At 68.4% G+C, this 113,619-nt stretch carries 117 protein-coding genes (2 of these 117 only partly in view); 53 read left to right on the top strand and 64 right to left on the bottom strand.

All coding sequences use genetic code 11. The annotated features are described in order from the left end of the window. The 11 genes from R2910_04840 to R2910_04790 form a co-directional block, all read left to right on the top strand. Positions 1-267, top strand: the end of a protein-coding gene (locus R2910_04840; GenBank protein ID MEZ4412297.1) for an ATP-binding cassette domain-containing protein. 504 nt of this gene lie to the left of the window's left edge; the window shows 267 of its 771 coding nt (coding positions 505-771); the start codon falls outside the window, past its left edge; the stop codon is at positions 265-267. Further along, positions 264-1,271, top strand: a complete 1,008-nt coding sequence (locus R2910_04835; protein ID MEZ4412296.1) for an MlaD family protein — start codon at positions 264-266, stop codon at positions 1,269-1,271. The genes R2910_04840 and R2910_04835 overlap by 4 nt, the downstream gene beginning before the upstream one ends. Before the next feature lie 4 nt (positions 1,272-1,275). Further along, positions 1,276-1,767: an NUDIX domain-containing protein gene (locus tag R2910_04830; GenBank protein ID MEZ4412295.1), complete on the top strand. Its 492-nt coding sequence runs from the start codon at positions 1,276-1,278 to the stop codon at positions 1,765-1,767. A gap of 2 nt (positions 1,768-1,769) precedes the next feature. Then, positions 1,770-2,540: an AraC family transcriptional regulator gene (locus R2910_04825; protein MEZ4412294.1), complete on the top strand. Its 771-nt coding sequence runs from the start codon at positions 1,770-1,772 to the stop codon at positions 2,538-2,540. A gap of 149 nt (positions 2,541-2,689) precedes the next feature. After that, positions 2,690-4,267 (top strand): F0F1 ATP synthase subunit alpha, encoded by a 1,578-nt coding sequence (gene atpA, locus R2910_04820; protein ID MEZ4412293.1) that lies wholly within the window; start codon positions 2,690-2,692, stop codon positions 4,265-4,267. Then, a complete protein-coding gene (atpG, locus tag R2910_04815) occupies positions 4,267-5,151 on the top strand; it encodes an ATP synthase F1 subunit gamma (GenBank protein MEZ4412292.1) in 885 nt (294 codons plus the stop codon). The genes atpA and atpG overlap by 1 nt, the downstream gene beginning before the upstream one ends. A 33-nt stretch (positions 5,152-5,184) precedes the next feature. Continuing rightward, entirely contained in the window at positions 5,185-6,609 is a 1,425-nt protein-coding gene (gene atpD, locus R2910_04810) for a F0F1 ATP synthase subunit beta (GenBank protein ID MEZ4412291.1), read from the top strand. Further along, positions 6,609-6,869 (top strand): ATP synthase F1 subunit epsilon, encoded by a 261-nt coding sequence (gene atpC, locus R2910_04805; protein MEZ4412290.1) that lies wholly within the window; start codon positions 6,609-6,611, stop codon positions 6,867-6,869. The genes atpD and atpC overlap by 1 nt, the downstream gene beginning before the upstream one ends. Further along, on the top strand, positions 6,859-7,461 hold the full coding sequence (locus R2910_04800; protein ID MEZ4412289.1) for a hypothetical protein: 603 nt from the start codon (positions 6,859-6,861) through the stop codon (positions 7,459-7,461). The genes atpC and R2910_04800 overlap by 11 nt, the downstream gene beginning before the upstream one ends. A gap of 31 nt (positions 7,462-7,492) precedes the next feature. Further along, positions 7,493-8,128: a hypothetical protein gene (locus R2910_04795; protein ID MEZ4412288.1), complete on the top strand. Its 636-nt coding sequence runs from the start codon at positions 7,493-7,495 to the stop codon at positions 8,126-8,128. A 26-nt stretch (positions 8,129-8,154) separates the two neighbouring features. Continuing rightward, complete coding sequence (locus R2910_04790) at positions 8,155-8,487, top strand: hypothetical protein (GenBank protein ID MEZ4412287.1); 333 nt, start codon at positions 8,155-8,157, stop codon at positions 8,485-8,487. Here the strand turns inward: R2910_04790 and R2910_04785 are convergent. Then, positions 8,480-9,787: a glycosyltransferase N-terminal domain-containing protein gene (locus R2910_04785; GenBank protein ID MEZ4412286.1), complete on the bottom strand. Its 1,308-nt coding sequence runs from the start codon at positions 9,785-9,787 to the stop codon at positions 8,480-8,482. The genes R2910_04790 and R2910_04785 overlap by 8 nt on opposite strands. Before the next feature lie 116 nt (positions 9,788-9,903). Here R2910_04785 and R2910_04780 point away from each other — a divergent pair, with 116 nt between their 5' ends. Further along, positions 9,904-10,644, top strand: coding sequence for a CPBP family intramembrane glutamic endopeptidase (locus R2910_04780; GenBank protein ID MEZ4412285.1), 741 nt, complete (start codon positions 9,904-9,906; stop codon positions 10,642-10,644). Between the two features lie 139 nt (positions 10,645-10,783). Here the strand turns inward: R2910_04780 and R2910_04775 are convergent, their stop codons facing one another. Both R2910_04775 and R2910_04770 read right to left on the bottom strand, forming a co-directional pair. Then, positions 10,784-11,389 carry a thioredoxin domain-containing protein gene (locus R2910_04775; GenBank protein ID MEZ4412284.1) on the bottom strand — a complete coding sequence of 202 codons (606 nt, stop codon included), beginning with the start codon at positions 11,387-11,389 and terminating at the stop codon, positions 10,784-10,786. Positions 11,390-11,403: 14 nt separating this feature from the next. Further along, entirely contained in the window at positions 11,404-12,147 is a 744-nt protein-coding gene (locus R2910_04770) for a hypothetical protein (GenBank protein ID MEZ4412283.1), read from the bottom strand. Positions 12,148-12,174: 27 nt separating this feature from the next. Here R2910_04770 and R2910_04765 point away from each other — a divergent pair, with 27 nt between their 5' ends. Genes R2910_04765 through R2910_04755 form a run of 3 tightly spaced genes read left to right on the top strand, consistent with a single transcriptional unit; the run spans position 12,175 to position 14,309 of the window. Next, positions 12,175-13,020 carry a TPM domain-containing protein gene (locus tag R2910_04765; GenBank protein MEZ4412282.1) on the top strand — a complete coding sequence of 282 codons (846 nt, stop codon included), beginning with the start codon at positions 12,175-12,177 and terminating at the stop codon, positions 13,018-13,020. Beyond that, on the top strand, positions 13,021-13,743 hold the full coding sequence (locus R2910_04760; protein ID MEZ4412281.1) for a nucleotidyltransferase domain-containing protein: 723 nt from the start codon (positions 13,021-13,023) through the stop codon (positions 13,741-13,743). Further along, positions 13,740-14,309: a LemA family protein gene (locus R2910_04755; GenBank protein ID MEZ4412280.1), complete on the top strand. Its 570-nt coding sequence runs from the start codon at positions 13,740-13,742 to the stop codon at positions 14,307-14,309. The genes R2910_04760 and R2910_04755 overlap by 4 nt, the downstream gene beginning before the upstream one ends. A 199-nt stretch (positions 14,310-14,508) precedes the next feature. On the opposite strand, the gene R2910_04750 is transcribed toward R2910_04755, so the two are convergent. From R2910_04750 to dnaE, 5 genes are all read right to left on the bottom strand, one after another. Next, positions 14,509-15,435, bottom strand: coding sequence for a M23 family metallopeptidase (locus R2910_04750; protein MEZ4412279.1), 927 nt, complete (start codon positions 15,433-15,435; stop codon positions 14,509-14,511). A 177-nt stretch (positions 15,436-15,612) separates the two neighbouring features. After that, positions 15,613-17,139, bottom strand: coding sequence for a methionine--tRNA ligase (locus R2910_04745; GenBank protein ID MEZ4412278.1), 1,527 nt, complete (start codon positions 17,137-17,139; stop codon positions 15,613-15,615). Continuing rightward, the gene (ricT, locus tag R2910_04740) at positions 17,140-18,240 is read right to left on the bottom strand and encodes a regulatory iron-sulfur-containing complex subunit RicT (GenBank protein ID MEZ4412277.1); all 1,101 of its coding nucleotides are present in this window, start codon (positions 18,238-18,240) and stop codon (positions 17,140-17,142) included. Then, positions 18,240-19,202, bottom strand: a complete 963-nt coding sequence (locus tag R2910_04735; protein MEZ4412276.1) for an acetyl-CoA carboxylase carboxyltransferase subunit alpha — start codon at positions 19,200-19,202, stop codon at positions 18,240-18,242. Before R2910_04735 ends, ricT begins: the two co-directional genes overlap by 1 nt. A 2-nt stretch (positions 19,203-19,204) precedes the next feature. Beyond that, a complete protein-coding gene (gene dnaE / locus R2910_04730; GenBank protein MEZ4412275.1) occupies positions 19,205-22,738 on the bottom strand; it encodes a DNA polymerase III subunit alpha in 3,534 nt (1,177 codons plus the stop codon). A gap of 181 nt (positions 22,739-22,919) precedes the next feature. On the opposite strand from dnaE, the gene R2910_04725 reads away from it, so the two are divergent. Genes R2910_04725 through R2910_04715 form a run of 3 tightly spaced genes read left to right on the top strand, consistent with a single transcriptional unit; the run spans position 22,920 to position 26,639 of the window. Continuing rightward, positions 22,920-24,644: a hypothetical protein gene (locus R2910_04725; protein MEZ4412274.1), complete on the top strand. Its 1,725-nt coding sequence runs from the start codon at positions 22,920-22,922 to the stop codon at positions 24,642-24,644. 11 nt (positions 24,645-24,655) lie between these two features. Then, positions 24,656-25,525: a hypothetical protein gene (locus R2910_04720; protein MEZ4412273.1), complete on the top strand. Its 870-nt coding sequence runs from the start codon at positions 24,656-24,658 to the stop codon at positions 25,523-25,525. A gap of 28 nt (positions 25,526-25,553) precedes the next feature. Then, the gene (locus R2910_04715; GenBank protein MEZ4412272.1) at positions 25,554-26,639 is read left to right on the top strand and encodes an aminopeptidase; all 1,086 of its coding nucleotides are present in this window, start codon (positions 25,554-25,556) and stop codon (positions 26,637-26,639) included. Here R2910_04715 and R2910_04710 read toward each other — a convergent pair. After that, a complete protein-coding gene (locus tag R2910_04710) occupies positions 26,619-27,731 on the bottom strand; it encodes a hypothetical protein (protein ID MEZ4412271.1) in 1,113 nt (370 codons plus the stop codon). The genes R2910_04715 and R2910_04710 overlap by 21 nt on opposite strands. A 146-nt stretch (positions 27,732-27,877) precedes the next feature. Between R2910_04710 and R2910_04705 the strand changes: the two genes are divergently transcribed. Further along, the gene (locus tag R2910_04705) at positions 27,878-29,254 is read left to right on the top strand and encodes a dipeptidase (GenBank protein MEZ4412270.1); all 1,377 of its coding nucleotides are present in this window, start codon (positions 27,878-27,880) and stop codon (positions 29,252-29,254) included. A gap of 71 nt (positions 29,255-29,325) precedes the next feature. On the opposite strand, the gene R2910_04700 is transcribed toward R2910_04705, so the two are convergent. The 16 genes from R2910_04700 to thiO form a co-directional block, all read right to left on the bottom strand. Next, complete coding sequence (locus R2910_04700) at positions 29,326-29,835, bottom strand: hypothetical protein (GenBank protein ID MEZ4412269.1); 510 nt, start codon at positions 29,833-29,835, stop codon at positions 29,326-29,328. 11 nt (positions 29,836-29,846) lie between these two features. Further along, entirely contained in the window at positions 29,847-30,563 is a 717-nt protein-coding gene (lipB, locus tag R2910_04695) for a lipoyl(octanoyl) transferase LipB (protein MEZ4412268.1), read from the bottom strand. A 527-nt stretch (positions 30,564-31,090) separates the two neighbouring features. Further along, the gene (gene lpdA / locus R2910_04690) at positions 31,091-32,485 is read right to left on the bottom strand and encodes a dihydrolipoyl dehydrogenase (protein MEZ4412267.1); all 1,395 of its coding nucleotides are present in this window, start codon (positions 32,483-32,485) and stop codon (positions 31,091-31,093) included. A 39-nt stretch (positions 32,486-32,524) separates the two neighbouring features. Next, positions 32,525-33,754, bottom strand: coding sequence for a dihydrolipoamide acetyltransferase family protein (locus R2910_04685; protein ID MEZ4412266.1), 1,230 nt, complete (start codon positions 33,752-33,754; stop codon positions 32,525-32,527). A gap of 41 nt (positions 33,755-33,795) precedes the next feature. Beyond that, positions 33,796-34,776 carry a pyruvate dehydrogenase complex E1 component subunit beta gene (locus tag R2910_04680; GenBank protein ID MEZ4412265.1) on the bottom strand — a complete coding sequence of 327 codons (981 nt, stop codon included), beginning with the start codon at positions 34,774-34,776 and terminating at the stop codon, positions 33,796-33,798. Between the two features lies 1 nt (position 34,777). Continuing rightward, on the bottom strand, positions 34,778-35,806 hold the full coding sequence (gene pdhA / locus R2910_04675) for a pyruvate dehydrogenase (acetyl-transferring) E1 component subunit alpha (protein MEZ4412264.1): 1,029 nt from the start codon (positions 35,804-35,806) through the stop codon (positions 34,778-34,780). After that, on the bottom strand, positions 35,806-36,690 hold the full coding sequence (gene lipA / locus R2910_04670) for a lipoyl synthase (GenBank protein MEZ4412263.1): 885 nt from the start codon (positions 36,688-36,690) through the stop codon (positions 35,806-35,808). Before lipA ends, pdhA begins: the two co-directional genes overlap by 1 nt. Positions 36,691-36,927: 237 nt before the next feature. Beyond that, the gene (locus R2910_04665) at positions 36,928-37,524 is read right to left on the bottom strand and encodes a porin family protein (GenBank protein ID MEZ4412262.1); all 597 of its coding nucleotides are present in this window, start codon (positions 37,522-37,524) and stop codon (positions 36,928-36,930) included. 146 nt (positions 37,525-37,670) lie between these two features. After that, a complete protein-coding gene (locus tag R2910_04660; protein ID MEZ4412261.1) occupies positions 37,671-38,243 on the bottom strand; it encodes a hypothetical protein in 573 nt (190 codons plus the stop codon). A 30-nt stretch (positions 38,244-38,273) separates the two neighbouring features. Continuing rightward, positions 38,274-38,972, bottom strand: coding sequence for a porin family protein (locus R2910_04655; protein MEZ4412260.1), 699 nt, complete (start codon positions 38,970-38,972; stop codon positions 38,274-38,276). A 138-nt stretch (positions 38,973-39,110) separates the two neighbouring features. Further along, positions 39,111-39,707, bottom strand: coding sequence for a porin family protein (locus R2910_04650; protein ID MEZ4412259.1), 597 nt, complete (start codon positions 39,705-39,707; stop codon positions 39,111-39,113). Between the two features lie 157 nt (positions 39,708-39,864). Then, a complete protein-coding gene (locus tag R2910_04645; protein MEZ4412258.1) occupies positions 39,865-40,506 on the bottom strand; it encodes a porin family protein in 642 nt (213 codons plus the stop codon). 129 nt (positions 40,507-40,635) lie between these two features. Then, positions 40,636-41,220 (bottom strand): porin family protein, encoded by a 585-nt coding sequence (locus tag R2910_04640; protein ID MEZ4412257.1) that lies wholly within the window; start codon positions 41,218-41,220, stop codon positions 40,636-40,638. Between the two features lie 188 nt (positions 41,221-41,408). Beyond that, positions 41,409-42,407, bottom strand: a complete 999-nt coding sequence (locus R2910_04635; GenBank protein ID MEZ4412256.1) for a TlpA disulfide reductase family protein — start codon at positions 42,405-42,407, stop codon at positions 41,409-41,411. 184 nt (positions 42,408-42,591) lie between these two features. After that, on the bottom strand, positions 42,592-43,416 hold the full coding sequence (locus R2910_04630) for a DUF1684 domain-containing protein (GenBank protein ID MEZ4412255.1): 825 nt from the start codon (positions 43,414-43,416) through the stop codon (positions 42,592-42,594). Continuing rightward, positions 43,413-44,522 (bottom strand): glycine oxidase ThiO, encoded by a 1,110-nt coding sequence (gene thiO / locus R2910_04625; protein ID MEZ4412254.1) that lies wholly within the window; start codon positions 44,520-44,522, stop codon positions 43,413-43,415. The genes R2910_04630 and thiO overlap by 4 nt, the downstream gene beginning before the upstream one ends. A gap of 73 nt (positions 44,523-44,595) precedes the next feature. Between thiO and R2910_04620 the strand changes: the two genes are divergently transcribed. Continuing rightward, positions 44,596-44,811: a hypothetical protein gene (locus R2910_04620; protein MEZ4412253.1), complete on the top strand. Its 216-nt coding sequence runs from the start codon at positions 44,596-44,598 to the stop codon at positions 44,809-44,811. A gap of 76 nt (positions 44,812-44,887) precedes the next feature. Here R2910_04620 and R2910_04615 read toward each other — a convergent pair whose 3' ends face one another. Genes R2910_04615 through R2910_04595 form a run of 5 tightly spaced genes read right to left on the bottom strand, consistent with a single transcriptional unit; the run spans position 44,888 to position 50,290 of the window. Further along, positions 44,888-45,841: a hypothetical protein gene (locus R2910_04615; protein MEZ4412252.1), complete on the bottom strand. Its 954-nt coding sequence runs from the start codon at positions 45,839-45,841 to the stop codon at positions 44,888-44,890. Beyond that, positions 45,838-46,608, bottom strand: a complete 771-nt coding sequence (locus tag R2910_04610; protein ID MEZ4412251.1) for a DUF3108 domain-containing protein — start codon at positions 46,606-46,608, stop codon at positions 45,838-45,840. Before R2910_04610 ends, R2910_04615 begins: the two co-directional genes overlap by 4 nt. Continuing rightward, positions 46,605-47,345 carry a glycosyltransferase family 2 protein gene (locus R2910_04605; GenBank protein ID MEZ4412250.1) on the bottom strand — a complete coding sequence of 247 codons (741 nt, stop codon included), beginning with the start codon at positions 47,343-47,345 and terminating at the stop codon, positions 46,605-46,607. Before R2910_04605 ends, R2910_04610 begins: the two co-directional genes overlap by 4 nt. A gap of 6 nt (positions 47,346-47,351) precedes the next feature. Beyond that, positions 47,352-48,422: a glycosyltransferase gene (locus R2910_04600; GenBank protein MEZ4412249.1), complete on the bottom strand. Its 1,071-nt coding sequence runs from the start codon at positions 48,420-48,422 to the stop codon at positions 47,352-47,354. After that, on the bottom strand, positions 48,419-50,290 hold the full coding sequence (locus R2910_04595) for an ATP-binding protein (GenBank protein ID MEZ4412248.1): 1,872 nt from the start codon (positions 50,288-50,290) through the stop codon (positions 48,419-48,421). The genes R2910_04600 and R2910_04595 overlap by 4 nt, the downstream gene beginning before the upstream one ends. Positions 50,291-50,303: 13 nt before the next feature. Between R2910_04595 and R2910_04590 the strand changes: the two genes are divergently transcribed. After that, complete coding sequence (locus R2910_04590; GenBank protein ID MEZ4412247.1) at positions 50,304-51,026, top strand: hypothetical protein; 723 nt, start codon at positions 50,304-50,306, stop codon at positions 51,024-51,026. Positions 51,027-51,030: 4 nt separating this feature from the next. Here R2910_04590 and R2910_04585 read toward each other — a convergent pair whose 3' ends face one another. Continuing rightward, on the bottom strand, positions 51,031-51,516 hold the full coding sequence (locus R2910_04585) for a hypothetical protein (GenBank protein ID MEZ4412246.1): 486 nt from the start codon (positions 51,514-51,516) through the stop codon (positions 51,031-51,033). A 139-nt stretch (positions 51,517-51,655) separates the two neighbouring features. Between R2910_04585 and R2910_04580 the strand changes: the two genes are divergently transcribed. Genes R2910_04580 through R2910_04570 form a run of 3 tightly spaced genes read left to right on the top strand, consistent with a single transcriptional unit; the run spans position 51,656 to position 53,894 of the window. Further along, a complete protein-coding gene (locus R2910_04580; protein ID MEZ4412245.1) occupies positions 51,656-51,820 on the top strand; it encodes a zinc ribbon domain-containing protein in 165 nt (54 codons plus the stop codon). A gap of 2 nt (positions 51,821-51,822) precedes the next feature. Further along, a complete protein-coding gene (locus R2910_04575) occupies positions 51,823-52,341 on the top strand; it encodes a hypothetical protein (protein MEZ4412244.1) in 519 nt (172 codons plus the stop codon). Between the two features lie 26 nt (positions 52,342-52,367). After that, positions 52,368-53,894 carry a peptide MFS transporter gene (locus tag R2910_04570; GenBank protein MEZ4412243.1) on the top strand — a complete coding sequence of 509 codons (1,527 nt, stop codon included), beginning with the start codon at positions 52,368-52,370 and terminating at the stop codon, positions 53,892-53,894. Between the two features lie 42 nt (positions 53,895-53,936). Here the strand turns inward: R2910_04570 and R2910_04565 are convergent, their stop codons facing one another. Then, entirely contained in the window at positions 53,937-54,302 is a 366-nt protein-coding gene (locus tag R2910_04565) for a sulfite exporter TauE/SafE family protein (protein ID MEZ4412242.1), read from the bottom strand. A gap of 72 nt (positions 54,303-54,374) precedes the next feature. On the opposite strand from R2910_04565, the gene R2910_04560 reads away from it, so the two are divergent. From R2910_04560 to R2910_04545, 4 genes are read left to right on the top strand one after another with little or no spacing between them, the layout of a single operon-like run. Continuing rightward, entirely contained in the window at positions 54,375-55,247 is an 873-nt protein-coding gene (locus R2910_04560; protein MEZ4412241.1) for a PHB depolymerase family esterase, read from the top strand. A gap of 36 nt (positions 55,248-55,283) precedes the next feature. Further along, positions 55,284-55,925 carry an SCO family protein gene (locus R2910_04555; protein MEZ4412240.1) on the top strand — a complete coding sequence of 214 codons (642 nt, stop codon included), beginning with the start codon at positions 55,284-55,286 and terminating at the stop codon, positions 55,923-55,925. Next, on the top strand, positions 55,922-56,347 hold the full coding sequence (locus R2910_04550; protein MEZ4412239.1) for a copper chaperone PCu(A)C: 426 nt from the start codon (positions 55,922-55,924) through the stop codon (positions 56,345-56,347). The genes R2910_04555 and R2910_04550 overlap by 4 nt, the downstream gene beginning before the upstream one ends. Before the next feature lie 10 nt (positions 56,348-56,357). Continuing rightward, positions 56,358-57,221, top strand: a complete 864-nt coding sequence (locus R2910_04545; GenBank protein MEZ4412238.1) for a cytochrome c oxidase assembly protein — start codon at positions 56,358-56,360, stop codon at positions 57,219-57,221. 125 nt (positions 57,222-57,346) lie between these two features. Here the strand turns inward: R2910_04545 and R2910_04540 are convergent, their stop codons facing one another. Together R2910_04540 and R2910_04535 are read right to left on the bottom strand one after the other, a co-directional pair. Next, entirely contained in the window at positions 57,347-60,124 is a 2,778-nt protein-coding gene (locus tag R2910_04540; GenBank protein MEZ4412237.1) for a TonB-dependent receptor, read from the bottom strand. Continuing rightward, positions 60,121-61,218, bottom strand: coding sequence for a hypothetical protein (locus R2910_04535; GenBank protein ID MEZ4412236.1), 1,098 nt, complete (start codon positions 61,216-61,218; stop codon positions 60,121-60,123). Before R2910_04535 ends, R2910_04540 begins: the two co-directional genes overlap by 4 nt. Before the next feature lie 190 nt (positions 61,219-61,408). Between R2910_04535 and R2910_04530 the strand changes: the two genes are divergently transcribed. From R2910_04530 to R2910_04510, 5 genes are read left to right on the top strand one after another with little or no spacing between them, the layout of a single operon-like run. Further along, positions 61,409-62,011 (top strand): hypothetical protein, encoded by a 603-nt coding sequence (locus R2910_04530; GenBank protein MEZ4412235.1) that lies wholly within the window; start codon positions 61,409-61,411, stop codon positions 62,009-62,011. Next, positions 62,004-62,384 (top strand): transcriptional regulator, encoded by a 381-nt coding sequence (locus R2910_04525; protein MEZ4412234.1) that lies wholly within the window; start codon positions 62,004-62,006, stop codon positions 62,382-62,384. The genes R2910_04530 and R2910_04525 overlap by 8 nt, the downstream gene beginning before the upstream one ends. After that, the gene (locus R2910_04520) at positions 62,377-63,105 is read left to right on the top strand and encodes a di-trans,poly-cis-decaprenylcistransferase (GenBank protein MEZ4412233.1); all 729 of its coding nucleotides are present in this window, start codon (positions 62,377-62,379) and stop codon (positions 63,103-63,105) included. The genes R2910_04525 and R2910_04520 overlap by 8 nt, the downstream gene beginning before the upstream one ends. Positions 63,106-63,128: 23 nt before the next feature. Continuing rightward, entirely contained in the window at positions 63,129-63,713 is a 585-nt protein-coding gene (locus R2910_04515) for a hypothetical protein (GenBank protein MEZ4412232.1), read from the top strand. A gap of 5 nt (positions 63,714-63,718) precedes the next feature. Further along, complete coding sequence (locus tag R2910_04510; GenBank protein MEZ4412231.1) at positions 63,719-65,200, top strand: DUF4173 domain-containing protein; 1,482 nt, start codon at positions 63,719-63,721, stop codon at positions 65,198-65,200. Here the strand turns inward: R2910_04510 and R2910_04505 are convergent. The 14 genes from R2910_04505 to R2910_04440 all read right to left on the bottom strand — a co-directional run bounded on the left by R2910_04505 (position 65,157) and on the right by R2910_04440 (position 78,628). Next, positions 65,157-65,981 carry a M55 family metallopeptidase gene (locus tag R2910_04505; GenBank protein MEZ4412230.1) on the bottom strand — a complete coding sequence of 275 codons (825 nt, stop codon included), beginning with the start codon at positions 65,979-65,981 and terminating at the stop codon, positions 65,157-65,159. The two genes, R2910_04510 and R2910_04505, sit on opposite strands and share 44 nt — an antisense overlap. Before the next feature lie 10 nt (positions 65,982-65,991). Beyond that, positions 65,992-66,327, bottom strand: coding sequence for a tRNA-binding protein (locus R2910_04500; GenBank protein MEZ4412229.1), 336 nt, complete (start codon positions 66,325-66,327; stop codon positions 65,992-65,994). Continuing rightward, positions 66,324-67,112: a PhzF family phenazine biosynthesis protein gene (locus R2910_04495; protein ID MEZ4412228.1), complete on the bottom strand. Its 789-nt coding sequence runs from the start codon at positions 67,110-67,112 to the stop codon at positions 66,324-66,326. Before R2910_04495 ends, R2910_04500 begins: the two co-directional genes overlap by 4 nt. A 28-nt stretch (positions 67,113-67,140) precedes the next feature. Next, a complete protein-coding gene (locus R2910_04490; GenBank protein ID MEZ4412227.1) occupies positions 67,141-67,542 on the bottom strand; it encodes a RidA family protein in 402 nt (133 codons plus the stop codon). After that, positions 67,542-68,519, bottom strand: coding sequence for an ATP-binding cassette domain-containing protein (locus R2910_04485; GenBank protein ID MEZ4412226.1), 978 nt, complete (start codon positions 68,517-68,519; stop codon positions 67,542-67,544). The genes R2910_04490 and R2910_04485 overlap by 1 nt, the downstream gene beginning before the upstream one ends. Further along, positions 68,516-69,493: an ABC transporter ATP-binding protein gene (locus R2910_04480; GenBank protein ID MEZ4412225.1), complete on the bottom strand. Its 978-nt coding sequence runs from the start codon at positions 69,491-69,493 to the stop codon at positions 68,516-68,518. The genes R2910_04485 and R2910_04480 overlap by 4 nt, the downstream gene beginning before the upstream one ends. After that, positions 69,490-70,332 carry an ABC transporter permease gene (locus R2910_04475; protein ID MEZ4412224.1) on the bottom strand — a complete coding sequence of 281 codons (843 nt, stop codon included), beginning with the start codon at positions 70,330-70,332 and terminating at the stop codon, positions 69,490-69,492. Before R2910_04475 ends, R2910_04480 begins: the two co-directional genes overlap by 4 nt. Further along, positions 70,329-71,303, bottom strand: a complete 975-nt coding sequence (locus tag R2910_04470) for an ABC transporter permease (protein ID MEZ4412223.1) — start codon at positions 71,301-71,303, stop codon at positions 70,329-70,331. The genes R2910_04475 and R2910_04470 overlap by 4 nt, the downstream gene beginning before the upstream one ends. 1 nt (position 71,304) lies before the next feature. Beyond that, the gene (locus tag R2910_04465) at positions 71,305-72,927 is read right to left on the bottom strand and encodes an ABC transporter substrate-binding protein (GenBank protein ID MEZ4412222.1); all 1,623 of its coding nucleotides are present in this window, start codon (positions 72,925-72,927) and stop codon (positions 71,305-71,307) included. Positions 72,928-73,207: 280 nt separating this feature from the next. Continuing rightward, a complete protein-coding gene (locus R2910_04460) occupies positions 73,208-73,978 on the bottom strand; it encodes a hypothetical protein (GenBank protein MEZ4412221.1) in 771 nt (256 codons plus the stop codon). 5 nt (positions 73,979-73,983) lie between these two features. Beyond that, positions 73,984-76,884, bottom strand: coding sequence for an aminomethyl-transferring glycine dehydrogenase (gene gcvP / locus R2910_04455; protein MEZ4412220.1), 2,901 nt, complete (start codon positions 76,882-76,884; stop codon positions 73,984-73,986). Between the two features lie 91 nt (positions 76,885-76,975). Continuing rightward, on the bottom strand, positions 76,976-77,365 hold the full coding sequence (gene gcvH / locus R2910_04450) for a glycine cleavage system protein GcvH (protein MEZ4412219.1): 390 nt from the start codon (positions 77,363-77,365) through the stop codon (positions 76,976-76,978). A gap of 55 nt (positions 77,366-77,420) precedes the next feature. Continuing rightward, positions 77,421-78,026, bottom strand: a complete 606-nt coding sequence (gene coaE / locus R2910_04445; protein MEZ4412218.1) for a dephospho-CoA kinase — start codon at positions 78,024-78,026, stop codon at positions 77,421-77,423. After that, on the bottom strand, positions 78,023-78,628 hold the full coding sequence (locus R2910_04440; GenBank protein MEZ4412217.1) for a thymidine kinase: 606 nt from the start codon (positions 78,626-78,628) through the stop codon (positions 78,023-78,025). Before R2910_04440 ends, coaE begins: the two co-directional genes overlap by 4 nt. A gap of 168 nt (positions 78,629-78,796) precedes the next feature. On the opposite strand from R2910_04440, the gene R2910_04435 reads away from it, so the two are divergent. After that, positions 78,797-79,072: an HU family DNA-binding protein gene (locus R2910_04435; GenBank protein ID MEZ4412216.1), complete on the top strand. Its 276-nt coding sequence runs from the start codon at positions 78,797-78,799 to the stop codon at positions 79,070-79,072. Here R2910_04435 and R2910_04430 read toward each other — a convergent pair. Further along, a complete protein-coding gene (locus R2910_04430; protein MEZ4412215.1) occupies positions 78,964-80,490 on the bottom strand; it encodes a DbpA RNA binding domain-containing protein in 1,527 nt (508 codons plus the stop codon). The genes R2910_04435 and R2910_04430 overlap by 109 nt on opposite strands. A 164-nt stretch (positions 80,491-80,654) precedes the next feature. Here R2910_04430 and R2910_04425 point away from each other — a divergent pair, with 164 nt between their 5' ends. The 6 genes from R2910_04425 to R2910_04400 all read left to right on the top strand — a co-directional run bounded on the left by R2910_04425 (position 80,655) and on the right by R2910_04400 (position 88,999). After that, a complete protein-coding gene (locus R2910_04425; GenBank protein MEZ4412214.1) occupies positions 80,655-81,863 on the top strand; it encodes a pyridoxal phosphate-dependent aminotransferase in 1,209 nt (402 codons plus the stop codon). Positions 81,864-81,872: 9 nt separating this feature from the next. Beyond that, the gene (locus tag R2910_04420) at positions 81,873-82,373 is read left to right on the top strand and encodes a hypothetical protein (protein ID MEZ4412213.1); all 501 of its coding nucleotides are present in this window, start codon (positions 81,873-81,875) and stop codon (positions 82,371-82,373) included. Positions 82,374-82,468: 95 nt separating this feature from the next. Beyond that, on the top strand, positions 82,469-84,289 hold the full coding sequence (locus R2910_04415) for a hypothetical protein (GenBank protein MEZ4412212.1): 1,821 nt from the start codon (positions 82,469-82,471) through the stop codon (positions 84,287-84,289). A 168-nt stretch (positions 84,290-84,457) separates the two neighbouring features. Then, positions 84,458-85,636 carry an exonuclease SbcCD subunit D gene (locus R2910_04410; protein ID MEZ4412211.1) on the top strand — a complete coding sequence of 393 codons (1,179 nt, stop codon included), beginning with the start codon at positions 84,458-84,460 and terminating at the stop codon, positions 85,634-85,636. Beyond that, complete coding sequence (locus R2910_04405; GenBank protein MEZ4412210.1) at positions 85,636-88,062, top strand: SMC family ATPase; 2,427 nt, start codon at positions 85,636-85,638, stop codon at positions 88,060-88,062. The genes R2910_04410 and R2910_04405 overlap by 1 nt, the downstream gene beginning before the upstream one ends. Continuing rightward, entirely contained in the window at positions 88,049-88,999 is a 951-nt protein-coding gene (locus R2910_04400) for a GNAT family N-acetyltransferase (protein ID MEZ4412209.1), read from the top strand. The genes R2910_04405 and R2910_04400 overlap by 14 nt, the downstream gene beginning before the upstream one ends. Before the next feature lie 101 nt (positions 89,000-89,100). On the opposite strand, the gene R2910_04395 is transcribed toward R2910_04400, so the two are convergent. After that, positions 89,101-89,271 (bottom strand): hypothetical protein, encoded by a 171-nt coding sequence (locus R2910_04395; GenBank protein MEZ4412208.1) that lies wholly within the window; start codon positions 89,269-89,271, stop codon positions 89,101-89,103. 324 nt (positions 89,272-89,595) lie between these two features. Between R2910_04395 and R2910_04390 the strand changes: the two genes are divergently transcribed. The 5 genes from R2910_04390 to R2910_04370 are packed head-to-tail and all read left to right on the top strand — an operon-like array spanning position 89,596 to position 93,461. Further along, the gene (locus R2910_04390) at positions 89,596-90,009 is read left to right on the top strand and encodes a 6-carboxytetrahydropterin synthase (GenBank protein ID MEZ4412207.1); all 414 of its coding nucleotides are present in this window, start codon (positions 89,596-89,598) and stop codon (positions 90,007-90,009) included. After that, positions 90,002-90,577 carry a GTP cyclohydrolase I FolE gene (gene folE / locus R2910_04385; protein MEZ4412206.1) on the top strand — a complete coding sequence of 192 codons (576 nt, stop codon included), beginning with the start codon at positions 90,002-90,004 and terminating at the stop codon, positions 90,575-90,577. Before R2910_04390 ends, folE begins: the two co-directional genes overlap by 8 nt. Next, a complete protein-coding gene (locus R2910_04380; GenBank protein ID MEZ4412205.1) occupies positions 90,574-91,269 on the top strand; it encodes an SDR family oxidoreductase in 696 nt (231 codons plus the stop codon). The genes folE and R2910_04380 overlap by 4 nt, the downstream gene beginning before the upstream one ends. Next, positions 91,266-92,867: a peptidoglycan DD-metalloendopeptidase family protein gene (locus R2910_04375; GenBank protein ID MEZ4412204.1), complete on the top strand. Its 1,602-nt coding sequence runs from the start codon at positions 91,266-91,268 to the stop codon at positions 92,865-92,867. The genes R2910_04380 and R2910_04375 overlap by 4 nt, the downstream gene beginning before the upstream one ends. Before the next feature lie 3 nt (positions 92,868-92,870). After that, positions 92,871-93,461, top strand: coding sequence for a Trm112 family protein (locus R2910_04370; protein ID MEZ4412203.1), 591 nt, complete (start codon positions 92,871-92,873; stop codon positions 93,459-93,461). Here the strand turns inward: R2910_04370 and R2910_04365 are convergent. From R2910_04365 to R2910_04355, 3 genes are read right to left on the bottom strand one after another with little or no spacing between them, the layout of a single operon-like run. After that, complete coding sequence (locus tag R2910_04365) at positions 93,458-95,275, bottom strand: long-chain fatty acid--CoA ligase (GenBank protein MEZ4412202.1); 1,818 nt, start codon at positions 95,273-95,275, stop codon at positions 93,458-93,460. The genes R2910_04370 and R2910_04365 overlap by 4 nt on opposite strands. Positions 95,276-95,296: 21 nt before the next feature. Beyond that, positions 95,297-96,007: a hypothetical protein gene (locus tag R2910_04360; GenBank protein ID MEZ4412201.1), complete on the bottom strand. Its 711-nt coding sequence runs from the start codon at positions 96,005-96,007 to the stop codon at positions 95,297-95,299. After that, positions 96,004-96,447, bottom strand: coding sequence for a tetratricopeptide repeat protein (locus R2910_04355; GenBank protein MEZ4412200.1), 444 nt, complete (start codon positions 96,445-96,447; stop codon positions 96,004-96,006). The genes R2910_04360 and R2910_04355 overlap by 4 nt, the downstream gene beginning before the upstream one ends. Before the next feature lie 125 nt (positions 96,448-96,572). On the opposite strand from R2910_04355, the gene R2910_04350 reads away from it, so the two are divergent. From R2910_04350 to R2910_04335, 4 genes are all read left to right on the top strand, one after another. Next, entirely contained in the window at positions 96,573-97,079 is a 507-nt protein-coding gene (locus R2910_04350; protein MEZ4412199.1) for a phosphoribosyltransferase family protein, read from the top strand. After that, positions 97,076-98,452 carry a TldD/PmbA family protein gene (locus R2910_04345; protein MEZ4412198.1) on the top strand — a complete coding sequence of 459 codons (1,377 nt, stop codon included), beginning with the start codon at positions 97,076-97,078 and terminating at the stop codon, positions 98,450-98,452. The genes R2910_04350 and R2910_04345 overlap by 4 nt, the downstream gene beginning before the upstream one ends. Further along, the gene (locus R2910_04340) at positions 98,449-99,744 is read left to right on the top strand and encodes a TldD/PmbA family protein (protein MEZ4412197.1); all 1,296 of its coding nucleotides are present in this window, start codon (positions 98,449-98,451) and stop codon (positions 99,742-99,744) included. The genes R2910_04345 and R2910_04340 overlap by 4 nt, the downstream gene beginning before the upstream one ends. 68 nt (positions 99,745-99,812) lie before the next feature. After that, positions 99,813-100,865 (top strand): DUF4097 family beta strand repeat-containing protein, encoded by a 1,053-nt coding sequence (locus R2910_04335; GenBank protein MEZ4412196.1) that lies wholly within the window; start codon positions 99,813-99,815, stop codon positions 100,863-100,865. Positions 100,866-100,872: 7 nt separating this feature from the next. Here R2910_04335 and R2910_04330 read toward each other — a convergent pair whose 3' ends face one another. Genes R2910_04330 through R2910_04315 form a run of 4 tightly spaced genes read right to left on the bottom strand, consistent with a single transcriptional unit; the run spans position 100,873 to position 105,046 of the window. Continuing rightward, entirely contained in the window at positions 100,873-101,445 is a 573-nt protein-coding gene (locus tag R2910_04330) for a 4-vinyl reductase (protein ID MEZ4412195.1), read from the bottom strand. Between the two features lie 21 nt (positions 101,446-101,466). Further along, positions 101,467-103,476 carry an NAD-dependent DNA ligase LigA gene (gene ligA / locus R2910_04325; protein ID MEZ4412194.1) on the bottom strand — a complete coding sequence of 670 codons (2,010 nt, stop codon included), beginning with the start codon at positions 103,474-103,476 and terminating at the stop codon, positions 101,467-101,469. Next, positions 103,473-104,255 carry a GAF domain-containing protein gene (locus R2910_04320; protein ID MEZ4412193.1) on the bottom strand — a complete coding sequence of 261 codons (783 nt, stop codon included), beginning with the start codon at positions 104,253-104,255 and terminating at the stop codon, positions 103,473-103,475. The genes ligA and R2910_04320 overlap by 4 nt, the downstream gene beginning before the upstream one ends. Before the next feature lie 14 nt (positions 104,256-104,269). Beyond that, positions 104,270-105,046, bottom strand: coding sequence for a hypothetical protein (locus tag R2910_04315; GenBank protein ID MEZ4412192.1), 777 nt, complete (start codon positions 105,044-105,046; stop codon positions 104,270-104,272). Between the two features lie 46 nt (positions 105,047-105,092). Here R2910_04315 and R2910_04310 point away from each other — a divergent pair, with 46 nt between their 5' ends. Further along, positions 105,093-106,418, top strand: a complete 1,326-nt coding sequence (locus R2910_04310; GenBank protein MEZ4412191.1) for a thymidine phosphorylase — start codon at positions 105,093-105,095, stop codon at positions 106,416-106,418. 41 nt (positions 106,419-106,459) lie between these two features. After that, positions 106,460-106,897, top strand: a complete 438-nt coding sequence (locus R2910_04305; protein MEZ4412190.1) for a DUF6526 family protein — start codon at positions 106,460-106,462, stop codon at positions 106,895-106,897. An 18-nt stretch (positions 106,898-106,915) separates the two neighbouring features. Here R2910_04305 and R2910_04300 read toward each other — a convergent pair whose 3' ends face one another. Both R2910_04300 and R2910_04295 read right to left on the bottom strand, forming a co-directional pair. Then, complete coding sequence (locus R2910_04300; GenBank protein MEZ4412189.1) at positions 106,916-107,434, bottom strand: phosphatase PAP2 family protein; 519 nt, start codon at positions 107,432-107,434, stop codon at positions 106,916-106,918. Next, positions 107,431-108,306 (bottom strand): alkaline phosphatase family protein, encoded by an 876-nt coding sequence (locus tag R2910_04295; protein MEZ4412188.1) that lies wholly within the window; start codon positions 108,304-108,306, stop codon positions 107,431-107,433. Before R2910_04295 ends, R2910_04300 begins: the two co-directional genes overlap by 4 nt. A gap of 177 nt (positions 108,307-108,483) precedes the next feature. Here R2910_04295 and R2910_04290 point away from each other — a divergent pair, with 177 nt between their 5' ends. Both R2910_04290 and R2910_04285 read left to right on the top strand, forming a co-directional pair. Next, a complete protein-coding gene (locus tag R2910_04290; GenBank protein MEZ4412187.1) occupies positions 108,484-109,161 on the top strand; it encodes a glycosyltransferase in 678 nt (225 codons plus the stop codon). Continuing rightward, the gene (locus R2910_04285; GenBank protein MEZ4412186.1) at positions 109,094-109,708 is read left to right on the top strand and encodes a glycosyltransferase; all 615 of its coding nucleotides are present in this window, start codon (positions 109,094-109,096) and stop codon (positions 109,706-109,708) included. The genes R2910_04290 and R2910_04285 overlap by 68 nt, the downstream gene beginning before the upstream one ends. Positions 109,709-109,714: 6 nt before the next feature. Here the strand turns inward: R2910_04285 and gyrB are convergent, their stop codons facing one another. The 5 genes from gyrB to recF all read right to left on the bottom strand — a co-directional run. Then, entirely contained in the window at positions 109,715-111,655 is a 1,941-nt protein-coding gene (gene gyrB / locus R2910_04280; GenBank protein ID MEZ4412185.1) for a DNA topoisomerase (ATP-hydrolyzing) subunit B, read from the bottom strand. An 86-nt stretch (positions 111,656-111,741) separates the two neighbouring features. Continuing rightward, positions 111,742-111,963 carry a zf-HC2 domain-containing protein gene (locus R2910_04275; protein ID MEZ4412184.1) on the bottom strand — a complete coding sequence of 74 codons (222 nt, stop codon included), beginning with the start codon at positions 111,961-111,963 and terminating at the stop codon, positions 111,742-111,744. 38 nt (positions 111,964-112,001) lie between these two features. Further along, positions 112,002-112,382, bottom strand: coding sequence for a bacillithiol system redox-active protein YtxJ (gene ytxJ / locus R2910_04270; protein MEZ4412183.1), 381 nt, complete (start codon positions 112,380-112,382; stop codon positions 112,002-112,004). A gap of 130 nt (positions 112,383-112,512) precedes the next feature. After that, positions 112,513-112,851 carry a DUF721 domain-containing protein gene (locus R2910_04265; protein MEZ4412182.1) on the bottom strand — a complete coding sequence of 113 codons (339 nt, stop codon included), beginning with the start codon at positions 112,849-112,851 and terminating at the stop codon, positions 112,513-112,515. Beyond that, positions 112,848-113,619, bottom strand: the 3' portion of a protein-coding gene (gene recF / locus R2910_04260; protein MEZ4412181.1) for a DNA replication and repair protein RecF. The gene runs 311 nt beyond the window's last position; the window shows 772 of its 1,083 coding nt (coding positions 312-1,083); its start codon lies off the right edge, out of view; its stop codon occupies positions 112,848-112,850. The genes R2910_04265 and recF overlap by 4 nt, the downstream gene beginning before the upstream one ends.

The following is a 113,619-nucleotide window of genomic DNA, read 5'->3' as shown; positions in this document are numbered from 1 at the left end:
CCCGTCACCTCGGCGGTCATCGACCAGCTGATGGTCCGGGTCCGGGAGGAGTACGGCACCACCGCCATCGTGGTGACCCACGACATGCGGAGCGCCTACACTGTGGGCGACCGGATCGCCATGCTCTACGAGGGACGCATTCGCCAGGTGGGGACGGTCCAGGAGATTCAGCAGACGGAGGATCCCGTGGTGCGACAGTTCATCGAGGGGCGGCCCAACCTCCTGGGCGCCCCCGACGCCACCCCCCTGTCCGCGGGGGGCGTGTGAAGCAGCGAAACGCATTCGCCGTGGGGGGCACCGTGCTGGCCGCCCTCCTGATCGTCGTCGTCGGCGCCATCTGGCTCGGGCACATTCAGATCGGCAGCCGGCCCGAAAAGGTCACGGTGCGGTTCCGCACGGTGGGCGGCATGGGCGTCGGCGCGCCGGTGACCCTGCGCGGCGTCAAGATCGGCCAGGTCTTCTCGGTCCAGCTTGCCGACGGCGACTGGGTCGTGGCCACGCTCAAGCTGGAGGAGCGCTCGGAAATTCCCGCCAGCCCCGCCGTCATCGCCTCGACCGCGAGCCTCTTCGGCGAGTGGGAGGCGCAGATCATTTCCCTCGACGATCCCGTCGACCAGCCCGCCGTGCTGGCCGATCTGATGGCGGCGAAGAAGGCGGGGCCGGACGACTGGCCCGGCGCCACCCTGCCCGACATCGGCCAGCTGACGGCGCAGGCTGGCCGCATTGCCGGTGACATTGCCCTCCTGACCGACCGGGTTGGCGCCGTCTTCGACTCGACCACCGCCGCCAAGGTCCGGAACAGCCTGGACGAATTCCTGACCATGGTAAATACGCTGACCGCGTTTACCAACAAGCAGACGGAAAAGGTCGACCGGATTTCGACCAACGCCGTCGCCGGATCGCGCGACTTTGCCGGTGCGGCCAAGGACCTGAGCGCCACGCTCTCACGTCTCGACTCGGCCACCAGCGAGGGACAGCTCCAGAACATCGTCAATTCGGCGCAGGGTTCGTCGGCCGATCTCCGGGTGGCCACCGCCGACCTGCGCGTGCTCATGGCCGCCGCGCGGGAACACGAGGTCAGCCTGGTGCGGATTCTCGTGGCGGCCGATTCCGTCATGGGCCGCCTCCAGGCGGGGCAGGGCACCCTGGGCATGCTGACCAAGGACTCGACGCTGTACAACGAGACGACCGCCACCATGATCGAACTGCGGAAGCTGATCGCCGATATCCAGGTGAACCCCCGCAAGTACTTCAAGTTCTCGGTCTTTTAGCCTGATGCCCAAGCGGAAACCGGAGCGCGAAGTCAGTGCCGGCGGAATCGTCTTTCGACGGTTCGGCACGGAGGCGCATTTCCTCCTGATCAAGGACTCCTACCGCCACTGGGGGTTTCCGAAGGGTCACCTGGAGGAGGAAGAGACGCCCGCCGAGGCGGCGCTGCGCGAGACCGGCGAGGAGACCGGGCTCGAGTCGCTGGTACTGCACGGTCCCATCCGGATCATCGACTGGCATTTCCGCTTCCGCGGCCGCGCCATCCACAAGTTCTGCCACTTCTTCCTCTTCGAGAGCCCGGAGGGAGAGGTCATTCCGCAGGAAGACGAGGGGATCACCGATCACCGCTGGCTGCCACTCGACAAGGCGCTCGAGCAGCTGAGCTACGACAACGCGCGCGGCGTCCTCCGCCGCGGCGGCGAGATGGCCCGTACCCTGGTGGCGGTCGGGGCGGGGCGGCCGAAGAAGCAGCCGGACCCCGTCGCCGCCGAAGGCTGACGATGGCGGCCATCGCCGCCATGCTCGACGGGCGGGGCGCCGTGACGGCGCTCCGGCGCTCCCTCCCTCGTGGTGGCCCCGGCGTCGTCACCTGCCGCACCCCGGCGCATCTCAGGCAGTTGCTCGATCGCCGGATCGTCGAGGCGGTCGTCTTTGCGCCGCACCCCGGCCTCCTCGACGAGTGGGCTGCCCTCCGCGCCGACTTCCCCGACATCCCCATCGTGGTCTACGCCCCCATCCGTCCCGACGACGGCGCCCTGCTGGCCGAGTGCCGCAGGCAAAAGGTGGCGGCGGTGCTGGTGGAGGGAGTGGATGACGCGGTGGTGGGCGAGTTGGTTCGGCGGGTATCGCTGGTCGCCACCCGGCGCCGCGCCCTGGCCGACGCCCCCCGGCTCCTCCGGCTTGCCGATCCGTTGCAGCGCCAGCTCTGGGACCTCCTTATTGATCGGGTGGACCAGCCGGTCACGACAGCCGCCCTGGCCGCACGCCTGGGGGTCTCCCGGGAACACCTCTCCCGCCAGTTCGGCGCCGGTGGGGCTCCTAACCTCAAGCGGGTCATCGACTTCCTGCGGGTCGTAGCGGCGGCCCAGCTGCTCCACAACCCCGGCTACACCGTGGCCCAGGTGGCCGCGCTTCTCTCCTTCTCCTCTTCCAGTCACCTTGGGTCGACGGCCCGCCGGATCGCGGGAATCGGTGTGCAGGAGCTCGCGCAAACCACGCCCCGGGAACTCCTCGGCCGCTTCGCACGGGGGCACACCAGGAGCCGCTTGTAGAGATCCACCTCCCCCGCTCCCTGAGGGAGTGGGGGCTGGGGGATGAGGGGGCTCTCCGGTTGCTTCCTACCCTCTTATGTGATTATTTTCACAAGCTGTAGACGAACCAAATCTTCTCACCCCTTTTGGTGAAACAGGCGACCACACACATGGCCACCGAATCCGTGCTGCGCCCCGGCGAACTCAAGGATGCTCTCCTCAAGGAGATCGCCGCCGCCAACCTCGCGACCATCGATACCGCCGACGTCGGCACCGTCCTCGAAGTGAAGGACGGCGTCGCCCGGGTGTACGGGCTGTCCAAGGCGATGGCTGGTGAAATGATCGAGTTCACCGCCCAGGAAACCGGTGAGACGGTGACCGGGCTGGTGCTGAACCTCGACGCCGACAGCGTCGGCGCCGCGATCCTCGGCAACTACCTGGTGCTGAAGGAGGGCGACGAGGTCCGCTGCACCGGCCGCGTGCTCGAGGTGCCGGCCGGGCCGGCTCTGCTCGGGCGCGTCGTGGACGCCCTCGGCCGCCCGGTGGACGGGCTCGGCCCGATCAAGACCGACACCTCGCGGCTGGTGGAAATGGTCGCCCCCGGCATCATCGTGCGGCAGCCGGTCAAGGAGCCGCTCCAGACCGGCATCAAGGCCATCGACGCGATGATCCCGATCGGCCGCGGCCAGCGCGAGCTCATCATCGGCGACCGCGGCACCGGCAAGACGGCCATCGCCATCGACACCATCATCAACCAGAAGGGCACCGGCGTCGTCTGCGTGTACGTCGCCATCGGGCAGAAGCGCTCGACGGTGGCCTCGGTGGTCGAGCGGCTCCGCGAGGCCGGCGCGATGGACTACACCATCGTCGTCGTGGCCTCGGCGTCCGAGCCGGCGCCGCTGCAGTACATCGCGCCCTACACCGGCGCCGCCATGGCCGAGTACTTCATGTACGAGGAGGGGAAGGCCACCCTCTGCGTGTACGACGACCTCTCCAAGCAGGCCGCCGCGTACCGCCAGCTCTCCCTGGTGCTCCGCCGTCCCCCGGGCCGCGAGGCGTACCCCGGCGACGTCTTCTACCTCCACAGCCGTCTCCTCGAGCGCGCCGCCAAGATCTCGGAAGAGGCCGACGTGGTGAAGCTCGATCCGCGCATCAAGAAGCCGGGCGGCTCGCTCACGGCGCTGCCGATCATCGAGACCCAGGCCGGTGACGTGTCGGCGTACATCCCGACCAACGTCATCTCGATCACCGACGGCCAGATCTTCCTGACCACCGACCTCTTCTACTCGAACATCCGCCCCGCGGTGGACGCCGGCATCAGCGTCAGCCGCGTTGGCGGCAACGCGCAGATCAAGGCGATGAAGCAGGTGGCCGGTCCGCTCCGCCTCTCGCTGGCGCAGTTCCGCGAGCTCGAGGCCTTCTCCCAGTTCGGTTCCGACCTCGACGCGGCCACGCAGAAGCAGCTGGCCCGCGGCGCCCGCCTGGTTGAAGTGCTGAAGCAGCCGCAGTACGCGCCGATGCCGGTCGAGCGCCAGGTGGCCATCATCTACGTGGTGACCAACGGGCATCTCGACGACGTCGAGGTCGGCCACATCCGGCAGTGGGAGGCGGACTTCCTCGAGTACCTTGCGTCGGCGCATTCCGCGGTGCTCGATGGGATCCGGACCAAGAAGGCGTTTGACAAGGAGCTCACCGCCGCGCTCGAGGCGGCCATCGCGTCCTTCAAGCCGTTGTTCCACGTCGCGTAATGGCCAAGTCGAAGGCCCTCAAGGGCCGGATTCGCTCGGTCACCAACACCCGCAAGATCACGCGGACGATGGAGCTGGTGGCCACGTCCAAGCTGAAGCGGGCGCAGGACCGCGTCGTCGCCACCCGGCCGTACGCCGAGGCACTGCGCGGCGTCATTGCCGACCTGGTCACCCCCGAGCTGGCCGAGGGCTTTCCCCTCCTCCGGCAGCCGGCGCCGCCGGCGAAGGGCGGTCCGACCCGCGCGGCGGTCATTCTGCTGACCTCCAATCGCGGGCTGGCGGGTGGCTTCAACGCCAACCTGATCAAGGAAGGCCGCCGCCGGATGGAAGCGCTGGAGAAGGCCGGCTACACGGTCGATCTCTACGCCATCGGCAAGAAGGGCATTGGCTTCTTCAGGTATCTCGGCCGGTCCATGGCGTTGCAGCGGGCGGACGTGACCGACAACCCGACGCCGGATCACGCCATTGAAATCATGGCGCCGCTGATCGCCGCCTACTCGCAGGGCGAGCTGGCGAGCGTGGACCTGGTCTACGCGGCGTTCATCAGCCCGCTGACCACGCCTCCCACGACGCTCCGGATTCTCCCGGTTGAGCCGCCGGCGGCCAAGGCGGGCGCCGCGCGGGCCGACTACATCCTGCGGCCCGACGCCGCGCAGATCCTCGACCGGCTGCTCCCGCTCTATGTGCGGAACACGATGTACCGCGGGCTGGTCGAGACCAGCGCCGCCGAGCACGGGGCCCGGCGCACCGCGATGAAGAGCGCCACCGACAACGCGGGCGAGATTCTCGACCTGCTCAAGCGGACCTACAACCGTCAGCGCCAGGCGGCGATCACGCAGGAAATCGCCGAGATCGTCGGCGGCGCCGCGGCGTTGCAGGGCTAACTCGATCACTCTGACTACACGGGATACCAACGCATGACCACCGCCACACTGAATATCGGCACCGTCGTCCAGGTGATCGGCCCCGTCCTCGACGTGGAATTCGAGCCCGGCAAGCTGCCCGAGATCTACAACGCCCTCCTGCTGGAGGATTCCAGCGGCGACCAGCCGATCAAGCTGGTGGCCGAGGTGCAGCAGCACATCGGGCAGAACCAGGTGCGCGCGGTGGCCATGAGCACCACCGACGGCGTCGTTCGCGGCATGCAGATCACCGACACCGGCTCCGCCATCACGGTCCCCGTCGGCGACGTGCCGCTCGGCCGGATCCTGAACGTGCTCGGCGAGCCGGTGGACGGCGGCGCCCCGATCCCCGCCGGGGTGGAGCGCTGGCCCATTCACCGCGAGACCCCGAAGTTCGTCGATCTCGAGCCGAAGACCACCGTCTTCGAGACCGGCATCAAGGTCATCGACCTGATCGCCCCGTTCGTGAAGGGCGGCAAGATCGGCCTCTTCGGCGGCGCCGGCGTCGGCAAGACCGTCGTCATCATGGAGCTGATCAACAACGTGCAGAAGGGCCACGGCGGCAAGTCGGTCTTCTGCGGCGTGGGCGAGCGGACCCGTGAGGGGAACGACCTCTACCTCGAAATGTCCGAGAGCGGCGTGCTCAAGTCGACCGCCCTCATCTACGGCCAGATGAACGAGCCGCCGGGCGCCCGTCTCCGCGTCGGGCTGACCGGCCTGACCGTGGCGGAGTACTTCCGCGACGTCGAGAACCAGGACGTGCTCCTCTTCATCGACAACATCTTCCGCTTCACCCAGGCCGGCTCCGAAGTCTCGGCGCTCCTCGGCCGCATGCCGAGCGCGGTCGGGTACCAGCCGACGCTGGCCACCGAAATGGGCGACCTGCAGGAGCGGATCACCTCGACCACCAAGGGCTCCATCACCTCGGTGCAGGCCATCTACGTGCCCGCCGACGACCTGACCGACCCCGCGCCGGCCACCGCCTTTGCCCACCTCGACGCGCAGGTCGTGCTCTCCCGCGCCATCTCGGAACTGGGCATCTACCCCGCCGTGGACCCGCTCGACAGCTCGAGCCGGATCCTCTCGCCGCAGTATGTCGGCGAGCGGCACTACAAGGTCGCCATCGGCGTCCAGCTCACCCTGCAGCGCTACAAGGCGCTCCAGGACATCATCGCGATCCTCGGCATGGACGAGCTCTCCGAAGAGGACAAGCTGGTCGTGTCGCGGGCCCGCCGCATCCAGCGCTTCCTGTCGCAGCCCTTCTTCGTGGCCGAGCAGTTCACCGGCTTCCCCGGCAAGTACGTCAAGCTCGAGGAGACCATCGAGAGCTTCGAGCGGGTGCTCTCCGGTGAGTTCGACCACCTGCCCGAGCAGGCCTTCTACATGGTCGGCGGCATCGACGAAGCGGTGGAGAAGGCCAAGAAGATGGCGGCGGCGTGATGCGAGTCACGGTGATTTCCCCTGAGGGATCCATCTTTGACGGCGAGGCGGAGAGCCTGCAGGCCCCCGCCTACGACGGGCAGGTGGGGATCTTGCCGCACCACGCCCCATTCATGACGCTGCTCGGCGAGGGTACCTTGCTGGTGCGCGTCGCCGGTGGTGAGCAGTCCTTTGCGGTGCGCGGCGGGTTCCTGCAGGTGGTGGGAAACGTCGTCCGTGTCGTCGCCGAACATGCCAAGGAGGTTGTCCATGCGTCGTAGCCTGATCGCTGCCGTGTCGCTGTTCGTCCTGTCGACGCCGGCGCTCGCTCAGGAAACCGGCACGCCGGTGTTCCTGTCGTCCCAGCGCCTCTTCGACCAGACGGAGTTCGGTGTCTCCGTTTCCGACCCCAACAGCAACGGCCTGGCGCTCGAGGGCTACTATCGCATGGCGAGCGGACCGATGGCCGACTTCGGCGTCCGGATCGGCTTCCGGAACCCCGACAACACCGGGGCCACGGCGTTCCTCATCGGCGGCGACTACCGGGCCCGGCTGCTGCACCACTCCGAAAACTTCCCGCTCGACGGCGCGCTGACCGTCGGCGTCGGCGCCTCGCTCCTGGACAACGCCAACCAGCTCTTCGTCCCGATCGGGTTTGCGCTCGGGCGGCAGATCCTGCTGGAGAACTCCACCACCAGCTTCGTCCCCTACATCACCCCGACCTTTATTCCTGTCTTTGCCGACAACAGCGACCTCAATTTCGCGGTCGGCATCGGCGTGGACATCAAGTTCGGCACCAGCTTCAGCATGAACGTGGGCGGATCCTTCGGCGATCTGGACGGCCTCTCCGCCAGCTTCTCCTGGCTGCACTAGCCGCCACCGCCCCGTCACCGGAGTTCAGTAGATGATCCGACGGATTCTGACCATCGCGACCGCGGCGGGCCTGGCAGCGTTGCTGCTGCCCGCCGCCCCGCTCGCCGCGCAAGTGCCGGGACTCCCTGTCTTCAACAGCGGCGTGCCGCGCGGCATTTACGTGGCGGGCGACGTCGGATTCCCCGAGGGCGGCGGGAACACCCTCGCGGCGACCGGCGCCATCGGTCTCGGCATGCTCGGGTTTACCGGGACGGTCGGCGCCTTTTCCGCGGACGGGTCCAGCACGAGTGACGCAGTCTATGGCGGAACCGCCAACCTCCGCCTGATCGGCGGGCCGCTGATCCCCTTCTTCGTCAACCTGCAGGCGGGCGTCGGATATGGCGACCTCGCCGGGTATAAGACGACGCACATCCCGGTCGGCGTCGGCCTCGGGCTCACCATCCCGCTCCCGATCTTCGGCCTGAAGCCCTGGTTCGCGCCCCGCTGGGACTACACCTCGGTCTCCGGCCTGGGGAGCACCGACAACTCCCGCTTCGGGTACAGCGCCGGCCTCGATATTTCGTTCATCTTCGGGCTCGGCCTCCGCACCGCCTATGACTGGATCGACACCGGCACCGGTGCCGCGACGACCTGGTCGATCGGCGCCAAGTGGGCGCTCGGCCTGTGAGGCGCGCCGCCCGGTTGTTGCCCATCGTGGCTGTCCTTCTTGCCGGCTGCGTCCAGAACATCGATGCGACCCACATCGGCGTGCCGGTCACCCTCGCCTCCGCCGCCGGGGCGCCGATGCCTCCGGGTGGAGAACGGTTCACGGTCACCGGCAAGGCGGTCTACGCGTTGTGGGGGATCACGCAGGTGAGCAGTCCCGACCTGCACCACACGCTGGCCGGTCAGTTGGTTGGGGGGAAGGCCCTGGTCGACGTGAAGATCAAGGTGCGGAGCCGCTGGTCGGATGTCCTGATCACGGTCCTGAGCGCGGGCATCATCGTGCCGCGCACCGTCACGGCGGAAGGGATCGTCGTCAAGTAGGGCGGGCCACCGCCTCCTCGATCAGCGCGGCTGACGCCTCCGCGGCGCCTCGACCCGCTTCCACGACCGCACGCGCCTTCTGTCCCTGCGACAGTCGGCGCGTTTCGTTTTCCATCCACCCGTGCCAGAGGCCATGCAGCGCCTCCCCCGCCTCTTCGGTGCCGAACGCCGACAGCGCCTCGGCGCCGCCCGCCGAGAGCAGCAATCCCGCATCCCGGCTGTTCGACCAGTTGGGGCCGAACACCACCGGAATGCCGCAAGCCGCCGGCTCCAGTACCGAGTGCAGTCCGGCCCGCCCGAATCCTCCTCCCACGAAGGCCATGCTCGCCCCGGTGTAGAGCGCCGCGAGCACTCCCACTCGATCCACGAGGAGGAAGGGGAGTGGCGTGTCGGCCGCCCGGCTGAGCCGAACCGGCGTCGGAAGCCCCAGCCGCGCCGCAGCCTGCTCGACCGGAGCGAGGTGCTGTTCGGTCGGTTCGTGGGGCACCAGGATGAGGCGCGCATCTGGCCGATGGACGTGGAGCCGCGCGAAGGCGTCCAGCACCACCCGCTCGTCGGCGGGCCAGGTGGAGCCGGCCACCATGGTCGGTGCGCCCTTCCCGAACTGAAGCAGGGGGTCGTCCAGTCGGATGCGGTCACCTTCTCCACCACGCTGTCCGAATCGGGGGTCGCCGGTGACCCGGATGCGGGACGGGTCGGCGCCGAGGCGTTCGAGCCGCGAGGCGTCGTCGGTGGAAATGGCGCCCGCCAGCGAGAGGCTGGCATATCCTGGCCGGAGCGCCTGGCGCACCGGCCAGCGCAGGCGCCCGCTTCCCGGCGACACCGTCGCGGCCACCATGACCACCCGCGTCCCGGCGGATGCCGCCCGGGTGGCGAGCTCCGGCCAGAGATCGAGTTTCGAAAAGGCGAGCACGTCCGGACGGAGGGCGGCGAGCAGGGCGTTGACGTTGCCGGCCAGGTCGTAGGGCAGGTAGTCGGCAATGTCGACTGGCAGGCGCCGGCCCAGCGGTTCGGCGGAGGGACTGAACCAGGTGTAGACGTACTGCCACTCGGGATGGCGTCGGCGGAGGACGTGCAGGACGCTTTCCGCCTGCAGCCCCTCCCCCACGGAGGGGGCGTGCAGCCAGACCAGCGGGCGTGCAGGGTCGCGGGAACGCTTGCCCCACGCCACCAGCCGCCCGACAGCGCCGCGGCGGCCCTGGTGGCTGCGGGCCACCTTTTCGCTGCCGAGCCCGGCCAGCGGCACCAGCGCCGACGCCGAGCGGGCCGCGATCCGGTAGAGGAGGGACGTGTGAGGCATGGCCGGAATGTCCCGGCGTCGGAGGCGTTCGGCAAGGGCCCGCGGAGGGGCGGGGAGTCAGGGGGGCAGGGGGGCAGTGGGTGAGGTGAAGACTCGTCGGGTGCTAGATTTCCAGCATGCCCCCGACCAAGCCCTCCTACTGGCGCGACACCCGCGCGCCCCGGTACTCGCTCCTCTACGCGCTACCCCTGCTCCTGGGGTACGAGGGGCTGGCCTTCCTGCTGTCGGGCGACGCGATCAGTGGCGTGCGGAACGGCGCCGATGTCCTGCTGAAGAGCGCCTTCCTCTGGCTGGGCGGCCGCGACGGGCTCCTGGTGTTCGGGCTGGCACTGGTGGGCGTGTCGGCGGTGCTGGTCTGGCGGGACGTGCGGCGCGGGGGGACCATCACCGGACGCTACTTCCTGGGGATGATGGCGGAGTCGGTGGTGTATGCCCTGGTCTTCGGCGTGGTGACCGGCACCCTGACCGGCCTCATCCTCCACGGTGCGTCGATGCTGAGCGCCGGCCCGATGGCGGGACTCGACCTGCCGACGCAGTTGATGATTTCGCTGGGAGCGGGGCTGTACGAGGAGCTGCTCTTCCGGGTCCTGCTGGTGGGGCTGCTGGCGCGCCTGGCGCGGGTGGGCTTCGGATGGCTGCCGGGCGCCTCAGGCATCTTTGCGGTGCTGGTCGGGGCGCTGATCTTCTCGGCGTTCCACTACGTCGGCCCCTACGGCGACGAGCTGCAGCTGGCCTCGTTCACCTTCCGGGCGGTGGCCGGCGTGCTCTTCAGCGCCCTCTACCTGCTGCGCGGGTTCGGCATCACCGCCTGGACGCACGCGCTGTACGATGTGTTCCTGTCGCTGACGCTGGCGTAGGACGGCGGGGCAGGGGGGCAGCGGGGCAGGGAGGCCGTTCAGCGAATTGCAATCTCGCCGGGCGTCCCCCCTCTCCGTATCACGGAGAGGGGGACAGGGGGTGAGGTGAAGGCTGCGGGGCTGCGGGGCCGCTGCCCCGCTACTTCGCTGGCGCCGTCTTCACCGCGTAGATCGAGTCCAGGATCGGCCGGAAGACCGTGACCGGCTGGGCCCCCGCCATGATGCCCCCCTCGATATAGAAGCTCGGCGTGCTCTTGGCGCCGGAGTTGACCGCCGCCTTCGCGTCGCTCTCGATGGTGGCGCGCGTGGCGCCGGTGGTCAGGCATTCCTTGAACGCCGCGCTATCGAGCGAGGCGGAGTCGGCAAAGGTCAGCAGGTATTCACCCGGTGCCTCGAGGGGCGCCCAGACCTTCTGGTTGCGGAAGAGCAGGTCGTGCACCGGCCAGAACTTGTCCTGCTTCGCCGCGCACATCGCCACCTGGGCCGCCGAGACGGCGTTGGGGTGCATGGGCAGCGGGAAGTTCACGAAGATCCAGCGCACCTTGCCCGTCTCCACGTATTCCGCTTCCAGCGTCGGGAAGATGGTGAGCGCAAACTGGGCGCAGTAGGGACACTGGAAGTCCGACATTTCGTAGACGGTGACGGGCGCGGTCGGGCTTCCCTTGGTCCGCGCCGCCATCGATTCCTGGGCGCTGAGTGGGGCGGCGAGGGCCGCGACGACGAGCAGCGTCGGCAAGAGGCGCATGGTCGGTTCCGGGGTCAGTAGCGGGGACGGTTGACGCCGCTGGCGGCGTTCAGGCGGACGGTGTCGGAGGAGACGGGGACGTTCCAGTACCACTCGGCGTTCGGATCGGCGGGATCCCACGAGCGGGAATAGACCCACCAGGGGCCGCCGCGGAGGGTGACGTGCGCGACGCCCGAGGCGTCGGTGGTGTCGGCCACCGGGGGCCGGCCGGTCGCGCGCACGATCGAATCCACCGCCCGGTCGTAGTCGCGATAGGTGCTATCTTGCCATTCGCGCACGGCCGCGCGAAGCGATTCGCTCTGGGCGAGGAACTTGGGCCGCGCGGCGTTGAGATCGGCGCGTGCACGGGCCGCTTCCTTGTCGAGCGAACGGACCGAGTCGCGCAGGGCGACCCACGTCGCGTACGATGCGTAGTACTCTTCGCTTGTGCGGGAGATCTGGTCGAGGTGTGCCTTCAGCGCGGCCAGGGTGTCGTTGAGCTGGCCGACCTCGGCGATCAGGCCGGTGTAGGCCGCAAAGGGCTCCCGGAACGTGGCGAAGAGGGAGTCGAGCTGGTCGGTGGCGGGCCGCGGCGTCGTGGCCCGCGCTTCGAAGGCGGCGACCAGGCTGTCCCGGTTGTACGGCAGGACGACGAACGAGAATCCGGGCGTCGCCGTCCCGTTGGAATCGAGGCCCGGAATCGAGGCCACGACGGTCACGGTCTGCTGGCGATCGCACGATGCGGTCAGGAGGAGGAGGAGGATGCACCAGCGGGACACAGGCAGCTCACGGACGGGAGAAATCAGGTGACAGGTTGGGTGAAAGCTACCGGGCTGGGACTCGCGCTTCAACTCGCGGTCTTCGCGGGTGCCCTCGCCGCCCAGTCACCTGTCGACTCACTCTTCCCGGCCAGGCCGACCGGCTACCTGACGGACGTCGCGGGGGTGGTGGACGCGGCCTCGGCCGCCACCATCGATTCGATCGCGTCGCGGCTGCGTTCGGTGACCGGGGCGGAGTTCGCGGTCGTCACCCTCCCCACCATCGGCGACTATGCCGCCTCCGATGTGGCCCTGGCCATCGGCCGCGCCTGGGGGGTCGGGCGGGCGGCGCAGATCGGCGATGCCACCCGAAACGCGGGGCTGGTCATCCTGGTGGTGCCTCGGCGCGAGGGCGACCCGAACTCCGGGCATATCTTCATCAGCACGGGGCAGGGGCTCGAGGGGATCGTGACCGACGCCGCCGCCGGCCGCGTGCGGGACGCCATGGTGCCTGAGCTGCGCGCCGGGCAGTATGGGCCCGGGCTGGTCACCGGCACACGCCTCCTCGCGGCGCGCGTGGCGCGTGGGCTCGGCGCGACTGACAGCACCCTCACGACTCCGGGAGGCCGGCCAGACGTCTCCTGGGGGCTGCTGCTCTTCCTGTTCATCGTGGCCGTCGTGGTGGTGGTGACGATGATCCGTGCCTCGCGGGGGGGCGGCCCGCCGTCCGGGGGGAGCTCAGGGGGGCGTCGCACCGGCGTACCGCCCATATTTTGGGGAGGTGGAGGAGGGCGATGGGGTGGTGGTGGCGGCTTCGGGGGCGGAGGAGGTGGCTTCGGAGGGTTCGGCGGCGGTGGCGGCTTCAGCGGCGGTGGCGCCGGCGGGAGGTTCTAGATGGCGGACATGACAGCGACGCTGGTCGAGCCCTTCCTTCGCGAGTGCGATCGCCTCCTGGGCCGCGGATACAGCGCGGTGCTCCACGGCTCGGTGGTGCGGGGCGAGTACGTCGAGGGCTGGTCGGACGTGAACCTGCTCCTCGTGCTCGAGTCGGCCACACCGGACGTGCTGGGTGCGCTGACGACCCCGTTCGCGTTCTGGGCGAAGGCCGACCAGCCGCCCCCGCTCCTTCTCTCGCGCCCCGAATGGCGCCGTGCCGCCGATGTCTTCCCGGTGGAAATCACCGATATCCGGAGCGCCTACACGGTGCTCCGGGGCGACGATCCCCTCGCCGACGTGACCGTGCGCCCGGCGGACCTGCGCGGCGCCCTCGAGCGCGATCTGCGCGGTCGCCTCTTGCGGCTGCGGCAGGGGTTTGTGGCACTGGCCGCCGACCCCGGCGCGCTCGCCGGACTCGCCCGGAGCACGGCGCCGTCCTTCGTGGTGCTGCTGCGTGGCGTGCTGGTGCTCGCAGGGGCGCAGGTCCCGCCGACTCGCCCCGATGTGGCCACCACCGCCGGCCTCGTGGCCGGATTTCAGGCGACGCGGGTGGTCGAGATCCTGACGCATCTCGGCGACGGCGAGTGGACCTGCACCCCCGATTGCTTTGCCGGATATATCGCGGCCGTGGAGTCCACGGTGCGCTACGTTGATAACCTGACCATTGGAGACCGTCCATGAATCGTCGTGTCATGCGCCTCGCGCCCGCTCTCGCGCTGCTGCCCCTCCTGGCTGGTTGCGGCTACAACCGCATCCAGGCGCTCGACGAGCAGGTGAATTCGGCGGAGAGCCAGATCAAGGTCCAGCTGCAGCGCCGGGCCGACCTCATCCCGAACCTGGTGGAGACGGTCAAGGGCTTTGCCAAGCAGGAGACCACCATCTTCACGGAGGTGGCGGACGCGCGCTCGCGGCTCGCGGGCGCCGTGCAGGGCGGCAACCTGCAGGAAATGGCCGATGCCAACCAGGCGATGAACGCCCCGCTCGGGCGGCTCCTGGCCATCGTGGAGAATTATCCTGACTTGAAGTCGAACGAGAATTTCCGGCAGCTGCAGGACCAGCTCGAAGGCACCGAGAACAGGATCTCCGTTGCGCGGCAGGACTACAACCAGGCGGCCCGGCAGTACAACACCTACGTCCGGACCTTCCCGTACAACCTGACCGCCAAGATGTTCGGCGCGTCGACGCCGAAGGAGTATTTCGAGCTGACCAACGCGGCGGCGGCGGATGCACCGAAAGTCCAGTTCTGACGAACTGGAGGCGGGGCAGGGGGGCAGCGGGGCGGGGTCATGGCCCCCGGCTTTCGCAGGGGTGACAGAGGAAACAGAAAACGGTGGGTTCCCCATGGGAATCCACCGTTGTTACCTTCGGCCCCGCTGCCCCGCTGCCCCGCTGCCCCGCTGCCCCGCTGCCCCGCTGCCCCGCTGCCCCGCTGCCCCGCTGCCCCGCCTAGTCCGTTACCACTCCCGCCGGCAAGACATAGTTCAGCGGATTCACGGCGCGGCCGCGGACATGCACTTCGTAGTGGAGGTGCGGCCCGGTCGCCAGGCCGGTGTTGCCGACCAGGGCGATGCGCTGTCCGCGCTCGACCTTGTCGCCGCGGCGGACCAGCAGCTTGGAGGCGTGGGCAAAGCGCGTCGTGATGCCGTAGCCGTGATCGATGGAGACGGAGTAGCCGTAGCCGGTTTCCCACCCCGCGCTGATGACCTTGCCGGCTGCCGGGGCCTCGATCGGGGCGCCCATCGGCGCCACCACGTCGATGCCCTCGTGCGGCCGGGCCACGTGGAGGATCGGGTGTTCGCGCATGGAGCTGAAGGCGCTCGCCAGCCAGCCCTGCGTCGGAAGGATGGAGGGCAGGGCGGCCAGGCGGTCCCGGTGGGAGGCAAGGCTGTCCGCGGCTTCATCGAAGGAGTGGGCCAGCAGGTTGGCGCGCCGGATCATGGCGTCCAGGTCGACGGAGACCTCCGTCGCCTGGCGCACGAGCTCGCTCTTTGAGGCGCCGTTCACCGCGCCCTCGGGAGCCGGTCCGCCAATGCCCGCCTGCAGCACCTGCGGGTCGGTCGGCTCGAGGTTGGCCAGGAGCCGGATGCGGGCGTCGTTCCGGGTGATCTGGCCCAGGGTGTCGGAGAGGGTGGAGATCCGTGCGTTCAGCTGGCCCAGGGTGGCGGCCAGCTGCTGGTTTTCGCGCTCAAGGCGGGCAGCACGGGAGAGGTCGACGCTGCGGCTCACGGTTGCGTAGCCAAGGACCAGGGCAAGCAGGACAAACAGGCCCAGCCCAATCGCCCCCACCTTCAGGACCGACTGCGAGACCTGGATGGCCCGGGATGCACCGGTGCCTTCGGGTACGACCATGAACGTCCAGCGGCGATCAGCCATTCCACCAACCTTTGCACTGATGATCTGGGGGCAACCCTTAAAGCAATCCGTGGGCCGCTCCGCCCGGTGAGGGGCCCCCAGGCATGCCAAGGGGCCCCTTCATATCACAAGCACCAAAAATGGCCCCCGGTACAGGGGAAGTCAAGGTGTGGATTGGATGTCGTAAGTTATTGTGAATCAGGCACTTGGGCTTGGTTCCGGGCGGGGGAAGAGCCCGTCCGGCTTGCGGGTGGCCGCCCCGGCCACCGGCGGAGAGTCGAGCGACTCCCACCGGGCCGCCGCCGCTCTGCCATCCTGCCCCAGTACCGCCCAGAGTTCTTCCGCCTTCCCGGGCATCAGTGGGCTCACCAGCACGGCCAGCCGGTAAAGGCAGCGAGCCAGTGACGCCAGGGCGGCGTCGAGCTCCTCATCTTTCCCACCCTTGGCCAGCACCCACGGGGCAGTCTGCACGATATACTGGTTTGCTGCCGTAACGATCCGCCACGCCGATTCCGCCGCACCGCGCAAATCGTTGCAGTCCATCGCCTGTGCATACGCCTGGATCGCCTCTGCGCCGGCCTGATCGAGCGAGGTTTCCCCGGCGCTCGGCACCTTCCCTTCGCGATACTTCGCCAGCATCGCCAGGGAGCGGCTCGCGAGGTTGCCGAGGCCGTCGGCCAGGTCGGAGGTGTACAGGTCGACGAACCGCTCCCAGGTGAAGTTGCCGTCGCTGTCCCAGGGGATCTCGCGCAGGAGGAAGTAGCGGAAGGCGTCGGGTCCGAAGCGGTCGATCGCCTCGCCGAGGTCGAGCTTGGTGCCCGCGCTCTTGCTGAACCGCTCGCCGCGGAAATACACGAAGCCGTGCGCCCAGACCTGCTCCGGGAGGGGCAGGCCAGCGGCGCGCAACATGGCAGGCCAGATGACGCAGTGGAATCGGGTGATGTCCTTCCCGATCACATGCAGTTGCGCCGGCCATTCGGCGCGGGACGCCGGATCGCGGGTGGCGGTCCAGTAGTTGGGCAGGGCATCGAACCAGACGTAGGTGGTCTGTTGCTCTCCCTGGCTGGTCAGCCGTGGGAACGGCACACCCCAGGTGAAGCGCGAGCGGCTCGCCGAGATGTCGTCGAGTCCCTGACGGAGGAGCGCGAGGATCTCGTTGCGGCGGCTCTCGGGCTGCACGAACTCGCGGTTCCCCTCGATCAGTTCCAGCAGGAAGTCCCGGTATCGGGAGAGCCGGAAGAACCAGTTGCGCTCCTCGACCCATTCGAGCGTCCGCGTGGGGTGCAGCGCGCAGCGGTCGTCGGTGATTTCGTTGTCCTGCTTGAAGGCCTCGCAGCCCACGCAGTAGCGGCCCCGGTACGACTGCTCGTAGAAGTCGTCAGGATTGCGCTCGAAGATCCGCTCGATCAATGCCACCACGCCCGCCTTGTGCGCCTCGGCGGTGGTGCGGATGAACTGGTCGTGCGAGAGGCCCAGCCGCTGCCACATCGCCTCGAAGCGCAGCGCGACCCGGTCGACGAGTTCCTGCGGCGTCACGTTATCCGCGGCCGCCGCCTGCGCCACCTTCTGGCCATGCTCGTCCATCCCGATCAGGAACCAGACGTCGTCGCCGCGGAGCCGGTGATAGCGCGCAATCGCATCCGCGCCGACCTTCTCGTACGCGTGCCCGAGATGGGGGTCGCCGTTGGCGTAGTCGATGGCGGTGGTGATGTAGAAGGGTGCCACTCAGCCCCCGCCGCCCGGTGGGCTGCCGGATCCCCCGCCGCCCCCGCCGCCCCCGCCGCCCCGGCGCCGCCGGCCCCGCCGCCGCCGTTTCGAACGGGGTGTGGCTGGCGTCGCGGGTGGGGCGTCGGCAGGCGGAGCGGCTGCTTCGGGCTTCGGGGGAGGGGGCGGTGCGGCCTCGCGGCGAGGGGAGCGCGGGGTGGCCGGCCGGTCCGGCGCCGCCGCCGGGGCGGAGCGGGCAGGGGGTGCCGCCGACCCGGCCGCCGCCTCGACCTCTTCCTTGAGCTGCAGGAGCGGCACCACCCGCGGACCTTCCTCGTTGCGCAGGAACACCCGTTCCCGGAAGAGATCGACCGCCACCACCTTTTCCTGCCCGCGCGCGGTGACGACCATCCGACCTTCCTTGGGGAACCGCTTCCGCGTCGTCACGTAGAACTCATGCTCGTACTTCAGGCAGCAGAGCAGGCGCCCGCACCCGCCGGAAATCTGGGAGGGATTCAGGGAGAGGCGCTGGTCCTTTGCGAGGCCGAGGTTGACGGGAGAGAGTTCGGTCAGCCAGGTCGAGCAGCAATACTCGCGGCCGCAGCGCCCGACGCCGGAGAGCCGGGCGGCTTCGTCGCGGACCCCGATCTGCCGCAGCTCGATGCGTGTCTTGAACAGGCCGGCGAGTTCCCGCACGAGATTCCGGAAGTCCACCCGCTTGTCCGAGGTGAAGTAGACCGTGAGCTTCTTCCGGTCCCACTGCCATTCGGTGTCACTGATTTTCATGGGGAGGTTGTGGGAGCGCACGCGCCCGATGATCTGGCGGCGGATGTCCTCCTCGGAGCGGCGGAGCTCTTCGTGGGTGGACACATCCTCACTGGTGGCAATGCGCAATACCGGGGCGCGGTCGCCGGGGGGCGCCTCGCCAACGGCGCAGCCGCCGCAACTCGACCCGCACTTCTTCAGGGCGGTCTCCCCGACGGCGCTGACACGGCCCAGGTCCTGACCGCGGTCGGCGTCGACGATGACCGCGTCGCGCATCCGCAGTTCCTGGTCCTCGCCCGCCCAGTCAAAGAGCCCCTTCCGGTTCCCCTTGAACCGGACTTCCACGGTCTGCGGCATCAGGCCTCGGTGTAGGCGCCCATCGCGCCGTACTTCTCGGCACGGCGGCGGACCAGTTTGTCGGGCTTGACCTTCCGCAGCTCGTTCACGTGCCGCAGCAGCGCTTCCCGAACCGCCTCGCCGGTGGCGTCGTGGTCCGTGTGCGCGCCGCCGGCGGGTTCCGGGATGATCTCGTCGATGACCTTGAGTCGGAGGAGGTCGGCCGCCGTGAGCTTCAGCGCCTCAGCGGCGCGCTCGCGCTGCGAGGCGTCCTTCCAGAGGATGGCGGCGCACCCCTCAGGCGAAATGACCGAGTAGATCGAGTTCTCCAGCATGAGGACCCGGTCGGCCACGCCGAGCGCCAGGGCGCCGCCCGAGCCGCCGACGCCGATCACGATCGCCACGATCGGCGTCGGCAGGACCGACATCTCCAGGATGTTCCGGGCCAGCGCCTCCGACTGCCCGCGCTCTTCCGCGCCCAGCCCCGGATACGCGCCGTCGGTGTCGATCAGGGTGATGACGGGCGCGCCGAACCGCGCGGCGAGCTTCATCAGGCGGAGCGCCTTGCGGTACCCCTCCGGATGCGGCATGCCGAAGTTGCGGCGCAGGTTGTCTTTCGTGTCGCGCCCCTTCTGGTGCCCGATGACCATGACGCTCTGCCCGCCGAGCCGCGCCCAGCCGCCGACGATGGCCGGGTCGTCGCGGAAGAGGCGGTCGCCGTGCAGTTCGATGAAGTCGGTGAAGATCGTGCTGAGGTAGTCCAGGGTGTAGGGCCGGCGCGAGTGCCGCGCCACCATGACACGCTGGATCGGCGTCAGGTTGCGGTAGATCTCGTCGCGTTGCTCGGCGAGCTTCGCTTCCAGCGCCGTGATCTCATTGCTCAGGTCGGTGCCGCGCTCTGTGCTCGAGCGGCGCAGTTCCTCGATCTGGCGGTTGAGTTCCTGGAGCGGTTTCTCGAATTCGAGTGTGTAGGCCGTTGCCATCGTTAGCCCGCCTTCACGTAGTGGACAGCGCCGGCACCCAGCAAGTCGCGGAGGGCCCGGAGGAGGTCTTCGTCGGGGGCAATGCGAAGACGGCGCGCGCGAAGCCGGAGGGCCTCGCCGTTGCCGTCGCTCCATTCAATATAGACCGGCGCCGGCCCCGGATGCGATGCGCACAGCGCGGCCGCGGCCTTGACCGCCTCCGGCGGCGGGGCCTCGGGGGCGCGCCACCGCAGGCTGATCCCGAGGGCGCCGCTTTCCCGCAGTTCGCCGAGGGGGCGGGCCGACTCGACCACGAAGGGGGCCCGATCCTCGCCCCGGTCCCGCGTGCTGTAGCCGCCGCCGAGCAGGATGGCCGCGTCCGCCGTGATGGTCTGATTCAACTTGGCCCAGGCCTCGGGGAAGACGATCGCCTCGGAGGTGCCGTGGAAGTCCTCGAGGGTGAGGCGCGCGTACTCCTTGCCGGTCTTCTTGGAAATTTGCCGCTTCAGCCCCGTCACCACCGCCGCGACGCTGACCTCGTGCTCGCTCCACTCGTGGAGCGTGGCCGTGGTGCGGCTGCCGAAGAGCTCGACCTCGGCCCGGAAGCGCTCCAGCGGGTGGCCGGAGATGAAGAAGCCGATCACTTCCTTCTCGCGGGTCAGCCGTTCCGCTTCCGGAAGCGGGGGGACGTCGGGGAGATTGTGCCCGGCCGGCTTCGCCGTCGCGGGGATCTCGCCGAACAGGGAGGACTGCCCCGCCTCGCGTTCCTGCTGTCGAAGCTGCGCCTCGCCCAGCGCCGTGTCCAGCGCCTCGAGGTACTGGCGACGATGGCCGCCGAGGCCGTCGCAGGCGCCGGCCACGATGAGCGACTCGATCACGCGACGGTTGCCCAGCCGCAGGTCGATCCGGTTGACGAAGTCCCAGAGGTCGTGGAATGGCCCGTCCTGCCGCGCGGTGATCATCGACTCGATGACCCCCGCGCCGACGTTGCGCACCGCGCCCAGTCCGAACCGGAGCCGGTTCGCGCCGACCACCGTGAACTTGAACCCCGACTCGTTGACATCCGGCGGCAGGACCTCGAGTCCCAGCTCGCGGGCTTCGTTGATGTACTGCACCACCTTGTCGGTGTTGCCGATTTCCGAGCTGAGCAGCGCGGCCATGAACTCGGCGGGGTAGTGCGCCTTGAGCCACGCCGTCTGGTACGAGAGCACCGAGTACGCCACCGAGTGCGACTTGTTGAAGCCGTAGCGCCCGAAGGTCTCGATCTGCGCGCCGAGTTCCTCCGCCAGGCGGCGGGGATGCCCCTGGGCCATCGCGCGGTCCACGAACCGCCCGACTTCCTTCTTGATGAGCGCCTCGTCCTTCTTGCCGACCGCCTTCCGCAGCACGTCCGCTTCGGCCAGGCTGAACCCGGCCAGCACGTTGGCGATGCGCATCACCTGTTCCTGATAGGTGATGACGCCGTACGTCGGCTCCAGGATGCCCTTCAGCGAGGGATGGGGATAGGTGACGGGCTCCTGGCCGAGCTTCCGCTTGATGAACACCGTGTGCATCCCGGCGTCGAGCGGTCCCGGGCGGAGGAGGGCGTTGGTGGCCACGAGGTCGTCGAACCGGTCGCACCGCATGGCCCGCAGCGTCTCCGTGGCCAGCGCCGACTCGAACTGGAACACGCCCGCCGTGCGGCCCTCCCGGAGGAGCTCGTACACCTTCGGGTCGTCGAAGGTGGTGGCGGAGAGATCGGGGGTGGTGCCGTGCCGGGCGGTGATCATCTGCAGCGCGTCGTGAATCACCGTCAGCGTCTTGAGGCCGAGGATGTCCATCTTGAGCATCCCGACCTTTTCCAGCGCGCCCATTTCATACTGCGTGATCATGACGTCTTCACCGCCCGCCGACTGGCCCGCGCCCTTGGTCGGCGTGGTGCAGACCGGGACGTAGTCGGGCAGGGGGCCCGGAGCGATCACGACGCCCGCGGCGTGCACCGACAGGTGTCGTGAGACCCCCTCGATCCGCGAGCTGAGGTCCATCAGTCGCTCGTAGACCGGGTTGCCCTTGATGAGGTCGCGGAGCTCGCTGACCTTCCGGACCGCCTCGGGGATGGTGACGTTGAACCCCGGACCGGACGGGATCAGCTTGGTGATCTTGTCGGCCTCGCCTGGCGGGATCTTGAGGACCCGGGCGACGTCCTTGACCGCCGCCCGCGCCTTCATCGTCCCGAAGGTGACGATCTGTCCGACGCTCTCCCGTCCGTAGCGCTGCCGCACGTACTCGATGACCTCGCCCCGCCGCTCGAAGCAGAAGTCCACGTCGATGTCCGGCATCGACACGCGTTCCGGATTCAGGAAGCGCTCGAAGAGGAGGTCAAACCGCAGCGGGTCGACGTCGGTGATGCGGAGCGCATACGCCACCAGCGAGCCGGCGGCGGAACCGCGGCCCGGCCCGACCGGGATGCCCCGTTCGCGTGCCGCGGCAATGAAGTCCTGCACGATCAGGAAGTACCCGGCGTACCCGGCGGTGTTGATGACGCCGAGCTCGTACTCGAGCCGCTCCACCACGGCGTCGGGAAGCGGCGAGCCGTAGCGCTCCGCGGCGCCTTCCCGCGCAAGGTGGTCAAGCAGGCTCTCGTCGGTCTTGTAGCCCTCCGGCCGGGGGAAGCTCGGCAGGAAGTACCGCTTCTCGAAGTCGAGTTCGCAGAGGTCCGCCACCCGCTGGGTATTGTCGATCGTCTCCGGATGGTCGGGAAAGAGCGCCCGCATCTCCTTCTCGGACTTCACATACGATTCCTGCCCGGTGAAGCGGAACCGTTTCGGGTCGTCGAGGTCGGCCCCGGTCCCGATGGCGAGGAGGACGTCGTGCGCCTCGGCGTCTTCCCGGCGGAGATAGTGCGCGTCGTTGGTGGCGACCACCCCGAGCCCCATGTCCTGGCCGAGCTTGAGCATCCCCTCGGTAACCAGGTCTTCCTCGGGGATGCCGTGCTTCTGGATCTCGAGCCAGAACCGGTCGGGCCCGAAGGTCTTGGCAAACCAGGCGGCGCTCCGCCGGGCTTCCTCGTAGTTGCCCTGGCGCAGATAGAGCGCCACCTCGCCCGACAGGCAGGCTGCCAGGCAGACGATCCCTTCCGAGTGCGCCTCGAGGACTTCCTTGTCGATCCGGGGACGCCGGTAGAACCCCTCGGTGTAGCCGATGGAACTCAGCTTGATGAGGTTCTTGTACCCGGTCCGGTTCTGGGCGAGGAGGACCAGATGGCTGTAGAAGGCGGGGGCGCCGGAGGGCTTTTCGCGCTGGCGCCGGGAGCCGAAGGCGAGGTACGCCTCGAACCCGAGGATCGGGCGGATCTTGGCGGCCTTGGCCGCCTCGTAGAAAGACCAGGCCGCGTGGAGGTTGCCGTGGTCGGTGACGGCCAGGCTGTCCATCCCCATGCCGCGGACATGGTCAACCAGCGCATCGAGGCGGTTGGCGCCGTCGAGGAGCGAATATTCGCTGTGGGTATGAAGGTGGGCGAATGCCATGACCTGCCGGGCGTGCCGCCTGCCGGGGGCCGTCGGCGTCCGGCGGGACACCTGCGGGTCGGGGCGGCGACGCGTTGAAAGAGGGTCCGGCCCCTCGCCCCGGACGCGGGACGCGGTCGGAACCCGTCGCAGGAGGGAAGCTATCGGTCGATCGTGTGATTGTCAAAAGCCGTTGTGCCGCCTTATTTTGCACCCTATCCCCTCCCCCAGACAGCGCCCTGGAGCCACACCCGTGACGCCTTTGCACCCCCGGTATTTCCTCCCGCTGCTCCTCACCGCGGCAGCGGCCTGCTCGAGCGGGGACGGCGGCACCGGCCCGACCACGCCTACCCTCAGCTGCAGCCCGGGCCCGGCACCGACGGTCATCAACGCCGGCGAATACCGGATCATCAATCCGGCCGGCTCGGAAGGGTGTATCCGGTTTCCTGAGGCGGGCGCGGGGGGCGCCGAGTACCTCGTCGCCGCCCTGTCGGCGGCGGGTCAGGTGAGCTCCGCCGGCATCACGGTTGACTACGCACTGCAGGGTGGCCTGAGCGGGACTCTCAACGCGCCTGCGGCCGGGTCCGGGATCTCCTCCCCGCTCCTGGAGGCGTGGCGCCAGCCATCCACCGCCGAGGAGTTCCACGCGATGCTCCGGCAGCGGGAGCGGGCGCTTGCCGCGGAGCCGGGGGCGCGATTCGGCGCCGGCGCCCCCCGCTTGGCCTCACCCCCGCCGGTGGTCGGCGTCAAGGACACCTTCAAGGTGTGCGGGAACACCTCCTGCACCTCCTTCAAGACGGTGATCGCGACCGCCAAGTACGTCGGTCCCAAGGGCGCCATCTTCCTCGACGACGTTGTCCCCCCGAACGGGTTCACCCAGGCGGACATCGACACCCTCGGTCTGCTCTTTGACGGCGGCGTGGCCGGGACAGCGCCGAACATGTACGAGATCGACACCACCGCGTTTGGCCGGGAGTCGGACATCGACGGGAACGGCAAGGTCATCTTCTTGCTGACCGATGCCGTCAACGACCTCAGCGGGACCTGCAGCAGTGGCGGCATCATCCTCGGCTTCTTTTACGGCGGCGACCTCCTCCCGCTCAGCGTGAGCAATCCCGGTTCGAACGAGGCGGAAATCTTCTACGGCCTGGTGCCCAACAGCACCGGCAGCTGCGCGGTGTCCGCGACGTACGTGAAGCAGCAGATCGCCCCGGTGTTCATTCACGAATTCCAGCACATGATCTCGTACAACCAGCATGTCCTGGCCCGGCCGGGGGTGAACGGGGAGGAAGTCTGGCTGAACGAGGGGCTGTCGCACTTTGCCGAAGAACTTGGCGGGCGCCTCCTCGGCAACGGGCCCGGGCAGGGGCTCGCCTCGACGCGCCTGGTCCAGTTCACGATTCCCGACCTGCTCAACGCCAACGACTACCTGCTCGATCCTGAGGCGCACTTCCTCATTACGCCGAGCAGTTCGACCGGCACGCTCGAGGAACGCGGCGCCAACTGGCTGTTCGTTCGCTGGCTCGCGGATCACTACGCGACCGACTCGCTGGGGACGAGCCTCACCCGGAAGCTCGTCGGGACGACGCTGCTCGGCAGCGCCAACGTGCAGGCGGCGACCGGCGCCGCGATGAGTGAGCTGGTCCCGCTCTGGCAGCTGAGCAACTACCTCGACAATCTCCCGGGGTTCACGCCGGCAGATCCGCGTCTGCAGTATTCCAGCTGGGATTTCCGGTACGTCTATGACACCCTGAACGCCCAGCGCCCCGACCTGATCCCGAGGGAATATCCGCTTCGCCCCGACAGCACGACTGGTGCCTACAATCGGACCGGGACGCTCCGCGGCGGATCGGGCCGGCACCTCCGTGTCCTTCAGGCCGCCAACGCCGGCGCCGTCGACGTCGTGCTGGCGCGGAAGAGCGGCGACGCCTTCCCCGACGACCGTGGCGTGCGCTTCGGCGTGGTGCGGATTCGCTGACGGCGCTCCCGGTGCGGCACCTCGTCCTGGCCGCCCTCGCCGCGGCCCTCGCGGCACCTGTCAATGCGCAGGCGCCGGCGTCGGTCGTCAACGTGCTCCCGCCGTCCACGCGTTCGGCGGCAATGGCCGGGGTCGGCGTGGCCCTCGTCGGGGATGCCGGCAGCGTCTTCATCAATCCGTCCGGGCTGGCCACCATCAAGGTGCTCAGCCTCGAGGGCGCCTTCAGCCCGATGCCGGCCGGCGCGAATCTCTGGCAGGGGGCGGGGGCGTTTCGTGTCGGGCAGTTCAATTTCGGGGCCGGCGCCGCCTACCTGCTGCTGCCCGACACCTCCGCCTATGCCGACAACGTGACCTGGGTCGGGTCCGCCGATTACCGCTACGGCCTCCTCGCGCTTGGGCTCTCGGGGCGGTACGTCTCCGTGACCGACACCAGCGGCCAGGTCAACCGGGCCTTCACCACGGATGCCGGGTTCACCATCGCGGTGTTCGACATCATGGCGCTGGCCGTCTCGGTCCAGAGCGTCGGCAACAAGAACATTTCCGGGCTCGGCGTCGAGCTGCCGACCGCCACCCATTTCGGTTACCTGCTGAACTTCGTCGACCCGCAGGGGACCGGCCGGCTCCTGGGTACCATCGAGTGGGTCTGGACCGAGGGGCAATCGACCCGGTTTCTGGTGGGCGTGGAGGGCGGCGCGGTGCTGAATGGCGTGGGGGTGGTGCTCCGCACCGGGTACGGACCTCCCCCCCTCGGGTCGGGGGGTGGCCGCTGGACCGTTGGCGGCGGCGTCGTGCTCGGTCGGCTCGGTCTCGACTACTCCTACCAGGCCAAGAACCTCTTCGGCGACGCCGTCCATTCGTTCGGCTTGCGCCTGACACCGTGAGGACACGATGCGCTGGAGCCCTGCTCGCGTGATCGTCGCGATCGTGGCCGCCCTGATGGTCGGCTTCAGCACGGCGTACGTGGCCAGCAGCGAAGTGCGCTACCTGACCAGGGCCGGGCTCGAGGAAACCCAGATTCTCACCGACCGGAAGCCGATCGAGAAGGTGCTCCGGAATCCCGATCTCGACCCCGTCGTCCGCGGCCAGCTCGAGCTGGTGCTCGAGGCACGGGACGCGGCCGCCGGTTTCGGACTCGAAGCCGACAAGACCTTTACCCAGTACACCGACGTCGGGCGTGACACCCTGCTGCTCGTGCTGTCCGCCTCGCCTCCCGATTGCCTCTGCCCCGTGACGTGGAAGTATCCGATCGTGGGTCGCGTGCCCTACAAGGGGTTCTTCGATCCGAAGATGGCCGCCAAGGAGGTGGCGAAACTCGATGCCCGCGGGCTCGACACCTACCTCCGGCCCTCCGGTGCCTTCTCGACCCTGGGCTGGTTCAACGACCCCCTGCTGTCCACCGCGCTGGGGGGCGACTCGGTGGAGATCGCCGCGCTCGTCTTTCACGAGGTGGCGCACAACACCCTCTATGTGAAGAGCGCGACGCCGTTCAACGAGACCTTCGCCCAGCTGGTCGGCTACCGGACCGCACAGGCGTTCTTCCTCGAACGGGCGGACAGCACGCACGCGCGGCGCGCGGCAGACCGCTGGCACGATGAGCTGGTGCTCGGCTCCTTCTACGACGCGCTCGCGGCGCGGCTCGACACCTTGTACAACTCGCACCCCGATTCCGCGGCGCTGGCCGACGGAAGGTCGGAGGCGGGGCGCTGGGCGCGCGAACAGCTCGAGGGGCCTGTGGGTGGGGAATTGCGGACCATCCGGGTGGGGCGCATGGCCGAGCGGCCGGTCAACAACGCGCGGTTGATCGCCGCCCGCATCTACCGGACGCGCTCGGCGCTCTTTGAGGAGTGGTACCAGCAGAACGGGGGGGACATTCGGTTGGCCGTGGAGCGGCTCAAGGTGGTGGTGGCGGGAGTGGAGGGGGACAGCGCCTGGAGCCGGCTGGAAGCCGCACTGCGGCCCAGTACGGCCACCGACTCAGGCGCTGTGAGCCCGTAGGCGGCGGCCGCGGAGCCTGCTCTGCGGATGCCGAATCGCCTCCTCGGCGACACCCAGATCGACCCGCACCCGGCCAGACCCTTCCAGGATGCCTGCGACGTCGGCCACCGGCCCCGAGAGCGGCTGGAAGACGCTGAACGTCAGGCCTTCCTCGCTCCGCAGGACCTGCCGGTTGGCGAGCGCCCAGCTCGAGCCCACACCGCCCGGCCGCAGGCCCACCACCAGCGGGATCGCGTCGGGTGGAAGCGACTTCCCGTCGTGTCCAGGCAACTCCAGCGCCGCCGCCAGGGCCACCCAGCCGTCCCATTCATCGGTCGTGATCAGGTGCGTGAAGCGCCACTCTTCTTCCCGTACGACGGTGATGAATTCCTGGACCAGCCGCTCCGGGGAGGGATGATGCTCGCCGTTCGCGCGCGTAAGGAGCGAGGCGCCGTGGTCGCCGAACCAGCGCTGCGTGGAGGTGAGCTCCGCGGGCCGGCGCCCGGCAAACGCCGCATACCGGCGGGTGATGGCCACCTGCCGTTCGGCTTCTGCCCGCTGCTCGGGATACTCGGCCGACTCGACGGCCCCGCTGAACGCCACCTCCGCGGCCAGGTATCGGCCCGCGCCCCGGAGGATCTTTCCGCGAAGGTGCAGGGTGCCGCTGTGCGGTTCGAGGGCAAAGGCGCGGTCGAGGGCCAGCAGCGCACGGTCGTGCTCGCCGAGGCGGTAGGCGGCGTAGCCGGCCTCGTGCCAGACCATCGCAAAGTCGGGATTCCGGGCCGCGGCCTGTTCGAGCGCCACGAGCCCCTCGCGGTAGCGGCCGAGTTCCACCATGGCCGCGCCCTTGAGGGCCAGCGGGAGGGCGGATTCACCGAACTGGTCGGCGGCCTGGGCCGAGAGGGCCAGGGCCTCCTCGAAACGCCGCTGCCCGCGGAGCATTTCGAAGTACTCACACCACGCCAGTTTGAGGTCGGGCTGCCGGTCGATGAGTTCGAGGTACGCCTCCTCCGCCTCATCGAGGGAGGCGTCGCGGAGGAGGTGCCGCGCCCGGGCCAGGGCACGCTCACTGGGCTCGGTGGCAAACACGCGGAACTGTGACGTCGTGAACATCTGGCGAATGTATCGGCAAGATCGAATCGCGCCAGAGGGGGAATTTGCCGGCTCCAGGGCGGGCCCTCGCGCACCGTCCTGTTCGGTGTACCTTTCGTCAGTTACGCCCGCTCGCAACCGTCAGCTTTTCCGAGGACGTTTCCCCTATGGATACCGGATTCGTGGCCCGCGAAGAGAAGCGCCTCCTCGGCGAACTCTTCTCCTTCCTGCGCATTCCCAGTGTGAGCACCCTCCCCGCGAACGCCGCCGACTGCCGCAAGGCCGCCGACTGGCTGATGGAGGAGTTCAAGCGGCTGAAGTGCGCCAAGGTGACCCTGCTGGAAGGGAAGGGGCATCCGATCGTCTGGGCGGAGAGTCCCCGTGTTCCCGGCAAGCCGACGGTGCTGGTGTACGGTCACTACGACGTGCAGCCGCCCGATCCGCTCGACGAATGGATTTCGCCCGCGTTCGAGCCGACCATTCGGGACGGCAACCTCTACGCCCGCGGTGCGGTGGACGACAAGGGGCAGGTCTTCACCCTCCTCAAGGCCTATGAGTCGGTGCTCGACGCCGACGGGCGCCCGCCGCTGAACGTCAACTTCATCATCGAGGGCGAGGAGGAGTGCGGGGGCGACGTGATCGTCGACCGGCTCAACCTCGAGCCGGAGCGCACCAACGCCGATGCGGTCCTCGTGGCGGACATGGGGTACTATGCCCCCGGCATCCCGGCCGTCTATACCGCGCTGCGCGGGATGTGCTACGCCGAGATCCATCTCCGGACGCTGGAGCGCGACCTGCACTCCGGCACCTACGGCGGCGTCGCCCCCAACGCGCTCGAGGCGCTCTGCCGGCTGCTGATGGACCTCAAGGGCGTCGACGGGCGGATTCATATCCGCGGGCTCTACGACCAGGTCGTCCCACCGACGGATGCGGAACTCGTGGCGTGGAAGGGGCTCCCCTTCAACGTCCAGGAATACCTGAAGGAGGAGATCACCGGCACCGCCCTCACCGGGTTGAAGGAGTATTCGATCCTGGAGCGGACCTGGGCGCTGCCGACCTTCGAGATCCACGGAATCATGGGCGGGTTCACCGGCGACGGCGCCAAGACGGTCATTCCCGCCAAGGCCGCCGCCAAGGTGAGCCTGCGGCTGGTTCCGGGCCTGACCCGCGACGGCGTGCAGGAGGCACTCGAAAAGACGGTCAAGGCGCTGGCACCGACCTGGGCCCAGGTCGAGGTCCGGGCGCTGCACGGGGCCGACCCGGTGGAGGTGGACGTGACCGCCCCCGCGTTCCAGGTGCTCGATCGCGCGTTCGAGGAGGTCGTGGGGCGGAAGACCGTTCCCGTGCGGGCGGGTGGCTCCATTCCAATCGTCCCGAAGCTCGGCATGACCGGGGCGCCGGTGCTCCTGACCGGCGTCGGACTCCCCGACGACGGCCTCCACTCACCGAACGAGAAGATCGCCGTCCAACAGATCTGGGACGGCATCAAGGTGTTCGGTCGGTTCTTCGAGATGATGGCGGAGGAAACACCCAACAAGCGGTGAGGATGGCCCAGGTCCAGCCGCAAAGAAGCCCCCCGGCCTCAGGCCGGGGGGCTTCTGCGTTCAGGGGCCCGTCAGCCTGCGACGAGCGCCCGGATGGAGGCGATGACCCCCGCCACGAGATCGTCGGCCCAGTAGTCCCCAGGGCGGTCTGCGGGGGGGAGGGATGCGGCGCGCTGCTCGAGGTAGGTGATGGCGGTGGCGGTCCATTCCAGCTGGGCCGAGGGGACGACGGCCCACGACCCCGTGGCCCGCAGCTCAAGCGCCGACAGCGCTTCGAGTTCCGCCTCGAGCCCGCCAATGGCCGCCGGCGAGCGGAGCCGCTTGGCGATCAGGTCGAGGGCCTTCCCGGCATCCGGATCGAGCGGCTCGGGATTGTTCAGGTGCTCGTGGCGGGCGTCGGCGATCATCTCGGCCAGCCGGAGGAAGACCGCCCGGACCGAGGGGGTGAGCGCCGGCGGCACGTCGGACGCCCAGCTGTCGGCTGCCCGGAGCAACTGCGTCACGCGCTCGTCCGCGATGGTCTGCGGCGTGCGTTTGGGTGGAATGTCCGCCATGGCTTGGAGATTGGTGGAGCACCGCACGAAAGGCAACTCTACCGGTTCGAATCGACGACCGGCGCGGGCAGATCCCATTCATGCGGCGAGGCAGCGCGCGGCGTGCGGTCGAAGACCCGTCCGAACGCCGCCGTGACCGTGTCGCGCGTCACGGCCATCAGGTCGGGCGGTGCGGCGGCTCCCAGCTCCCGCGCGACACTCGTCATCGTGACCCCCTGGATGCCGCAGGGCACGATCAGGTCGAAGTAGTCGAGGTCGGTGGACACGTTCAGCGCGAATCCGTGGAACGTCACCCACTGTTTCACATGGATCCCGATGCTCGCGATCTTCCGTCCACCTGTCCAGACGCCGGTCAGCCCCGGATTCCGCTCCGCCGCAATGCCGAGAGCGCCGAGCGCCTCGATGAGCGCCTCCTCGACGGCGCGCAGGTACCAGTGCAGGTCCTGTTTGTGATGCGTGAGATCGAGGATCGGGTACCCCACCAGCTGGCCGGGTCCGTGGAAGGTCACGTCCCCGCCGCGTTCGACCTCGAACACCGCGACGCCACGTTCGCGGATCGCGTCGGGCGACAGGGGAAGGCTCGACTCCTTGGTCCCTCTCCCCAGCGTCACCACTGGTTCGTGCTCGACGAGGAGCAGCAGGTCCTCGGTGATTGCTCCCGTCTGCCGGGCCCGGCACAGGCGGCGCTGGAGCTCGAGGGTGTCGCCGTAGGGGCGGCGTCCGAGATCGGCGACGAGCAGGGGCCGCTGCGTCACCGCTCCGTCCGGAGTGCCTGGATCCGCTTCCCCAGGCGCCAGGCCAGCGCGCCACAGACGAGCGCCACTCCCCCGAGCCCGACGGGGCCCGCGAGTTCGTTGACGGGGCGAGCAAGAGCGCCATCACGATGGTGGCGAACGCGGCGACCATGCTGAGGCCGCCACGCCGGTAGGTCGGCACCGGCGCCATGGCGGTCCAGCAGGAGATGCCCGCCAGCGCGCAGGCGCCGAGCGTCCCGAAGATCAGGAGGACGGCGGCGGGCTGGCCAGGATCCGGTGTGTCGGTGGGGGGGCCTTGCGCGACGAGGGCGCGGACGCCGAGGAGCACCACCGCGACGAGGGCGGTGCCGAGGAGGATGCCGAACCCGATCGAGGTCCAGGCGAGCGGGACGAAGTCCTCGGTGGGCGCGAGGGGATTCCAGTGTTCCGGGCGGTCGGACATGAGGCACAGGCGGGGCGGCGGGGCGGCGGGGCAGTCGATGCCGGGGCTTGTGCCGCCCCGCAACCCCGCCGCCTCCCGGCCCGGCCTACGTGTGAATCACCCTCCCCATCGAATCGAGTGCCGCTTCGGCAATCGCCTCCGACAGGGTGGGATGGGCGTGGATGGCCAGATCGACTTCCTCGACCGTGTACTCGTTTTCCCGGGCCACCGCGAGCTCGTGGATGATCTCGGAGGCGTGCCCGCCGACGATGTGCGCGCCGAGGATTTCGCCGTACTTCTTCTCGCGGATGATCTTGACGAATCCTTCGGTCTCGTTGGTCGCGCGGGCCCGGCCGTTGGCGCTGAAGGGGAAGCGTCCGACCTGGTAGTCGAGCTTTTTCTCCTTGCACTGCTCCTCGGTGAGGCCGATGCTGGCGACTTCGGGGTGGCAGTAGGTCACGCTCGGAATGTTGTCGTAGCGAATCGGGTGCGGCTTGTGACCCGCAATCAACTCCGCCAGGACCATCCCCTCCCGGCTCCCCTTGTGGGCCAGCATCGGGGGTCCGGCCACGTCGCCGATGCAGTACACACCGGGGGCGGTCGTCTCGAGCGTGGCGAGGTTCACCTTCACGAAGCCGCGGTCGGTCAACTGCACGCCGGCTTCCTTGAAGCCCATGTTCTCGGTGTTCACGGCACGGCCGGCCGCCATCAGCACCTTGTCGGCGGTGACCGACTTCTTTTCCCCGCCTGACTCGATCTCCAGCGTAACCGAATCCTTCCCGACGGTCGCTTTCAGCACCTTGGCGCCGGCCATGACGTCGATCCCCCGCTTCCGGAACGACTTGGCCAGGGCGTCGGAGCACTCGGCGTCTTCGATCGGGAGGATGCGCGGGAGCGCCTCCACGAGCGTGATCTTGGTGCCGAAGGCGTTGAAGATGTCCGCGAACTCCGAGCCGACCGCGCCCGCACCCACGACGATCATCGACTTGGGCGCCGACTCCAGGAAGAGCGCCTCGTCGGAGCTGATGACGGTGGTCTTGTTGATGTCGAGCCCGATCTGCGGAATGCCCTTGACCCGCGAGCCGGTGGCGATGACGACGGCCTTCTTCGCCTCGTAGACGTCGGCGCCGACCTTGATCTTCTTGCCGGGGAGCAGCGTGCCGGTGCCCTTGATCACGGTCACCTTGTTCTTCTTCATCAGGAACTCCACGCCCTTGGAGTTCTGTTCCGACACCTTGCGGCTCCGCTTCATGGCGACGCCGTAGTCGGTCTTGACGCCGCCGACTTCGATGCCGAGATCCTTGGCCTGGTGCTGGATGAGCTGGATCGACGACGCGCTGTGCAGCAGCGCCTTGGTGGGGATGCAGCCGATATTGACGCAGACGCCGCCGAGCTTGTCCTTCTCGACCACGGCGGTGCTCAGGCCGAGCTGGGCGGCGCGGATGGCGCAGACATATCCGGCGGGGCCGCCGCCCAGGATGATGATGTCGAATGAAGCCACGATGTGAGTCCTCGGTGTCAGGTCGGGCGGCGGGGGCCGCTAGTAGACGATGGCCAGCGGGTTCTCGAGCATGCCCTTCAAGGTGCGCAGGAACGCAGCCCCGGTGGCGCCGTCGATGACCCGGTGGTCGCACGACATGGTGAGCCGGAGCCGTCGGCCGGGCACCACAGCACCCTGCTTGACCACGGCCTGCTCCACGATGCTGCCCACGGCCAGGATGCCGGCCTCGGGCGGATTGATGATGGCGGTGAACTGGTCGATGTCGAACATGCCGAGGTTGGACACGCTGAAGGTGCCGCCGGTGTACTCCTCGGGCTTCAGCTTGCGCTCCCGCGCGCGGCCCGCCATCTCCTTCACCTCGGCGGAAATCTCGCGCAGCGACTTCCGGTCGGCGTGACGCACCACCGGCGTGATCAACCCGTCCTCCACCGCGACGGCGACGCTCAGGTGCACCTCGTTCCAGTACCGGATGCGGTCGTCCTGCCACCAGGCGTTGCAGGCCGGGTGCGCCTTCAGCGCGGCGGCCGTGGCTTTCATCACGATGTCGTTGAACGAAATCTTGACGGCCTCCCCGCTTCCCCGCTTCCCCGCCTCATTCAGCGCCTCCCGCGCCTCCCACGCCCGATCCATGTCTACCTCCGTCGTGAGATAGAACGTCGGGACCGGGCCGATGGACTGGGCGAGCCGCTTGGCGATCGTCTTCCGGATCTGGGTGAGCGGGACGTCGTGGAAGGCCCCGGCGGAGGGCGGCGCAAACGCGGCGCCAGCGGCCGGCGGGGCCTGCTCCAGGTCGCGCAGGATGATCCGGCCCTCCGGACCCGAACCGGCAATCGCGCCGAGGTCGAGCCCCCGCTCGCGGGCGACCTTGCGGGCGAGGGGCGAGGCCTTGGTTCGGCCGCTGGTGGCGGTCGGAGGCGGGGCCGCGGGGCTCGACGGCGGGGCCGCGGGGCTGCGGGGCTGCGGGGCTGGCGTTGGGCTGGCCGCCTTCGGTGCCGGGGAGTCTCCACCCAGCAGGTTGCTGATGTCCTCGTCCGCCTGGCCGATGATGCCGACCAGCGAGGCGACCGCCGCGGTGGTCCCGGCCGGCACCAGCTGCTTCAGGAGAATGCCTTCGCCCCGGGCGACCAGTTCCATGACCGCCTTGTCCGTCTCCACTTCGGCGATGACGTCGCCGACGCGGACGGCGTCGCCCTCGTTCTTCTTCCACTCGACGAGGCGGCCCTCTTCCATCGTCGGTGAGAGCGCTTCCATCAGGACTTTTGAAGCCATGCGTCAGTTCCCGGATCGGTGCAATGAAGTGGCGACAGCCGTCAGGCCAGGTAGAGCACCTTCTTGACGGCGGCGATCACCTTGGCCGGATCGGCCTTGGCCGCCCGCTCGAGTTGCTTGTTGTATGGCATCGGCACGTCGGCACCCGTGACCCGGAGCACCGGCGCGTCGAGTTCATCGAAGATGTGCCGCTGAATCTCGTCCACCACTTGCGCGCCAACGCCCGCGAAGGACCAGCCTTCCTCCACCACGACACACCGATGGGTCCGGCCCACGGAATTGAGCACCGTCTCGGTATCCATCGGACGGATCGTCCGGAGATCCACGACCTCGGCGTTGATCCCCTCCGCGGCCAGCTGGTCCGCCGCCTTCAGCGCCACTGTGACGGTCTTGGAGTAGCACACCAGCGTCACGTCGGAGCCGGCGCGCTTGATGTCCGCCTTGCCGATCGGCACCAGGTGCTCGCCTTCCGGCACCTCGCCCTTCACGTTGTAGAGCATCTCCCCTTCGATGAACACCACCGGGTCGTCGTCCCGGATGGCGCTCTTCAGGAGCCCCTTCGCGTCGGCCGGCGTTCCCGGTGTCAGCACCTTGAGGCCGGGGATGTGCGCGTACCAGGACTCGAACGACTGCGAGTGCTGCGCCGCGAGCTGGAGCGCCGCCCCGCCCGGTCCGCGAAAGACGATCGGGCACCCGACCTGCCCGCCCGACATGTAGCGCATCTTCGCCGCGGAGTTGACGATCTGGTCGATGGCCAGCAGGGCGAAGTTCCAGGTCATGAATTCGATGATCGGACGAAGGCCGACCATCGCTGCCCCGACGCCGATGCCGGCAAAGCCGAGCTCCGCAATGGGCGTATCCACCACCCGCAGCGGGCCAAACTCCTTGAGCAGCCCACGGCTCACCTTGTAGGCGCCGTCGTACTCGGCCACTTCCTCCCCCATCAGGAACACGCGGTCGTCGAGGGCCATCTCCTCGCGGAGCGCCTCGTTCAGGGCGTCACGGTAGGTCAGGAGCGCCATCTCACTGCCCTCCCGCGAGCACGTCGGTCCACAGTGCGTCCGGCGCCGGGTCGGGAGACTCTTCCGCGAAGGTCACCGCGTCATCGACCTCGGCCACGATCTCTTCGTCGAGCGCCTTGAGTCCCGCCTCGTCGATCATCTTGGCGGCCACCATGTGCGCCTCGAGCAGCTTGATCGGATCCCGCTGCCTGAACTCCTCCACCTCTTCCTTGCTGCGGTAGGTGCCGTGCGCCGCGTCGGACATCGAATGACCGACGTAGCGGTAGGTCCGCATTTCGAGGAGGGTCGGGAGCGACTCGGTCCGCGCCCGGTTGACGGCGCGATCCATCGCGCCCCGGACGGCGAAGACATCCTGGCCATCCACAACTTCCTCGGTCCTTTCATTGGAATAGGCGCGGTGGGCCAGGTCGAGGAGGGAGCTGGCCCGCGCGAGCGCCGTGCCCATCCCGTACCCGTTGTTCTCGACGATGAAGATGGCCGGCAGCTTCCAGAGCGCGGCCATGTTCAGCGTCTCGTGGAACGACCCGATGTTGACCGCCGCCTCCCCGAAGAAGCAGACCGCCACCTGGTCGGTCTTCCGATACTTGGCCGCGAACGCCATCCCCGCCGCAAGCGGAATATGCCCGCCGACGATGCCATGCCCGCCGAGGAACCCGAGGGAGGCGTCGAAGAGATGCATCGAGCCGCCCTTGCCGTGGGAGCACCCTGTCGCCTTGCCGAAGAGCTCGGCCATGACCGACCGTGCAGTGAGTCCCCTGGCCAGCGCATGCCCGTGATCGCGGTACGACGTGGTGATGTAGTCGTCGGCGCGCAGTGCCGCCATGCAGCCGACCGCCACCGCCTCCTGCCCGATGTACAGGTGGCAGAATCCGCCGACCTTGCCGAGGCTGTACGCCTCGCCGGCCTTGTCCTCGAAGTGGCGGATCAGGCGCATCTGCCGGAGGTAAGTCCGGCACTGCTCCGGGCTGGCGCCCGGATCGGCGCTGCGAGCCGCTCCCTTGCCTCGGGAGGAGGCACGAGTCCCTGCCATCAGGCGTTCCTCTGTTCTTTGGCCTTGTCGACCTGTTCCCAGGCGTGGTACGAGGAGCGGGTCAGCGGGCTCGATTCGACATGCGAGAAGCCGAGGCGGAGGCCGATGTCACGCAGCTCGGCGAACTCCTCGGGGGTGTAGTAGCGGGCAATCGGCAGATGGCCGCCGGAGGGGCGGAGGTACTGGCCGAGGGTCAGAATGTTGACGTCACTCTTCCGCAGATCCCGCATGCACACCAGGACCTCGTCCCACTCCTCGCCCATCCCGAGGATGATCCCCGACTTGGTCAGGGCGTCGGGTCCCCCCATCCGGCGCGCATTGGCCAGCAGGCGCAGGGCGCGATCATAGCGGCCCCCTGGCCGGGCAAGGCGGTAGAGGCGTTCCGGGGTCTCGAGGTTGTGGTTCAGGATGTCGGGGCGGGCATCCATGACCAGCTGGAGCGCCTGCTCGGAGCCCTTGAAGTCGGGGATCAGGACCTCGACCGAGGTCTCGGGCATCCGGGCGCGGATTTCGGTGATGCATCCGGCGAATGCCTCGGCGCCGCCATTCGGCAGGTCGTCCCGGTCGACGGAGGTGATCACGACGTGCTGCAGCCCCATCCGGGTGACCGCCTCGGCGAGCCGGACCGGTTCCACCGGATCGAACGGCTTCGGGGTGCCGTGGGCCACCGCGCAGTAGGTGCAGTTCCGGGTGCAGACGTCGCCGAGGATCATGAAGGTGGCGGCCTTGTGCTCCCAGCACTCCCCGATGTTCGGGCAGCGGGCTTCCTCGCAGACGGTGTGGAGCCCCAGCTCCCGCATCATCCCGCGGATTTCGACGTAGTTCTGGCCGCCCGGAGTCCGGACCTTCAGCCAGGAGGGCTTCCGGACCGGGGTCGCGGGCACGGCCGACTGGCCCGAGGGCGGGGCGGAAGATGTACGACTCAATTGCACGAGCGGAACGGCCACCGGCGGCTCCTTGAGGCGGCGAAGGCCGGGAAAGCCCGGCCAAGTCAGGGTAGGAAACTAGTCGCCCGGAGGGGGCACCGGAAGATGTTCCACTGCTTTGGGATAGGCGGTGCGGGGGACAAAGCGAGCGGCCCCCCGGATCCGTCCGGGGGGCCGCTGGCGGTGCCGCGGGAGCTAGTTGATCCCGACGCGGAGCAGGACCATCAGGGCCGAGTTCTTCCCCTTCTCATCCTTGATGGCATCGGTGAAGCCGTAGTCATAGCGGATGTCGAAGCCCCAGGCCTCCTTGCGGAAGCCGACGCCGATGGTGCCACCGAAATCGGTGCTCGCGTCGACACCCTGGTCCGAGCACGGCACCGCGAGGGTGTCGACCACCGTGTTGCACTTCACGTTCAGCCCGATGTACGGGCCGACGTAGGCAAACGGGCCGCCACCCTCCGTGAATTCGTAGCGGAGGAGGACCGGAATCTCAACGTAGTTCAGGTTGAGCGTGACCTCGGTGTCCTCGATACCCGCACCCTTGTTGATATACAGGATTTCGGGCTCGACCATCACCGATTTGGCGACCGGAACGGAGACGAAGAATCCGCCCGCGAAGCCGGTGGATGACCGGACGGAGACCGAATCCACGCTCATCAGCGTGGTAAAGGCGGCGCCGCCGAGGAACCCCGCCTTGGTCTGCTGCTGGGCTGACGCCGACGTGACGGTGAGTGCGGTGGCAGCCAGGGCCAGACCGGCGAGTGTGGAACACCGACGAAACCAAGTACGCATGAGGGCCTCAAGGTAGAGGAATTGCCGCCGAATCCGTTCGTTGTCCAGCCGGAACGGATGGATAGTACGGCGGGACTCGGCGATGGGGAAGGGGGGGGATTCTCGACCCCTGATCTCGGGATTTGGGACCGCCGGCCGTCGGTGCGCTACTTGAGGAACACCGAAAGTCCGAAGAAGGCGCCAAACGATGTCGTCGCGCTGAAATCACCCTCAAAGCCGTAGTCAAAACTTGCCTGGAGCCGCAGGGCTGCGGCGTCGTTGAGGGCCAGTTTCGTCCCCACCCCGACGCCGATGGCGAACTGGTCCGAGGACTGCCCCCCGCCACTCGCGTGGTTCACCGTCACTTTGGGCGCGAAGTACCCTCCCTTGCGTCCCCACCCCTTGTCGAAGTAGTACGGCACCGCCACTCCGAGGCTGAGTATCGTTGCCGTTTCGCCGCCGCTGCTCAGGACGCTGGCGGCGATGGTCGGCTCGATGGCCACCTCGGGTGACAGGTAAACCCCGAGTGCCACGGAGCCGCCGCCGAATCCGGTGAAGATGCCATCGTTCGCGCCCCCCGTGGCCAGTTCGAAGACGCCATTACAGCCGTTACAGGTGGTATACCCGAGTCCGAGGATCCCGGCGGTCAGTTCGATGGCCTTTTCCTGCGCGGTGAGGGGCGAGGCCCCGCCGAGCGGTCCCAGAATGCCGAGTGCAACGACGAGAGCCCTGCAGTTCATGTCAGTCTCCTGAGTAGGGACGACCGGAGCCTAGGTGCCGATCCGAACGAGTGCTGCCAGGACGCGATTCTTGGCGTTCACGTCAGCGCCATCCGCCGTGCCCACAGCATTGCTGAAGTCGAGTTCAAATCGTGCCTCGAATCCGACGACCCCGCGCTTGAACCCGGCGCCGACGACTCCCCCGATGGTGTTCTTCGGGCGAAACGCGCCGTCACTGCAGGCCTGAGAAACGTCGTAGCCCGAGACAGCTGCCTTGGTCGACGTGGCGCCCGGAAGCGGGGGAGCGTTGTAGGTATCGTACGACTCCTGGCAGGCGACGTTGAACCCGAGCGTCGGTCCGGCCAGGAAGTAGATACCGCTACCGGCGTTGAGCCTGTACCGGGCGACGACGGGGATCTCGAGGTAGTCGAGGGCCAGCATGCCGTGGAGTGGACCGTTCTCCCAACCAGCGCCCTTCATGGCGTACAGGGCTTCTGGCTCAAGGATCCACGACTCTGAAACCTGGATGCCGAGAAAGATGCCGCCCATGAAGCCCGTGCGATTTGTGGACCCGTATGTGCCGCCGCCGCTGAGGCTAGAGTTGTCCACGCCCGCCAGGACGCCGATCATCTTCGGCTCCTGGGCAGAGGCAGTTCCGTTCAGCGAGAACAAAAGGGTGGAGACGATCCAGAGGAAGGATGCAGGTATACGCAAAGGAGCCTCCGGGCGGTAGTGAGCCAGAGCGGGCACTGCATTCTCTACGGCTAGACGCTAGTACGCCAGCTGCCGGTTCGCCAGGAAGTGCTCCGGTCACGCAGGTGCAAGGAAGACAAAACAGCCCCCCGGCAATCGCCGGGAGGCTGTCTCGTTTCCAATGGTCGGATCGTGTTACTTGATCATGATCCGGGCGAGGATTTCCCACACGGCGTTCTTCCCGTTCGAATCCTTGAACGCGCTGCCGAAGTCGAAGTCATAGCGCCCTTCGAGGCCGAAGCGGTTCTTCTGGAAGCCGAGGCCCACGACGCCACCGAAGGTGGTGTTGGTCTGGAGGCCGAGGCCGTTCGTGTCCGAGCAGTCAACGTCGGTGGAGCCATCCGTGATCTTGCACGAGATGCTGAAACCGACCGCGGGGCCGGCGAGCAGGTACGGACCACCGTTGTTGTTGAAGCTGTAACGAACCAGCACGGGGATTTCGATGTAGTTGTTGTTCAACTTGAAGTTGGAATTTTCGCTGTCCTGGGCGCCCTTGCTGGCGTACAGCACTTCGGGCTCGATGGCCACGCGGTCACCCATGGGGATGGCCACGTACAGGCCACCGACGAAACCAGTCTTCGAGCTCGTGCCATCGAAGTCGGTGCCCGTGATATCGGCGAAATCCACACCAGCGACGATGCCGAACTGCTTGGCCTGCTGGGCCTGGGCGGTCATGGCAGTCGCCGCGAGGGCGACGGCGGTCACGGCAAAAATCCGGAACGACTTGCGCATTGCGATCTCCAAAACGAGTTGTGAAACGGAACTGCAGGAAAAACGACCTTTGGTGCTCACTACTGGAACAACCACTCTTGGACAGCAAGGCCCGCGCCACCGCCGATGGAACGACCCCCGGGACGGTCCGGGGCCGTCGAACTAATGCTGCGGGCAACTATTTCGTCACGCGCAACAAGATGGCCCACACCTGGTTCTTGCCGCAGATGTTCCCGCCACTCGAGGTACCGAGGTCGACACAGATGGCGTCACTCAGGTCGAAGTCGTACCGCCCCTCGATGCCGAATCGTCCATTGCTGAAGCCGAGGCCGACGACGCCGCTGATGGGCGACTTGACCGACACCTCGGGGTAGTCGCTGCACTTGTCGGTGTAGTCGGTGCCCGACTCCTTGTCGGTGCCGGAATCCTCACAGGCCACGCTGAAGTTGATGGCCGGACCAGCCATCAGGTAGACGCCCTGACCACTCGGCTTCGCGGACCACTTGAAGAGGACAGGGATCTCGATGTAGTCGTGCTTCTCAGTTCCTGAATAGTCCGTATTGTCGTACTTCTCGCCCTTCATGGAGTAGAGGACTTCCGGCTCGATCGCGATGTTGCCGCCGCCGACCGGGATGGTGTAGAACAAGCCGCCCATGAACCCGGTTCTGGACGAGTTCCCGTCGGACGCCCAATCTCCAGTCATGGTGGAGAAGTCCACACCAGCCACAATTCCCATGGTCTTTTCCTGGGCCTGGGCAGTCATGGCGAAGGCGCTGAGCGCCAGGGCCGCGAGGGCTGAAATCCGGATCAACTTGCGCATTGCTCGCTCCTTTGCTGATGGGGTACAGTCCAACGGCTGCCGTGCACTACATCCAGCCACGTAGTATCGGGTATGTCGTATGAACCTCCCATGAAGGAGGAATGAACGGCCCTCTGGCCCGACGGGCGGTTACCGGCTCCCAAGGATGGCGAACCGGCCCATCAGCGACCAGACGCCATATGACGCGTTGACCCCGTCGAAAGTGTCGCTGAATCCGGACTGATAGTGCGCCTCAACCCCCAACCGCCCGAACTGGATACCCAACCCGGCGATACCGCTCCAGAGGCTCGAATTTGAGGCGTCGCATTCGCCGGAGGTGCCCGATGAGTTGGCGGTGCAGCTGACCTCCCAGCTGATGGCCGGCCCGGCAAAGATGTTCAGGTGGCCGAAGTAGACCTTGAGCAGCATGGGAACCATGATGTAGCCCTGGGCCACATCGATGTCCCCCGTGGTCGAGTCAGTCCCCGTAAATCCCTGGCCCTGGAAAAGGAGCTGCCCCTCGGCGGAGAAGCGGTGCCCCAGGTAAATGTTGGCGTACGCGCCACCGGCGCCGCCAGTCTTCGCGCTGACGTTGATCTGGTCTGCGTCGCTTCCCGTCAAGGTGGCGGAGTTGACGCCGCCAGTGATTCCGATGGCCAGCTGGGCCGAGGCCGGGCGGGCCAGAATGAGCGCGAGGCCGAGCACAAGAACGATCCTGCCGAGACTACGGGTCATGCGAACGACCTCCCCCTGAATGTGCGTTTTGGGCGGACGACCGCCCCGCCGGCCCGGGGCCAGACGCCACCACGATGGGCAATTCCCTCTAAAAGCGCAAGGGTCTGCATGCCGATAACCTGTAATGATGGTAGTGATTTAGACACCCGGACCTCAAGTAGGATATCGGGTCCAGATGCCGTCCGAACCTACTCCGCGGCCAGAAGCTCCTCGACATACGAGTGCAGGTCGGCCTTGAGTTTCGTGTGCTGGGCACCGGTCGCCGGGCCATAGAAGCCGGCGTGGATCTTCCGGATCCGGCCGGTCCGGTCCAGGAAAAGCAGGGTGGGATAGGCGGTGAAGCCGTCCAGCTGCGGGAGGGTGGCGGCGGTCAGTTCGGTGTCATTGAGCCCGGCCAGCAGGATCGGCCAGGGAATCCCGAACTTGTCCCGGAACCGCCGGACCAGCTCCCCGTCGACCTCTGGGTCTCCCGTGACCTCGTAGGCCAGGCTGACCACCTCGAAGCCCCGGGCATGGTAGTCCCGGTAGAGCTCCAGGAGCGTCGGCGCGGCATCCTGGCAATTGGGGCACCAGGTCCCGAAGATGTCCACCATCACGATCTTCCCCTGGAAGCGGGGATCCTCGTTCGTCACGACCTGCCCCTGGAGATCGGGGAAGGCGAACTGGAATGGCGCGGTCGTATCGGCGGTGGTGACTTCGGTGGGAGGCTTGAGGTGCGGGCTCCCGGTGGGCCGCGCGGCCGAGAATGGAGTCTGGCTCCGGAGCCCGGCGTGGAACGTCCCGACGAGGCTGTCTCCGACCAGCTCCCCTGTGATCATGTAGACGAATGAGCCATCGAAGTGGCCGACCGAGAACTCCCTCCCCGAGGCCCCGCCCCAGAAAGCGCCGTAGTCCCCCGAGTTGGAGAGGACGGTGGCCCCAAGCCCGAGCGGTCCGTTGGCGAACTCCAGGATGCGCGGCGTTTGCCGGCCCTCCGACCCGAACCAGGCGTCCCACCTGCCCAGCAGTTCCGGTGGCGCCTCTTCCACCGGCCAGCGGCCCCTGGCCGCCCGAAAGGGGATGGTCCGCGGACCGCGATTGCCGACGTTGGAGTAGGCGCCGACGAGCGAGTCGCCCCGTTGCACCGCGCGAATGGAGGCCGCATAGTCGCCGATCTCAAAGAGCACCGTGTCGCCAGTTACCCGCACCGCCGAGAAGGGCTCGCAGAAAGTCCCGTTGCAGAGCTGGGCGGAAGGGAGGGTGCCGTCGTCGACCTGGATCGAAAACCTGAGCGTCCCGCCGGCGAGATCGAGCGCAGCCCGCCACGGCCCGGCGAGCGGGGCGGTGGCAGGCAGCAGGGCGGCGAGCAGGAGGAGAGTCAGGGAAGTCAGGCTAGCTCCCAGGCTTGGAGGGCAGGTACTTCTCGCCTGCCTCGATTGATGCGGGAATGGTGTTGCCGGACCAGGGTACTGGGCAGGGGTACACCGAGCTGTAGGCGCAGAAGGGGTTGCGGGCGCGGTTGAAGTCGATGCGGTAGGCGCCGGTGGAGGTCGGCGTGAGTTCCACGAACCGACCAGCAGGGTAGGTGCCGTGGTCGTTGGATTGGTCCCGGAAATAGACCTGCAGTTCGGTCTCTTCGGTCCCAGGGATCGGCAACCGCATGACCAGCAGCCGGGTGGTGGCGCCTCCGATGGTCACCGAGACGTAGCCGACCGTCTCTCCTTCGACATCGATGCCGTCGAGCGTCAGCACCCGCCGACGCGAGGGCGGCGTGGCGGCCTCCAGCGGCACGGTGAATGTGAGCTGCGGGTTGACCGCATACCATCCTGGGACCGTGCCCCCCGGCTTGCCGTACACCAGGAGCACCGGGCTGCGCCCACCCCCGATGACCTGCAGTGTCCATGGGGGCATGGCGATGGGTCGTCCCTTCGGGAGCAGGCGGCTCTTCCCGTCAGGGCCCTGGTAGGTGACCGCTCCCTTTCGCTCCGTCACTGACGCCGGCCCGAAGCCTGGAAGCGGGATATCTGCGGTGTCCGGCCCGAGGGTGACCATGCCGCTGAGGCGCTGCATCGCGACGGCTGCCAGTGGGGAAGTCGCGGCCGTGGTCAGCCAATCGGCGTACGCCTTGCGCTCCGCCCCGAGCGAGGAAGATCCCTGGGCCTCGACGCTGCCCGACGCGAGGGTCAGGAGCAGCAGCGCGGCGGCGGCTGGCCTCACCACTTCCAGAACCGGCCGGGGTCGAAAGCGTGCAGGTCCTCGATGACCGTCGGTTCCCCGACGATCAGCTGCCGGATGAGGACGCCGGTGATGCCGGAGAGGAGAATGCCGTTCCGGCCGTGCCCGGTCGCGTACCAGAGCCCGTTCAGCGACGGATCCCGGCCGAGCAGTGGGAGGCCGTCGGCGGACACCGGGCGGAGGCCCGACCAGGTGCGGGTCACCGGCGACTTGGCGAGGGCAGGACAGAGCTGGCTCGCCCCGGCGAAGATCCGCGCGAGCCCGGCGGCGGTGACCTCGTTATTGAAGCCGGCGTATTCCATGGTCGAGCCGACCGTCACCTCATCGCCGCGGCCCATCAGGTAGGCCCCCTTGCCGTAGACGATGGCACGTCCCATCCCCTCGGGTGCCGGGAGCGCCGCCATCTCGCCCCGCACCGGCGCGACGGCCAGCGGGCGGGGCAGCCCCTCGATCATGCCCGACCACGCGCCGGCCGCGATGACGACGTCCAGCGCAGCGTACCGTTCGGCCCCACGCACCGCGGCGACCTTGTCGCCGTGCCGCTCGATGGCCACCACGCGGTCCTTGATGAGCTTGGCGCCCAGCCGCACCGCGTCGGTGCGGAGCGCCTCGACCAGTCGCTGCGGATCGACGCCCCCGCCGGCAGGCGCCCACAGCGCACCGCGGGCCGGTCCCAGCCAGGGCCAACGGGTGCGAGCCTCCTCGGCATCGAGCCAGTCGACGTGCAGCGATTGCTGGCGCTGGTGCGCCACCCGGGCCCGCAACAGGGTCTCGTCGGCCTCGTCGAACGCCGCGTGGGCTATCCCATCCTGGCAAAGCCCGATATCTGCGCCGATCGACTCCTTCAACCGCTCCGCCAGGACGACGAGACGATCCCGCCCGGCCACCCCGAGCGCGACGGTCGGATCGTCGCTGTCCCGGGTTTCGACCTCGGGTGCCAACATGCCGGCCGCGGCGCGCCACGCCTGGCCCTCGTCGCCATCGGGGTCCATGAAGGCCACAGAACGACCGGCCCGTGCCAGTTCCCGGGCACAGGCGGCGCCGATTGCGCCTCCACCGACAACGATAACATCAAATACAGTAGTCACTTACAGCTCCACGAAACTTTTTGAAACATCCGGGCGTATAGGTGCCACGACCGTCAACCTGAAGGGGTGCACCATGATCCGCTCAATTACAGGCTTCGCAGCGTTTGCAGTGATTGCCATGATCGTCTTGAAGCTGCTCGGCTCCGTGTTCGGCATCTTCCTGAGCCTCGTCGGTACGATCATCTACTTCGCCTTCTGGGGCTTCATCATCTACCTCGTCCTGCGTGTGTTCAGCCCCAGCACGGCGGACAAGGTGAAAGAGACGATTTCAGGCAAACCAGCCGCCTGATTCGCAACGGAACTCCTTCAGGTCCTGACGCGCCCGGTGCTCCCGGGCGCGTCTTGCGTTCCGGGGACCCGCGGACCTACGCCGGCAACTGCTCGAGTACCGCCCAATAGAGCATAGGGAACATCAACTCGTGGTGGCCGGTGAGTTGGATTCCCGTCCCCCCGGCGAGCGTGGGGCGCTGCACCACGTTCATCCGCGGCCGATAGTGCCGTTGCATGTCGAAGTCGGCGGCCAGGAAGTGCGTCGGCTTGCCCCCGCCAAGATTCCGCGCCACGGTCAGCGCCTTGAGGAAGACCTCGGGCATGATCACGGCGCTCCCCCAATTCATGACGACGCCTCCGTCGTCAATGTCGGGAAGCGACCCGGCCAGCCGCAGGAAGTCACGATGGCTGGTGGCACCCATGGCGGCGCCATCGGCCGTCGGGTGCTGGTGGATGATCTCGGCGCCGACGGCGGTGTGCACGGTCACCGGGATGTGGTGCCGGAGGCACGCCAGCAGGACCGAAACGTCGTTGCCGGGGCGCTCCTTGAGTGCCGCCAGGTGCGCGGCGAGCCCCTCTCCCATCCCCATGTCGGCCTTGGCAGCGGCGCCGATGGCCGCGTTCATTTCCCGTCCCGTCTCCTCGGCCATGCCGAAGGTGCCGTCGGCAAGTCCGGCCGCCACGTCCTCGCTCGTTCCGCCAAAGGCGGCCAGCTCGAAATCGTGGATGGCCGCCGCGCCGTTCATCGCCACGTGGGTGACGATGCCGCGCCGGATCCAGTCGGCCACGAGCGGGCCCAGGCCGACCTTGATCACGTGGCCGCCGAGCAGGAGGACCACCCCGCGCCCGTTGCGTGCCGCGCCCGCCACGGCGTCGGCCGTCGTGCGGAGGTCGCGGGCGGCGAGAACATCCGGCAGGCTGTTGAGGAAGGCGCCGAAGGAGCGGTCGCCCTTTGGTGGATGGGCAAGCAGTCCCGGTTCGACCTTGTTGGCCCGGTTCGCGACCGGGACGGTCCGAATCTTCGTCAGGTCCGGTTCGCGGTAGGTCATGTCGGGGAGCCGTCGCCCGCCGCCGGGAGCGGTGGCAACTGCATCTCCTTCAGGCGCATCGTGATGGTGCCGAAGGGGAAGCGAATCCGGATCTGGACCGGGATGCGGCGTTCGTCGTCCGTCAGCCAGACCCTGGTGTCGGACTGCCGTCCGAAGAGGCTGCCCTTTTCCCCCACGATCGGCTGTACCACGAGGCACTGGACCTTCGATCCGTCGGGGAGTTCCATCTCCTCCCGCTTGTGCACCTTCAGCACGACGGGATTCAGCTCCTTCCGAAAATACCTGTCGAACTCGTACGTCTTCCCGACCTCGAGCGGCGTCACCCGGACGAAGTAGAGGAATGCGGCATCGTCGATGGGGAACTGCGACGAGAGCCCGGTCTTGTTCCGGGAGAGTTCGTGGTAGAGGCCGGAGTCCGGGAAGATTTCATAGTGCCGGAAGCGGGTCTTGCCCCCTTCGAACTGGCGTTGCACAAACCGCCGGGACAGCAGGTCGTCGACGCCGGTCCACGACTCCAGCGTGTCATCGAGGCTGTAGATGGGGACGCCGCCTGCCAGCGTGAACTGGAACACGAAGGCCTCGACGCCCCGCACCGTATCCCGGCGGGCCACCTCGACATGGCCCTCGCCGAGGGTCAGGATGCCGAGCTTTGCGGAATACGTCAGCCGCTCGCCGACGGCAAAGGGGTAGGCAGGCGTGGTGGCTTGCGGCGCCGGGGGCGCCGCGAGCGGCGCCTGCAGAGCGAGGAGAAGCGCGACGCCGATCATCGACCCGCCGCGGTGGCAGGGAGCCGTAGCCGGCCGGCAGTGCGCCACAGCGCCTTGGCCGCGGCCCACGGGTCACCCTCGATGGGCCGCTGCAGGAGGTCGTAGCGTTCCCGTGTCGGCACGCCCTCGACTCGGCGGGACACCGCGGCTGCCCGTGCGATCAGCTCGGCATTCGCCGCCCATCCGTCGGCGGTGAGGACGGCGCCGTCGCCCGGAAGGGCGTCTTTGGCCACGCTGAGCCGCATGGCCAGGAAGCCGGAGGCGGTGTCGCGGACACCGGGAACACGCACCCGACGGCGCAGCAACAGCGGCGCATAGCGACGGAGCCAGCGGTGCCCACGGGTCGGGGCCCCGTCGCCCTGGCTCTCGGCCACGATCAGGTCCGCGCCGCTGTCAAACTTCTTCAGCAGTTCGGGAATCGTGGCCGGATCGTGCAGGAAGTCGGCTCGCAGCACGACCGCCGAGTCCCGCCGGGGGCGGTCGCTGAGGGCGACAGCATGCCTGAGGAGGCGCTCGAGAGTGCGCGCATACCCCTGGTGCTTCTCCGTCCGGAGGATGGTCAGCGGCAGAACCTTCGCGTAGGGCGCCAGGACCTCCCGGGTGGCATCGGTGGACGCGTCGTCCCCCACGAGCAACTGGTACTCGCGGGGAGTGGACGCGAACACCTGCCGGATCTTCCAGAGGAGGAGGCCGACAGTGGGCGCTTCATTGCGGCTCGGTATGCAGATATAAAGCATTGCTCATCATCGGTCTGAAGTGAGGGAACGATATACCCGTAAGACGCCCTCGGCCATCCTTTCGTCGCCGTACTGGCGGACCGTCTCGCGTCCCCGTGCCGCCAGAGCGGCCCGTGCCGTGGGGTCGTCCAGCAACTCCAGGACAGCTGTGGCCAGTGCCGCGGGCTCCCTGGGCGGCACCAGCCGACCCGCGCCGCCCTCCAGCAACCCGGCGATTCCCCCCGCCCGGGTCCCGACGATCGGGGTTCCCAGGGCCATCGCCTCGAGCACGGATGTGCCGAGTCCTTCGCGAATCGAGGACATCACGAACAGGTCGGCGAGGGCCACGAACCGTGCCGCGTCGGGCACGTCCCCCAGGAGGTGCACGCGGCCGCCGAGCCCAAGCTCTGCAATCAGCCCCTCGAGGGAGGCGCGGAGGTGTCCCTCGCCGGCGATGGCCCAGTGCAGGTCTGGGCGGCGCCCAGCCGCGATGCTCGCGGCCCGGATCAGCGTCGCGTGGTCCTTCACCCCAACCAGCGCCCCGGTGGTGATTACTAGCGGCGTGCCCGGGGCGAGTCCAAGTCTGGGGCGGAGGTCTTCCGGGGGAATGGCGGCGACTTCCGCGACCGGAATGCCGTCGTGGACGACGGCGATTTTCGATGCGGGCACGCCCCGCGCGGTCAGCGCCGCCTCCACCGCCCCGGACACGGCGATGATCCGGTCGGCGCGATGCCAGAATCCGGTGCGGCGCAGGGGTACGTCCACCCGTCGGGTGGCGACTAGGGCGTGGCTGGTGACGAACGACGCGAGCCCGGCGAGGGTGAGGGCGTGGCTGTCGTGGGCGTGCAGAATGCTGCGCCGGTCGGCGGCGCGCAGGGTGGCGAACAGCGCGCGCGCGTCCAGCGCCCCGCTCCAGGTGGGCGCCACCGTGGGCACCCCGGCCGCCTCGAGCCGCCGCGCCAGCTCACTTCCACGGCCGGTGACGACGACCTGGGCGACATCGGATTGCCGCGCCAGTGCGCGCGCGAGCAGCCAGACCTGCCGCTGCCCCCCTCGCCACTCGCGTCCTGAGGCGACATGGACGACGCGCATGCTCATGCCGGCGGCGTCGGCACCGCGCGGGCGAGGAGCGCCCGCAGCTCGGCGAGGCTGAACGGCTTGTTCAGGAACGGGTGTGCCTGCGATTCGAGAAACGCGGTGGTGTCGCCGTGCACGGTGTCGCCGGTGCTGAACACCACGCGGCTGGCCGCCTCGGGATTGCGTCGGTTGAGCGCCTCGAAGAACTCGCGCCCGGTGAGCCGCGGCATCCGCAGGTCGGAGATGATCAGGTCGAAGTCGCCGTCGGCCGCCAGCACGAGCCCTTCCTCGCCGTCGCCCGCCACTTCCACGCCGTGCCCCCACGCCTCGAGCGTGGCGCGCATATAGTGCAGGATGTGCGGTTCGTCGTCGATGACCAGGATCCGCAGCGGTGGGGTGCTGGTCTCCGCCGGTGGTGGGATCGGGTCCACGGCGCTTCGGTTGCTCCGCGGCAGTTCGACGGTAAAGCGCGCGCCCTGGCCCGGCGCGGTCGAGAGCACGATCCGTCCGCCGTGCTCCTTGACGATGCCCTGGCAGATGGAGAGCCCGAGCCCGGTGCCCTGGCCCTCGGGCTTGGTGGTGAAGAACGGCTCGAAGACCTGGGCCGCCACCGCGGCCGTCATGCCCGGGCCGTCGTCGCTGACTTCCACGGCCACGCCGTCCCGCCAGGGACGGGCGCGCACGACGACCCGCCCGGCGCGGCCGGCGGATTCAATCGCGTGCGCCGCGTTGTTGATGAGGTTGACGAAGACCTGCTGCACCTGGCCCACGTCGGCGTCGATGGCGGGGAGGCCTTCCTCGACGTCGAGGAGCACCTCGACACGACGGGAGACCATCTGGGTGCGGAGCAGGGTGATCGTGGCGTTGAGCAGCGGCTCCAACCCGATGGCACGGCGGGCGTGGTCCTGCTTCCGTGCGAAGTTCAGCAGGTTCCGCACGATATTGGCGGCGCGCTCGGCCTCCTGCTGGATGACGCGGACCGGCTCGACCAGGGGCGGGGGAACGTCGCGGCCCTCCAGCAGGAAGTCCGCGAACCCGATGACCGAGGCGAGGGGGTTGTTCAGGTCGTGGGCGATACCGGCGATCAGTTGTCCAATCGCCGACATCTTCTCAGATTGAATCAGTTGATCCTGCAGGCGGCGGCGATCGGTCTGGTCTTCGAAGACGAGGACCGCATCGCCCGGCAGATGCCCGATGAGGTAGGCGCTGACGGCGAAGGTGCGCACGCCGGCGCGCAATTGCACTTCGCCAGCGGTGCCGGGGGTCGCGAGGGCGGCGGCAACTCCCTCGCCCCACGCCGGCGGTACCAGGGCCAGCCAGGGCCGGCCTGCGATGGCCGTGGTCGGGGCATGCACCAAGTCGGCAAACGCACGGTTGGCCCGGCGTGCCCGGCCCTGCCCATCGACCAGGCAGAGGGCATACGGCACGGCATCGACCAGTCGTTCCCAGGAGCGGCGCGCCTCCTCGTGCGAAGCTTCGCGACGCAGTGTCTCCACCGCGAGGGAGGCCGTTTCGAGGTAGGACGCCAGCACCACCCGGTCGGCCGGCGCGACCGTGCGGCCGCGGATCAACAGCGCGGCGGCGCCGACCGCGTTTCCATCCACGACGATGGGCGCCGCCACCCAAGTCCCCTCGGCGCTGCCACTCTCGATCGGGCCGGCCAACGCCGCCTCGAGGGGAGGCTGCGAAGTGGTGCGATCTTCCGTTGGCACGGGGATGGGCACGAGGATTGCGCGGTGCCTGTCGTACATGGCGGTCGCCACCACGGCGTCCGGCAGGAGGGCCCGGAGGGCCTCCCCCAACCGGACGACCACCTGCGGTTCCTCGCGGGCGGTGAGCAGGGAGCGCGAAAACTCCGTCAGTCGACGGAGCGTGACAGAATCAATCACGGGGGACCACCTGATGATTGTCGCGGACACCCGAGGACACCTCGAGCCATCCGACCTGCAACTCGTCCTCCTGCTGCTGGCGGGAGGCTCGGCCGTGGCGCGCAGTCGCTGGGAGCGCCGCCTGGCCCAGGAAGGACCCGGTCCGTTGCTCGACGCGCCGGAACTGGCGGAGCGCCTCCTCGCGGTGCGGACGCTGCTGGCCCCCTCGGAAGCACTCTTCCTCTACGTGATGGTCCGGCACGCGCTCCGCGCCGAGGGTGTGGACGATGCCGACCTGGCCGACTACCTCGCGGCGCTGCTGCTCGCCTTCGGTCAGCGAGATCGGGCCTGGCGCGTGGATTGGAACGACGACCAGCGGCATCGGTACCTCGTGGACATCGTGGCCGACCTTGATCAGACGGAAGGTGACCGGCGGTTCAAGGTCATGGCGCACCTGGGGAACTACGCGCTCTGGCTGGCCGGGATCTTCCCCGACTACATCGCGGCTCGGCGCGTCCGCCGGGGCGGCCCCGGCCTGGGCTACTACGATTCGCTCGGGCGGCGCGGGTACGCGCTGGCCGCCGATCATGCCCTGGCGGACCGCATGGGGCTCGAGACGGTGTTCCGGACCGCGGCCGAGCGATATCCGGTCGTGCGTGGCGCCCTCACCGCGCTCAGCGACCGTGTCTTCTTCCCAAACATCGTGACCGACGACCGCATCGCGCGGGCCCGCCACCGTGGGGAATGGCTGCTCTAGTCCCCTATCGCAACACCGAATCGGGGAAGACGGGGCACTTCGGGTCTTCGTACTTGCCCGGGTTCAACTGAATGCCCAGGAGTGGTACGGTGGCGGACTCGATCGTCACCGATCCGAGCACCGGCGCCTGCGCGATGGGGGCGCCTTCGAATAGCATGACACCGCGCGCCGACCCGTCCGTGTTCAGGACCACCACGCCAAACCCCGGCGTGACGTTGGCCGGGAGCGATCCCTCGACGCCGATGACCCACCCGGAGTCGGTCCGCCCCACGATTGCCGGCATCGCCGCTCCCACCGCCATTCTGGCCACCAGCTTCGGCGGCAGCGACTCCGGAGGCAGGCCCAGGGTCTGGCCCGGAACGGCAAACTCCGCGAGCAGCAACGATGGGCCGGCGAGCGAGGCGACGCCGCAGGAGGAACGCGGGGTCCCGTCGCCGCAGGCGGAGAGCAGCAGGAGGGGAAGGAGCGCAAGGCCGGGGTGGCGGATCATGGGGTCTCTCCGGGTCGGTGTCGCCGGGGGCACGAACGTCGCCGAAAGTTACACCGGGAGGGCAGGGCTGGGGACGCCTCGCTTGACGCCCCTCGGGCCGATCCGTAACATTCCCCATCCTGCCAGAAAGGCTCGACCAGTGGCATCATACGATTATCGTTGCACCTCCTGTGACCACGCCTTCACGCGGCACCTGCCGATGCGGGATCTCGGCCGGGTGAAGGTGACCTGCCCGGCCTGCGGATCCGCCAAGGTCGAGCGGGTCTTTACCCCGTTCTACGCCAAGACGATTCGGAAGTCCTGAGGGTGTTCGAGAACCTGCGCGACCGCCTCGATCGGTTTCTCGCTGAGCGGACGCCGCCGGCCGATGCCCGGGAGCAACAGCAGGCGCTGCACGCGGCGCTCGTGGACGCCAAGGTCGGACTCGCGACGATGCGCGACGCCCTGGCCGCGGCCGAACGTGCGCTGGCGCAGGAGCGGCAGCAGTTGTCCGACGCGGCGCGGCGCGGGGGGATGGCCGCGGAGATCGGTGACCAGGAGACGGCAGAGGTGGCCGACCGCTTCACCGCGCGGCACCGCGAGCGGGTCCAGTTGCTGGGGCGGAAGGTGGAGGTGCAGCGCGATGAACTGGCGCTCGCCGAGCGGGAATACGAGTCGATGCGATTGGAGTTCCAGCAGCGCCGGGGCGCCGCGCCGCCGGTGCCCGGGGTCGGCCCCGAGGTCGACGATTCGGGATTACAGCACCAGTTGGACCGGGCCGCGATGGAATCGGCCGCGGAGGCGCAACTCGCCCACCTGAAGCGGAAGGTGCGGGGCGAGGGTTAGTCCTACTTCAACCAGGAGTCAGCTTCGTGGCCACTGCAACATCGCCGGCGAACGATACCGCTTTCTTCGGGCACCCCCGGGGGCTGTCCACACTCTTCTTCACGGAGATGTGGGAGCGCTTCGCCTACTACGGCATGCGCGCCATCCTCGTCCTGTTCATGACGGCCACGGTCGCCACGGGTGGGCTCGGGATGGACGTGGGTCGGGCGGGCGCGATCTACGGGACCTACGTGGCGCTCGTGTATATGCTCGGGCTGCCCGGCGGGTGGGTGGCCGACCGGATCCTCGGCCTCCGGCGCTCGGTGTTCTACGGCGGCATCCTGATCATGCTCGGGCAGCTCAGCCTGGCAGTGCCCGGGGCGAAGCTCTTCTACCTCGGCCTGGTGCTCATCATCCTCGGTACCGGCCTGCTGAAGCCGAACGTGAGCGCCATCGTCGGTGAACTCTACGGCAAGGATGACCAGCGCCGCGACGCCGGCTTCTCGATCTTCTACATGGGCATCAATCTCGGCGCCTTCATCTCGCCGTTGATCGTCGGCGGGCTCGCCCAAGCCCCCGGGTTCAAGGAGTTCCTCGCGGGAATGGGGTTCAACCCGGCGACCTCCTGGAACTGGGGCTTCGGCGTTGGCGCCGTGGGAATGCTCTTTGGCGTGATTCAGTATCGGCTCGGGTGGAAACACTTCGGTGACGCCGGCATTCACCCGAGCGTGCCGCCGGAGTCCGAAGAGGGGCGGTCGGCGCGGCGTCAGCTGGTCAACGGGATCGTCGGTTTCCTCGTGCTGATGGCGGCGATGGCCGTCATGGTTCGACAGGGGATCGTGAGCGTCGAAGCCATCACAGACGGATTCAAGTGGGTCTACCTGGCGCTGGTCGTCGCGTTCTTCATCTGGCTCTTCGCCGGCAACAGCTGGACGAAGGAGGAGCGGAAGCGGTTGATCGTCATCGTGGTGCTCTTTGTCGGTGCCGCCATCTTCTGGTCGGCGTTCGAGCAGGCGGCCACGAGCCTCAACCTCTTTGCGCTGAACAACACCCGGAACAGCGTCTTCGGATTCACCTTCCCCAGCAGCTGGTTCCAGTCGGTCAACGCGCTCCTGATCATCATCTTTGCGCCGATCTTTGCCTGGATCTGGCTGGCGCTGGGCAAGCACGATCCCTCGAGCCCGGCGAAGTTCGCATTCGGCCTCGTGTCGGTCGGTATGGGGTTCGTCGTGATGGTGGCGGCGGCAAAGGCGTCGGCAAACGGCGTCCTCGTGAGCCCCTGGTGGCTGGTGGCCACCTACCTGCTGCACACCATCGGTGAACTGAGCCTGAGCCCGGTGGGCCTGAGTTCCATGACCCGGCTCGCACCGGATCGGGTCAAGGGAATGATGATGGGGGTCTGGTTCCTCGCGGCGTCGATCGGCAACCTGATCGCGGGCGGTGTCCTCGGCTTCTACGCCAAGTTCACCCTGCCGCAGGTGTTCGGCGCCGTGGCCGGCTTCGCGATCGTCTCGGGCCTGGTGATGTTTGCGCTGGTGCTGCCGATCAAGCGGATGATGGCCCGGGCCGACTGAGTCGAGGCGGTTCGGCCGGGTACCGCGATCGGCGCGGGGCGCTCAGCGTCCCGCGCCGATCCACATCCGGACCGCGAGGACGATCAGGAAGACGGCGAAGAGTCGCTGCAGCGTGGCGGGCGGCGTACCGATGGCGAGCTTCGCGCCGAACCAGACGCCGAGAAAAAGACCGAGCGCAATGAGCGCGGAGGCCTTGACGTCGAGCAGGCCTTGTCGGTGGTACTCCAAGGCGCCGAGAAGCCCGACAGGGAGAAGCAGCGCCCCGAGTGAGGTGCCGGTGGCGGTGAGAATGGGCATCCGGAAGCCAAGCACCAGCGTGGCGACAATGACCACACCGCCGCCGATGCCGAAGAGGCCAGAGAGGACACCGGCGGCGAGGCCAAGCCCGAGGAGGAGCATGAGCGACATGACGTGGGGCTCCCAGTGGAGGAATGCCCACAAGTATGACGGGACCGGGAGACGCGCGCTACCGGGGTGCCGGTGAGCGCCGCCCGGGAGGTCGTCGTGGCGCGGCCCGAGGGGATACGGCGCGCTCTGCTCCGCGAGCCGCCGGGGCCGGACACGGGCCGGCGGCGTCCGGCGGTGATGCTCCTGCACGGCGCCGGCGGCACCGCCAAGCTTGCGCTGGAAAACACCGGATGGACCAGGATCGCCGATCGGGAGGGACTGCTGCTGGTGTATCCGGAGGGCACCCGCCGCGATCCCGCAGCGCCGCCGAAGTTTCTGCAGAATCCGCAGGCCTGGAACGACGGCTCGGGCCGGGGGCACACCGCGCGCACGGGCGTGGACGATGTGGGGTTCCTCGCCGCCTTGATTGATCAACTGGTCGCGACGCACCACGTCGATCCTGCCCGCCTCTACATGGCGGGCTTCTCCAACGGCGCCGCGATGACTTTTCGCGCAGGGGCGGAGCTGGCCGGCCGGGTGGCAGCGATCGGGCCGGTCTCGGGTCACTGCTGGGTGTCGCCCCAGGCCACGGACACGCCGGTGCCGGCGCTGATGATTTTCGGTGGGGTGGATCCGCTGAACCCTGTGGATGGCGGCGAGGTGAAGACGCCCTGGGGGACGGTCGAGTACCACCCGCCGATCCTCGAGTCCTTCGATCGGTGGCGCGCGTTCTGTGGGTGTGCTGGGAGCCCGACGCGCAGCGAGGCCATCCCAGGGGTGCGATCGTTCCAGGCCGCCGAATGCCCCGGCGGAGGCGCGGTCGGGTGCATGATCGTCGAAGACTTGGGTCATCACTGGCCGGGGGGCCCGCGCCTGCTGCCGCCGTGGGTGGCCGGCCCGGCGAGCACGAGGCTCGATGGCGCTTCCGCACTCTGGGAGTTCTTCCAGTCTCACGCGCGGCGGTGACTTCGTTTCCCACGTGGTCGTGATAGATTTCCCCGCATGTCACTCCGACGCATCTCCCTCGCCGGTGTCACCTCCCTCGTGCTTCTCTCCGCTGCCTGCGAGGGGCGTCGCGCCCCGTCTGTCGGCACGCCGGAGGCGGGAGGAGAGTCGGTCGCGCGCGAGTACCCCAACCCCCGTCCCAAGCCCGACTTCACGCTGACGGACACCGAGGGCCAGCCGTTCGCGTTCCGCGAGGCGACCGAGGGGCAGATGACGCTCCTCTTCTTTGGGTATACCAGCTGTCCCGACGTCTGCCCGCTTCACATGGCCAACATCGCCGCGGCGCTGAACAAGATTCCCGACGCGGTGGCGCGACAGGTCACGGTGGTGTTCGTAACCACCGACCCGGACCGCGACACGCCGGCGGTGATTCGCGCCTGGCTCGATCACTTCGACAGGCGGTTCATCGGGCTCACCGGCACGCAGGCCCAGGTGGACTCAGCCCAGATCGCCATGCGCATTCCGCCGGCCTACAAGGAAGAGCCGGTTGATGGCCGGCCCTACACGGTCGGGCACGCCGCGCAGGTGATCGCGTTTACCCGGGATGGGATGGCGCGCTTTGCCTTCCCGTATGGCACGAGGCAGTCGGAGTGGGCCCAGGAGATTCCCCGGCTCGTGGCATGGCCGGACACGCCATGACTGCCCGAGTCCTGCTGCTCCTCGTGCTGACAGCCTGTGCTGCAGAGGGGCCGCCCATCGAGGTGCGGGACGCCTACAGCTATGAGTCGGTGCTCGGCAACGTCGGGGTCGTGTATTTCACGATCGAGAACCGCGGCGCCCAGCCCGATACGCTCGTCGACGTGGAAGTCTCAGGGGCCCTGGTTGCCATGGTGCATGAACAGGTGGCCCAGGGCGCCATGGTGGAAATGCGGCACGTCGGTCCACTCCCCATTCCCCCGGACAGCACCGTGGTCCTCAGGCCGGGCGGCCTGCACGTGATGATGGAGGGCCTTGATCAGGCCCCGGTGGCCGGGGACACGCTGACGGTCACGGTGCGTTTTGCCCGCGGACAGGAAGTCGTCGTCCTGGCTCCGGTCATTCCCTACGGGGCCGAGCCGTGAGGCGCCGCACATGACCTGGTGGTGCTCCGCCCGTGACGTGGCCTGGAGTTGGACTTGGCAGGCGTATCCGGGGGTCTGGCTCTTCATCGTGGGAATCGGGCTCGGGTTTGCGCTGCTGGTCCGGCGGCTCGCTCCGCAGCATGCACCCCCGGGGCACCGGCCGATCTCACGGGGACAGACCGCATCGTTTGCGGCAGGGCTGCTCCTGCTCTGGGCGTCGACCGACTGGCCGATCGGTGCGCTCGGTGCGGGGTACCTCCTCACGGTCCACACTGCGCAGTGGATTCTCTACACCCTCGTCGTGCCGCCCTTCCTGCTGCTCGGTGTGCCGGAGTGGCTGTCCCTCGCTGCGGGCACCGCGTCACGCGCTGGACGGGCGCTGCGCCTGCTGGCACGCCCGGTCGTGGCGCTGCTCATCACGGACGCGATCCTCCTCGGGTCGCACCTGCCGCCAGTGGTAGACGGCTTTCGGCGTACTCAGTGGGGATCGTTTACAGTCGACCTGGCCTGGCTCATCGGCGGCCTGGTCATGTGGTGGCCCGTGCTTGCGCCAAATCCCTCGATCAGTCGCGTCTCCTACCCATGGAAGATCGGGTACCTCTTCCTCTGCACCCTGGTCCCGATCGTTCCCGCGGCCTTCCTGACCTACGCCGACTATCCGCTCTACGCGCTGTACGAACTGGCGCCTCGCGTCAACAACATTTCCGCCATCGCCGATCAGCAGGCCGCGGGCCTGATCATGAAGGCGGTGGCCGACCCGATCATCTGGCTGGCGATGGCGATCGTGTTCTTCCGGTGGCAGCGGGTGGAGGAGGCGGCAGATAAGGCGGAGCGAGAGGCGCGGAGGGTGGCTGTCGGAGCTGCGGGGCGGTGAGGAGGCAGAGAGCGCTCAGCCGCGTCGCCCCGGCGGATGCGAAGCTGTCATTGGCAATCGCATGCGTGGGCGGATCCACTTGTGCCGGATGAGCGCGTCATCTCCCCGCTTCCCCGCTTCCCCGCCTAAAACGAGACCTCGAGCCCCAGCCGCCAGAGCCGCGGATTCCCGTACTGGAAGACGGGCATGTTGTAGTCCCGCGCCGCACGGACATAGAGCGGCAACAACTCCGCCTGACCCTCGAGGATGCCGTTCGCGTTGAGGTCGGCGTAGGCCCGGTAGCGCGGGGATTCGTACGGGATCGGCTCGGGGTGCGCATTGTAGGCCGCTTCGGCCTGCGCCTGGATGGAGCCCTCGTCCAGGTATGGGGTGCCGGTGTCCTGCCGCACGTACTGGATCGTGCTGGTGTTGAAGACGTTGCGGATATCGAGGTAGATGCTCGCGAAATTGCTGCCGAAGGGGATCGGCTTGCGAATCAGGAGGTCGAGCGTGGTGTACGACGGGAGCCGCATTCCGTTGATGTCGCTGACCAGCGAGTCGCCAGCGGCGTTGGTCAGGGTGAAGGGGAGCCCCGAGGCGAACCGTACGACGAAGGCGGTCTCGAGGGCGCCGAACGGATGGCCGCCGAGCACCGTCGGACCGGCCTGCTGGTTGAGGACCGACTGGAAGACGGCCGTGAGGGCGTGGCGCTGGTCATAGTCCAGCGGATATTCGACCCGCCCGGGGTACACCGTGTCGCCGGTGGCCGGATCGATGCTGGGGAGCTGCTCACGCACGAAGGCGTTCGTCGACGTGGCGTTCGCGCTCTGCAGGACGTATGAGACCTGGAGGCCCCACCCATTGACGATCGGGCGGGTGATGAGGACCTCGAATCCCTTGACGGTGCCGTAGTCGGAGTTCGCAAAGATAGAACTGTCGGGATTGACGCCGAGCGGGACGGAGGAGACCAGCCCGTCGAGCCGCTTGTAGTAGGCACCGAGCCGCAGGGCCAGGTTCGGCTTGGGGAGGAGACGCAGGCTGAATTCGTATTGCGTGGAACTCTCGAACCCCAGGCTGGGATTGCCGCGGCGGTAGCGTCCGGTACGGGTCGAATCGTCGAAGGTGGCGTCGACCAGGAACTGGAGGTCCGGCGGCATGCTGAACTTCCCGTAGCTCGCCACCAGCGTCGCCCCGCTCAGGACGGTCGAGACCGCGAACCGGGGGTTCAGGGAGCTCTGCGAGCCGAGCTGGTCGTTGTTCAGGTCGGCGCCGGGATTGAAGAACTCGTACCGGAGCCCGCCGGTGAAGGCGAGGTCGACGAGCCGGGCCTGCGCCTCGGCATAGACTGAACCGGCGCGCGGGCTGAAGTCCGAGGCGGTGGCGGGAGGGACGCTGTCCCCCACCGGCGCCCACGCGTTGATTCGCTGGAAGGTCTGCACTTGCTGGCTGAGGTACTGCCCGCCCACGAAGAGATCGGAGCTGTGTCCCAGGCCGATGGTGGCGTCGATCTGGGTGCGGAGCTCCTCGAAGTTATTGAAGGCAATCTCGCCCCGTGAGCCGCCCGTCATGAAGAACCCCGGCACGCCCCACGGCGTGTCTGTGCTGTAGCTGGGGTAGGTGAAGCCGGGAACCGCCGCGCGCGCGGCGGCGGTGTCGAGCCGCTCCGCGATGTCCTCACCACGGAAATGAAAGGTCTGCCCGGTAAAGGCGCCGAACTTATAGTCTGGCTGCTCGGTCAGGTCGCCGCGGTGAAAGTTCTTGCCGTACCAGCCTGCGCGCACGTCGAGGATGAGGGGTGTGCCCGCGTCGGGAGATGAGGCGTACTGGTAGTCGGCCGTGAAGAGGCCGCCGGTAATCCGCTGGGCCGGCGCGAACCCGAGATTGTACTTGTAGAGCTGGTCGTACAGCAGCCCCTGCTGGGCGCCATACAGCCCGAACAGGCGAAGGGTCTGCTTCTGGCCGATCGGGATGGCCAGCTTGCCGGCGATGTCGAGCTGCTCCCCGCTGTTGTGCGGGAGCATGGCGACGGCGCTGGAGCGCGGATCGAGGGGGTCGGTCGGGGCGGGGGCGCTGACCGGGTCGTTGTCCAGCCGTCCGGTCGCGTCGACGACGCCGATGAAGGTGATCCCCGCGAAGAGCGGCCCATCGGCCTGGAGGAGAAGGCGGTCGAGGCCGAAGTCGGCGTTCCCGGTGAGGAGGCGGTCCGACTCGTACATGGCGAGGCCACGCCACGTGTCGCCGCCGTCCCTGGTGACGACGTTGACCACCCCTGAAAGTGCCTGCCCATACCTGGCCGAGAAGGCGTTGGTGGTCAGCGAGGCTTCGGTGACCATCGACGTCGGCACCCTGATCCCGAGTGAATTGCTGGAGGCGTCGAGCTGGTTCTTGACTCCCATGCCGTCGAGGACGAAGGACTCCTGGCCGAGGCGGCCGCCGCGGTAACTCTGCCCGACGGCACCGGCGGAGAGGGAGATGGCCTCGGTGACCGAGCTGACCGGAAGGCGGCGCATCTCTTCGCCGGTCGTCTTTTGCTCGGTGGCGGTCGCGAGCGGGTCGAGCACAGGCTCGGATGCCGCCTGGACGTTGATCGTCTCGACGGGAACCGCCGCCGGTTGCATCGTCAGGTTGACGATGGTGGTGCCCCCTCCGCGCACCAGGACACTATCCTTGGCCGCGGGGCTGTAGCCAATGAGCACCGCTTGGATCGTAGAGGTGGCGCTGCGGACCTCGCGGATGCGGTAGCGTCCGGCTGAATCGGTCACATTGCCCCGGCGGCCCCCCTCGATGCTGACGGTCACGTTCGCGAGCGGGGCGCCCGTCTGGCCGTCGCGCACCACGCCGGCGATGGCGCCGTTGGCTTGCGCGGCGAGGGCTGAGGCCGTCATCGTGAGCAGGCTCACGCCCACCAGCAGTGGGCGGGTCATGGCGCTGAGAACAGGTAAAGGTCCGGGTGCACGCTGACCGTGGTGTCGCTGTAGGCGGGGGTGCTGTCAGTCCCTGGAATGTTGGTGATGAGGAGGTCGTACCCTTCGACCACGAGCCGTGATGACCCGGGAGCGGGAGCAAAGGCGGGTCGCCGATACCACATCGGTCGGCTGGAGGTGACAGGGGTCTCGCCTCCGGTGGCGAGGTCGACGGACACCAGGGGGCCAGCGATATCCCGCCCTCCGACGACCGCCGCGAGTTGCCCGCCGCGCACGGTGATGTCACGCGGTACCCCGAGCGCGCCGAAGTCGTGGACCACACTGGGCTGCGGATTCTGGAGCGCCATGCGAAGCACCCTGGTATCGCCGGCCAGCGTGAAGTAGACAGTGTCGCGCGTGGGGGCGAGGTCGAGGGAGGTGGCACCAGACGTGCCCAGGACGGTCTGAAAGCTGGCCTGGTTCTGGCCGACGAGGTCCATCTTCACGATGGCGAGTCCGGTCACCACGGTATCGGGCTTGCAACTGGCGCAGGCGCGTGGATAGTCGACTGACTCAGCGAGCAAGAGCAGGCTGTTGGTGCCCAGCCACCGAACATCGGCGACGCTGGCGACCGTGGCCAGCCCCGGGATGGCGAACGGCAGGGACTGAACCTGGCTGCCCGAGAGGGGATCGGTGGTCGGGCCGATGTAGATGCCCGATTGGTCCGGGGCCACGGAGCCGGGTCGGGACGAGCCGCGGATGTAGAGCATCCGGCCCTCGACGGACGGGGACGGGACGTCGAAGAGGTCGGTCGAATCGATCGCCGCGGGATTGGGGTTGCAGATATTCCGGAGGTTCCGGCCGCCAGTCCCTGGCATCTCGGCGATGCAGCGGTCGAGATCGGGATCTCCGAAGCGTTCCCAGGCGTAGAAGAAGGAACCGCCGTCCGGCGCCCAGTACGGGCGCAGGTCCCGGCCGACATTGTAGGTGAGCTGGACCGGCGAGCCCGGGAGGAACGGGGTGTCGCTCCCGGTGTCAGGTGTCTCGAATGGCTGCTCATGGCTGCACGCGGTCGTGGCCAGTGCTGCGCAAAGCAGAATGCGCCGGATTCGCATCGACACCTGGGGCTGCTGGGTGAAGGGGGGTGGAAAGTTGTCCCGCGGATCCCGGGGCCGCTAGTCTGGCGCCGAGAGCCGTCCGGACAACGGCGGGGGACGACTGGGGAGCTGGAGGATGCACAGTGGGTGTAGCTTTGTAATACAAAGTACTTGACGACATGATGACTCTGTGCTAGACTGTCCCACCATGCCTGATCAACCTGCCGCGCCCCGCGCCGGCACGGACCTCGGTGACCGAGCCCGCGAGAACCTCTCCTTCATCCGAAACACGATGGAGCGCGCCACCGCGTTCACCGGCGTACCGGGGTGGGGCGGGGTCTGGATGGGGGCCACCGCGCTCGTCGCGGCTGGCATCGCGGGCGAGGCCTCGTCCGCACGGGCCTGGCTTGGCGTCTGGCTTGGGGAGGGGGTGCTCGCCTTCCTCATCGGCGCCTGGTCCCTTGGCAGGAAGTCGCGCCGGCTGCAGGGGTCGGTGCTGGCCCGACCTGCGCGGCAGTTCCTCCTGAGCTTTGCGCCGCCGGTGGTGGTGGGCGCCCTTCTGACCGCCGCCCTCCTGGGCGCGGGCAAACCCGAACTCCTGCCCGGCGTCTGGCTCCTCCTCTACGGTGCCGGTGTCGTAACGGGTGGAGCCTTCTCGGTGCGTGCCGTCCCGCTCATGGGTCTGGTGCTCATGGGCGTCGGCGCCGTGGCCCTCTTCTGGCCGGCGTGGGGCGACGTCGGCATGGCGGCCGGATTCGGCGTCGTCCAGATCGGATTCGGTTGGTACATCGCCAGGCGGCACGGTGGCTAAGTCCTCCTCGGCACGCAAGGCCCACTCAGCGGCCGATGCCTCGGGCCGCCTGAACGCGGTCGACGGCCACGGGAACGCCGCGACGGATCTCGACCACCTGATTCACGAGCGGAAGCGACTGGCCATCGTCAGCGCGCTTGCCGGACATGAGTGGCTCTCGTTCACCGAACTCAAGGCGCTCATCGACACCTCCGACGGCAACCTCAGCGTCCATGCGCGAAAACTGGAGGATGCAGGATACCTCGAGTGCCGGAAGGGCTTCGCCGGGCGGGTGCCCCGGACGGACTTTCGGCTGACCCCTCGTGGCCGCCGGGCGCTGACCACCTACCTCGATCACATGGAAGCTCTCATCCAGCGGACGCGCGATGCCTGACTCAGTCCCTGCTGCTCCACCCGGGCTCCACCTCGCCGTCATTCTCGACGGAAACGGTCGCTGGGCCACGCAGCGGGGGCTTCCCCGTGCAGCGGGCCACCAGGCGGGAGCGGGGGCGGTCCGCCGCCTCGTGGAGGCGGCCCCCGCCGCGGGCGTCGGCACCCTGACGCTCTACGCCTTCTCGTCCGACAATTGGACCCGTCCCGAGCGCGAAGTGCGCTGGCTGCTCCGGCTCTTCCGTGAACACCTGCGGCGGGAAACGGCGCGTTGCGTTGCGGAGGGCATCCGACTGTCGGTCATCGGCCGGCGCGACCGTCTGCCGCTGCCGCTCCTCACTGCCATCGACGCGGCAGAGGAGGCCACCCGGCGCGGCTGCCGTCTCCACCTGCGCGTCGCCGTGGATTACTCAGGGCGTGATGCCATCGTGGCCGCCGCCGTCGCCCTGGCGGACCAGGTACTGCCGAGCCGGGAGGCGTTCGACCGTGCGGTCACGGATGCGGGCCGGGGAGGCCCGGAGGTACCCCCTGTCGATCTCCTGATCCGGACCGGCGGTGAACAGCGGCTGAGCGACTTCCTCCTCTGGGAATCGGCCTATGCCGAGCTGTACTTCAGCGACACCATGTGGCCGGACTTCGGCGAGCATGACCTGCACCTGGCCCTGATCGAGTTTCGCGCACGCAGTCGACGCTTTGGCGGCCTGCCGCTCAGCGCCGCCATCTGACCATTCCCCCGGAGGTTGCACCGATGCTCGCCCATTTTCTCGGAGTCCTGGCCCTCATTGGCTCCGCGCTGCTGCTGGTCTTCGGCCTGGGGGTCACCGCCTTTGGGCTGGCCCGGGGCGATCGCCGGCTCGCACGCCGCGCCGCGCTGGGTACCGGCGGGCTGGTGGTCGTCTACCTCCTCGGCGTCGTACTCTCGGGCGCCCTGGCGCCGCGGCGGGTCCTCCCGATCGGCGAGGAACTCTCCTTCTGCGGGTTCGATTGCCACCTCCACATCTCGGTCACGCAGGTGGACATGGAGGAGGACCGGATTGGGTTGGTCGTGCAGGCGCGAAGTGACGCGAAGGCGGAGCCGGAGTACCCCAAATCCCTCCAGTTCCGGCTCGTTGGGCGGACCGGTATTGCGCTGGCACCCTATCAGGAGGGGAAGACCTTCCTCGAGCCGATTGCCGCGGGCCAATCAACTGTGGATACCGTGACCTTCACGGCCCCTCCAGAGGATTCTCCCTACACGCTGCGGGTCATCTACCCGGACCTGCCTGAGGCGCTCCTCCTCGGGCCGGCGAACAGTAGGGCGGTCGGGAAGACCACCCTCGGACTCGGCGAGTGACAACCATGCACGGACGCACGCAGCGGGCGCTGGCCCTTCTCCTCGTCGGTCTAGTGCTTGGCGTGGCGGGAGAGGTACTGCAGCGTTGGGTGCCGGACCGGCTGAACCTCGTCCTCTGGTTCACTGCCACATTGCTCGGTGCCACCGCGCTGATTCGCACCGGCGCCCTCACGGCGCTGCCTCCGGCGCGCTGGCTCGCCGTCGCCGCGTGGGTGACGATCCCATGCTTGATCTGGCGTGACTCGCCCGCGCTCTTCGGGCTCAACCTGCTCTGGCTCGGTGTCTTGTTCGTGGTCGTCGTGGCGACCAGCCAACTGCGCGCCCTGAACCGCATTCCGGTCTCCGCGCTGCTACGCAGCGCATTCTGGGCCGTCGGCGGCGTGATCGTCGGTCCGCTGCCTGCGCTCGTCCACGACATCAGCTGGAACGAACTGCCGGTGGCCGGCAAGACGCGGCGCCTCGCCTCGGTCGGGGTCGGATTCGTCGCCGCTGTCCCGGTCCTGGTCGTCTTTGGGGGGCTCCTTGGCTCCGCCGATCCGCTCTTCGCCAAGACGGTGTCGCAGGCGCTGTCGATCGATCTCTGGCCCGAGGTGCAACAATTCGTGCGGATCGGGGTCATTGCCTGGATCGGTACCGGTATCCTGCGGACGGGCTTCTGGCTGGAGGGGCGCCGTCCCGAACGGGCGATGGCTCGTCCCGAGCTCCCGCCGACCATCCTGTACACCTTCGTCGCCGCGATCGGCGGGCTGCTGGCCGTCTTCGTCGGTTTTCAGGCGGGGGAGTTCTTCCTGTCGGCGCAGGCCTTTCAGGCAACCATGGGAATGACGGTCTCGGAGTACGCGCGCAAGGGCTTCTTCGAGCTCGTCTGGGTGGCGGCGCTCTCGCTTCCGCTGTTGCACTTCGCCGACTGGTGTGTCAGCCGGCGGGAACCGGCGGCGGTGACCCGCTTCCATCGGCTGACGCTGGCCGTGATCGTTCTGCTGGCGCTCATCCTGGCCAGCGCTTTCTATCGCATGGTGCTGTACGGCTCGCTGTACGGTCTGACCGAACTGCGGTTCTACACGATCGCCTTCATGCTCTGGCTTGCGGGAGTGTTCGGGTGGTTCGGGATGACGGTGCTCCGTGGCCGCCGGTCGCGGTTCGTCCCCGGGACGCTGGCCGGAGCCTTCGCGGTGCTGCTGACGCTGAACGTCATCAATCCCGATGCCCTGATCGCGACGGTGAACCTGGATCGTGCGCACGCCGGCGCGGCGCTTGACCGGACGTACCTGGTGCAACTGAGTGCGGATGCGGTGCCGACCATGCTCAGGGCGGTCCCTGGCATGTCGGCGGAAGATCGCTGCCTCGTGATGCAGGGCTTGCAGCGCCGGTGGGGGCAGGACTCGAAGGCGGGCAGGGAATGGAACCTCTCTCGGCGTTCGGCCGCGCGCGAGCTGACTGGGGTCAGGGCACCGATGCCAGGTTGTAGAGCGCACGAAACGCGCTGAACGCCTCGGCGTAGTCGTCGTGCGTCACGCGCAGCGTCCTGGCACCGAGCCGCTCGCTCCCGGGGACCAGTTCGGCCATATCGGCGTGATGACTTGAGCAGAATTCCACCTCAATCGTGGCCGGCGACGAAACCGTCCACGGCGTCGGCGGCGCGCTGACCGCCGCCGTCACCCCGTCGCGAATGCGCCGTCGTGCTTCCTCGGGGGCCAGCGACCGGGCGCCGTGCCGGGCCACGGCGTGCTTCACCACCACCGCCCGCGTGCCCTCTCCAAGAAGCGCCGTGCACTCGGCAGCGAGCGCCTGATCGCCCGACACGAGCGCCACTGGCACACCGAATCTCCCCGCCAGCGCCGCGTTCAATCCGAGTTCACCGACTTCCTGTCCATTGATCGTCACCCGGAAAATCTTGTCGGTATAGGTGTGATCGAGGATCGCCCGCGCCGTTCCGGCCCGGGCGTGATAGCCAATGAAGCAGGCGGCGTCGAACCCCTCCTCGATGCCTTCGAGCATCGAGCGGGGCTTGGTCGACCCGCTCACCAGTTCAGCCGCCGGATGCAACTCCTCGGCGAGCAGGTTCCGCATCAGCCAGTGGCTGTCGTTGACCACGACCCGCGTGGCGCCTGCCGCCAGCGCCCCCTCGATGGCGGCGTTCGCCTCCCCGGTCATGATCCGGCGAAAGCGGCCATACTCGCCGGCGCAATTCGGGTCGATCGGGTTGGTCTGATCCTCGTGTACCACCCCCGCCACCCCTTCCATGTCCACCGACAGGTAAATCCGCATCGTTACTCCCTCAGTAGACCCGGCCGCCGAGCGGCACGGTCCGTTCCGGCTGCAGCAACACCACCTGGCCCTCCTCGTTGGGCAGGCCAAGCACCAGGACCTCGGAGACGAACCCGGCGATGCGCCGGGATCCGAGGTTCACCGCGGCGACCACCTGCCGCCCGACAAGTTCCTCGGCCGTGTAGACCTCGGTGAGCTGGGCACTCGAGGTGCGTTGGCCTAGGTCGCCAAAGTCGATCCAGAGGCGGTAGGACGGTTTGCGCGCGCCGGTATTGGGTTCCGCCCGGGTGATTCGTCCCACTCGAAGGTCGAGGATGCCGAAGGCGTCGACCGCTGCCTCGCTCACAGCAGCTCTCCGCGCGACACCGTGACGGCCTTGCCCCCGAGCTGCACCCGGCTTCCCCGGACCTCCACCCGCACCTCTCCGCCGCGAGGCGAGGCCTGGTAGGCAAGGAAGGATGACCGTTCCAGCCGCTCCTGCCAGTACGGGCCCATGACGCAGTGTGCCGAGCCGGTCACCGGATCCTCGTTGATACCGACGGCAGGGCCGAAGAAGCGGGAAACAAAATCGTACTTCCCGTTGTCGCCGACGGCGGTCACGATCACGCCGCGGGCGTTCACCACGCGCAGCGCGCGAAAGTCCGGCTCGAGCGCGCGCACCTCGGCCTCCGTGGCCACTTCGATCAGGTAGTCGTACGCCGACTTGGTCACGGCCACCGGGGTGCAGCCGAGGGCGGCAGCCATGCCGGCCGGCGCGGGGGCGGGGACCGCGGGTGTTGCCGGGAAATCGAGCTCGATCCAGCCGTCGCGCTGGGTGGCGGTCAGGAGACCGCTCTGGGTGTGAAAACGGGCGACCGCGTCTGGCTTGAGGTGGCGTTCCGACCAGAGAAAGTGTGCGCTCGCCAGGGTGGCGTGTCCGCAGAGCTCCACCTCCACCTCGGGGGTGAACCAGCGGAGGCTGAACCCGTCGTCGCGGGGGAGAAGGAAGGCGGTCTCGGAGAGGTTCATCTCCTGCGCCACCGACTGCATCCAGGCGTCATCCATTTCCTGTTCGAGCAGGCAGACGGCCGCCGGGTTGCCGGCAAAGGGGCGGTCGGTGAAGGCGTCGATATGATGGAGCGCGAGGGGCATGGTCGGGTATCCAGGAGGGAGGGCGGGGTCAGTCGTCGGCGGCGGACCCATCGAGGCAGGCGTCGGCCTCGATCTCGACGAGCATGCGGGGGTCGATGAGTCGGCTCACCTCCACCATGCTGGTGGCGGGCCGGATGTCACCGAAGCGCTCGCCATGCGCCCGGCCGACGGCCTCCCACTGGTCAATGTCGGTGACGTACATCCGGGTGCGGACCACATCTGCCATCGTGGCGCCGGCCTGCCGCAGCGCGCGCTCGATGTTGTCGAGGGTCTGGATTGCCTGTGCGTAGGCGTCGCCCTCGCCGACGATGCCGCCCTGGCCGTCCGTGGCGGTGGTTCCCGACACATGCACCCAGCGTCCGATGCGGACCGCACGGGAATAGCCGACAATCGGTTCCCACTGGGTGCCACTCGAGACCCGGCTCCGCATCAGCGGCGCTCCTCTGCGTGGTGGCAGGCGACCTCGATTCCACCGAGCTGGTGCAGCAGCGGCCGCTCGGTGGTGCACCGCGCATCTTTCGCAGGATGCGGACAGCGCGGGTGGAAGGCGCAGCCGGACGGCGGGTTGGAGGGGCTGGGTGGATCGCCGGGCAGGACAATGCGCAGCCGCTGCGTATCGGGATCGGGTACGGGCACCGCGGAAAGCAGCGCCTTGGTGTACGGATGGGCAGGATGGGCGAGCACCTCCTCGGTCGGGCCGGTCTCCACGATGCGGCCGAGGTACATCACCGCCACCCGGTGGGCAATCTGGCGGACCACTGCCAGGTCGTGCGCGATGAAGAGGTAGGAGATGCCGCGCCGCGCCTGCAGGTCGGCCAGGAGGTTCAGCACCTGCGCCTGGACCGACACGTCGAGCGCCGACACCGGCTCGTCGCAGACGATGAAGGCGGGTTCTACCGCGAGCGCCCGGGCGATGCCAACGCGCTGGCGCTGGCCGCCGGAGAACTCGTGCGGATAGCGCGTCGCGTAGCCGGGGTCCAGCCCGACTTCTTCGAGAAGCTGCGCCACTCGGCCCCCGATCTCTGCGCGCGGCGCGAGCCGGTGGATCTCGATCCCCTCCGCAATCGCGTCGCCGACGGTCATGCGCGGGTTGAGCGAACTGTAGGGGTCCTGGAAGATGATCTGGAGCTTGCGCCGGGCCTGCCGGAGGGAGGCCGAATCGAGCGCGAGGAAATCGCTCCCGTCGAAGGAGACCGACCCGGCGGTGGCGTCCTGCAGCCTGAGGATCGTCCGGCCCACGGTGGACTTGCCACAGCCGGACTCGCCGACGAGCCCGAGGGTTTCCCCCTTGCCCACTGAGAACGATACGCCATCCACCGCGCGCACCGGTGGCGATTTCCGCGCGAGGAACCCGGTGGCCTTGTAGTGCTTGACCAGGTCGCGCACTTCGAGGAGCGGGGCGCTCATGGCTGCCCCGCTTCCGCCAGCCAGCAGCGCATCTGGTGGTGTGGTCCGACGGGAAGTGCTGGCGGATCGTCGGTGGCGCAGCGGGGGAGCACGGCGGGACACCGGGGGTGGAAACGACAGCCGGCGGGCCACGCGGTGGGGGGCGGCACGGTACCGGCGATGGGCGTCAACCGTGTGACGGCGCCGGTGATGCGTGGCACCGAGGCCAGGAGCCCCTTCGTGTAGGGATGCGAGGGCCGCGCGAAGAGCGCTGCCGTCGGTGCCTCCTCCACCAGCCGCCCGGCGTACATCACGGCCACGCGGTCGGCCCGCCCCGCCACGATGCCGAGGTCGTGGGTGATGAGCAGCACCGCCATGCCGCGCTTGGCCCGCAGTCCGTCGAGCAGCTCGAGGATTTGCGCCTGTACGGTCACGTCGAGTGCCGTGGTCGGCTCGTCGGCAATCAGGAGCTCGGGCTCCGAGGCGAGGGCGATGGCGATCATCACCCGCTGGCGCATGCCACCACTCATCTGGTGCGGATAGTTGTCGAGCCGCTCCACGGGGTCGGGAATCCCGACTTCCTGCAGCAGTTCGAGCGCTCGGTCCCGCGCAGCGCGCTTGGACACCTTCTGGTGGGCCCGCACGCTCTCGCTGATCTGATCGGCCACGGTGAACACAGGATTGAGGCTCGTCATCGGGTCCTGGAAGATCATCCCGATGCGGCGGCCCCTGATGCCGCGGAGCTCCGAGTCCTTCAGCGCGAGCACGTCGGTGCCGCCGAGCCGGATGGCGCTGCCCGGAAGGATCTGACCGGGGGGAGGGACGAGCCGGAGAAGGGCCAGCGACGTCAGGCTCTTGCCGCAGCCTGATTCGCCGACCACGGCGAGCAGCTCGCCCTTCGAAAGCGAGAAGCTCACGCCGTCCACCGGGTGCGAGGTGGCGCCCGACGTCGGGAAGGCGATACGCAGGTCCTCAACTTCGAGCAATGGGCTCATGCGCTCCGCGGGTCGAGGGCGCCGCGCAACGCGTCGCCGATGAGATTGACGGCCAGGACGGTGATGACGATGGCCAGCCCGGGGAAGATGCTGGCCCAGGGGGCGGTCGTCAGGAGCGAGCGGGCGTCGAGGATCATCCCGCCCCACGAGGGAGTCGGTGGGCGCACGCCCACGCCGAGGAACGAGAGTCCCGCCTCAAGCAGAATGACGTCGCCCACGCCGAGGGTGGCGGCCACGAGCAGGGGGCCGGCCACGTTCGGCAACAGGTGATGCAAGATAATCCGGCCCGGCCCCGCGCCGAGTGCCCGGGCGGCGGAGACGAACTCCGCCTCCCGCAGGCGCAGCACCTCGCCGCGAACGATGCGGCTGGTCCCGAACCAGCCGGTGCCTCCGAGCACCAGCACGAGCGCGCCGAGCGGCATCTGTTCCCAGACGGCCACCAGGAGAAGGAGGAGGAAGAGTCGGGGGATGGCAAGTGCGCCGTCCACGAGGCGCATCAATGCCCCATCGAGCCATCCACCGTAGAAACCGGCGAGGCCGCCGACCAGCGCCCCGAGCACGATCGCGAGTGCCACGGCGAGCGCCGAGATGGAGAGCGAAATGCGCCCGCCGGTGATGACCCGTGAGAGGATGTCACGATTCAGTTGATCCGTGCCAAAGGGATGGCCCGCGCCGGGCGCGAGGGCGCCAGCCATCAGGTCCGGCATGGCATTCGGGTCGGGGAGGAGCCAGGGGCCGATGAGCACGAATGCCGTCAATACCGCGAGGATGAGCAGGCCGATCCGTCCTGACGGATTGGCTACGGTGCGCGAGAGAAGCCGCCAAAGCGAGCCGGTCATGCGCGGCGCACCCGGGGATCGAGGGCGTAGTAGCCAATGTCGGCCAGGATCCCGCCGAGGAGCACCAGGGCGGAGACCAGCATGGCGGTGCCGAGGATGACCGGGTAGTCGCGGGCCCCCACGGCATTGGCCGCGAGTGAGCCGAGTCCGGGCCAGTTGAACACCTGCTCCACGAAGACCGAGCCGGAAACGAGCATCGGCAGCCAGAGACCGAGCAGTCCGATCACCGGAAAGAGCGCGTTGCGCCAGGCGTGGCGCCACAGCACCTGCCGCTCGGGGAGGCCGCGGGCGCGGGCGGCGAGGACAAAGTCGAGCCGCAACACCTCCAGGAGCGCGGTGCGCTGGTAGCGCATCACCGCGGCCAGGCTGACCGCCGTCAGCGTGACCGCCGGCAGGATCAGGTGGCGGAGCACGTCCCCGGTGTTGGCGAGCCATCCGCTCTCGGGCCCGAGGAGGGGGTCTTGCATCTGCGCGACAGGCAGGAGTTGATGCCGGATGCCGAAATACCAGGCGAGCACCAGGCCGAGCCAGAAAGAGGGCATCGCGTAGAGTGCCAGCGAGGCGCGGGTCAGCCAACGGTCGGTGGCCTTGCCGCGCCGGACCGCCTGGGTCACGCCGAGGACGATGCCGATCCCGAAGGTCATCAGCAGCACGGTGGTCCCCAGGAGCAGGGAGGCCGGCAGGCGGGTGGCGAGGAGCGTCGAGACGCGAGTTGGGTAGTGTTCGATGGACACGCCGAGGTCGCCGCTGAGGGCGCTGGCCACGAATGTCCTGAACTGGGTGGCAATCGGCTGGTCGATACCGAACCGGCGGCGCAGTTCGGCGATTTCCTGCGCGGAAACCTGGCGGTCGCCGGTGAGCCGCTCCAGGGGGTCGCCCGGGGTCAGGCGCATCAGCACGAAGAGGAGCACCGTGACCACCAGGAAGGTGAGCACGGCCTGCGCGAGGCGCCGGAGGAGCCAGCGGGTCACGTCAGGGGAGGGGGCCCGGGTTCCATCGCCAGAGCGCCGAGTAGAGGTACGTCGGGTTGATCTCGACGCGGCGGATCCGCCGTGACACGGTGAAGGGAAGCGTCGGCGAGTAGACAAAGACGGCGGGCACGTCGTCCACGATGGTGCGGACCGCCTGCCGGTACAGGGCCAGCGCGTTCTTCCGGCTGAGCAGGGCGGCACTCAGCAGCGAGTCGACCTTCGGGTCACAATAGTAGCCGACGTTGCTTCCTCCGCGACCGGCGCATCCCCAGCTCTGCATCAGGCCGTACGGCGAGGGATCGAGTGTCGCCTGGCCGAAGTCGATGTCAAACTGGCCTTTGTTTCTCCGGTCATTCCAGACGGACCCCTCCAGCCGATTCAACTCGATCTTGATGCCAATCTGGCGCAGCTGCTCCTGTGCGAGCAGCGCGACCTGGGCGCGGGGAGCGCTCGACGCCGGAAAGCTGATCGACAGGGTGAGCGGCTTCCCATTCTTGTCCAGGTATCCATCCCCGTCGGTGTCGAACCACCCGCGTGCCTTGAGAAGCGCCAGCGCGCCGGTCGTGTTCTGGGCTGCCGGCCTGACGGAGGGGTCGCGAATCCAGAAGAGTTCCGGGACCGGCCCGACTGGCACGCTGGCCCAGTCGCCGAACGTCGCCTCGACGATCGCCGGCACGTCGAGCGCCATCCGGATGGCCCTCCGCAGGTCGCGATCGGCAAGCAGCGGATGCGGCCGGGTCAGGTCGGCCGGGTCGCGCTGATTGAACAGGAGGTAGCCGACGGTGAACGATGGAGCGGGGTAGATCGCGAGCCGCTTTTCGGCCTGGACCCGAGCCACGTCAGAATTGGTCCCGAGCGTTTGCAGGACATCGGCGCCACCGCTCAAGACCAGGTTCATGCGTGCCTCCGGGTCCTTGACCGTGAGAATCGTGACGCGGCGCGGACCCGGCTTGCCGAGGAAGAACTGGTCGTTCGCCAGCAGGTCCAACTGCTGTCCGGCCACCAGTCGGCTCCAGCGAAACGGCCCGTTGCCGACCGGAGCCGACGCGTAGGCGGAGTGCAGGAGCTGGCCCTTGGGGATCGTGTCGACCAGGTGCGCCGGCAATGGGGACACATGGTAGATCGCGTCGTAGAGCTGCTCGTCGTATGCCTCGGTGAAGCGGACCACCAAATGCTGTGGATCTTCGGCGGTGGCGCTCGCAATCCGTCGAAGCAGCAACGCCGTGCCGGCGCTGACCGCGGAGTCCCGCGCCAGGTTCAGCGCCAGCGCGGCGTCCCGCGCCGTGACGGGCACCCCGTCGTGCCAGCGGGCGCGGGGATCCATCTCGAACACGAGGGTGAGGGAGTCCCGCCGCTTCCAGCTCCGCGCCAATGCCGGCACGAAGTCCTTGTCGCCTGCCGTGATGTTGTTGGGGCCGAGCTGGGCAAGGGGGAGAAAGAGCAGCGTCGACACGTCGTGGGACGCGGACCCCCCGCTGGTCAGGGTGGGGATCGGCGTAACAGGCTCCCGGCCCATGGCGATGATCACCGTCTCCTGCCGGGCCGCGGACTGCCCGATCGCTGCCGTGGTGGCAGTGAAGAGGAGGAACAGGCTCAGGGTGGCAGCGGGGAGGGGTCGTCGCACCAGCAAACCTCGTCTGGGGGGAGGGGTCCGGAACGCCCTCGTAATGTCGCACGGAAGAGGGGTTTGGCCAACCGTGGCTAAAGCCACGGCTCGGCTGATGTCGCTACAGCACTAGAACCCAGCCACCTCATTCCGATACGGTCCGCCACCCCGGCGAAAGCCGGGGTATAGGTCCGTTGCGCGAGCTCGTGGCTAAAGCCACGGCTCGGCTGATGTCGCTAAAGCGACGTCCACACCACCCCCGCCCGTCACCCCGGCGAAAGCCGGGGTCCAGTCCGGCCTACCGCCGCCAGGTCCAGTCGGGATCCTGGAATCGATCGAGGTGTCGTCGGGTCGCTTGCACCAGTGGGGTCGGTTCCTCAGCCGCAGCGTCCCAGTCGCCGGGCCACATCCCCGCCGCCTGCGCGACGGCCGAGGCGACTTCCTCGAAGCGCACCGGTGCATCCCGGGCGGTCGAGAGGGCTACGGAACCGTCGGGCGGTGGGGAGCCGAGCGTCACGTCGCTCACCAATTGCTGGGAACCGTCGAGAAGGATGGAGCCATGTTGCAGAAATGCGCCCCCCTCCCTGAGCTGGGCGCTGCCGACGACCTTCTTCCCACCCAGCATCACCTCGCCGCCCGCGGGAGAGGCGAAACAGGCGCCGGCGTGCACCGCGCTGGCGCGCGCAGGCGGGGAGGCCAGCTCAGCGGGAAAGTCGAGTGCGCGTAGCGCGGCGGCGAGCGCTTCGTGAATCTGCTGGTAGGTCTGCGGCAGCGAGCCGAAGGTACTGATCGGCGCCGCCACGGCGTAGGTCACTTCGTCGGCGTGCCAGACCGCGCGCCCTCCGGTCGGCCGGCGGACGGTGTCGAGCCCGCGCCGCTCAATGGCGGTGCGGTCGTAGCGCCTCAGCGCCGGTTCATTGCGGCCGAACGAGAGGCAGAACGGCGCCCATCGGTAGATCCGCAGAAACGCACGACCCTCCCCGGCCGCGAGGTCGAGGAGGGCCTGATCCACCGCCATGTTGTGCCAGCCGGGGCGCCCCGCAGGGTCGACGAGGAGCGTCCACCGCATACGCGTTACGACTCGTAGCTCTCCACCGGCGGGCAGGTGCAGACGAGGTTGCGGTCGCCGTAGGCGCCGTCCACCCGGCCCACCGTGGGCCAGGACTTGTGCTCGCGCGTCGCGGCCGACGGGAACGCCGCCAGCTCGCGGGAATAGGGGCGATCCCAGTTGTCGGCGATGACCCGCTGCATGGTGTGCGGCGCGTTGGTCAGCACGTTGTTGGCGCGGTCCGCCTTCCCCTCTTCGATTTCCCGGATTTCGGCGCGGATGGAGATGAGCGCGTCGGCAAACCGGTCGAGCTCCGCCAGCGGCTCGCTCTCGGTCGGCTCCACCATCAGCGTGCCCGCCACCGGGAAGGAGACCGTCGGCGGGTGGAAGCCGTAGTCGATGATCCGCTTGGCAATGTCCTCGACTTCGATGCCGGCGGTGGCCTTGAAGGGGCGCATATCCACGATGCATTCGTGCGCCACGGTGCCGTTCGGGGCCGTGTAGAGCACCTCGAACGACCCCTCCAGCCGCTTGGCCAGGTAGTTGGCGCTGAGGATGGCCACCTTCGTCGCCTCCGTGAGCCCTTCCGCGCCCATGAGCACAATGTACGCCCACGAGATCGGCAGGATCGACGGGCTTCCCCACGGCGCCGACGACACGGCGCCGCTGGCATCCGTGTGCCGGAGGTCAACCACCGGGTGCCCGGGAAGGAACGGTTCGAGGTGCGCCGCCACGCAGATCGGCCCCATCCCCGGGCCGCCGCCGCCGTGCGGGATGCAGAAGGTCTTGTGCAGGTTGAGATGGCACACATCCGCGCCGATGTCGCCGGGGCGGCAGAGGCCGACCTGCGCGTTCATGTTGGCGCCGTCCATGTACACCTGGCCGCCATGCTCGTGCACAATGGCGCAGATGTTCTTGATGGAGGCCTCGAAGACGCCGTGGGTGGACGGATACGTCACCATCAGCGCGGCCAGGGTGTCGCGGTGTTCGGCCGCCTTCTGCTTCAGGTCCTCGACGTCGATGTTGCCGTTCGCGTCGCTCTTGACCACCACGACGTTCATCCCGGCCATGACTGCGCTGGCGGGATTGGTGCCGTGCGCCGACATCGGAATCAGGCAGGTGGTCCGCTTCTCGTCGCCCCGGGCGCGGTGATAGGCCCGGATGACGAGCAGCCCGGCGTATTCGCCCTGTGACCCGGCGTTGGGCTGGAGCGACACGGCCGCGAAGCCGGTGATTTCCGCCAGCGACGCCTCGAGGTGGCGGAAGAGCATGTGGTAGCCCTGCGTCTGCTCCAGCGGCGCGAAGGGGTGCAGCCGGTTGAACTCGCGCCAGCTGACGCCGACCATCTCGGTGGTGGCGTTGAGCTTCATGGTGCAGGAGCCGAGGGGGATCATCGCCGAGGTGAGCGAGAGGTCCTTGGCCTCGAGTTTCCGCATGTAGCGGAGCATGTCGGTTTCCGACCGGTTCCGGTGGAACACCGGATGGGTCAGGTAGGCGGACGTCCGCCGGAGCGCTTCGGGAATGGCCGGCGCGGCCTTTTCCCCGGTCTCGCTCAGCATGTACGGCAGCACTTCGTTGAGCGAGAAGGTGGCGATCAGGTCGGCGAGGTCATCGAGCGTGACCGTCTCGTCGAGTGCGATGCCGATCCGGTTGTCCCCGATGGCGCGCAGGTTGATGCGGCGGCCGCGGGCGTGGTCGAGGATGCGCGGCTGCGCCCACGGCTCGACCTCGACGCAGAGCGTGTCGAAGTAGTGCTCGTGGACCAGTTTGTAGCGAAGCCGGCGGAGTGCGGCGGCGAGGAGCCCGGTGATGGAGTGGGTCCGCTCGGCGATCCGCCTGATCCCCTCGGGGCCGTGGTACACCGCGTACATGCTGGCCATCACGGCCAGGAGCACCTGCGCCGTGCAGATGTTGCTCGTCGCCTTGTCGCGGCGGATATGCTGCTCGCGGGTCTGCAATGCCATGCGGAGGGCGGGGTTGCCGTCGGAGTCCTTGGAAACGCCGATGATCCGCCCCGGCAGGAAGCGCTTGTGGTCTTCGGTCGTGGCAAAGAAGGCGGCGTGCGGGCCGCCGAAACCCATCGGCACCCCGAACCGCTGGCTGTTGCCGATGGCGATATCGGCGCCGAACTCGCCGGGCGGCACCAGCATCGTAAGCGCCAGCAGGTCGGTGGCCACCGTTACCAGGGCGCCCGCGGCGTGCGCCGCCTCGCAGAACTTCCGATGATCGCGAATGGCGCCGTCGGTGGCGGGGTACTGGACCAGCGCGCCGACGACCCCGGCCTTGAACGTGAAGGTGTCGGGGTCGGCCACCACGATCTCGATGCCCCGAGCCTCGGCGCGGGTCTTCACCACGGCGATCGTCTGCGGGTGGCACTGGCTGTCCACCATGAAGATGGGCGTGCCCTCGTGCCTGGTGACCGCGATGGTCATGTACATCGCTTCGGCGGCGGCGGTGGCCTCGTCGAGGAGCGATGCGTTCGCCACCGGCAAGCCGGTCAGGTCGGCCACAACGGTCTGGAAGTTCAGCAGCGCCTCGAGGCGCCCCTGGGCGATTTCCGCCTGGTACGGCGTGTAGGCGGTGTACCAGCCCGGGTTCTCGAGGATGTTCCGCTGGATCACCTGCGGGGTGAAGGTCCCCGAGTAGCCCATGCCGATGTAGGAGCGGAAGACCTGGTTTTGCGCCGCAATCCGGCGGAGCTCCTGCAGCACCTCGCGCTCGCTCCGGCCGGGGGCCAGGGCGAGGGGGCGGCGGAGCCGGATGTCCTCCGGCACGACGGCGTCGATGAAGTCGTCCATCGACTTGTAGCCGACCGTCTTGAGCATCTTCTCAATGTCAGCGGGGCGGGGGCCGAGGTGGCGGGTGACGAAGCGTTCGGTCTGGACCAGCCCGGCGAGCGGGGAAGCCGGGGTCGATTTGGCAGCCATGGGGTTACGTCCTCAAGACATATAAGAATGCGCGCCCCGGTCCGGGGGGAGCGGGGCGCGCGGTCAATCAGGGCACTGCGGCATCGGTGTGTTACTCGCCGATGTGCTTCTTGTAGGCCTCCGCCGAGAGCAGCGAACCCATTTCGCCGGCGTCGGTCACCTTGATCTTGACCAGGTAGCCCTCGCCGTAGGGATCGGTGTTGACCGCGGCGGGGTTGGCGTCCAGCGCGCCGTTGACCTCGACGACTTCCCCGGCCAGGGGGCTGTAGAGCTCGGAGACCGCCTTGACCGCCTCGATGGTACCGAAGACGGCGTGGGCCCCGAACTTGTCGCCCTTCTTGGGGAGGTTTACGAAGACGACGTCGCCCAGTTCGCCCTGCGCGTAGTCGGTGATGCCGACCTGCACGATGGCGGGGTCGCTCGTCTTCTTGACGTATTCGTGATCGTTGGTGTAGAGCAGGTCGGCCGGCACGTTGGACACGCGTACTCCCGGGAAGATTGTTCGGGGCGGAGAATAGACCGAAAGAGGCCCGAAATCAAGCGGCGTCGGCGCGTGCCTCGAGGGCGAGCCACACATCGCGGGTGCGGCGCTCGAGCTGCGCCCGGTCACCATCGTTGTCGATGACAAACTGGCTGAGCGGCCGCTTGCTGACGCTCGGCAGCTGGGCCGCCATCAGCCGTTCGGCGTCCTCCAGCGGGAGGCCGCGCATCGTCACCAGCCGGTGGAGCCGGATCGCCTCCGGGGCGTCCACCAGCACCACGGCGTCGAACTCGGCGGGGTCGGCGGCCTCGAAGAGGAGGGGGATGTCGGCAACGATGATCCTGGCACCGGCGGCGCGGGCCGCGGCGACGAGGGTGTCTCGCTGGGCGCGGACGGCGGGGTGGACGATGGCGTTCAGGTCGGACCGTGCGTGGGTGTCCGCGAGGATCAGCCGGCGGAGCGCGGGGCGGTCGATCTCGCCTTCCGGGGTCAGGATCTCCTTGCCGAACCGCTTCACGATCTGCTGGAAGACTTCGGTGCCGGGGCGTTGGAGGTCCCGGACCACTTGGTCGGCGTCCACGATGCCGGCCCCCCACTCCTTGAAGAGGGCGACCACGGTGGACTTCCCGGCGGCAATATTTCCCGTCAGTGCAACGATCATAGTAACGCTCGCTGGTCTTCGTCGGCGCGCGGCACCCGGTGGCAGTGCCGACACCGGGCCTCGTAGCTCTCCCGGCCGCCGACCATGATGGTGGGGGAATCGTAACGGGCAGGGGCGCCATCGATCAGGCGCTGGTTGCGGCACGCCTCGTCACCACAGACGACGCAGATGGCGCGGAGCTTCGTCACCTGTTCGGCCACGGCCATGAGCGATCCCATCGGCCCGAACGGCTCGCCTCGAAAATCCGTATCGGTGCCGGCCAGTACCACCCGCACACCGCGATTGGCGAGTGCGGTCGTGACCGTCACGATGTCATCGTCGAGAAACTGCGCCTCGTCGATGGCCACCATCTCGGCGTCGGGACTGACCTGGCGGAAAATCTCGGCGGCGGTATCCACCGGGGTGGCATCGAGTTCGAGTCCGTCGTGACTGCTGACGCTGTAGAGCCCGGCGTATCGGGCGTCGAGGTGGGACTTGAACACCTCCACCCGGCGCCTGGCGATGATGGCGCGCCGCACCCGCCGAATGAGTTCCTCGCTCTTGCCGCTGAACATCACCCCGCTGATGACTTCGATGGAACCTGGTCTGCTGCCGTGAAACATCCGGTGGGTCTCCACATGCGGGGGTGTGGCTGAGGTTACCGCGCGGAGGGGGTGGGGTCAAGCGGGATGCCGGTGTGTCGCGGCGGTGCCGCTCTTGCGCCCCCCTTCATCGCCGCGCCATATTGCCGCCGCACCCTCCCCCCGCCGATGCCGCCGAAGGAGTCCAGCGTGAAGAAGTCCGAACTCGTGGCCGCCGCCGCCAAGCGTCTGGACACCTCCAAGGCGCGGGCCAGCGAGATCGTGGATGCGTTCTTTGGGACGGAAGGGATCGTGGCCGGGGAGCTTCGGAAGGGAAATACGGTGCAGATTTCGGGCTTTGGGAGCTTCGAACCCCGTCAGCGCGGCGCCCGGAACGGTCGCGACCCCAAGACGGGCAAGTCAATTCCGATCCGGGCGTCAGTGGTCCCCGCCTTTCGGCCGGGGAGCGCCCTCAGGCGCTCGTGAACCGCCGGAAGTAGGCGCCCGGCGCTTTGGCGGCGGAGGCGAGGCAGGGCCCGGTCCACTTTGGCCATGATCTTCTTGTTCCGCACCGTCCGCCCGTCCATCCCCCGCACAATCTGTTCGACCTCGCCCGCCGGCAACTCCACCAGGCAGTAGGCCTCCTTCAGCTCGATCCGACCGATCTTCGACTTGTCGATTCGGACTTCCTTGGTCAGCACCGCCACCAGGTCGGCCGCGGTCGTCCCGTCCTGGCGGCCCACGCTCACGAACATCCGCGCGGTGGCGCCGGGCGCGTGGGTCTCGACCGCTGCCGGTGGGTCCGCGGGACGCTGCGCCGGGACCGGCACCGGGTCGCTGGCGTGGCCCGTCCAGAGCTGGTACATCGCCGCCGCCACCGCCGAGGGGTCATACCGCTCGAAGAGCGGGGCAAGGGCCAGGAGCCCGGTGCCGGGCACACCCGTCTCAAGCACCTTCGCAATGGTGCCCCGTCGGCGCGCGGCCTCATCCTGCGCGGCGTCGACCGCGCCGGTCAACCGGAGGCTCCGTCGCGGCGCGGCAATCTTGGCCACATACTCCTCGCCGGCCGGCGTCACCAGCAGCACGACCGGTCCGGCCGTGATCAGCGTCTGGAGCTGCGCCGGTGTCGGCAGGTCATACGCGATCACGAGTTCGGTCGCCTCGACCTCGCCACTGGTGACCATTGCATCGGCGTCGTGTCCCGCCATCGCGTCCTTGACGGCCGTGACACCCGCCTGATCCAGGCACCACACCGTCACCCTGGCCGGATCGAGCAGCTCCACCACCTCGGCCACCGCCGCCGCGCGCCGGTTCCACGACACGCTCACCGTGCGCACCGGACCGACCGGGCTCATCGGCGGCGCCTCCGCCGGCGGGAACCCCACCATCAGCGCCTTGCGCGCATACCGCTCGATCACGTCCGCCGCCGCCTCCGGCTGCGCCGTGCACACGATGCGCTGCGTCTCCTTGCCGAGGTCGTGCATCAGCACCGCCAGCGCCTCGGCACCGCCCCACGACTCGGGCCAGGCAAGGATGACCGCAGACAACTGATCGGTCTTCAGCACCGACTTCTCCACCAGCTGCCGCGCCTCGACGGGGGAGGCGACCAGCACGTCCACCTGCCCGGCGCGAAGCTGCCGGGTGGTGCGGGTCAGGTTGCCGGATGAGCGGACGCGGCACGAGGGCATGGCCCGCGTGGCGGCATCGGTCCAGTCGGCGGATGTGTCGGGAGTGGCGAGGATGAGGGCCCGGAGTCCGGTGGCAGGCGCGGCAGCCAGTCTCCTGCCGAGCGCGGCAAGGATGGGGGCGGCACCGGCGGCGCATGGCGGCAGGGCAGCCACGACGTTGTGGCCGCGCTCGGCGGTTGTGGCCGCCTCGGCGAGGTCGGCGGGGGATGCAAACACGGTTGACTCGGACACAGGACCCTCGGTTGTCAAATAGTCGGCTCGCGCCGGGGCTCAAGAATAAGCGTACGGCGCTGTGGATGCCACCGGGGACGCAGTTGACATCACCTCGCGGCGTGGGGAGCTTTCGGCTCGACAATTCCCACTCCCCTCCGGACTCCCCGATGCCCGAACCGCTCTCGCTGAACCTGGTGCACCTGAAGCCCTCCGAGACGATCGCGATCAGCGCCGAAACGAAGCGCCGCCGCGCCGCTGGTGAGGAGGTCTTCGACCTCAGCCTTGGCGAGCCGGACTTCGACACGCCCATGGTGGCGGCCCAGGCGGGGATCACGGCCATCCAGAAGGGGATGACCCACTATCCGCCGAACCCGGGCATCCCCGAGCTCCGGTCCGCCATCGCGAAGAACCTCTCCGCCCTGAGCGGCGGCCGGCCGGTCAGCGCAGACAACATCCTGGTCAGTTCGGGTTCGAAGCACTCGCTCTTCAACGCCTGCTTCACCCTCTTCGGGCCCAATGACCAGGTGCTGATTCCCGCGCCCGCGTGGGTGTCGTATCCGCAGATCGTCCATCTCTGCCGAGCCGAGCCGGTGCTGGTGCCGGGCGACATCGAGTGGGGGCTAAAGGTCGGCGCCAAGGAACTCGACAACCACTCCACCACGCGCACCAAGGGGCTCATCCTCTGTTCCCCGTGCAATCCGACCGGGGCGGTCTACACCCTGCCGGAGTTGAAGGCGATTGCGGAGTGGGCCAGGAAAAACGAGGTGTGGATCATCGCCGACGAGATCTACCGGCGGATCAACTACGGTGCGAAGGCGGCGCCGAGCTTCCTCGACCTCCCCGATGACCTGCTGGAGCGCACGGTGGTGATCTGCGGCGCCAGCAAGGCATACGCGATGACCGGCTGGCGGATCGGGGCCGCCCTGGCGCCGACCCATGTCTTCAAGGGAATGGCGGCGCTGCAGTCGCACACCACCACCGGCGCCAACCATCCGGCGCAGTGGGCCTCGGCAGCGGCGTTCAGCGATGAGCGGGTCGAGGCCGACGTCCTCCGGATGGTGGCCGCCTTCCGCGCGCGCCGCGACCGTCTCGTGGCGCGGTTCCGGTCGGAGGTGCCGGGTGTCGAGTTCGTGGAACCGCACGGTGCCTTCTACTTCTTCTTCCGGGTGGACGGCCTGACCGGCCCGGGGAGTGGCGGTGCGGCTTTCTGCGAGAAGCTCATGTCCGAGGAAGGCGTCGCGCTGGTACCGGGTGCGGCGTTTGGGGACGACCGGTGGGTCCGGCTGAGCTATGCTGCGGCGGACAAGGAACTCGACGCCGGCGTGGACCGCATCCTCAAGTTCATTGGCCGGCTCACCGCTGCCCAGGCCGCGTAGGAGCGCCCGATGAATGTCGATACCCGGGTCGAACCGCTCGAGGGGAAGCTGCCCTCCGTCGAATGGCGCTGGGATGTCGAGACCGACATTCTCTCCGGTGGATTCCGGGCGGCAATGGGGGGCGGTGGCCGGGAGGCGAGTGTCGAGCTGTCTGATGAGGAGGGATCCGTCATCGTCCTCGACGTGGTGGGCGGTGTGCTCTGCGGCCTCGATGTCGTCGTGTGGCCTGAAGTGGACACGGTACCGGGACTGGCCCCGCCCGACGGCGCGCGCGCGGGGCAGGTACTGCTTCCCAGCAAGACCTCGAGGCAATCGGTCTCTGCCGTCGAGGTTGACACCACCTTGTCGGTCTCGGCCACCCCGGACGAGAAAATTGTCCACCTCCGCATCGGCGGACGGCGCGAGGTGGAGGTGGTGCGGGTCGCGGACCACCTGCTGGTCGAGCTCGACCACAAGCGCCGTCTCGCCGGGTTCTGGTTGACGGAGGTTCCGCCATTCGCCCCGATCTGATCGGGCGGGTCGTCGCCACCGAGCTCCGACCCTCCACTCCCCATCAATTTCATTTCTGGACCGCGCGTGAATCTCCCGTGGGGGTCGGTGCCATCGTGCGCGTCGATGCCCCCGGGCGAGTCGTTTTCGGTGTGGTGATGGATGCGGCAGCCTACGCCGACCTGGCCCGGCCGCTCGACGCCGTCGCTGGAGCAGCAGGAGATCCAGTCCAGGCTGCAGCGGCGGGACCGGTCCGCACTGAAATCCGACTCTACACCGCCGCCGTTCTCCGGCAGGAGCCCGAGGAGCCGCTGCAGCCCGTCCCGCTCGGCGAAGTACGGATGGCCACCGACGAGGATGTGCGTTCCGCGCTGCGGATGGATGCATACACGAGTGGCGAGCGTGCCACCGGGGTCCCGGTGGGCACCTATGGCTCTGCTGGTCTGGCCGCGCCCGTCTACCTCGACGCCGACTTCCTCCTCGGCCCCGAGGCGGCGCACCTCAACATCACCGGCGTGTCGGGCCTCGCCACCAAGACCAGCGCGGTGGAGTTCTTCCTCACGAGCATCTTCCAGACCTTTCCAAGGCACAAAGGGTCGGTGGCCGCGCTCTGTTTCAACGTGAAGGGCCCCGACCTCTGCTTCCTCGACCAGCCCGCCGAGCTGTCGGCCGAGGACCTCGCGGCATACGATCGACTCGGGCTGGATCCGAAGCCCTTCGACAACGTCCACTACTTCGCCCCCTGCAAGCCCGACGGCGTCAACCTCAACACCCTGCGCACCCATCCCGACCTGGCGGCCAACACGGAGCCGCTCACCTGGGGGCTCCGCGAGGTGCTGGAGTACGCCGAGGTGGTGCTCAACCGCGACGACCTGGACGCGAAGGCCGATGCCTTCATCGATTTCCTGGCGGACCGGGTGGTGGGCAAGGACTTCCACGCGCCGGAGCTGCAGCCGACCGACTGGCGGGTCCTGACCTTCGCCGACCTTGAGGCCTTCTTCCGCGCCATCTTCGATTCACTAGAGACCAAGAACCGGGGCGACGTCTGGCGCACCCACCACATCGCGACCATCCGAAAGGTGCGGAACCGCCTCGGCAACATCACCACCCGTGCCAAGGGGCTGGTGACCGACGACGGCGCGTCGAACGACCTGCCGTGGGGCGCCTTCGAAGACCGCGGCGTGTACGTGGTGGATGTGGCCAGCGTCGATCCGCTGGCGCAGGATCTCGTCTTTGCCCGCGTAGTGAGCAAGCTGCGCGAGCATCTCGAGCGGCGGGACCTCGGCGTGGACCATGTGGTCGTGTTCGTGGACGAACTGAACAAGTACGCGCCGGCCGACGGGACCGACACCTACGTGCGGAAGATGCTCCTCGACCTGTCGGAGCGGGGCCGCTATCTCGGGCTGGTGCTGTTTTCCGCCCAGCAATTCCGGTCGCAGGTGCTGCGGCGGGTCGTGGGCAACGCGGGGACCACCATCTACGGACGGATGGATCCCGACGAACTGGCCACCGCCGGGTACGCCACACTCTCCCCGGCCACCAAGATCAAGCTCGCGACCCTCCCCAAGGGTGAGCTGATGGTGCGCCACCCGCACTTCACGCAGCCGGTCTTCATCCGGTTTCCACGGCCCTGTGTCCTCTCGGGCCGCGACGGCGTGGAGAAGTTCCCGCCCGCCACCGACTTGCCATTCGACGAGGCGGTGGCGCAGCAGCTCCGGTCGATGGACCGGTCCATCGGGATCGACAAGATCCGCACGCTGGTCGACGGGCGCCGGGAGGACGATGTTCGCAGGGCCCTTGCCCGCACCCGGCAGCTTCGCCCCGATGACGTGCTGGCCTACTTCACCGCGGCGCTGGGCCGCCGGGTCGAGCCGGAGCTCGTCACCCGCCGGAGCGGGGTCATCCCCCTGCGCGGGACGCCGGATCCATACTCCTAATGGATCTCCCTCCCAAGGGGCACGCGAAGCCGCGACGCCGCGAAAGTGTTTGTCCCCACCCCGCCCACCAACAATGGGGCGAAGTCGGGTAATTCTTCGCGTCTTCGCGTCTTCGCGTGAGCTCCCCGTACCTTGCCTCCCGCCCCTGTCAGGCGCATTCTCCTACCTGTGAAACTCGCCCATCTTGCCGACCTCCATCTCGGATTCCGGCAATACCATCGGCAGACCCCCGCCGGCATCAACCAGCGGGAAGCCGACACCGCCATGGCGTTTCGTCAGGCAGTGGACGGCGTCCTGGCCGCGCGCCCCGATGTCATCGTCGTGGCCGGCGACCTCTTCCATTCCGTCCGGCCCACCAATGCCGCCATCGTCTTCGCCTTCCAGCAGTTCCAGCGGCTCCGCGCTGGGCTTCCGGACGCCCCGATTGTCCTGATCGCCGGGAATCACGACACGCCGCGATCCACCGAGACCGGCAGCATCCTCCGACTCTTCGACGAACTCGGCGTGGATGTGGCCACCCACGAGGCGCGACGGTTCAGCTATCCGCAGCTGGAGTTGAGCGTCCTCGCCGTCCCCCACGAGGCCTTGGTGCAGCCGGAGCGACCGGCGCTGAAGCCCGACGGGAGCGCACGGTACGAGATCCTCGTGGCGCACGGTGAGGTGGACGGCGTCTTTCCCTCGGACCGTTCCGCGGTGGAATACGGCGGCGCCGTCGTCCGGCCCGACGAATTCGGTTCTGGGGAGTGGAGCTACGTGGCCTTCGGCCACTACCACGTCCAGACTCCGCTCGGCCCGCGGGCCTGGTACTGTGGCGCGCTGGAATACGTGAGTACCAACCCGTGGGGAGAGCTGCGCGACGAGGCGGAAAAGGGGGTCCAGGGGAAGGGCTGGCTGCTGGTGGACCTGGAAACCGGGGTCGCCGAGCGACAGCCGGTGGTCCCGGCGCGGCGCGTGCTCGACCTCCCCCGGCTCGACGGCACCGATCTGGCCCCGGACGAACTGCAGGCGGCCATCACCGCACGCGTTGACGCGGTCTCGGGCGGCATCGAGGACCAGGTGGTCCGCCTCGTGGTGACCGGCGTCCCTCGGCACGTCGGGCGCCAGCTCGATCACGCCGTCCTGCGGAGCTGGAAAGCCAAGGCGCTCCACTTCCAGCTCGACCTCCGGCGGCCGGAGCCCACGCGGGTGACGGGAGTCGGTGCGCCAGGCCGCCGACAGACGCTCCCTGACATCGTGCAGGATTATCTCAGTCGACGGCCGTTGCCGGCGGGGATCGACCGCGCCGCGTTCGTGAACGAGGGCGTCGAGCTGGTGGCGTCGGCCGAACGCGAGCTGGAGGAGGACTGATGCAGATCCACCGCCTCCGGCTCGTCAACTTCCGCCAGCACGAGGACTCCGAACTTGTCCTCGGCGCCGGCCTGACCGGCATCGTGGGCGCCAACGGTTCCGGCAAGTCCACGCTGCTCGAGGCGATCGCCTTCGCGATGTACGGGACCCCGGCGGCCCGCGGCACCCGCGATTCCATTCGCCGCCGCGGCGCCCCCCCCCGCTCGCCGGTCCGGGTGGAACTCGACTTCGCCCTCGGTGCCCATGAATTCCGGGTAGTCCGGAGCCTCAGCCAGGCCGAGCTCTTCCAGGACGGCGACCCCGCCCCGATTGCCAACAGCCTCGGAACCGTCACCGAGAAATTGTCGCACCTCCTCGGGATGACCCGGGCCGAGTTCTTCAACACCTACTTCACCGGCCAGAAGGACCTGATGGTCATGGCCAAGATGAGCGCTCCGGAGCGGGCACAGTTCCTCGCCCGGGTGCTCGGCTTCGAGCGGCTTCGTGTGGCCCAGGAGACGTTGAAGGAGACGCGGAGCGAACTGCGCGCACGGTTGCAGGCGCTGCAGGCGGGGCTGCTGGACGCCGGGGCGCTCGAGGCCGAGGAGCAGCGGGTCGCGGGCCTGGCGGCGGCGGCGAGCGAACGGGACACGAAGGCGCAGGAGGCGGTGCGGACGGCGGTGGCGCGGCTGGCGGAGGTGACACCCCGGTGGGACACGATGCAGCAGCTCCGGACCCGCGTGCAGTCGCTCGAGGGCGACATCCGGGTCGCTGAGCACCAGGTGACAACGTCCCAGGAGCGGACGCGCGATCTCGACCGACAGATCGCCGACGCCCTCCAGGCGCAGACCAACCTCGTCGCGCTCAGCGAGGAGCTGGCACCGCTGCCGGGACTGCGCGCGGAGAACGAGACGCTGCAGCAGCTCTACGCGGCGTCCTCGCACCGGGCTGCACTTGCCGCGAAGATCGAGGCCGCAAAGGCGACCCTCGCCGACCTCGACCAGCGGCTCGGTGCGCTGCCCACGGCAGAACAGCTTGAGGCGGCGAGGGGAGCCGCCGCCACGGCGCGTGCCGCCTCGCTGACGGCGGCGGAGCAGGCGGAAGAGAAGCACACGGCCTGGGTGCGCGATCTGCAGGACGCGCGCACCAAGCTGCTGGCGCTCCGCGACCAGTATCGCGACCTGCAGGAGCAGTTTGACCGCATCACCGAGGCGGGGAAGGAAGGAGCGTGCCCGACTTGCTCCCGCCCGCTCGGGGAGGACTTTGAGTCGGTGCGCGAAGTGCTCGGGCGCCAGGTCGAGGAAGTGAAGTTCAACGGCAACTTCTACCGGAAGCGGGTGGCGCAGCTGGAGCCGGAGCCGGCGGAGGTCCGGGAGCTGGAGGCGCTGCGTCTGAAGGCGGAGGCCGCCGCCGAAGCGGCCGCGGCCGCCGTCGGGCGGCTGGAGTCGCCGCTGAAGGAGGCCCCCACGCTTCGGGAGAAGCGGGTGCAACAGGAGCGCATCCTCGCCGAGTTGCAGGCGTCGCTCAAGGGGGCGGAGGGGACCTACGATCCGGAGCGACACAAGGTGGTCCGTCAGGAGCTCAAGGCGCTGGAGGCCAAGGCGCTGGAGGCCGAGCGGTACCGGGGGCTCGCGGAGCGCGCCGCCCGCCTGGCGCCGGAACTCCTGGCTGCGGAGCAGGCGGTGAGCGTCCGCGAGGAAGTCCTTACGGCGCTTCGGCATCAGCGGCAGGAACTCGGATTCTCGGAGCCGGCGTTCGAGGAGGTGCGCGCGCTGGTGGCGGCGGCGGAGGAGGAGCGGCGCCGGGCGGAGCTGCAGGTGGTGGAGGCGAAGGGAGAGCGGGCGACGGCGGAGGAGGCGGCGCGCGCGGCGGCGCAGCGCCGGACGGAACGCCTGGCGCGCGAGGCGGAGGTCAAGCGGGTGGAGGCACGATTCCTCGTGACGCAGGAACTCGACCGGGCGCTGACCGACTTGCGAACCGACCTGAACACCCAGCTTCGGCCCGACCTGTCGGAACTGGCGTCGAGCTTTCTCCGCGACCTTACCAACGGCCGCTACACCGACCTCGAACTCGACGAGAGCTACACGCCGACGCTGGTGGACGAGGGCGAGGCCAAGCCGGTCATTTCCGGCGGCGAGGAGGACGTGGCGTACCTGGCGCTGCGGCTTGCCATCAGCCAGATGATTGCCGAGCGGGCGGGACAGCCGCTCTCCCTCCTGGTGCTCGACGAGATCTTCGGCTCGCTCGACGAAGAACGGCGCGGCGCGGTGATGGTCCTGCTGCGGAGCCTCGCGGACCGCTTCCCGCAGGTGGTGCTCATTACCCATATCGAGTCGGTGCGGGAAGGCTTCGATCGCATCATTCGCGTCGAGCGGGACCCGGCCCGCCGGGTGGCGGTGGTCAGCGACGACCTGCTGGAGGGAGGGGGCCGCGATGTGGCGGCGTGACAAGAGCGTGCGGGGGCCGGAGCACCCGACCGGCGATGACATCGAGCCCCTGAACAAGATCTTCTCCAACGCCTTTACCGACCGCTACCGCCGTGACGGCATGCCGGGGGTGCGCGTGCCCCACCTGAACCAGGACGTCTGGCGGTTTGCGCTGGAGTCGGCGGGGAAGGGAGCGATGCTCTGGCGCGACAGCGCCGGCGACATCGTCGCCTTCAATCTCGCGCACCTCTCCGGGACCGAGGGGTGGATGGGACCGCTCGCGGTGCGCCCCGACCGCCAGGGCGAGGGCCTCGGCAAGGTGATTGTCCTCGCCGGCGTCGACTGGCTCAAGTCGCAGTCCGCACGGACCATCGGGCTGGAGACCATGCCGCGCACCGTCGAGAACATCGGCTTCTACAGCCGGCTCGGCTTTCTCCCCGGCCACCTGACCATCACCCTGGCACGCTCCCCCAGCGCCGGCCCCACCATCGGGTGTACCCGCCTTTCCCGCGATGGCGCGCCGGACGCCGCCGGGGAGTGTGCGGAACTCACAGGGCGGGTGGCCCCCGGTCGCTCGTTCGCGCGGGAAATCCGCCTCACGGCGGACCTCGGCGTGGGCGACACCACGCTCTACCGCCGCGACGGGGCGCTGGCGGCCTTCGCCGTCTGGCATGCGGTGCCGCTCGCGCTCAGCCGGCCGCGCGAAGACCTGCGGGTGCTGAAGCTGGTGGCGGTGGATCTCCCGGCGCTGCTGGCCGTGCTGTCCGGGGTCGAATCGGTGGCGGATGAGGAAGGGGTGGAGCGGGTGACGATCCGCTGCCAGGCTGCGCAGGGCGAGGCCTATCGCGCGCTTATCGCCGAGGGTTGGCAGAGCCACTGGACCGACCTGCGGATGACCTTGGACGGGTACTCGGAGCAACCGGTCTCGGGCGTGCTCTTCTCAAACTGGGAAATCTGAACCTGCTCGCCGGTCCGTGACTCACACGAAGCCACGACGTACACGAAGGAGCAACCAGAACGGGAAATGTTGTGTTCGTGGCTTCGTCTGCTTCGTGTGAGTTAACCCTGCTTCTTCGCCTCCGGCCTGAGCGCCCACCAGCGCACCAGCAGCACGACGCCGGTCGCGAGCAGGAGATGGACCGCGCCCGCCTTGATGCCGACCGGCACCAGGAGGACATACCAGAGCGCCAGGGTGGCGAGGGCGAGGACCAGCGAAAGGCGGGACGACATGGGAGCGCTCCGGCGTCGTTGTTGACGGGGTTGGGACCGGTCCGTATCTTAGCAGTGTCGGGCGGTGGTGGGGAACCATGTGCTTGAGCCAACAGGTCCGTAGATAGGGTCCGCATACTCTGGCTGATGCCACGCCCCTCGGGGGAAGACAGACGTCAGGGCGAGGATACCGCAGCTTTCTTTCGGGCTTCAAGACACCCTCCCCACCATCGTCCGCCTCCCGGCGCCGACGCACCTCGTCGGCGCTTTGTGCTTCCGGGCCACCCGGCGCTTGACCTCGCCGGCAATTCGCCCAATTTCCGTCATCCACACTCGGGAATCCCGATGCCGTCCTGCGCCGTCACCCGGCGGGTCCACTTCAACGCGGCCCACCGCCTCCATAACCCCGCCGAGTCCGACGAGTGGAACCGCTCCACCTTCGGGCCGTGCAACAATCCCAACTACCACGGGCACAACTACGAGCTCGAGGTGACCGTCGAGGGGCCGATCGACCCGAAGACCGGCTACGTCCTCGACATTGCGGTGTTGAAGGAACTCGTGGACACACGCGTAAGTTCCGTGCTCGATCATCGCAACCTGAACCTTGATATCCCCTACTTTCGCGAACACATCCCGTCCGCCGAGAACATCGCCGTCTTCTGCTGGGAGGCGATTGCCCCGGTGCTCCCCGCCGGCACCCTGCACCGGGTCCGGCTCTGGGAAACCCCGAGGAATTATGTCGAGTACACCGGTGGCTGACACGCCGCTCGCCCCCCATGTCCGCGCCCTCCTGGCCGGCATCGGCGAGGACCCCGAACGCCAGGGGCTCGTCAAGACGCCGGAGCGGGTGGAGGCGTCGCTCCGCTGGCTGACCCGCGGCTATGGCCTGACGGTCGAGGACGCGGTCGGGGATGCGCTCTTCGAGGAGGCACACGAGAGCATGATTCTCGTGCGCGACATCGAATTCTATTCCCTCTGTGAGCATCATCTGTTGCCCTTCTTCGGGGTGGCGCACGTGGCCTATGTGCCTGATGGGCGGATCCTCGGCCTGTCCAAGCTCCCCCGCATCGTCGATGTCTTCGCCCGGCGCCTGCAGGTCCAGGAGCGCCTCACCGACCAGGTGGCGAATGCCGTCATGGATGTGGTGGCTCCCCGCGGCGTTGGCGTCGTGCTCGAGGCGTCGCATCTCTGCATGATGATGCGGGGGGTCGAGAAGCAGCGCTCGCGAACCGTCACCAGTGCGTTGCGCGGCATCTTCACCAGCGACTCCAAGACCCGCGCGGAGTTCCTGCGGCTCGCCCACGGAACCGGGGCGGAGTCGGAGTGACCGCGCTCCGGGGACGGATTGCGGTGGTGACGGGAGCCTCTCGCGGCATTGGCGCCGCCACCGCCGACCTCCTCGCACGTGAGGGGGCCAGGGTGGTGCGGATGTCGCGCAGCCTCGCCCCCCGGCACGGCGAGGACACCCTTGATCTCCGCTGCGACGTCACCGACGCCGCGCAGGTGCAGGTGGCCGCCGACCTTGTGCGGGCAGAGTGGGGGACACCCAACCTGCTGGTGAACAACGCCGGCGCCTTCCACCTGGCGCCGTTCGAGGAGACCACCACCGCCGAGTTCGACGCGCAAATTGCCGCCAATCTGCGCGGCACCTGGCTGGTGGCCAAGGCGTTCGTGCCGATGATGCGTTCCGGCGGCGGGGGCCGGGTCGTGACGGTCGGCTCCGTCGCCGACCACCATGGCTTCCCCGGCAACGCCGCCTACGCCGCCGCCAAGTTTGGGGTGCGCGGCCTGCACGAAACGTTGTTGGCGGAACATCGTGGCACCGCCGTCCGCTTTACGCTGGTTTCGCCGGGCCCGACCGACACCGCGGCATGGGACGCCGTTGATCCCGATTCGCGGGAGGGTTTCACCCCCCGCGCGAAGATGCTCCGGCCCGAGGATGTCGCCGCGGCCATCGTCTTTGCCGCCACGCGCCCGTCGCATGTCGAGCTCGACTGGCTGCGGCTCGGGCCTGCATGACACGTACTCACTTCACCCCTATCCCGGTGCGCGCCATGAAGTGTATTCGATGGATGGTGCTCAGCCTCGCCCTCACGCCGGCGATCCTCGCCGCGCAGTCCGCCCTCCCTCCGCTCCCCGACACGACCGGTTGGGGCGTGCATGTCCTGACGCTCGTCCGCGACCCGTCCGGCGGAATCTGGGCGGGGACGTACGGTCGCGGCATCTACGTCCTCCCGGCCGGTGGCGTGGCGTGGGAACAGATCAAGAGCGACACGACCCCGGAATCCCTCTCGTGGGATTTCGTGGCGTCGATCGCGTTCGGGTCCCGTGGCGAGGTGTGGTACGGAACGGTCGGGAATGGCTGGGGAGTGTCGACAGACGGCGGACGGAGCTGGAAGAACTGGACCCTGAGCGAGCTCGGCCCGGAATGGCAATACGTGGCGCCGGCCGGCATCGTGGTGCGGGGGAACTCGGTCTGGATCGGCACGGCGGACGGGCTGCAGATGACCCTCGATGCCGGCGAGCACTGGACCGCCTACGTCGATGCCACCGGCCCCGCCGCGCGGGGCCCCGCCGATAGCGCCCTCGTCGTGCTGCCCAGCGAGTACATCCGACGTATTGCCCGCTCCCGCACCGGGATTCTCCTCTCCACGCTGGCCGGCTCGGTGGCCCTGACAAGGAGTCCGGACGGCGCGGTGTCGATTTCCCAGCGCGGCTACGCCGGATTCCCGCCGCTCGCCCGCCTCGGCAACTGGAAGGGCACCCTCTGCGGTATTCGTGAAGTGAGCGATACCACTCCCTGCTACGAGCGCGCCGGGCGGCTGGCCCGTCCGGCGGAGGCGCCTGCCGCCCCGAAGACCACCTGGTTCGAGCGCCCGATCTCCCTGGAGGACAACAGCTACATCGACCAGACGTACCGGTATGGTTCCACGATGGGCGGCAACTTTCAGCCCCATCAGGGCGTCGAATTCAACAATCCCGACGGCACGCCGGTGCACGCCATCGGCAGTGGGGTGGTGGTGTATGCCGGGCCCGCCGAGGCGGGCGCGCTGACCGTGGCAATTCGGCACGACTCGGTGCTCAAGGCGGACGGAACGAAGTATCTCTACTCCGTCTACTACCACAACTCGGCATTGAAGGTGTCCCTGGGCCAGCGCGTGGCCACCGGGGATGTCATCAGCGAGGTCGGCAATACCGGACGGGCCACGAACGACCATCTCCATCTCGAGGTGCACGTTTCCCCGGTCGAGGATGTCCAGCTGATCGTGGACTCGCTCCAGCGCTATCCGGAATACACCACCAATCCGGAACTCTGGATCCAGCCGCTCCCCGGGACCGGCATCGTGGCCGGGCAGGTGCTGGACGACGACGGGAGGTTGGTGGAACAGGCGCGCATCTACGGCATTATCAAGCCGGAGCCGGCCGAGACGCCCTATTCATTTGCGGAGACATACGGACCGAAGAACCATCCCCATCCCCTCTACGGCGAGAACTTCGCCGTGAGCGACGTGCCCCCGGGCACCTATCTCGTCGGGACAGAGATCAACGGGCGGAAGGTCTTCCGCACCGTCACCGTGGAGGAAGGCAAGCTCACCTGGGTTGTCTTCCGACCATAGTCCATGTTCATCGAACTCACCGACATCCTTCGCTGTCCCGAGGAGCACGAGGAGAATGTCCTCGTGCTCCTTCCTGACACGGTCGTCGACCGGCAGGTCCAGGGCGGCCAGCTTGGCTGCATGGACTGCGGCAGGGTCTACCCCGTTCGTGATGGGGTCGCCGAGTTCATCCCCACCCCGGCCGAAGTGCATCGGTCAGATCGACTCACCGGTCCCGCGATGGCCGCCCTCCTCGGGCTGGGCGGGCCGGGCGGCTATGTGGCGATGGTGGGTGGAGCGGGGGAGCACTGGGAGGCGTTCGCGGCGGAGGCCGAGGGGGTCCATGTGCTGGCCGTGAACCCCCCGCCGGGAGTGGCGAGCGGCCGCGGCGTGAGCCTGGCCCACGCCGCGCGCCTTCCGGTGAAGAGCCGCCACCTCCGCGGGGTGGTGCTCGGACCGGGCTTCGCGTCGGACGCCGCGTGGCTTGCCGATGCCATGCGCTGCCTGCTGCCGGGCCTCAGGGTCGTGGGCGAAAGCGAGACCCCGTCCCTGCCGGAGCTCGAAGTGCTCGCCAGCGCGGACGGGGTCTGGGTGGCGCGGACGCGGCGCGTTTAGTAGACCGTTTCCACGCCTCCGGCAGCATACAACTCCTCGATCCGATCCTTGTGGATCTTCTCCACGACCCGCCGCTTCACTTTCAGCGTCGGGGTCAGCTCGCCGGTCTCAATGCTGAAGTCCCGGTCGAGAATGAGGAACTTCTTCGGCATTTCGTATTGCGCGAGTTCGCGCAGGGTCTTCTTGATCTCCCCGGTCAGCTTGTTGTGCACCACGATGTCAGCCAGTAGCGCCTGGTCGGTGCGCCCGGTCATGCCCTCGGCTTCCGCCCATTTCCGCACGCTCTCCATGTTCGGCACTACGAGCATGATCGGGAACTTGCGCTTGTCGCCGATCATCACCGCGTTGAGGACCATCGGGTTGGTCTTGACCAGGTTTTCGATCGGCTGCGGCGCGATGTTCTTGCCGCCGGCGGTCACGATGATGTCCTTCTTCCGGTCGGTGATCTTCAGGTAGCCGTCGGCGTCGAGCTCGCCGATATCGCCGGTGCTGAACCACCCGTCGGCGCTGAGCACCTCGGCGGTGGCCTCCGGCTTGTTGTAATACCCCTTCATCACGTTGGGGCCACGCGTGAGGATCTCACCGTCGGGCGCGATCTTCACCTCCACGCCGGGCACCAGCTTGCCCACGGTCCCGAAGCGCGAGCGCCCGAAGCCGTTGACGGTGATGACGGGGGAGGTCTCGGTGAGGCCGTAGCCCTCCATGATCGGCAGGCCGGCGGCGTAGAAGAAGCGGGCAATGTCGGCCGACAGTGGCGCGCCGCCGGAGACGAAGAAGCGGAGTCGCCCGCCAACCCGCGCCACCAGCTTCGAGAAGACGAGCTTGTGCGCGACGGCGTACTTCAGGCCGAGCCCGGCCGGGATCGGCTTCCCCTCGATATCCAGTTCCGCCCAGGCCTCGCCGATCCGCTTGGCCCAGATGAAGATCTTCTGCTTGAGCGGGGAGCCCGCCATCGCGTTTTCGAGGACGCGGGCGTAGATCTTTTCGTACAGGCGGGGCACCGAGCAGACCACCGTGGGGCGGAGCTCTCCCATTTCGATGGGGACGCTCTCGATGCTGGTGGCGTAGTTGATGATGGCGCCCATCTGGGTCATGCAGTAGTGGCCGGCCATCCGCTCGAAAATGTGCGAGAGCGGAAGGAACGAGAGGCACTCGTCGGTCTGCCGGAGGTCGAGGACGGCGAGGCCGGCCATCACGTCCGAGGTGATGTTCCCGTGGGTGAGCATCACGCCCTTGGGATCGCCGGTGGTGCCGGAGGTGTAGATGATGGTGGCGAGGTCGTCTGGCTTGACGGCCAGGGCGTCGGCGCGCCACGAGGGGTACTTGTCCAGCGCGTTCCGACCCTTGGCGACGACCGATTCGAAGCTGATGGCGCCGCCGGTCGCGGCCTCGCCGTCGAAGACGATGACGTTCTTGAGCGCCGGCAGGTTGCCCTGGATCTCGAGAATCTTGCTCAACTGCGCGGCCGACGAACAACAGACCGCGACGGCGCCGGAATCGCGCAGGATGTACTCGATCTGGTGGGCAGGCAGCGTGGGATAGACCGGGACGTCGGCGCAGCGGGCGGCAAGGCAGGCAAAATCTGTGATGGCCCACTCCGGCCGGTTCTCGGAGAGAATGGCCAGCCGGTCGCCGGCACGGACCCCCATTTCACAGAGGCCGACACTAAAGGCGTGCACCTGGGAGAGGAGGTCGGCGAAGCTGAGGCCCGTCCAGGTGCCGTCCCGCTTGACGCGGAGGGCGACCGGGCGTGTTGCCGAGCGGTCCATGGCCCCGAAGAAGAGCTCGGTGAGGGTGCGAGGCGCGGTGTTCACGGTACCTCCAGAAATTCCCGGCTACGGGCCGAAACGAATGATCCAGCGCTGCCCCGACCCGGGGACCGGCTGGTTCTCTTGGTATCGAGTGGCGCGAATTTCGACGATGGCGCTGTCCGGCGCCGCCAGCGCGGGCTTCCGGGACAGCACGACGGGGTTCGTCGGTTCCCCACTGCTGTTCGTCAGCGCCGTGTCGGCCAGCTGGCCGTTGCCGAACACCAGGGCGGCGCTGGCGGTATCTGCGTAGACCGGCTCGATCAGTTCATAGATGATCGGGCGGCCGGCGACAGGCGCGGGAGGATTGAACGCCTCGAGCCGGGCCACCAGGGGTGGTGTGGCGGTCGACAGCAGGGTGTCCACGACGATCGTGTCCGGCGGCACCAGGATCAGCGTGTCCGGGGATGCGTAGACGGTGAGAATGTTGAGGGGCGACACGAGCCCGTCCGTGGAGGCCTGCACCCGGCCCTGTCCCGGCAACTTGCCGAGCACCAGTCCGGTCGCGCTGTCCACCGCGATGGTGGCGGTATCCGGGGTCGACCAGACGATGTCCGCCGGGACGACATCGCCGTTCCGGTTGAGCGCGATGACGCTGTAACTCACGGTGTCGCCCACCTCGACGGCGGCGCCCGGGGGGGACGTGACCTGCAGCGCGATGACGGTGTCATCGCTCGAACTCAGGTCGCTGCAGGCCGCCAGCGCCAGCAGCGTGAGCACCGCGACGCCGTGCCTCATTCCGCGCCCTCCGCCGCCGCGCGGTCCGCTTCCTCCAGCGCCGCCTCCGCGTGCTTGATCCACCGCTCGGCGTCCGGTCCTTTGGGCGGCCGCGCCAGGAACGCGCGCAGGTGCTCCGCGGCCTGCGCCGAATCTCCCCGTTTCAGCAGGAGGAACGCCACCCCGTAGTGGGCGCCCACCAGGCCCGGATCCAGCTCGATGGCACGCCGATAGTGCCGGACGGCCTCATCCGGCTGGCCGGTCTTGGTGAACGCGATCGCCATGTTCTGGAGAATCCGTGTGTCCTGCGCGTTGTCGCGCAGCGCCAGCCGGTAGGAGGTGAGGGCCGCCTCGAAGTCCCCCTGCCGTTCGAGCGCCAGCGCCTCGTTGAGATAATCGAGGCGCTGCGGTCGCAGCGTGGAGGACTTGCCCTTGCCGAGCAACCGACGCCAGAAGCTCATACGGTCGGCGGATCCTTGACGCAGGGTGAGAAGGGACTCAAGTCGTGGTGTCCTCGCAAGATAGCCCCAATTTTGGGGGGTCGCAATGCGGTTGCTCGGCCCGGGACGACCGGGTAGCTTGGAGCATGGCGAAAGCACCAGTGACCGATACCCGCGACGTGATGGAAATTGACTGGGCCTTCTTCGGGGAGGTCTGTCGGGCGCTCGCCCTGAAGGTGGCCCGGGAGTTCGACCCCGAGGTGGTGCTGGGCATCGCCAAGGCTGGTGTCATGCCTGGCGTCGTGGTCGCCTCCATCCTGCAGCGGGAATTCGCCTCGATGGTGGTCTCCCGGCCCAGTGGCCGCAAGGCGCCAGTGCTGGTGGCTGGGCCACCCGCCACCATCCGCGGCCGCCGCGTGCTGGTCGTGGACGAGACCTGCGAGTCCGGGAGCACGATGAAGGTGGCGCTGAGCGAGGTGCGCCTGCTCCAGCCCTCGGAGGTCAGGACGGCCGTCTCGTTCAAGACCGGCCCCTACCAGCCGGACTATCACGCCTTCGAAACCGACAAGTTCATCATCCTGCCCTGGGATCGTGAAGTCGTGGTGGACGGCGAACTGGTTCCCCATCCCGAGTATGCCGCCCGACGTCCGTGAAAAACCGGCTCCGCGACGCCATCCAGTCCTCCCGGGCTGACTTCACTGAAATCCGCCTCGAGCGCAGTGTGACTTCGGCGGTGACCTTCCGCGGCCCCCGCCTGGAAGGCGCCACGGTCTCCACCGACGAGGGCGGCTTCGTCCGATGCCTCAACCGTGGATACGGCTGGGGCGTGGCCAGCTTCACCTCCCTCGAACATCTCACCGCCATGGTGGCGCGGGCCCACGAGCTGTCCCTCGCGGTGCGGCTCGACACGCCGATCCGGCTGGCCGACGTGCCGGTGCGCGAGGCGGACGTGACGCTCCCGCTCGGAGGGGACGTCCGCGGCATTCCGCTCGACGTGAAGAAGCGGCACCTCCAAGACCTCAACGCGCTGATGCTGGGCCGGGATCGCCGGATCGTCGATACCCAGGCCGGCTACCGCGACGAGGTCGTCGAGTACTGGTACGCCAATTCCGAAGGCACCATGCTCTCGGAGGTCCGGCCGGAAGTGACCCTCTCGGCCGTGTCCGTGGCCCGGGAACAGGGCACGGTCGAGCGGGCGCTCGAGTCGTTGGGGCGTCGTTCAGGCTGGGACGCTGTCCAGGGCCGGGAGGCGCAGTTCCTGTCCGCCGCGGACCGCGCCGTGGCGCTGCTCGGCGCCCCGAGGGTGCGGGGCGGCACCTATCCGGTGGTGCTCGACCAGAAGCTGGCAGGGGTCTTCGTGCACGAGGCGTTCGGGCACCTGAGCGAGGCGGACTTCGTCTACGAGAATCCGCAGGCCAGGGAGATGATGTCGCTTGGCCGGCGCTTCGGCGGGCCCGACCTGACAATTGGAGACGACGGGAGCGCCGCCGCCCTGCGCGGCACGCTCCCGTTCGACGACGAAGGCACGCCGACCCGGAACACGGTCCTGATCCAGAACGGGGTGCTCGTCGGGCGGCTCCATTCGCGCGAAACCGCCGCCAGGATGAACGAGGCCCCGACCGGCAACGCGCGGGCCCTCTCCTTCCGCCACCCCCCGATCGTGCGGATGACCAACACCTACATCGCGAATGGCAGCGGGACGCGCGACGATTTGTTCAAGGACATCAAGCTCGGCATCTATGCCTGTGACGCCCAGGGGGGGCAGACCTTTCTCGAGGACTTCTCGTTCACGGCAGGACACGGCTACATGATTCGCGACGGCCAGCTCGCCGAACTGGTCAAGGATGTCGTCATTGCGGGCAATCTCTTCCAGACCATGGACCGCATCGACCGGATCGCCGGGGACTTCCAGTGGAACGAACTCGGCGGTGGTTGCGGCAAGGGGGGGCAGGCCCCGTTGCCCGTGACCGAAGGCGCGCCACACATCCGGATCAGCGAGGCGCTGGTGGGCGGGGTCCTGTCGTGATCGTCCGTCTCCTCGAGCTCGCCACGGCTCGCACAGAGGCCGCCGACGTTACGCTCAAGACGGATGAGACGGTCACACTCCTCTTCGAGGCGGGCCGTCTGAAGAGCACCTCGTGGTCGCAGGAGCAGGGCGTCAACCTCCGCGTGCTCGCGGGCGGTCGCCTTGGGGTGGCCGGCTCTACCGCGGCCACGCCGGACAGCGTCGTGGAGGCTGCGCTGGCGTCGGCCGCCATCGGCGAGCCGGTTGAATTCCTCTTGCCGGCCCCCGCGCCGCTCCCGGAGGTACGCACCCACGCTCCGGCCGCTGCCGCCGCCTCCGTCGCTGACCTGACGGCGCTGGGTCAGTCGCTCCTCGAGCGACTCTCCCACGACGGCTGGCAGGTGAACGTGACGGTGGAACGGAGCGCCGGGTCGGTGCGGGTGGCAAACAGCCGCGGCGTCGAGGCGACCTACGACGTGACGACGGTGCTGCTCGCCGCCGAAGTCACGCGGGTCTCCGGCGACGACATCCTGATGGTCGGGGACTACCACGCCGCCGCAGACCTTCCCGGGGAGCCGGTCGTCGCCAGGCTGGCGGAGTCGATCGGCCGGCGCATGCGCTGGGCGGAGCGAGCCGCGCCGCCTCCGCGGGGCGAATTGCCCGTGCTCTTCACGGCGGCCGGCTCGGCGGCACTCTTCCTCCCGCTCCGGCAAGCGTGCCAGGGGAAAGCGGTGTTCCAGGGCATCTCGCCGCTGGGAGGCCGGATTGGGGAGCGTGCGTTCGACCCGAGTCTCTCCCTCGTCGACGACCCGTGGGTGGCCGGGGCACCCGGCTCACGCGCCATCGACGACGAAGGGGTCGTGACGCGCCGCTTCCCCCTGGTCAGAGCGGGAGTGATCGCCGGATTCATTTACGACCTGGAGACGGCGGCTCGCGCCGGCGTCCCCGCCACCGGGCATGCCAGGCGATCCACCTTCGGCAAACCGCAGGCCGCCTACTCCAATCTCGTTGCCGCCCCCGGCGACCTGTCGTGGGAAGAGCTCGTCGCGCGGATCCCGGACGGGCTGATCGTCGATGAGCTGATCGGCGTCGGGCAGGGCAACGTCATCGGCGGCGCATTTTCGCATCCGGTGGCCCTCGCGTATCGCGTGACCGACGGAGAGATCGTGGGCCGCGTCAAGGACGCCGCTGTCGCGGGGAATGCCTACGAATTGCTGAGCCGCATCTCCGGCCTCGGCCGCGACATTGAATGGCGGGGGAGCATGGCCATGCCGCCCATCCTGCTGGAAGGGGTCTCGGTGGCCCCGCGGTAGATCGGCTGCAACCTTTTGGCTGATTTGCCCGTCCAACCTCCTGATACCTTCCCCCAGGAGCTCGCACCGTGAACCGTCCCGTCCGCCTCCTTGTCGCCGCGCTCGTCCTCTCGACGGCACCGCTCGCCTCCATGCAGGCCCAGCAGGCCGAGCGATTCGAACTCGCCGGATCCAACATCCAGGTCTACAACCTGATCGGAAACCTCTCGGTTGAGGCCGCCTCTGGTGGGGCCGCCTCGGTGGAGGTGAAACGGCAGGGTGCCGACGGTGCCAAGCTCACGGTGGAGCAATCTGGGGGCACGCTGCGGGTCATCTATCCCGGCGACCGGTTCGTCTACCCGGCGATGGGCAGCAATCACGAGACCACGCTCCGCCTCGATCGCGACGGCACCTTCAACGGCGAGAGCTACGGCGGAGGGAAGGGCCCCCGCGTGACGGTCTCGTCACGTGGCAGCGGCCTGACCGCGTGGGCGGATATCCGCCTCATGCTGCCCTCCGGGGCTCGCGCGGAGCTCAAACTCGGTGTCGGCAAGGTGACACTGGCCAACGTCGACGGGTCGATCAGGGTGCAGACCGCGAGCGGCGATGTCGCGGCCACGGGGACGGCGGGGTCGCTCTCGATCGACACCGGCTCAGGTGACGTGACCATGGCAGGGCACGACGGCGGTCTCTCGGTCGACACCGGGTCGGGAGACATCACGCTGAGCAACATCAAGACCGGAGACCTGTCGCTCGACACCGGTTCCGGCGACGTGCGGGTCGACGGGGTCACGGCGAGCGCCCTCTCGGTGGATACGGGGTCGGGCGACGTGACGGTCACCACTGCGGCCGTCGGCAACGTGGAGGTCGATACCGGGAGCGGCGACATCCGCATCGGCCTGACCGGTGACGTCAGCGAGCTGTCGGTGGACACCGGCTCGGGCGACGTGGAGATTTCAGCGCCGAAGTCGCTCGGGGCCATGGTCGAGATCGAGACCAGCAGCGGCGACATCACGACTGAATTCCCGCTTCAGGTGACGCGGAAGGGTCGCGATGGTCTCAGGGGAACGATCGGGGATGGGAAGGGCAGGATTACGATCGACACCGCGTCGGGTGACGTGACGCTGCGGCAACGGTCGTAGAGAGTTCCTATGAGGCGCTCGGCACTGGGCCGAGCGCCTCGACGTACGTCAGGCCCCTGGACATCCGGTCGTACAGAACGGAGAGGGATTCCGGCGCGCCGACAAGGAAGCGGCACTTGCTGTCGCCCCGCGTCCGGCACTCGACCTCCATCACCGCCACCTGGCTCTGGGCCATGCGTCCGAGGAAGTCGGCGAGCATCCCGCTGGTGAGATGGCAGGCGGGGTAGGAGCTGCCCTGGTCCGGGGCGGCCTCGGCCCAGTCCTCGCTGTCGAGCGCCATGACCGCCGGGGCCAGTTCACTTACCGTCAGCGTCCCCCATCCATAATCCCCGAAAAATCCGCGCAGCGCTTCCGGCAGGTAGGCGGCGTCGAGGTCCGCCGGCTGCACGACGCCGTAGGCCGTCTGGAGCCACGCGCTGAAAGCGCTGAAGAGCCCCTCACCACCGGCGACGCCTGCCTCCTGGAGGAGCGCCGCGGTCTGCACGCCGCGATCGCGGTCGAGGCTGGCGCGGAGCTGGTGGAGGGCGCGCCGGCCGAGGCCGAGGCACTGGTACTGGGAAAACGGGGCTGGGCTGGTCATGGGTTTCTCCTCGCCGGAAGATTACGGGCGCTGGGCGATGCGGCGCAAGAGCTCTTCCTCATCGATCACCGGGATTCCGAGGGCGGTGGCCTTCTCGAGCTTGCTGCCCGCGTCGGCGCCGGCCACGACGAGGGAGGTCTTCTTGCTCACCGAGCCGGCGACGTGTCCCCCCGCGCGTTCCACCAGCGCGGTCGCCTCGCTCCGGGAGAGCGAGGGGAGGGCCCCCGTCAGGACGACGGTCAGTCCCTTGAAGGGCCCGTCGGCCTCGGCGGCATCCGGTTCGGTCATGCCGAGCCCGAGCACCTCGAGCCGCGCGACGAGCGCCCGGTGGTGCGGCGTGCGGAAGTAGCGATGGACGGCCTCGGCGATGATCGGCCCCACGCCGGGCACGGCGTTCAGCTCTTCAAGGGTGGCGTCCCTGAGCGCGGCCATCGTCGCGAAGCGCCGGGCCAGCAGCACGGCCACCGTCTTCCCGACATGATGAATGCCGAGGCCGAAGAGCAGTGTCGAGAGGGGGCGGGACTTCGAGTCCGCGATACCCTTGACCAGCAGCGCCGCCGACTGCTTGGCGAACCGTTCGAGTTCGACCAGCTGCTCCGCCTTCACCTCGTAGAGGTCGGCCACGTCGGCGATGAGCTTCGCGTCGAGCAGCTGCCGCACCCGCTCGTACCCGAGGCCGCGGATATCCATCGCCTCGCGCGAGGCGAAATGGACGATGCCCTCCAGCACGCGCCCGGGGCAGGCCTCGTTTGGGCAGTAGCGCACGGCCTCGTCGGGCGGGCGCTGGAGCGGGGTGTCGCAGGCGGGGCACCGCGCGGGCATCGCGTAGGGGGTTTCCGTGCCGTCCCGGCGCTCCCGCAGGGGGCCGATGACCTTCGGAATGACTTCTCCTGCGCGGACGAGTTCCACCCAGTCCCCGACGCGGATGTCCTTCTCGGCGATCACGTCTTCATTGTGGAGCGTCGCGGTGCTGACCGTCACGCCGCCCACCTCGACCGGCTCCAGCACGGCATACGGCGTGATGGCCCCTGTCCGGCCGACATTGACCCGGATGTCGAGGAGGCGCGTCACCACGACTTCCGGGGCGAACTTGCGGGCAATGGCCCAGCGCGGTTCGCGGCCGCCAACCACGCCCAGGTCGTCGTGCAGCGCGAGATTGTCGATCTTCACGACCACGCCGTCCGCCTCGAAGGGCAGGGTGTGGATCAGTCCCTCGTAGCGAGCGATCGCCTCGCGGACCGCGACGAGGTCGTCGTGTCGCGCACGGTGCGGCGCCACCGGAAATCCCCAGGCGGCAAGCTGGTCGAGTACCTCCCATTGCGTGGTGGCCGCCAGCTGCCCGGCGATGACCTCGACGTGAAAGGCGAAGAGGCCCAGCCGGCGGCTCCGGGTAATCCCCGGGTCGAGCTGCCGGAGGGATCCCGCGGCCGCGTTGCGGGGATTGGCAAACGGCGCCTCGCCGGCCCCCTCGCGGTCGGTGTTCAGCCGCTGGAACCCCTTGATGGAGAAGTACACCTCGCCCCGGACTTCCATCAGCGCGGGGTGGTTGGCGCCCTGGAGCATGAGCGGCAGGCCCGGAATGGTCCGAAGATTGGCCGTGACATCCTCGCCGACGGTGCCGTTTCCGCGCGTCGCGCCGGTGACAAACCTCCCCTCGGCGTACGTCAGGTTGATGGCCGCGCCGTCGATCTTGATCTCGGTCGTGTAGCCGCCCGTCCGCGCATCGGAGTTGCGCCGGGCGTTCCGGTCCTCCCAGGCGACGAGCTCCTCGTCGTTGAAGGCGTTGGCGAGCGACAGCATCGGGCGGAGGTGGGTGTGCTTCTGGAGGGCTGTGGCCGGCTCGGCGCCCAGCCGCTGGGTGGGGCTGTCGGGGGTGACGAGGTCCGGGTGGGCGGCCTCGAGCGCCTGGAGTTCGCGGAAGAGGCGATCGTACTCCGCGTCCGAAATGTCGGGCGCATCGTGCACGTAGTAGGCGATGTTGGCGCGGTCGATCAGCCTTCGGAGTTCAGCCGCGCGTTCCGCCGGGCTCACCGTCCGGCGGCCTCCTGCGCCAGTACCGTCCTGGCCACGCCGACGAGACGGTCAAGTTCTTCCGCCGTGGCGCGGCCCAGCTGGCCTTCCTCCCACGGCCCCTCCTTCTGGGCGTACGCCTCCAGCAGTCTGCGGATGAAGCCGAGCAGGGCGACGCGCTCCCGGTCCTCCTGGCGGCCGGTCCCCTCTTCGCCCCGGCGGGCCTGGAGCCGCTCGAACCGGTGGGCGTTGCGCAGCGCCTTGGCGGTGAGGCTGGCCACGACCTGGCAGAACTTCACGTCCACGTCGGAGAAGCTGGGGCCGTCGCGGAAGGTGCGGAGGAAGATGGCCCCGATGGGGGTCCCCCGCCACGTGATCGGCACCACGGTGATCGACTTGACCCGCCGGTGGGTCAGCGCACCGCGGACGTGGCGCAGCGTCGGGTCGTTGACGGCGTCGGGAATGAACACCGTCTGCCCGGAATGGATGGCGCGCTTGAGTTCCGGGTAGCGTTCCAGGTCCACGACATAGTTCCGGATGCTCGGGTCTTCGAAGCTCGCCACCAGGCGGACGACCTGGCCACCCCGTTCCGACAGGTAGATGGCGCACCGATCGAGCCCGAACGCCTCGCCGAGCTTCTTGGCGATGGACTGCACGATGTCGGCAAAGTGGAGCGAGCCACCGATCTCCTCGAGGATTTCGATGACGGCGAGCAGGTGACGGCGCTCGTGCTCCAGCGACTGGACCCGGGCGGAGAGGCGCTCGAGTTCTTCGGGAGAGGTGCCGGCGGACTGAATCATGAGTGACCGTCCTGTTAGTTCTTGTTCGCGATGGACTGGAGGAGGCTGACGGCGTCCTGCTTCCAGACCGGGTCCATGACGTCGATGAGCGGCAGCGATGGGATGATCGACAGCTGCTCGCGGGCGAGGTCCCATTCCTTGATGTCGATGTAGATCAGGGCCAGATCGTAATGATGATAGATGAAGTCGGGCCGAAGCTGAATGGCCCGCTTCATGTAGGCGACGGCGTTGTCCCACGAGGCCTGGCTGAAGACGGCCCCGCCGAGAAAGCTCTTGGCGAAGAACCGCTCGAAGCCGGAGAGCCGCATGATTTCGGCGTTCCACCGGCCCATCAGGTGGAAGGCGCCGTCGTTCCGGGGGTCGAGCTCGATGGCCTTCAGTCCGTCGGTCCGGATCTCCGTGGCCCGCTGCACCCGCGCCTTCTTCCCGAGGGTCAGGGATGTGCGGCCGATCGCGTTGGCCAGCGCAAACCACCCGTCCGAGCCCTCGGGGTTCGCCGCGACGGCCCGGGTGGCGTACCTTTCGGCCAGCGCATACAGCGAATCCCTGGCCGGATCGGGGATGCTGTCCGGCGTCTGCTTGCCGATATCCACCGCAGCGATCGAGGCCCGCCAGTTGGCCTCGTAACTGGTCGAGTCGATGGCCAGGGCCGCCTGGTAGTCCCGCAGCGCCGACACCGGATTCCGGGCGTCCATGGCGGCAACGCCGGCGCGCACCAAATCGGGTGCGGACTGGGCCTCGGCTGGGGCGGCGATGAGAGCCGCGATGAGGGCGGCGGGCAGCAGGCGCACTACGGCTCCGGGTGTGGGGGTCCAGCGGTTCGGGAGGATGTCCTTAATGGTGATTCCATCGCTCATCGAATGCAAGCGAGACGGGGGGGAGCTACCTCCCGGCACCTGGGCCGCCATCGTGCGGGCCTATGCCGGGGAGGAGATCCCCGACTACCAGATGGCGGCCCTCCTGATGGCCGTCGTCTGGCGCGGGCTGACCGACGCGGAGCTGACCGAGCTGACCGCGGCCATGCTCGCCTCCGGCGACCGGCTCCGATTCGACGGCTGGGAGGTGCCGCGGGTGGACAAGCACTCCACTGGCGGCGTCGGGGACAAGACTTCGCTCCTCCTGGCGCCGATGCTTGCCTGCTGCGGCGCCGCCGTGCCGATGATGTCGGGCCGCGGGCTGGGCCATACCGGCGGCACCCTCGACAAGCTCGAGTCAATTCCCGGCTTCTCCACCCGGATGTCGCTGGCCGATGCCATGTCCCAGGTGCGAACGCTGGGCTGCGCGCTCTTCGGCCAGACCCCCGAGATTGCGCCGGTGGACCGGCGGCTCTACGCGCTGCGGGACGTGACCGGCACGGTGCCGTCGGTGCCCCTCATCGCGGCAAGCATCATGTCCAAAAAGCTCGCGGAGGGACTCAACGCCCTGGTCCTCGACGTGAAGGCCGGCAGCGGGGCGTTTCTCCCGGCCGAGGACGATGCGCTCACGCTGGCGCAGACCATGATCGCCCTCGGCGAGTCGAGCGGCGTGCGCACCGTCGCCCTCGTGACCGCGATGGACCGTCCGCTCGGGCAGGCCTGCGGCAACGCCCTCGAGGTCGAGGAGTGCATCCTCGCGCTGCGGGGCGAGGGGCCGAGCGACCTCATGGAGGTGACGCTGGCGTTGGGCGCTGAAATGCTGATGGCCGCTGGCCTCGAGGGCGATGACACAGCCGCCAGGAAACGGCTGCAGCAGACGATCACCTCGGGGGCGGCGTCGCGCAGGTTCGCGGACATCATCGAGGCGCAGGGAGGCAACCCGGCGATTGTCGACGACCCGGCCGTGCTCCCGCAGGCGGCGAAATCGGCGGTGTACATCGCGCCGGTGAGCGGCACGGTCGCGGCGGTGCACCCAAAGTCGGTGGGGCTCGGTATCAACGCGATGGGCGGCGGCCGGACCCGGGTGGAAGACACGGTGGACCCGTCGGTCGGCTTCGTCATTACCGTGCGCCCCGGTGATGCCGTCGAGGCGGGCCAGCCGTTGGCCACTGTCTTCGCCGCGGATGCGGCCGGCCTGGAGGAGGGCCAGGCGGCGTTGTCGGAGGCGATCGTCATCGGTGCCGCGGCGCCGGTACCACGCCGACTCGTGTCGCACCGTGTCACCAGCAGGGGTGTCCAGGAGTTGTGACCTTGCATTCGCCACTGAACCGCCACCAACCCGAGGTTTCCATGGCCGCAGCACCGCAGAACATGTCCAACCACGCCCGCTATGTGCCGGGGTACCACTACATCCTCTCGACGCTCCTGCTGATCATCCTCGGGTCGCAGATCTACTTCCTGGCGATACGGCCAAGCCTTGGCACGGCACTCGGCATGGTGCTGGCCCTCACGCTGATTCTCCTCTACTTCTACGCGCGGGCGTTTGCGGTGCGGGTCCAGGACCGGGTGATTCGTCTGGAGGAGCGGCTGCGGATGGCGACGCTGCTGTCCGCCGAGTTGCAGGCCCGAATTCCGGAATTCTCGCCGGAGCAGCTCGTGGCGCTTCGGTTTGCCTCGGATGCCGAACTCGAGGCGCTGGCCAAACGGGTGCTGGACGAGCGGATCGCGGATCAGAAGGCGATCAAGGGAATGATCAAGGAGTGGCGGGAGGATAACCTGCGGGTGTGACCCTGCATGGCGTCGGCGTCAGCCGATCAGGCTGACGCCAAGCACCGTGGCCGACGCGATCACCTGGCCGGCGAGAACGTCACCCGGGTAGTGCACCCCGAGGGCCACGCGGCTCCACCCGACCAGCAGGCCAAACCCCACGAGGGGGACAGCGAAGTGCGGGAAGGCGACCGCGTACGCCAGCGTGACCGCGAGGCTCGAGGTGGCGTGCCCGGACGGGAAGGAGAATCGGTCCGGATGGTCGATGCCGATCGGCTTGCTGGGGCGCGGTCGGCCAACGAAGCGCTTGATGACCTGCACGGCCAGGTGAGAGATGGCGAGGCTCGCCGCCGCCACCCACGTGACTGAGCGATCCCAGGGCCGCAACCAGAGCGGGAGCGCGACGGCCGCGATCGACACCGTCGTTCCGCCGGCGTGGGTGATCAGGATCCAGGTCTCGCGAAGCGCGCGTGCGGAATCCTTCGACAGCGACCAGCGCAGGTAAAGCCCCCGGTCCCGTTCCGACAGCTGCCCAATGACTCGGAGGACGCGCGTCACGCGGCGGCCCTGATGTCACCGGCCCCGACCATCGGTACCGGCTGCGGCAGCCGCAGCGCCTCGGCCAGCGGCCGTCCGGTCCAGAGCGCAGGTGGGTGCGAGCCCAGCGCCCAGGCGATTGTTGGAGGGATGTCGAGAAGTGATGCTCCATAGCCGAGGACCTGGGAGATGACCTGTCCACCGGCAAGAATGATTGGGATCGTCGTATCGAGCGGGTGCGCGCTGTTGTGGTCCCGTGCCGTGGCCCCGCCTCCGCCATGGTCCGCAAAGGCGATGAGCAGCGTTGACGGATCATCAACCACGCCGAGGGTCTCCACCATGCGCTGCATCGCGGCGTCCAGCTCCCGGGCGGCTCGCACGTAGGCGCGGGAGCCCCATCCATGCGCGTGGCCTGCCCGGTCCGCATCGAGCCAGTGGAGGATGGTGACTCCCGGGGCGTTGTTTCGGAGGGAGGGCATCGCCGCCTCCAGGATCTCGTCGGCACGATGCCCCTGAAATGTCGCGTCGATCCCGAGTCGCGCCGTGACGCGCGCGGCCACGCCACGCGTGAGCGGGGGCAACCGGCCCCGAAAGGCGCGGACCGGGCAATCCCGGCGCCGCAGCAGTTCCGGGAGCGGGAGGTTCGGACCGCGAGCCCGATTGATCACGATCCGGTCGCTTTCCACTCCGTGGAGGCGTGGCGGCACGCCGGTGAGGAGCGACGTCAGGGCTGACGGTGTGATGCTCGGCCGAACCGTCTGGCCCGCCAGGGTGTACGCACCGCGTTCGGCGAGGCGGCGGAGATGGGGGAGGGGGAAGAGCGGGATCGCATCCGCTCGTAGCCCGTCCAGAATTACGACGAGGACTCGGGTAATTCCGCTCGGGCTTCGCACGGTGGCTCCAGGGTCGAGGGCAAGTTCGGCTCGGGCACACCCCAACCTCACCCAGGCCGGCGACGGCGCGGCGACGACTGTGTATCAATTGTGTCAGCAGGCATTCTGGGGCAGGGTGACGCGTCCGTGACGCCCCGGTGGCGGGTTCGTTGCATGTGACGGGCACCTTTTGCCCACATGCCACTCCCTGACCGCCCGCTTCGGGCTCTCTACTGCACCGATACGTATCCCCCCCAGGTCAATGGCGTCTCGGTGGTCACCGCCCTCTCCGTGGCCGGCCTCATCCAGCGCGGATGGGAAGTGGCGGTGGTCGGCCCCGCCTACCCGCCGGTCAACCTCAACCCCTTCGGCTCGTCCGTCACGTCGGCGCGGCCGCCACAACAGGTCACGATTCCAAGCATGGCCCTGCCGGGGTACTCGGACATCCGCCTCGCCGCCCCCGCGGTGCGGACCATCGACGGCATCATTACGGCGTTCCAACCGGACATCGTGCACAGTGCCACCGAATTCGTTCTCGGACGGATCGGGCAGCGCCAGGCGCTCCGCCGAGGGCTGCCGGTGGTTTCCTCGTACCACACAGACTTCTCTCGCTATACCAAGTCGTACGGCGCGCCCTGGTTGCGTGGTACGGTGCGCGACTACATCGGCCGGTTTCACCGGCGGAGCCGGTGGGTGTTTACCCCCGGCCTCCTGGCGCGGGAGGAACTGACAGCGCTGGGCGTCGAGGACGTGGAGGTCTGGGGAAGGGGTGGACGTGAATGTCTTCGATTCGCGACACCGGAGTTCGATGCTTCGGCAGGCGTACGGCAGCGACGACGCCTTCATCCTACTGCACGTCGGTCGGTTGGCGGCTGAAAAGGGAGTGGAACGGATTCTTGCAGGGTTCGCCGCCGCCCAGCGGGCGCTGCCCGAGCGCGAGGTTCGCCTCATCATCGCGGGCGTCGGGCCGCGCGAAGCTGCGCTCCGCGCTGACGCGCCCGAGGGCGTCTCCTTCCTGGGCAATCTCGACCGGGGGTCGATGCTCCCCACCCTGTATGCGAGCGCCGACGCGTTCCTCTTTTCCTCGCACACGGAAACGCTTGGCCTGGTGATCCTCGAGGCGATGGCCAGCGGCCTGCCGGTGATTGCCGCACCGGCCGGCGGGGTCGCGGATCATCTCCGGGACGACGTCAACGGGATCGCCTATCCTCCGGGCGACATCAGCGCCATGGCCCGTGCGATACTCGCGCTGGTCCGGTCGCCGGCGCTCGTCCGGCGACTGGGAGCGGGGGCAAGGCGGACGGCCGAGGGAATGTCGTGGGAGTTGGAGCTTGACCGGCTCCACGCCAGCTACCGCGAGGTGTGCGAATGCAGCGACGCTCCCCGCGCAGGGCACGAGGAGCGTCGGACCGCGTTGGCTTGAGCGTGCCTAGACGTCCAGGTGCGTCACGTAGTGGGCGTTGCGCTCGATGAAGGCGCGGCGCGGCTCGACCTCGTCGCCCATCAGTTCCTCGAAGAGGTTGTTGGCCTCCACCGCATCGTCGAGCGTCACCCTCAGGACCGTGCGCTTCTCGGGGTCCATGGTGGTGCTCCAGAGCTGCTCGGGATTCATTTCGCCGAGGCCCTTGTAGCGCTGGATCATGATGCCGGTCTTGCCCTCGTCGGCGCCCAGTCGCTTCGCGTATTCATCCTTCTCGGCCTCGTTGTACGCGTAGTACTCTTCCTTGCCCTTGGCCACCCGGTAGAGGGGCGGCTGCGCGATGTAGACAAACCCGGCGTCGATCAGCTCCGGCATCTGCCGGAAGAAGAAGGTCAGCAGGAGTGTCCGGATGTGGGCGCCGTCCACGTCGGCGTCGGTCATCAGGATGATCTTGTTGTACCGCACATCCTCCAGCTTGAAGTCCTCGCGGACCCCGGCGCCGATGGCGGTGATCATCGCCCGGATTTCTTCGTTGCTGAGGATCTTGTCGATCCGCGCCCGCTCGACATTCAGGATCTTGCCGCGAAGGGGCAGGATGGCCTGGAACGCGCGGTTGCGGCCCTGCTTGGCGCTGCCGCCGGCGGAATCGCCCTCCACCAGGTAGATCTCGCACAGCGTCGGGTCGTCGAGCGAGCAGTCAGCCAGCTTCCCGGGCAGGACGGCGTTTTCGAGGCCCGACTTCTTGCGGACCAGGTCGCGCGCCTTGCGGGCGGCCTCGCGGGCGAGCGCGGCGCTGACCGCCTTGTCGAGGATCGCGCGCACGACCGGCGGATGCTCCTCGAGGTAGGCGCCGAGATGCTCGTTGACGATCTGGCGGACGATGCCCTCGACCTCGGAATTGCCGAGCTTCGTCTTGGTCTGTCCCTCGAACTGCGGCTCCTTGACCTTCACGTGCAGCACGCAGGTCATCCCTTCGCGGACGTCGTCGCCGGAGAGGGTGAAGTCGGCCTTCTTGAGCGCACCCGCGCGCTTGGCGGCCTCGTTGACGGTGCGGGTCAGCGCCGACTTGAAGCCGGTGAGGTGCGTCCCGCCCTCGTGGGTGTTGATGTTGTTGACGAAGGTGAAGGTGCTTTCGTTGTAGCCGTCCTGATACTGGAGGGCAACGTCCACCTCGATGTCGTCCTTGACGGCGAAGAAGGCGATGACCTTCGGGTGCAGCGGCTTCTTGTTCCGGTTGAGCCACTCGACGAACTGTACCAGTCCGCCCTTCGCGAAGAACTTCTCCTCCTGCACCTCGTCCTTCCGCTCGTCGCGGAGGGTGATGGTGATGCCCTTGTTCAGGAAGGAGAGCTGCCGAAGCCGGTCGGCCAGCGTGTTGTAGCTGAACTCAAGGACCGAGAACATCTCGGGGTCGGGCTTGAAGGTGACCGTGGTGCCGGTCCCCTTGGCCTTGCCAAGGACGCTGAGGGGCTTGGTGGTCTTGCCGCGGGCGAACGCCATGTGATGCCGGCTGCCGTCGCGATCCACCACCACCTCGAGCCGTTCTGAGAGGGCGTTGACCACCGAGACGCCGACGCCGTGCAACCCGCCGGAGACCTTGTAGGTGGACTTGTCGAACTTCCCGCCGGCGTGGAGCACCGTCAGGGCGAGTTCGACGCCAGGGATCTTCTCGATGGGATGGATGTCGACCGGAATGCCGCGACCGTTGTCGATCACGGAAATGACGTTGTCCTTCTTGATGACGACGGAGACCTGATCGCAGAAGCCGGCCAGCGCCTCGTCGATCGAGTTGTCCACCACTTCGTAGACGAGGTGGTGGAGACCGTTCTCGCCGGTCGACCCGATGTACATCGCGGGCCGCTTCCGGACCGCTTCCAACCCCTTCAAGACCTGAATGGAACCTGCGCCGTAGTCCTGCCCCTTCGGTCCAGCCGGTCGCTCGTCTGCCATGTGTGTGAAGCCTGGTTCAGGGTGGGCCGGAACAGGGTCCGACGATGCCCTGAAAAATAGGCGGTAACCCATTGCGGGTCAACCTATTAGGCCCCTGTCAGCCCCTCCTCCTGGAGGGCCGCCATGACCCGGTCCCGGAGTTGCCCGATGGCGGGGTGATCCGCCCGCGCGGCGGCCAGCGCATCGAGAAAACTTCGCTCGAACTGGTACTGCGGAAAACAGTGCTGGCAAACCGCCAGGTGGGCGCCGATCTGCTCCATGCGCTGCGGGGTGAGCTCCGCATCGAGGTAGTCCCAGAGCTGGCGCATCACGGCCTCGCACCCACGGTCCCGCGAGGTGTGCGGCATCAGGTTGAGGATGCGCCCAGCGTGGCCGCGTCGTGCGTCGTCCGGAGACGCTCGATCTGCGCGAGGAGGGCGCCGGCCTTGATCGCGAAGTGGGAGGTATGCCACGCCACCCGGCCGTCACGAATGACCAACACCTGGGGCGACTCGTGCCGCACCTGGAGGTCACCTGCGATCCGGTGCGCCAGTCCGCGGTCCCGGATGACGTCGACCAGGTAGATCGGAAGTGACGGGAGCGACTGGTGGAGCGCCCGGATCTCTGAGTGCGCCACCGACGAGGTCATGCAGATGGGGCTGTGCTTGTACAGTACCAGCATCGGTGCCGACTCGAGGACCGCGGGCCAGGGCGGAGTTCCGGGGTCATCAAGTCGCAGAATGGTCACGCCGCGCTCCGCGGTGGCAGGTGTCTGTCGGGTGGATCGGCTGTGCTGGTGTGAACACGCGGCGTCGCCCGAAAGTTCCCGCGCGGTGGCGCTCCGGCCAGGGGCCAAGAACGGAGATCGCCTCCCGTCCTCAGTCCCGTCGGCCGAGCGGCCCCGCGATCCACCGGATCGAGTTGATCCGGCCTGCCCGGCCGGCGTTGACGCGGGCCAGGATCCGCGGCGTCATCAGGCTCAGTTCGCTCGCCCACGGAGCGGTCGCCACGCGAACCCGCAGCACCCCGTCGGGCGAGACCGATTCGGCCTGGGTGACCGCCGCGATTTGCGGCCCGACGAGCTCGGGCCAGCGCTGCACCACCTCGGCACGCTCCACACCCTTCCCGAGCCCGGACGACTTCAGGTACTCCTCGAGCACCTGCGCGAGCGGGGTGAGGGGACGCTTCTTGCCAGGAGGATCCGGTTGCCTCTTCACATCGCCTCCGTCACCACACCCTGGTGCACCGACCAGACCGGCAGCTTCAATCCGGCCGGGAGTTCATCCCGCCGAGGGGCAGTGATGAACACCTGGCCTACCCGCTGGGCGAGCAGTCGGTCGGCCAACCGCGCCTGACGGTCGGAATCCAGCTCGGCGAACACGTCATCGAGGAGCAGGGCAGGCGGTACCCCGCGCGCCTCCTCGATGGTCGTGAGCTCGAGGAGCCGCAGTGCCACCGCCGCGCTGCGGAGTTGTCCCGTCGAGCCGAAGTCGCGGAGCGGTCGGCCGTCCACCGTCAGGATGAGGTCGTCACGGTGCGGTCCGATGGTGGTCATCCCTCGGCCGAGATCGCGGGTCCGGACCCGCTGCAGCGCATCCGTCCAGCCGGCAGGGTCGGCGAGCGTGGCGTCGGTCCGGTAGGACAGGCCAGTGGGCCCATGCTCTCCCAGCGAGGCAAACCCCTCCGCGAACCGGGCGGCCGCGCCGGCAACCCAGCGCAGGCGCAGGGCGGTCACCTCGCTCCCCGCCGCCGCCAGCGGGGCGTCGAAGGCACGAGCCAGCGCTTCCTGCCCCTGCCGCAACGCCGCGTTCCGCTGGGCCAGCGCCGCGCGGTACCGCGCCAGTGCGCGGAGATAGTCCGAGGAGGCCAGCGAAAGCATCCGGTCGAGATACTGCCGCCGTTCGGTTGCCGGCCCTCCCGCGAGCGCCACATCCCTCGGGAGGAACGCGACCGCCACCCAGGCGCCGACCGCTTCCGAAAGGCGC

This window comes from Gemmatimonadales bacterium, assembly GCA_041390145.1.
Lineage (GTDB): Bacteria > Gemmatimonadota > Gemmatimonadetes > Gemmatimonadales > GWC2-71-9 > SPDF01.
Note: the sequence above shows the minus strand (reverse complement) of the source record. Positions and strands in the feature narration are given on the sequence as shown.

Coding starts and splice junctions, on each gene's coding strand:
- R2910_04550 (MEZ4412239.1), top strand. CDS start 55,922: ATGACTGCCCGAGTCCTGCTGCTCCTCGTGCTGACAGCCTGTGCTGCA.
- R2910_04735 (MEZ4412276.1), bottom strand. CDS start 19,202: ATGGCAACGGCCTACACACTCGAATTCGAGAAACCGCTCCAGGAACTC.
- R2910_04705 (MEZ4412270.1), top strand. CDS start 27,878: ATGGATACCGGATTCGTGGCCCGCGAAGAGAAGCGCCTCCTCGGCGAA.
- R2910_04565 (MEZ4412242.1), bottom strand. CDS start 54,302: ATGTCGCTCATGCTCCTCCTCGGGCTTGGCCTCGCCGCCGGTGTCCTC.
- R2910_04375 (MEZ4412204.1), top strand. CDS start 91,266: ATGACACGTACTCACTTCACCCCTATCCCGGTGCGCGCCATGAAGTGT.
- R2910_04370 (MEZ4412203.1), top strand. CDS start 92,871: ATGTTCATCGAACTCACCGACATCCTTCGCTGTCCCGAGGAGCACGAG.
- R2910_04540 (MEZ4412237.1), bottom strand. CDS start 60,124: ATGACCCGCCCACTGCTGGTGGGCGTGAGCCTGCTCACGATGACGGCC.
- R2910_04585 (MEZ4412246.1), bottom strand. CDS start 51,516: ATGATCCGCCACCCCGGCCTTGCGCTCCTTCCCCTCCTGCTGCTCTCC.
- R2910_04590 (MEZ4412247.1), top strand. CDS start 50,304: ATGATTGTCGCGGACACCCGAGGACACCTCGAGCCATCCGACCTGCAA.
- R2910_04535 (MEZ4412236.1), bottom strand. CDS start 61,218: ATGCGAATCCGGCGCATTCTGCTTTGCGCAGCACTGGCCACGACCGCG.
- R2910_04515 (MEZ4412232.1), top strand. CDS start 63,129: ATGCTCGCCCATTTTCTCGGAGTCCTGGCCCTCATTGGCTCCGCGCTG.
- R2910_04755 (MEZ4412280.1), top strand. CDS start 13,740: ATGAATCGTCGTGTCATGCGCCTCGCGCCCGCTCTCGCGCTGCTGCCC.
- R2910_04520 (MEZ4412233.1), top strand. CDS start 62,377: ATGCCTGACTCAGTCCCTGCTGCTCCACCCGGGCTCCACCTCGCCGTC.
- R2910_04480 (MEZ4412225.1), bottom strand. CDS start 69,493: ATGAGCCCATTGCTCGAAGTTGAGGACCTGCGTATCGCCTTCCCGACG.
- R2910_04545 (MEZ4412238.1), top strand. CDS start 56,358: ATGACCTGGTGGTGCTCCGCCCGTGACGTGGCCTGGAGTTGGACTTGG.
- atpD (MEZ4412291.1), top strand. CDS start 5,185: ATGACCACCGCCACACTGAATATCGGCACCGTCGTCCAGGTGATCGGC.
- R2910_04680 (MEZ4412265.1), bottom strand. CDS start 34,776: ATGGCGCTCCTGACCTACCGTGACGCCCTGAACGAGGCGCTCCGCGAG.
- R2910_04330 (MEZ4412195.1), bottom strand. CDS start 101,445: ATGACCAGCCCAGCCCCGTTTTCCCAGTACCAGTGCCTCGGCCTCGGC.
- R2910_04750 (MEZ4412279.1), bottom strand. CDS start 15,435: ATGGCTGATCGCCGCTGGACGTTCATGGTCGTACCCGAAGGCACCGGT.
- R2910_04510 (MEZ4412231.1), top strand. CDS start 63,719: ATGCACGGACGCACGCAGCGGGCGCTGGCCCTTCTCCTCGTCGGTCTA.
- R2910_04320 (MEZ4412193.1), bottom strand. CDS start 104,255: ATGATTCAGTCCGCCGGCACCTCTCCCGAAGAACTCGAGCGCCTCTCC.
- R2910_04355 (MEZ4412200.1), bottom strand. CDS start 96,447: ATGAGCTTCTGGCGTCGGTTGCTCGGCAAGGGCAAGTCCTCCACGCTG.
- R2910_04400 (MEZ4412209.1), top strand. CDS start 88,049: ATGTGGCGGCGTGACAAGAGCGTGCGGGGGCCGGAGCACCCGACCGGC.
- R2910_04615 (MEZ4412252.1), bottom strand. CDS start 45,841: ATGACCTACCGCGAACCGGACCTGACGAAGATTCGGACCGTCCCGGTC.
- R2910_04490 (MEZ4412227.1), bottom strand. CDS start 67,542: ATGCGGAGCCGGGTCTCGAGTGGCACCCAGTGGGAACCGATTGTCGGC.
- R2910_04610 (MEZ4412251.1), bottom strand. CDS start 46,608: ATGATCGGCGTCGCGCTTCTCCTCGCTCTGCAGGCGCCGCTCGCGGCG.
- R2910_04290 (MEZ4412187.1), top strand. CDS start 108,484: ATGCCACTCCCTGACCGCCCGCTTCGGGCTCTCTACTGCACCGATACG.
- R2910_04360 (MEZ4412201.1), bottom strand. CDS start 96,007: ATGAGGCACGGCGTCGCGGTGCTCACGCTGCTGGCGCTGGCGGCCTGC.
- R2910_04420 (MEZ4412213.1), top strand. CDS start 81,873: ATGAATGTCGATACCCGGGTCGAACCGCTCGAGGGGAAGCTGCCCTCC.
- atpA (MEZ4412293.1), top strand. CDS start 2,690: ATGGCCACCGAATCCGTGCTGCGCCCCGGCGAACTCAAGGATGCTCTC.
- R2910_04780 (MEZ4412285.1), top strand. CDS start 9,904: ATGCCCCCGACCAAGCCCTCCTACTGGCGCGACACCCGCGCGCCCCGG.
- R2910_04395 (MEZ4412208.1), bottom strand. CDS start 89,271: ATGTCGTCCCGCCTTTCGCTGGTCCTCGCCCTCGCCACCCTGGCGCTC.
- R2910_04530 (MEZ4412235.1), top strand. CDS start 61,409: ATGCCTGATCAACCTGCCGCGCCCCGCGCCGGCACGGACCTCGGTGAC.
- R2910_04685 (MEZ4412266.1), bottom strand. CDS start 33,754: ATGGCTTCAAAAGTCCTGATGGAAGCGCTCTCACCGACGATGGAAGAG.
- R2910_04440 (MEZ4412217.1), bottom strand. CDS start 78,628: ATGTTTCACGGCAGCAGACCAGGTTCCATCGAAGTCATCAGCGGGGTG.
- ricT (MEZ4412277.1), bottom strand. CDS start 18,240: ATGCCGCAGACCGTGGAAGTCCGGTTCAAGGGGAACCGGAAGGGGCTC.
- R2910_04605 (MEZ4412250.1), bottom strand. CDS start 47,345: ATGCTTTATATCTGCATACCGAGCCGCAATGAAGCGCCCACTGTCGGC.
- atpG (MEZ4412292.1), top strand. CDS start 4,267: ATGGCCAAGTCGAAGGCCCTCAAGGGCCGGATTCGCTCGGTCACCAAC.
- R2910_04620 (MEZ4412253.1), top strand. CDS start 44,596: ATGATCCGCTCAATTACAGGCTTCGCAGCGTTTGCAGTGATTGCCATG.
- R2910_04760 (MEZ4412281.1), top strand. CDS start 13,021: ATGGCGGACATGACAGCGACGCTGGTCGAGCCCTTCCTTCGCGAGTGC.
- R2910_04555 (MEZ4412240.1), top strand. CDS start 55,284: ATGTCACTCCGACGCATCTCCCTCGCCGGTGTCACCTCCCTCGTGCTT.
- R2910_04475 (MEZ4412224.1), bottom strand. CDS start 70,332: ATGACCGGCTCGCTTTGGCGGCTTCTCTCGCGCACCGTAGCCAATCCG.
- R2910_04785 (MEZ4412286.1), bottom strand. CDS start 9,787: ATGCCTCACACGTCCCTCCTCTACCGGATCGCGGCCCGCTCGGCGTCG.
- gyrB (MEZ4412185.1), bottom strand. CDS start 111,655: ATGGCAGACGAGCGACCGGCTGGACCGAAGGGGCAGGACTACGGCGCA.
- coaE (MEZ4412218.1), bottom strand. CDS start 78,026: ATGATCGTTGCACTGACGGGAAATATTGCCGCCGGGAAGTCCACCGTG.
- R2910_04390 (MEZ4412207.1), top strand. CDS start 89,596: ATGCCGTCCTGCGCCGTCACCCGGCGGGTCCACTTCAACGCGGCCCAC.
- R2910_04495 (MEZ4412228.1), bottom strand. CDS start 67,112: ATGCCCCTCGCGCTCCATCATATCGACGCCTTCACCGACCGCCCCTTT.
- R2910_04795 (MEZ4412288.1), top strand. CDS start 7,493: ATGATCCGACGGATTCTGACCATCGCGACCGCGGCGGGCCTGGCAGCG.
- R2910_04775 (MEZ4412284.1), bottom strand. CDS start 11,389: ATGCGCCTCTTGCCGACGCTGCTCGTCGTCGCGGCCCTCGCCGCCCCA.
- pdhA (MEZ4412264.1), bottom strand. CDS start 35,806: ATGGCAGGGACTCGTGCCTCCTCCCGAGGCAAGGGAGCGGCTCGCAGC.
- R2910_04800 (MEZ4412289.1), top strand. CDS start 6,859: ATGCGTCGTAGCCTGATCGCTGCCGTGTCGCTGTTCGTCCTGTCGACG.
- R2910_04310 (MEZ4412191.1), top strand. CDS start 105,093: ATGGTGATTCCATCGCTCATCGAATGCAAGCGAGACGGGGGGGAGCTA.
- R2910_04425 (MEZ4412214.1), top strand. CDS start 80,655: ATGCCCGAACCGCTCTCGCTGAACCTGGTGCACCTGAAGCCCTCCGAG.
- R2910_04505 (MEZ4412230.1), bottom strand. CDS start 65,981: ATGCGGATTTACCTGTCGGTGGACATGGAAGGGGTGGCGGGGGTGGTA.
- R2910_04825 (MEZ4412294.1), top strand. CDS start 1,770: ATGGCGGCCATCGCCGCCATGCTCGACGGGCGGGGCGCCGTGACGGCG.
- R2910_04285 (MEZ4412186.1), top strand. CDS start 109,094: ATGCTTCGGCAGGCGTACGGCAGCGACGACGCCTTCATCCTACTGCAC.
- atpC (MEZ4412290.1), top strand. CDS start 6,609: ATGCGAGTCACGGTGATTTCCCCTGAGGGATCCATCTTTGACGGCGAG.
- R2910_04640 (MEZ4412257.1), bottom strand. CDS start 41,220: ATGACCCGTAGTCTCGGCAGGATCGTTCTTGTGCTCGGCCTCGCGCTC.
- R2910_04275 (MEZ4412184.1), bottom strand. CDS start 111,963: ATGCGCCAGCTCTGGGACTACCTCGATGCGGAGCTCACCCCGCAGCGC.
- R2910_04710 (MEZ4412271.1), bottom strand. CDS start 27,731: ATGTTCACGACGTCACAGTTCCGCGTGTTTGCCACCGAGCCCAGTGAG.
- gcvP (MEZ4412220.1), bottom strand. CDS start 76,884: ATGGCTGCCAAATCGACCCCGGCTTCCCCGCTCGCCGGGCTGGTCCAG.
- R2910_04650 (MEZ4412259.1), bottom strand. CDS start 39,707: ATGCGCAAGTCGTTCCGGATTTTTGCCGTGACCGCCGTCGCCCTCGCG.
- R2910_04405 (MEZ4412210.1), top strand. CDS start 85,636: ATGCAGATCCACCGCCTCCGGCTCGTCAACTTCCGCCAGCACGAGGAC.
- R2910_04645 (MEZ4412258.1), bottom strand. CDS start 40,506: ATGCGCAAGTTGATCCGGATTTCAGCCCTCGCGGCCCTGGCGCTCAGC.
- R2910_04830 (MEZ4412295.1), top strand. CDS start 1,276: ATGCCCAAGCGGAAACCGGAGCGCGAAGTCAGTGCCGGCGGAATCGTC.
- R2910_04660 (MEZ4412261.1), bottom strand. CDS start 38,243: ATGAACTGCAGGGCTCTCGTCGTTGCACTCGGCATTCTGGGACCGCTC.
- R2910_04485 (MEZ4412226.1), bottom strand. CDS start 68,519: ATGAGCGCCCCGCTCCTCGAAGTGCGCGACCTGGTCAAGCACTACAAG.
- R2910_04305 (MEZ4412190.1), top strand. CDS start 106,460: ATGGCCGCAGCACCGCAGAACATGTCCAACCACGCCCGCTATGTGCCG.
- R2910_04665 (MEZ4412262.1), bottom strand. CDS start 37,524: ATGCGTACTTGGTTTCGTCGGTGTTCCACACTCGCCGGTCTGGCCCTG.
- R2910_04350 (MEZ4412199.1), top strand. CDS start 96,573: ATGGCGAAAGCACCAGTGACCGATACCCGCGACGTGATGGAAATTGAC.
- R2910_04460 (MEZ4412221.1), bottom strand. CDS start 73,978: ATGCGGTGGACGCTCCTCGTCGACCCTGCGGGGCGCCCCGGCTGGCAC.
- R2910_04600 (MEZ4412249.1), bottom strand. CDS start 48,422: ATGAGCATGCGCGTCGTCCATGTCGCCTCAGGACGCGAGTGGCGAGGG.